Source organism: Flexivirga endophytica (assembly GCF_014640635.1).
In the GTDB taxonomy this organism is placed as follows: Bacteria; Actinomycetota; Actinomycetes; order Actinomycetales; family Dermatophilaceae; genus Flexivirga; species Flexivirga endophytica.
This window is the reverse complement of sequence record NZ_BMHI01000001.1, coordinates 739,505-853,609: the sequence shown is the minus strand read 5'-3', so window position 1 is coordinate 853,609 and position 114,105 is coordinate 739,505. Positions and strand designations below refer to the sequence as shown.

102 protein-coding genes and 1 riboswitch (2 of these 103 only partly in view) are annotated in these 114,105 nt (G+C 67.9%); of the genes, 41 read left to right on the top strand and 61 right to left on the bottom strand.

Going from position 1 to position 114,105, the window contains the following annotated elements; genetic code table 11:
• Together IEX71_RS03885 and IEX71_RS03880 are read left to right on the top strand one after the other, a co-directional pair.
• Window positions 1-999, top strand: the 3' portion of a protein-coding gene (locus IEX71_RS03885; RefSeq protein WP_188835601.1) for a sensor histidine kinase. It extends 204 nt beyond the left edge of the window; only the last 999 of its 1,203 coding nucleotides appear in the window; the start codon falls outside the window, past its left edge; the stop codon is at window positions 997-999.
• Window positions 986-1,654: a response regulator gene (locus IEX71_RS03880; protein WP_308420952.1), complete on the top strand. Its 669-nt coding sequence runs from the start codon at window positions 986-988 to the stop codon at window positions 1,652-1,654. Before IEX71_RS03885 ends, IEX71_RS03880 begins: the two co-directional genes overlap by 14 nt.
• 4 nt (window positions 1,655-1,658) lie before the next feature.
• Here IEX71_RS03880 and gcvT read toward each other — a convergent pair whose 3' ends face one another.
• Complete coding sequence (gene gcvT, locus IEX71_RS03875) at window positions 1,659-2,762, bottom strand: glycine cleavage system aminomethyltransferase GcvT (protein ID WP_188835600.1); 1,104 nt, start codon at window positions 2,760-2,762, stop codon at window positions 1,659-1,661.
• 114 nt (window positions 2,763-2,876) lie between these two features.
• Here gcvT and IEX71_RS03870 point away from each other — a divergent pair, with 114 nt between their 5' ends.
• Window positions 2,877-4,379 carry a leucyl aminopeptidase gene (locus tag IEX71_RS03870; protein ID WP_188835599.1) on the top strand — a complete coding sequence of 501 codons (1,503 nt, stop codon included), beginning with the start codon at window positions 2,877-2,879 and terminating at the stop codon, window positions 4,377-4,379.
• Window positions 4,380-4,447: 68 nt separating this feature from the next.
• Here the strand turns inward: IEX71_RS03870 and IEX71_RS03865 are convergent, their stop codons facing one another.
• Window positions 4,448-4,627 carry a DUF5302 domain-containing protein gene (locus tag IEX71_RS03865; RefSeq protein ID WP_188835598.1) on the bottom strand — a complete coding sequence of 60 codons (180 nt, stop codon included), beginning with the start codon at window positions 4,625-4,627 and terminating at the stop codon, window positions 4,448-4,450.
• Between the two features lie 207 nt (window positions 4,628-4,834).
• On the opposite strand from IEX71_RS03865, the gene lpdA reads away from it, so the two are divergent.
• The 4 genes from lpdA to IEX71_RS03845 all read left to right on the top strand — a co-directional run bounded on the left by lpdA (window position 4,835) and on the right by IEX71_RS03845 (window position 10,144).
• A complete protein-coding gene (lpdA, locus tag IEX71_RS03860; RefSeq protein WP_229749438.1) occupies window positions 4,835-6,217 on the top strand; it encodes a dihydrolipoyl dehydrogenase in 1,383 nt (460 codons plus the stop codon).
• A 135-nt stretch (window positions 6,218-6,352) separates the two neighbouring features.
• Window positions 6,353-8,161, top strand: coding sequence for a 2-oxoglutarate dehydrogenase, E2 component, dihydrolipoamide succinyltransferase (gene sucB, locus IEX71_RS03855; RefSeq protein WP_188835597.1), 1,809 nt, complete (start codon window positions 6,353-6,355; stop codon window positions 8,159-8,161).
• Window positions 8,162-8,473: 312 nt separating this feature from the next.
• Entirely contained in the window at window positions 8,474-9,199 is a 726-nt protein-coding gene (locus IEX71_RS03850) for a spermine/spermidine synthase domain-containing protein (protein ID WP_188835596.1), read from the top strand.
• 45 nt (window positions 9,200-9,244) lie between these two features.
• Window positions 9,245-10,144, top strand: coding sequence for a TIGR01777 family oxidoreductase (locus IEX71_RS03845; protein WP_188835595.1), 900 nt, complete (start codon window positions 9,245-9,247; stop codon window positions 10,142-10,144).
• 11 nt (window positions 10,145-10,155) lie between these two features.
• On the opposite strand, the gene IEX71_RS03840 is transcribed toward IEX71_RS03845, so the two are convergent.
• Together IEX71_RS03840 and IEX71_RS03835 are read right to left on the bottom strand one after the other, a co-directional pair.
• The gene (locus tag IEX71_RS03840; protein WP_188835594.1) at window positions 10,156-11,169 is read right to left on the bottom strand and encodes an acetamidase/formamidase family protein; all 1,014 of its coding nucleotides are present in this window, start codon (window positions 11,167-11,169) and stop codon (window positions 10,156-10,158) included.
• A gap of 54 nt (window positions 11,170-11,223) precedes the next feature.
• A complete protein-coding gene (locus IEX71_RS03835; protein WP_188835593.1) occupies window positions 11,224-12,720 on the bottom strand; it encodes a serine/threonine-protein kinase in 1,497 nt (498 codons plus the stop codon).
• Window positions 12,721-12,815: 95 nt separating this feature from the next.
• Here IEX71_RS03835 and IEX71_RS03830 point away from each other — a divergent pair, with 95 nt between their 5' ends.
• Both IEX71_RS03830 and IEX71_RS03825 read left to right on the top strand, forming a co-directional pair.
• Window positions 12,816-13,730 (top strand): MBL fold metallo-hydrolase, encoded by a 915-nt coding sequence (locus tag IEX71_RS03830; RefSeq protein ID WP_188835592.1) that lies wholly within the window; start codon window positions 12,816-12,818, stop codon window positions 13,728-13,730.
• 28 nt (window positions 13,731-13,758) lie between these two features.
• Entirely contained in the window at window positions 13,759-14,919 is a 1,161-nt protein-coding gene (locus IEX71_RS03825; protein ID WP_188835591.1) for a citrate synthase, read from the top strand.
• On the opposite strand, the gene IEX71_RS03820 is transcribed toward IEX71_RS03825, so the two are convergent.
• Together IEX71_RS03820 and IEX71_RS03815 are read right to left on the bottom strand one after the other, a co-directional pair.
• Window positions 14,877-16,022 (bottom strand): citrate/2-methylcitrate synthase, encoded by a 1,146-nt coding sequence (locus IEX71_RS03820; protein ID WP_229749437.1) that lies wholly within the window; start codon window positions 16,020-16,022, stop codon window positions 14,877-14,879. The two genes, IEX71_RS03825 and IEX71_RS03820, sit on opposite strands and share 43 nt — an antisense overlap.
• 86 nt (window positions 16,023-16,108) lie before the next feature.
• Window positions 16,109-18,478, bottom strand: coding sequence for a GNAT family N-acetyltransferase (locus IEX71_RS03815; protein ID WP_188835589.1), 2,370 nt, complete (start codon window positions 18,476-18,478; stop codon window positions 16,109-16,111).
• Window positions 18,479-18,592: 114 nt separating this feature from the next.
• On the opposite strand from IEX71_RS03815, the gene IEX71_RS03810 reads away from it, so the two are divergent.
• Window positions 18,593-19,723, top strand: coding sequence for an NAD(P)/FAD-dependent oxidoreductase (locus IEX71_RS03810; protein ID WP_188835588.1), 1,131 nt, complete (start codon window positions 18,593-18,595; stop codon window positions 19,721-19,723).
• On the opposite strand, the gene lipB is transcribed toward IEX71_RS03810, so the two are convergent.
• Window positions 19,687-20,316, bottom strand: a complete 630-nt coding sequence (gene lipB, locus IEX71_RS03805; RefSeq protein WP_188835587.1) for a lipoyl(octanoyl) transferase LipB — start codon at window positions 20,314-20,316, stop codon at window positions 19,687-19,689. The two genes, IEX71_RS03810 and lipB, sit on opposite strands and share 37 nt — an antisense overlap.
• 89 nt (window positions 20,317-20,405) lie before the next feature.
• A riboswitch (Fluoride riboswitch) is annotated at window positions 20,406-20,492 on the top strand.
• A 53-nt stretch (window positions 20,493-20,545) separates the two neighbouring features.
• Between lipB and IEX71_RS03800 the strand changes: the two genes are divergently transcribed.
• The 4 genes from IEX71_RS03800 (at window position 20,546) to IEX71_RS03785 (ending at window position 22,981) form a co-directional block, all read left to right on the top strand.
• Window positions 20,546-21,082: a universal stress protein gene (locus IEX71_RS03800; RefSeq protein ID WP_229749436.1), complete on the top strand. Its 537-nt coding sequence runs from the start codon at window positions 20,546-20,548 to the stop codon at window positions 21,080-21,082.
• Window positions 21,073-21,513, top strand: a complete 441-nt coding sequence (locus tag IEX71_RS03795) for a fluoride efflux transporter FluC (RefSeq protein WP_188835586.1) — start codon at window positions 21,073-21,075, stop codon at window positions 21,511-21,513. Before IEX71_RS03800 ends, IEX71_RS03795 begins: the two co-directional genes overlap by 10 nt.
• Complete coding sequence (locus IEX71_RS03790; protein WP_188835585.1) at window positions 21,510-21,887, top strand: fluoride efflux transporter FluC; 378 nt, start codon at window positions 21,510-21,512, stop codon at window positions 21,885-21,887. Before IEX71_RS03795 ends, IEX71_RS03790 begins: the two co-directional genes overlap by 4 nt.
• A gap of 65 nt (window positions 21,888-21,952) precedes the next feature.
• Window positions 21,953-22,981 carry a C40 family peptidase gene (locus IEX71_RS03785; protein WP_188835584.1) on the top strand — a complete coding sequence of 343 codons (1,029 nt, stop codon included), beginning with the start codon at window positions 21,953-21,955 and terminating at the stop codon, window positions 22,979-22,981.
• Between the two features lie 158 nt (window positions 22,982-23,139).
• Here the strand turns inward: IEX71_RS03785 and IEX71_RS03780 are convergent, their stop codons facing one another.
• A complete protein-coding gene (locus tag IEX71_RS03780) occupies window positions 23,140-24,588 on the bottom strand; it encodes a gamma-aminobutyraldehyde dehydrogenase (RefSeq protein ID WP_188835583.1) in 1,449 nt (482 codons plus the stop codon).
• Between the two features lie 116 nt (window positions 24,589-24,704).
• Complete coding sequence (locus IEX71_RS03775) at window positions 24,705-26,078, bottom strand: L-serine ammonia-lyase (RefSeq protein WP_188835582.1); 1,374 nt, start codon at window positions 26,076-26,078, stop codon at window positions 24,705-24,707.
• Between the two features lie 82 nt (window positions 26,079-26,160).
• On the opposite strand from IEX71_RS03775, the gene IEX71_RS03770 reads away from it, so the two are divergent.
• From IEX71_RS03770 to IEX71_RS03750, 5 genes are read left to right on the top strand one after another with little or no spacing between them, the layout of a single operon-like run.
• Entirely contained in the window at window positions 26,161-26,643 is a 483-nt protein-coding gene (locus IEX71_RS03770) for an Lrp/AsnC family transcriptional regulator (RefSeq protein ID WP_188835581.1), read from the top strand.
• Window positions 26,640-28,064, top strand: a complete 1,425-nt coding sequence (locus IEX71_RS03765; protein WP_188835580.1) for an aspartate aminotransferase family protein — start codon at window positions 26,640-26,642, stop codon at window positions 28,062-28,064. Before IEX71_RS03770 ends, IEX71_RS03765 begins: the two co-directional genes overlap by 4 nt.
• 51 nt (window positions 28,065-28,115) lie before the next feature.
• Window positions 28,116-29,348: a saccharopine dehydrogenase family protein gene (locus IEX71_RS03760; RefSeq protein WP_229749434.1), complete on the top strand. Its 1,233-nt coding sequence runs from the start codon at window positions 28,116-28,118 to the stop codon at window positions 29,346-29,348.
• Between the two features lie 39 nt (window positions 29,349-29,387).
• The gene (locus IEX71_RS03755; protein WP_188835579.1) at window positions 29,388-30,485 is read left to right on the top strand and encodes a winged helix DNA-binding domain-containing protein; all 1,098 of its coding nucleotides are present in this window, start codon (window positions 29,388-29,390) and stop codon (window positions 30,483-30,485) included.
• Between the two features lie 53 nt (window positions 30,486-30,538).
• Window positions 30,539-31,183 (top strand): histidine phosphatase family protein, encoded by a 645-nt coding sequence (locus tag IEX71_RS03750; protein WP_188835578.1) that lies wholly within the window; start codon window positions 30,539-30,541, stop codon window positions 31,181-31,183.
• On the opposite strand, the gene IEX71_RS03745 is transcribed toward IEX71_RS03750, so the two are convergent.
• Together IEX71_RS03745 and IEX71_RS03740 are read right to left on the bottom strand one after the other, a co-directional pair.
• Window positions 31,165-31,794 (bottom strand): SIMPL domain-containing protein, encoded by a 630-nt coding sequence (locus IEX71_RS03745; protein ID WP_188835577.1) that lies wholly within the window; start codon window positions 31,792-31,794, stop codon window positions 31,165-31,167. The two genes, IEX71_RS03750 and IEX71_RS03745, sit on opposite strands and share 19 nt — an antisense overlap.
• A 30-nt stretch (window positions 31,795-31,824) precedes the next feature.
• A complete protein-coding gene (locus tag IEX71_RS03740; protein WP_188835576.1) occupies window positions 31,825-32,985 on the bottom strand; it encodes an AAA family ATPase in 1,161 nt (386 codons plus the stop codon).
• A gap of 218 nt (window positions 32,986-33,203) precedes the next feature.
• Between IEX71_RS03740 and IEX71_RS03735 the strand changes: the two genes are divergently transcribed.
• The gene (locus IEX71_RS03735) at window positions 33,204-33,896 is read left to right on the top strand and encodes a response regulator transcription factor (RefSeq protein ID WP_229749433.1); all 693 of its coding nucleotides are present in this window, start codon (window positions 33,204-33,206) and stop codon (window positions 33,894-33,896) included.
• Window positions 33,897-33,943: 47 nt separating this feature from the next.
• Here the strand turns inward: IEX71_RS03735 and IEX71_RS03730 are convergent, their stop codons facing one another.
• Window positions 33,944-35,449 (bottom strand): FAD-binding oxidoreductase, encoded by a 1,506-nt coding sequence (locus tag IEX71_RS03730; protein WP_188835575.1) that lies wholly within the window; start codon window positions 35,447-35,449, stop codon window positions 33,944-33,946.
• A 203-nt stretch (window positions 35,450-35,652) separates the two neighbouring features.
• On the opposite strand from IEX71_RS03730, the gene IEX71_RS03725 reads away from it, so the two are divergent.
• A complete protein-coding gene (locus IEX71_RS03725; RefSeq protein WP_229749432.1) occupies window positions 35,653-37,431 on the top strand; it encodes a sensor histidine kinase in 1,779 nt (592 codons plus the stop codon).
• A 47-nt stretch (window positions 37,432-37,478) separates the two neighbouring features.
• On the opposite strand, the gene IEX71_RS03720 is transcribed toward IEX71_RS03725, so the two are convergent.
• The 4 genes from IEX71_RS03720 to IEX71_RS03705 all read right to left on the bottom strand — a co-directional run bounded on the left by IEX71_RS03720 (window position 37,479) and on the right by IEX71_RS03705 (window position 41,876).
• Entirely contained in the window at window positions 37,479-37,943 is a 465-nt protein-coding gene (locus IEX71_RS03720) for a carboxymuconolactone decarboxylase family protein (protein ID WP_188835574.1), read from the bottom strand.
• A complete protein-coding gene (locus IEX71_RS03715) occupies window positions 37,936-39,561 on the bottom strand; it encodes an aminotransferase class V-fold PLP-dependent enzyme (RefSeq protein ID WP_188835573.1) in 1,626 nt (541 codons plus the stop codon). The genes IEX71_RS03720 and IEX71_RS03715 overlap by 8 nt, the downstream gene beginning before the upstream one ends.
• On the bottom strand, window positions 39,558-40,844 hold the full coding sequence (locus tag IEX71_RS03710) for a PIG-L family deacetylase (RefSeq protein ID WP_188835572.1): 1,287 nt from the start codon (window positions 40,842-40,844) through the stop codon (window positions 39,558-39,560). The genes IEX71_RS03715 and IEX71_RS03710 overlap by 4 nt, the downstream gene beginning before the upstream one ends.
• A gap of 582 nt (window positions 40,845-41,426) precedes the next feature.
• Window positions 41,427-41,876: a hypothetical protein gene (locus IEX71_RS03705; RefSeq protein ID WP_188835571.1), complete on the bottom strand. Its 450-nt coding sequence runs from the start codon at window positions 41,874-41,876 to the stop codon at window positions 41,427-41,429.
• A gap of 165 nt (window positions 41,877-42,041) precedes the next feature.
• On the opposite strand from IEX71_RS03705, the gene IEX71_RS03700 reads away from it, so the two are divergent.
• Together IEX71_RS03700 and IEX71_RS22405 are read left to right on the top strand one after the other, a co-directional pair.
• Window positions 42,042-43,187, top strand: coding sequence for an LOG family protein (locus IEX71_RS03700; protein WP_188835570.1), 1,146 nt, complete (start codon window positions 42,042-42,044; stop codon window positions 43,185-43,187).
• A complete protein-coding gene (locus tag IEX71_RS22405; RefSeq protein ID WP_229749431.1) occupies window positions 43,184-44,191 on the top strand; it encodes a helix-turn-helix transcriptional regulator in 1,008 nt (335 codons plus the stop codon). Before IEX71_RS03700 ends, IEX71_RS22405 begins: the two co-directional genes overlap by 4 nt.
• Here IEX71_RS22405 and IEX71_RS03690 read toward each other — a convergent pair.
• The 5 genes from IEX71_RS03690 to pyrH are packed head-to-tail and all read right to left on the bottom strand — an operon-like array spanning window position 44,181 to window position 48,475.
• Window positions 44,181-45,011, bottom strand: coding sequence for a phosphatase PAP2 family protein (locus IEX71_RS03690; RefSeq protein ID WP_188835569.1), 831 nt, complete (start codon window positions 45,009-45,011; stop codon window positions 44,181-44,183). The genes IEX71_RS22405 and IEX71_RS03690 overlap by 11 nt on opposite strands.
• A 16-nt stretch (window positions 45,012-45,027) precedes the next feature.
• On the bottom strand, window positions 45,028-46,191 hold the full coding sequence (rlmN, locus tag IEX71_RS03685; RefSeq protein ID WP_188835568.1) for a dual-specificity RNA methyltransferase RlmN: 1,164 nt from the start codon (window positions 46,189-46,191) through the stop codon (window positions 45,028-45,030).
• A gap of 1 nt (window position 46,192) precedes the next feature.
• Window positions 46,193-47,104 carry a phosphatidate cytidylyltransferase gene (locus tag IEX71_RS03680; RefSeq protein ID WP_188835567.1) on the bottom strand — a complete coding sequence of 304 codons (912 nt, stop codon included), beginning with the start codon at window positions 47,102-47,104 and terminating at the stop codon, window positions 46,193-46,195.
• Between the two features lie 20 nt (window positions 47,105-47,124).
• On the bottom strand, window positions 47,125-47,691 hold the full coding sequence (gene frr / locus IEX71_RS03675; protein ID WP_188835566.1) for a ribosome recycling factor: 567 nt from the start codon (window positions 47,689-47,691) through the stop codon (window positions 47,125-47,127).
• 52 nt (window positions 47,692-47,743) lie between these two features.
• A complete protein-coding gene (gene pyrH / locus IEX71_RS03670) occupies window positions 47,744-48,475 on the bottom strand; it encodes a UMP kinase (protein WP_188835565.1) in 732 nt (243 codons plus the stop codon).
• Window positions 48,476-48,616: 141 nt separating this feature from the next.
• Between pyrH and IEX71_RS03665 the strand changes: the two genes are divergently transcribed.
• Entirely contained in the window at window positions 48,617-51,745 is a 3,129-nt protein-coding gene (locus tag IEX71_RS03665) for an alpha-mannosidase (RefSeq protein WP_308420951.1), read from the top strand.
• A 58-nt stretch (window positions 51,746-51,803) separates the two neighbouring features.
• On the opposite strand, the gene acs is transcribed toward IEX71_RS03665, so the two are convergent.
• The 6 genes from acs to IEX71_RS03635 form a co-directional block, all read right to left on the bottom strand.
• On the bottom strand, window positions 51,804-53,783 hold the full coding sequence (acs, locus tag IEX71_RS03660; protein WP_188835564.1) for an acetate--CoA ligase: 1,980 nt from the start codon (window positions 53,781-53,783) through the stop codon (window positions 51,804-51,806).
• 140 nt (window positions 53,784-53,923) lie between these two features.
• Window positions 53,924-54,517, bottom strand: a complete 594-nt coding sequence (locus tag IEX71_RS03655) for an acetate uptake transporter (RefSeq protein WP_188835563.1) — start codon at window positions 54,515-54,517, stop codon at window positions 53,924-53,926.
• Between the two features lie 129 nt (window positions 54,518-54,646).
• The gene (locus tag IEX71_RS03650) at window positions 54,647-56,185 is read right to left on the bottom strand and encodes a sodium/solute symporter (RefSeq protein ID WP_188835562.1); all 1,539 of its coding nucleotides are present in this window, start codon (window positions 56,183-56,185) and stop codon (window positions 54,647-54,649) included.
• Between the two features lie 8 nt (window positions 56,186-56,193).
• Window positions 56,194-56,565 carry a hypothetical protein gene (locus tag IEX71_RS03645; protein WP_188835561.1) on the bottom strand — a complete coding sequence of 124 codons (372 nt, stop codon included), beginning with the start codon at window positions 56,563-56,565 and terminating at the stop codon, window positions 56,194-56,196.
• A complete protein-coding gene (locus IEX71_RS03640) occupies window positions 56,562-57,296 on the bottom strand; it encodes a LytR/AlgR family response regulator transcription factor (RefSeq protein ID WP_188835560.1) in 735 nt (244 codons plus the stop codon). Before IEX71_RS03640 ends, IEX71_RS03645 begins: the two co-directional genes overlap by 4 nt.
• A 35-nt stretch (window positions 57,297-57,331) precedes the next feature.
• The gene (locus IEX71_RS03635; protein WP_229749429.1) at window positions 57,332-58,519 is read right to left on the bottom strand and encodes a sensor histidine kinase; all 1,188 of its coding nucleotides are present in this window, start codon (window positions 58,517-58,519) and stop codon (window positions 57,332-57,334) included.
• A gap of 65 nt (window positions 58,520-58,584) precedes the next feature.
• On the opposite strand from IEX71_RS03635, the gene IEX71_RS03630 reads away from it, so the two are divergent.
• Window positions 58,585-59,799: a glycoside hydrolase 5 family protein gene (locus tag IEX71_RS03630; RefSeq protein ID WP_188835559.1), complete on the top strand. Its 1,215-nt coding sequence runs from the start codon at window positions 58,585-58,587 to the stop codon at window positions 59,797-59,799.
• Between the two features lie 104 nt (window positions 59,800-59,903).
• Here the strand turns inward: IEX71_RS03630 and tsf are convergent, their stop codons facing one another.
• Window positions 59,904-60,731 carry a translation elongation factor Ts gene (gene tsf / locus IEX71_RS03625; RefSeq protein ID WP_188835558.1) on the bottom strand — a complete coding sequence of 276 codons (828 nt, stop codon included), beginning with the start codon at window positions 60,729-60,731 and terminating at the stop codon, window positions 59,904-59,906.
• Between the two features lie 138 nt (window positions 60,732-60,869).
• Window positions 60,870-61,784: a 30S ribosomal protein S2 gene (gene rpsB, locus IEX71_RS03620; RefSeq protein WP_188835877.1), complete on the bottom strand. Its 915-nt coding sequence runs from the start codon at window positions 61,782-61,784 to the stop codon at window positions 60,870-60,872.
• Window positions 61,785-62,064: 280 nt separating this feature from the next.
• On the opposite strand from rpsB, the gene IEX71_RS03615 reads away from it, so the two are divergent.
• Window positions 62,065-63,243 carry a pyridoxal phosphate-dependent aminotransferase gene (locus IEX71_RS03615; RefSeq protein WP_188835557.1) on the top strand — a complete coding sequence of 393 codons (1,179 nt, stop codon included), beginning with the start codon at window positions 62,065-62,067 and terminating at the stop codon, window positions 63,241-63,243.
• Between the two features lie 4 nt (window positions 63,244-63,247).
• Here the strand turns inward: IEX71_RS03615 and IEX71_RS03610 are convergent, their stop codons facing one another.
• The 4 genes from IEX71_RS03610 to IEX71_RS03595 all read right to left on the bottom strand — a co-directional run bounded on the left by IEX71_RS03610 (window position 63,248) and on the right by IEX71_RS03595 (window position 66,906).
• Complete coding sequence (locus IEX71_RS03610) at window positions 63,248-63,997, bottom strand: DUF1775 domain-containing protein (protein ID WP_188835556.1); 750 nt, start codon at window positions 63,995-63,997, stop codon at window positions 63,248-63,250.
• Window positions 63,998-64,034: 37 nt separating this feature from the next.
• Window positions 64,035-65,588: a YncE family protein gene (locus IEX71_RS03605; RefSeq protein WP_188835555.1), complete on the bottom strand. Its 1,554-nt coding sequence runs from the start codon at window positions 65,586-65,588 to the stop codon at window positions 64,035-64,037.
• A gap of 80 nt (window positions 65,589-65,668) precedes the next feature.
• On the bottom strand, window positions 65,669-66,331 hold the full coding sequence (locus IEX71_RS03600; protein WP_188835554.1) for an anti-sigma factor: 663 nt from the start codon (window positions 66,329-66,331) through the stop codon (window positions 65,669-65,671).
• Window positions 66,328-66,906 carry a sigma-70 family RNA polymerase sigma factor gene (locus IEX71_RS03595; RefSeq protein ID WP_229749428.1) on the bottom strand — a complete coding sequence of 193 codons (579 nt, stop codon included), beginning with the start codon at window positions 66,904-66,906 and terminating at the stop codon, window positions 66,328-66,330. The genes IEX71_RS03600 and IEX71_RS03595 overlap by 4 nt, the downstream gene beginning before the upstream one ends.
• Before the next feature lie 268 nt (window positions 66,907-67,174).
• On the opposite strand from IEX71_RS03595, the gene IEX71_RS03590 reads away from it, so the two are divergent.
• Window positions 67,175-67,669: a M23 family metallopeptidase gene (locus IEX71_RS03590; protein ID WP_229749427.1), complete on the top strand. Its 495-nt coding sequence runs from the start codon at window positions 67,175-67,177 to the stop codon at window positions 67,667-67,669.
• 39 nt (window positions 67,670-67,708) lie between these two features.
• On the opposite strand, the gene IEX71_RS03585 is transcribed toward IEX71_RS03590, so the two are convergent.
• The 5 genes from IEX71_RS03585 to IEX71_RS03565 all read right to left on the bottom strand — a co-directional run bounded on the left by IEX71_RS03585 (window position 67,709) and on the right by IEX71_RS03565 (window position 72,998).
• A complete protein-coding gene (locus IEX71_RS03585) occupies window positions 67,709-68,587 on the bottom strand; it encodes a DUF3152 domain-containing protein (RefSeq protein WP_188835553.1) in 879 nt (292 codons plus the stop codon).
• A gap of 201 nt (window positions 68,588-68,788) precedes the next feature.
• Window positions 68,789-69,676: a tyrosine recombinase XerC gene (locus IEX71_RS03580; protein WP_188835874.1), complete on the bottom strand. Its 888-nt coding sequence runs from the start codon at window positions 69,674-69,676 to the stop codon at window positions 68,789-68,791.
• Window positions 69,677-69,774: 98 nt separating this feature from the next.
• Complete coding sequence (gene dprA, locus IEX71_RS03575) at window positions 69,775-70,914, bottom strand: DNA-processing protein DprA (protein WP_188835552.1); 1,140 nt, start codon at window positions 70,912-70,914, stop codon at window positions 69,775-69,777.
• A gap of 64 nt (window positions 70,915-70,978) precedes the next feature.
• Window positions 70,979-72,511: a YifB family Mg chelatase-like AAA ATPase gene (locus IEX71_RS03570; protein ID WP_188835551.1), complete on the bottom strand. Its 1,533-nt coding sequence runs from the start codon at window positions 72,509-72,511 to the stop codon at window positions 70,979-70,981.
• Between the two features lie 76 nt (window positions 72,512-72,587).
• Window positions 72,588-72,998 (bottom strand): YraN family protein, encoded by a 411-nt coding sequence (locus IEX71_RS03565; RefSeq protein WP_188835550.1) that lies wholly within the window; start codon window positions 72,996-72,998, stop codon window positions 72,588-72,590.
• Window positions 72,999-73,313: 315 nt separating this feature from the next.
• Between IEX71_RS03565 and IEX71_RS03560 the strand changes: the two genes are divergently transcribed.
• Complete coding sequence (locus tag IEX71_RS03560; protein WP_188835549.1) at window positions 73,314-73,535, top strand: DUF3311 domain-containing protein; 222 nt, start codon at window positions 73,314-73,316, stop codon at window positions 73,533-73,535.
• Between the two features lie 64 nt (window positions 73,536-73,599).
• The gene (locus tag IEX71_RS03555; protein WP_188835548.1) at window positions 73,600-75,132 is read left to right on the top strand and encodes a sodium:solute symporter family protein; all 1,533 of its coding nucleotides are present in this window, start codon (window positions 73,600-73,602) and stop codon (window positions 75,130-75,132) included.
• A gap of 49 nt (window positions 75,133-75,181) precedes the next feature.
• On the opposite strand, the gene IEX71_RS03550 is transcribed toward IEX71_RS03555, so the two are convergent.
• The 9 genes from IEX71_RS03550 to ngcE form a co-directional block, all read right to left on the bottom strand.
• Entirely contained in the window at window positions 75,182-75,487 is a 306-nt protein-coding gene (locus tag IEX71_RS03550) for a DUF2469 domain-containing protein (protein WP_188835547.1), read from the bottom strand.
• A 9-nt stretch (window positions 75,488-75,496) separates the two neighbouring features.
• On the bottom strand, window positions 75,497-76,252 hold the full coding sequence (gene rnhB, locus IEX71_RS03545) for a ribonuclease HII (protein ID WP_188835546.1): 756 nt from the start codon (window positions 76,250-76,252) through the stop codon (window positions 75,497-75,499).
• An 8-nt stretch (window positions 76,253-76,260) separates the two neighbouring features.
• Complete coding sequence (lepB, locus tag IEX71_RS03540) at window positions 76,261-77,103, bottom strand: signal peptidase I (RefSeq protein WP_188835545.1); 843 nt, start codon at window positions 77,101-77,103, stop codon at window positions 76,261-76,263.
• Complete coding sequence (gene lepB, locus IEX71_RS03535) at window positions 77,100-78,017, bottom strand: signal peptidase I (protein WP_229749426.1); 918 nt, start codon at window positions 78,015-78,017, stop codon at window positions 77,100-77,102. Before lepB (IEX71_RS03535) ends, lepB (IEX71_RS03540) begins: the two co-directional genes overlap by 4 nt.
• Window positions 78,014-78,721 (bottom strand): signal peptidase I, encoded by a 708-nt coding sequence (gene lepB, locus IEX71_RS03530; RefSeq protein ID WP_188835544.1) that lies wholly within the window; start codon window positions 78,719-78,721, stop codon window positions 78,014-78,016. Before lepB (IEX71_RS03530) ends, lepB (IEX71_RS03535) begins: the two co-directional genes overlap by 4 nt.
• A gap of 16 nt (window positions 78,722-78,737) precedes the next feature.
• Window positions 78,738-79,100, bottom strand: a complete 363-nt coding sequence (gene rplS, locus IEX71_RS03525; protein ID WP_188835543.1) for a 50S ribosomal protein L19 — start codon at window positions 79,098-79,100, stop codon at window positions 78,738-78,740.
• 214 nt (window positions 79,101-79,314) lie between these two features.
• Window positions 79,315-80,259 carry a carbohydrate ABC transporter permease gene (locus IEX71_RS03520; protein ID WP_188835542.1) on the bottom strand — a complete coding sequence of 315 codons (945 nt, stop codon included), beginning with the start codon at window positions 80,257-80,259 and terminating at the stop codon, window positions 79,315-79,317.
• Window positions 80,256-81,239 carry a carbohydrate ABC transporter permease gene (locus IEX71_RS03515; RefSeq protein ID WP_188835541.1) on the bottom strand — a complete coding sequence of 328 codons (984 nt, stop codon included), beginning with the start codon at window positions 81,237-81,239 and terminating at the stop codon, window positions 80,256-80,258. Before IEX71_RS03515 ends, IEX71_RS03520 begins: the two co-directional genes overlap by 4 nt.
• Entirely contained in the window at window positions 81,236-82,663 is a 1,428-nt protein-coding gene (ngcE, locus tag IEX71_RS03510) for an N-acetylglucosamine/diacetylchitobiose ABC transporter substrate-binding protein (RefSeq protein WP_188835540.1), read from the bottom strand. Before ngcE ends, IEX71_RS03515 begins: the two co-directional genes overlap by 4 nt.
• A 325-nt stretch (window positions 82,664-82,988) precedes the next feature.
• Between ngcE and IEX71_RS03505 the strand changes: the two genes are divergently transcribed.
• Window positions 82,989-84,776, top strand: coding sequence for a DUF5107 domain-containing protein (locus tag IEX71_RS03505; protein ID WP_188835539.1), 1,788 nt, complete (start codon window positions 82,989-82,991; stop codon window positions 84,774-84,776).
• Between the two features lie 2 nt (window positions 84,777-84,778).
• Here IEX71_RS03505 and trmD read toward each other — a convergent pair whose 3' ends face one another.
• From trmD to nagA, 3 genes are read right to left on the bottom strand one after another with little or no spacing between them, the layout of a single operon-like run.
• A complete protein-coding gene (gene trmD, locus IEX71_RS03500; protein WP_188835872.1) occupies window positions 84,779-85,993 on the bottom strand; it encodes a tRNA (guanosine(37)-N1)-methyltransferase TrmD in 1,215 nt (404 codons plus the stop codon).
• A gap of 2 nt (window positions 85,994-85,995) precedes the next feature.
• Complete coding sequence (rimM, locus tag IEX71_RS03495) at window positions 85,996-86,514, bottom strand: ribosome maturation factor RimM (protein WP_188835538.1); 519 nt, start codon at window positions 86,512-86,514, stop codon at window positions 85,996-85,998.
• A gap of 5 nt (window positions 86,515-86,519) precedes the next feature.
• Window positions 86,520-87,635 carry an N-acetylglucosamine-6-phosphate deacetylase gene (gene nagA, locus IEX71_RS03490; protein ID WP_188835537.1) on the bottom strand — a complete coding sequence of 372 codons (1,116 nt, stop codon included), beginning with the start codon at window positions 87,633-87,635 and terminating at the stop codon, window positions 86,520-86,522.
• Window positions 87,636-87,868: 233 nt separating this feature from the next.
• Here nagA and IEX71_RS03485 point away from each other — a divergent pair, with 233 nt between their 5' ends.
• The 4 genes from IEX71_RS03485 to IEX71_RS03470 are packed head-to-tail and all read left to right on the top strand — an operon-like array spanning window position 87,869 to window position 91,438.
• Window positions 87,869-88,756, top strand: a complete 888-nt coding sequence (locus IEX71_RS03485) for an SIS domain-containing protein (protein WP_188835536.1) — start codon at window positions 87,869-87,871, stop codon at window positions 88,754-88,756.
• Window positions 88,753-89,676, top strand: coding sequence for an ROK family protein (locus tag IEX71_RS03480; protein WP_188835535.1), 924 nt, complete (start codon window positions 88,753-88,755; stop codon window positions 89,674-89,676). Before IEX71_RS03485 ends, IEX71_RS03480 begins: the two co-directional genes overlap by 4 nt.
• On the top strand, window positions 89,673-90,605 hold the full coding sequence (locus tag IEX71_RS03475; RefSeq protein ID WP_188835534.1) for a 1-phosphofructokinase family hexose kinase: 933 nt from the start codon (window positions 89,673-89,675) through the stop codon (window positions 90,603-90,605). Before IEX71_RS03480 ends, IEX71_RS03475 begins: the two co-directional genes overlap by 4 nt.
• Window positions 90,602-91,438 (top strand): class II fructose-bisphosphate aldolase, encoded by an 837-nt coding sequence (locus IEX71_RS03470; RefSeq protein WP_188835533.1) that lies wholly within the window; start codon window positions 90,602-90,604, stop codon window positions 91,436-91,438. Before IEX71_RS03475 ends, IEX71_RS03470 begins: the two co-directional genes overlap by 4 nt.
• A 30-nt stretch (window positions 91,439-91,468) precedes the next feature.
• Here the strand turns inward: IEX71_RS03470 and IEX71_RS03465 are convergent, their stop codons facing one another.
• The 4 genes from IEX71_RS03465 to IEX71_RS03450 form a co-directional block, all read right to left on the bottom strand.
• Window positions 91,469-92,260 carry a DeoR/GlpR family DNA-binding transcription regulator gene (locus IEX71_RS03465; protein ID WP_188835532.1) on the bottom strand — a complete coding sequence of 264 codons (792 nt, stop codon included), beginning with the start codon at window positions 92,258-92,260 and terminating at the stop codon, window positions 91,469-91,471.
• Window positions 92,261-92,465: 205 nt separating this feature from the next.
• On the bottom strand, window positions 92,466-92,702 hold the full coding sequence (locus IEX71_RS03460) for an RNA-binding protein (protein ID WP_188835531.1): 237 nt from the start codon (window positions 92,700-92,702) through the stop codon (window positions 92,466-92,468).
• 4 nt (window positions 92,703-92,706) lie between these two features.
• Entirely contained in the window at window positions 92,707-93,417 is a 711-nt protein-coding gene (rpsP, locus tag IEX71_RS03455) for a 30S ribosomal protein S16 (protein WP_444542663.1), read from the bottom strand.
• A 198-nt stretch (window positions 93,418-93,615) separates the two neighbouring features.
• A complete protein-coding gene (locus IEX71_RS03450) occupies window positions 93,616-94,839 on the bottom strand; it encodes a serpin family protein (RefSeq protein WP_188835530.1) in 1,224 nt (407 codons plus the stop codon).
• A gap of 320 nt (window positions 94,840-95,159) precedes the next feature.
• Between IEX71_RS03450 and IEX71_RS03445 the strand changes: the two genes are divergently transcribed.
• From IEX71_RS03445 to IEX71_RS03430, 4 genes are all read left to right on the top strand, one after another.
• Window positions 95,160-96,455 (top strand): quaternary amine ABC transporter ATP-binding protein, encoded by a 1,296-nt coding sequence (locus IEX71_RS03445; protein WP_188835529.1) that lies wholly within the window; start codon window positions 95,160-95,162, stop codon window positions 96,453-96,455.
• The gene (locus IEX71_RS03440) at window positions 96,452-97,363 is read left to right on the top strand and encodes an ABC transporter permease (RefSeq protein WP_229749425.1); all 912 of its coding nucleotides are present in this window, start codon (window positions 96,452-96,454) and stop codon (window positions 97,361-97,363) included. The genes IEX71_RS03445 and IEX71_RS03440 overlap by 4 nt, the downstream gene beginning before the upstream one ends.
• A 29-nt stretch (window positions 97,364-97,392) precedes the next feature.
• Window positions 97,393-98,328 (top strand): glycine betaine ABC transporter substrate-binding protein, encoded by a 936-nt coding sequence (locus IEX71_RS03435; protein ID WP_188835528.1) that lies wholly within the window; start codon window positions 97,393-97,395, stop codon window positions 98,326-98,328.
• A gap of 277 nt (window positions 98,329-98,605) precedes the next feature.
• A complete protein-coding gene (locus IEX71_RS03430) occupies window positions 98,606-102,139 on the top strand; it encodes an ATP-binding cassette domain-containing protein (RefSeq protein WP_188835527.1) in 3,534 nt (1,177 codons plus the stop codon).
• 109 nt (window positions 102,140-102,248) lie between these two features.
• Here IEX71_RS03430 and IEX71_RS03425 read toward each other — a convergent pair whose 3' ends face one another.
• Entirely contained in the window at window positions 102,249-103,823 is a 1,575-nt protein-coding gene (locus IEX71_RS03425; protein WP_188835526.1) for a helix-turn-helix domain-containing protein, read from the bottom strand.
• 120 nt (window positions 103,824-103,943) lie between these two features.
• Here IEX71_RS03425 and aceA point away from each other — a divergent pair, with 120 nt between their 5' ends.
• Together aceA and aceB are read left to right on the top strand one after the other, a co-directional pair.
• Complete coding sequence (gene aceA / locus IEX71_RS03420; protein WP_188835525.1) at window positions 103,944-105,236, top strand: isocitrate lyase; 1,293 nt, start codon at window positions 103,944-103,946, stop codon at window positions 105,234-105,236.
• A gap of 255 nt (window positions 105,237-105,491) precedes the next feature.
• Window positions 105,492-107,189: a malate synthase A gene (gene aceB / locus IEX71_RS03415; RefSeq protein ID WP_188835524.1), complete on the top strand. Its 1,698-nt coding sequence runs from the start codon at window positions 105,492-105,494 to the stop codon at window positions 107,187-107,189.
• A gap of 193 nt (window positions 107,190-107,382) precedes the next feature.
• Here aceB and IEX71_RS22400 read toward each other — a convergent pair whose 3' ends face one another.
• From IEX71_RS22400 to IEX71_RS03400, 4 genes are read right to left on the bottom strand one after another with little or no spacing between them, the layout of a single operon-like run.
• Entirely contained in the window at window positions 107,383-108,084 is a 702-nt protein-coding gene (locus IEX71_RS22400; RefSeq protein ID WP_229749423.1) for a cation:proton antiporter domain-containing protein, read from the bottom strand.
• Window positions 108,085-108,105: 21 nt separating this feature from the next.
• Window positions 108,106-109,092, bottom strand: coding sequence for a cation:proton antiporter (locus IEX71_RS22395; RefSeq protein WP_229749422.1), 987 nt, complete (start codon window positions 109,090-109,092; stop codon window positions 108,106-108,108).
• A 9-nt stretch (window positions 109,093-109,101) separates the two neighbouring features.
• Complete coding sequence (locus IEX71_RS03405; protein WP_229749421.1) at window positions 109,102-109,746, bottom strand: TetR/AcrR family transcriptional regulator; 645 nt, start codon at window positions 109,744-109,746, stop codon at window positions 109,102-109,104.
• Entirely contained in the window at window positions 109,733-111,253 is a 1,521-nt protein-coding gene (locus IEX71_RS03400; RefSeq protein ID WP_188835522.1) for an MFS transporter, read from the bottom strand. Before IEX71_RS03400 ends, IEX71_RS03405 begins: the two co-directional genes overlap by 14 nt.
• 129 nt (window positions 111,254-111,382) lie before the next feature.
• Between IEX71_RS03400 and IEX71_RS03395 the strand changes: the two genes are divergently transcribed.
• Window positions 111,383-112,405 carry an agmatine deiminase family protein gene (locus tag IEX71_RS03395; protein WP_188835521.1) on the top strand — a complete coding sequence of 341 codons (1,023 nt, stop codon included), beginning with the start codon at window positions 111,383-111,385 and terminating at the stop codon, window positions 112,403-112,405.
• 91 nt (window positions 112,406-112,496) lie between these two features.
• Here IEX71_RS03395 and IEX71_RS03390 read toward each other — a convergent pair whose 3' ends face one another.
• Both IEX71_RS03390 and IEX71_RS03385 read right to left on the bottom strand, forming a co-directional pair.
• Entirely contained in the window at window positions 112,497-113,666 is a 1,170-nt protein-coding gene (locus tag IEX71_RS03390) for a GNAT family N-acetyltransferase (protein ID WP_188835520.1), read from the bottom strand.
• A 43-nt stretch (window positions 113,667-113,709) separates the two neighbouring features.
• On the bottom strand, window positions 113,710-114,105 hold the 3' portion of the coding sequence (locus IEX71_RS03385) for an amidohydrolase family protein (RefSeq protein WP_229749479.1). Its footprint extends 696 nt past the window's final position; 396 of the gene's 1,092 nt are visible here — the last part of the coding sequence; its start codon lies beyond the right edge, outside the window — the gene reads right to left on this strand; the stop codon is at window positions 113,710-113,712.

The window sequence follows — 114,105 nt, the reverse complement described above, 5'->3', positions numbered from 1 at the left end:
CGTTGGCCGCTCGGCGTGTGCGTGGTCCTGACTGCTTTCTCTGCCGTCTCCGTCGTCTCGGCGGCTGCCTCGTGTCTCGCGCTCACCTCGTTGGCGACGCACCGTCGGTGGCGGCAGACCCTGCTGTGCTGCGCCGAAGCGCTGGTTGCCGGCTTCCTCTTCGAGTTCTTCTTCCCGAACGGACAGGACGACGGTCTCGGCGAGTGGATCACCACCGCAGTCATCGGAGCACTCGCCGTCGCACTGTGCGTCGCCATCGGCTGGGCGATCGGTGCACGTCGCCAGCTGGTCGCCAACCTGCGGACGCAGCTCGCCGTCGCCGAGGACCGGCAACACCTGCGGGTGGAGCAGGCACGTGTCGCCGAACGTGCTCGCATCGCACGGGAGATGCACGACGTGCTGGCACACCGGATCTCAGTGGTGGCAATGCATTCCGGCGCGCTCAGTTATCGCACGAACCTCTCGCAGGAGGAGTTGCGCGCGTCGACCGCGATCATCAGCGACAACGCGCACGCGGCGCTCACCGAGCTGCGCGAGGTCCTCGGAGTGCTCCGCGACCCGACGGCGCTGCCCCAGGGCCCGGACGCACCGCAGCCCACGCTGGGCGACCTTCCCGAGCTCGTCGCCGGGCTCGAATCCACCGACGGTCCGGTCGAATTCAGCCTGCCCGACGACCTGACCGGCCTGACCGAGCTCACGTCCCGCAACGCCTACCGCATCGTGCAGGAAGGCCTCACCAACCGACGTAAGCACGCACCGGGACAGCCGATGTCGATAGTCATCGTGCACGAGGGCGACGACCTCCGGCTGACCATGCGCAACGCCATGTCGACGGTCTCCGCCACAGCGGTGACCAGCGAGCTACCCGACTCCGGACTCGGACTGGTCGGCGCCACCGAGCGCGCCGAACTGGTCGGCGGCGAGCTCACCTCCGGACGCGACCGCGCGGACAATTTCGTCGTCCGCGCACGACTACCGTGGCCCCGTGACGACTCCTGACACCATGATCCGGGTCCTGCTGGTCGACGACGACGCGCTGGTACGCGCCGGGCTGCGACTGATCCTGGGCGGCGCACCCGACATCGACGTCCTGCCCGGTGACCCGAGCGACGGCGCCGCGGGTGTCGCCGCGGCGCGTGAGCACCGCCCGGACGTCATACTCATGGACATCCGGATGCCTGGCACCGACGGCATCGAGGCGACGAAGATGCTTGTCGGCAAACCTGATTCGCCACACGTCATCGTGCTGACAACCTTCGATTCCGACGACCTGATCGTGCAGGCGTTGCGTGCCGGAGCCAGCGGCTTCCTGCTCAAGGACACCCCGCCCGAGCGACTCGTGGCAGCGGTGCGATCGGTGGTCGCGGGCGAACCGATCCTCTCCCCCAGCGTCACCCGTCAACTGGTCGAGAAGGTCACCGGTGGCAACACCAGCGGGTATGCCGCGGCGCGCGACCGTCTCTCGGCACTGACCGCACGTGAGTTGGAAGTGGCCGAGCTCATCGGGTCGGGCCTGTCCAACGCGGACATCGCACGTCGGCTCTACATGAGCGTGCCGACGGTGAAGGCACACGTATCACGGGTGCTGACCAAGCTGGACGCCGACAACCGGGTGCAGGTCGCGATTCTGGTGCACGACGCCCAACAGGGCTGACGGGTCAGTCGACTTGGGTCTGGACGAACGGCGGCTTCACCACGACGGCCGGCAACTCGCGACCACGCACGTCGATCACGACCTCGTCGCCCTCCTTGGTGCCACGGTCCATCAGCGCGATCGCGATGCCGACCTTCAGCGTCGGCGACATGGTGCCGGAGGTGACCTCACCAATCACGGCACCGTCGGCGTTCTTGACCTCGCAGTGCGAGCGCGGGATGCCACGACCGGTCGCCTTCAGCCCCCAGGTGAGCCGGTAGCCGCCGGCCTCCTTCTGGGCAGCGAGCGCCTCCTTGCCCCAGAACGCGTCCTTGGTGCGGCCGACCGCCCATCCGGCGCGCGCCATGTTGGGCGTGATCTCCATCGATAACTCGTTGCCGTGCAACGGGTAGCCCATCTCGGTGCGCAGGGTGTCGCGTGCACCCAACCCGCACGGCAGTCCGTCATACGGCTGCATCGCCTCGATCAGCGCATCCCACAGCGCCGGGGTGTCGTCCCAGCGCGGCACCAACTCGAAGCCCTTCTCGCCGGTGTAACCGGAGCGCAGCACGATGACCTCGCGACCCTCCCACTGTGCTATCCCGAAGGACATGTAGTCCATGTCGGTCGGCAGCCCCAGCGCTTCGATGACCTCGGGCGCCTTCGGTCCCTGCACCGCGATGATGCCGAATTCGCTGTGTTGATCGGTGATCTCGAGTCCCTCGGGCGCCTTCTCCTGCATCCGGCGAACCACTTCGGCGGTGTTTGCGGCGTTGGGCACGAGCAGCACCTCGTCGTCCGACTTGAGGTACTGGATCAGGTCGTCGACGACGCCGGCGGACTCGTCGTCCAGGCACATCGTGTATTGCGCCTTCGGCGGCGCGATCTTGCGCAGATCGTTGGTGAAGCAGGCGTTGACGAAGTCCGCCGCGCCGACGCCCCGCACGGTGGCCTTGCCCAAGTGCGAGACGTCGAAGATCCCGACCCGCTCGCGCACCGCGGTGTGCTCACGCAGCACTCCGCCGCCGGGGTATTCGATCGGCATCTGCCAGCCGCCGAAGTCCGCCATCTTCGCACCGAGTGCGAGGTGGCGTTCGTGCAAGGGGGACGTCTTCTGCTCCTCGGTCATAGGCGGCACCGTAGCGCCCCGCGAAGGGCGTATCGTCGCCGGAGTCCAACCCTCGAGTAGCGCGGGCACGCATACCGCGCCGTCGGGTTCACTGCATTAGGAGAAGAAGTAGTCGTGCCGAGGCTGAACGTCGCCGACCAATTGGTCGCCAAGAACAAGAGCGATGCACTGGTCGTGCTCGCTGTCCAGGACGGTGAGCATGCGCAGGTGGCCGCGACCTCCGCGATCGCACCCGAGACCCGGGAACACCTGGATGCCAACCTGCTCGCACTCGCAGCGACGGGCGCGGCCGACGAGATCGTCCGGCTGGCAGGCGTCCCGGGCGTGCAGGGCACCGTCGTGGTGAGTGGTTCCGGCTTGCCCGGCGCACCGTCCGACGACGACACGGAAGCGCTTCGGCGTGCCGCCGGTGCCGCCATACGGGCACTCGCCGGCAAGGCCGGCACGATCGCCCTCGCGTTCCCGTCCGCCAGTGCGGCGCAGGTCACCGCGACTGCCGAGGGCGCGCTCTACGGGTCCTACGCCTTCACGTCGTACAAGTCGAACGGCGGTGCTGGGAAACCGGTTTCGAAGATCACCGTGCTCACGTCGCTGGCCAAGGACAAGGATGTCAAGACCGGCGTCAAGCAGGCGCAGGTCGTGGCCGACGAGCGCGCGTGGGCGCAGGACCTGGTCAACACTCCCCCGCTGGACCTCTACCCGGAGTCGTTCGCGGCCGCCGTCAAGGAGCGGTTCGCCGGCACCAAGGTGAAGGTGAAGGTGCTCGACGAGAAGGCCCTGGCCAAGGAGTCCTGCGGTGGCCTGATCGGCGTCGGCCGGGGTTCGGCCCGACCGCCGCGCATGGTCGTCCTCAGCTACGAGCCGGCGCGTGCGAAGTCGCACATCTCGTTCGTCGGCAAGGGCATCACCTTCGACTCCGGCGGCCTGTGCATCAAGCCGGCCGAAGGCATGATCACCATGAAGTGCGACATGGCCGGCGCGGCCGCGGTCGCCGCCGCCACCAAGGCGATCGCAGATCTCGGCCTGCCGGTCGCAGTGACGACCTACCTGTGCCTGGCCGAGAACCTCACCGGCTCCGACGCGCAGCGTCCGGGCGACGTCGTCACGATGCCGAACGGTCGCACGGTGGAGATCATCAACACCGACGCCGAGGGCCGGCTCGTGATGGCCGACGGGCTCGCACTGGCGTCCCGCCAGGAGCCGGACCTGCTCATCGACGTCGCCACCCTCACCGGGGCCGCGGTGCTGTCACTGGGCACCCGGACCGCCGCCGTGCTCGGCAACGACGACGCCGCTCGCGACGAGGTCGTCGCGGCAGCCGGGACCACCGGTGAGGACCTGTGGCCGATCCCGCTGCTGCAGCACCTGCGCTCCGGGATGAAGTCGCTCGTCGCCGACACCAAGCACACCGGTGCCCGGCAGGGCGGCATGATCGTCGCCGCGCTGTTCCTGCAGGACTTCGTCGGCGACGACGCCGACGGCAAGCAACTGCCGTGGGCGCACCTGGACATCGCGGGTCCGGCGTACTCCACCGACGACGCCTACGGGTATGTCGGCAAGGGTGCCTCAGGGTACGGCGTGCGCACTCTCGTGCAGCTCGCGCAGTCCCGCAGCTGACGACTCCGGAACAACGGAACCCCACACCGATGCGGTGTGGGGTTCCGTTGTGACGTAAGCGGATCCGATCACCCGGACTTGCGCCGGAACATCTGCTGGGTGGCGCTGGTCTCGGCGTCGTGCGCGCCGTGAACCTTGGTGTGCGCCGACTTGTCGGAGACGTCGGTGCCGCCGTGTGAATGCTTCTTGTCCAGTGCCTCGCGGAACTTGCGCTTCATCTCGTCACTGGGTCCGTGCGTGTCGGTCATGATGGGGCCTCCTTGCACTTGCGGGTGCCCTCACTGTCGCATGCGTGCCACCTGCCCGCCACCACATATTCAGTCCGGCGCGGCGCGGTCGTCATACCGATGGCACGCGACGACCGGGCAAGTGCCAAGATGGCGATGGCACCTTCGCGTCCGCCTGGGTGTCACCGACATTCATGCAGCGGCGAGACGCAAGGGAGCGTTCCGAGTATGACGGCACCGGCCGACAACTTTGACCTGGTGATCCTCGGTGGCGGAAGCGGCGGATACGCGTGCGCTTTCCGAGCCGCTGAGCTCGGCCTGCGGGTCGCCCTGGTCGAGAAGGACAAGGTGGGCGGCACCTGCCTGCACCGCGGATGCATCCCGACCAAGGCACTGCTGCACGCCGCGGAGGTGGCCGACAGCGCCCGCGACGGCGCGAAGTTCGGTGTCAAGACGACCTTCGAGTCGGTCGACATGAGCGGGGTGCACCGCTACAAGGACGGCGTGATCGGTCGGCTCTACAAAGGTCTGCAGGGACTGGTGAAGTCGCACGACATCACCTTCGTCGAAGGCACCGGACGGCTGAGTTCGCCGAGCACGGTCACCGTCGACGACCGGGTGTTGACCGGTAAGAACGTCGTGCTCGCGACGGGTTCCTACGCCAAGACGTTGCCCGGTGTCGAGATCGGCGGCCGGATCGTCACCAGTGACCAGGCGCTCACCCTCGAGGAGGTCCCGTCCCGCGTCATCGTGCTCGGCGGCGGTGTCATCGGCGTCGAATTCGCTTCTGTCTTCTCGTCGTTCGGCTCCGAGGTCACGATCGTCGAAGCCCTTCCGCGGCTCGTAGCCGCTGAGGACGAGGCCATCTCCAAGCAACTCGAGCGGGCCTTCAAGAAGCGCAAGATCAAGGCGCTCACCGGCGCCAAGCTCGCCTCGGCGTCGCAAGAGGGCGACGAAGTGACCGTCACACTGGAGTCCGGCGACACGCTCACCGCCGACCTGCTGCTGGTCGCGGTCGGCCGCGGGCCGGTCACCGACGACCTCGGGTATGCCGAAGCCGGTGTGACGATCGACCGCGGCTTCGTGATCACCGACGAACGCTGCCGCACCGGCGTGCCCGGCGTGTATGCCGTCGGCGACATCGTGCCCGGCCTGCAGCTGGCCCACCGCGGCTTCGCGCAGGGGATCTTCGTCGCGGAGGACATCGCCGGGAAGGAGCCCACCCCGATCGAGGAGTCCGGCATACCGCGCGTCACCTATTGCGATCCGGAGATCGCGTCGGTCGGGCTGACCGAGGCCGCCGCACGTGAGAAGCACGGCGACTCGACCACCACGTACGACTACAACCTCGGCGGCAACGGCAAGAGCCAGATCCTGCAGACTCAGGGCTTCGTGAAGGTGGTTCGCGCAGGCCACACCGGCACGGTCGTCGGTGTCCACATGATCGGAGCACGGATGGGCGAGCAGGTCGGTGAAGCGCAACTCATCGTCGGCTGGGAAGCACTGCCCGACGACGTCGCATCACTGATCCACGCCCACCCCACCCAGAACGAAGCACTCGGCGAAGCGCACCTCGCCCTCGCCGGGAAGCCTTTGCACGCTCATGCGTGAGATAACTGAAGTTAATTCTGAACAAGCTCAGGAGGCCTGGGATGGGTCGGCGTTGCATGGAGTTTGCGACTCGCAACGCCGACGCAGAATGGGCCTCACTGCACATCAGCCCCAAGATCAAGGAGACTTGAGTTCATGTCTGAACGCGTGACAATGCCCGCACTCGGCGAGTCGGTGACAGAGGGCACCGTGACTCGATGGCTCAAGCAGGTCGGCGAGGAGGTCGCGGTCGACGAGCCGCTGCTCGAGGTCTCGACCGACAAGGTCGACACCGAGATCCCCTCCCCCGTCGCCGGCACCCTGCAGGAGGTGCTTGTCGAGGAGGACGAGACCGTCCCCGTGGGTGCCGACCTCGCGGTGATCGGTGACGGCGCCGCCGCACCGGCGAACGACTCGGGCTCCGGCGGCGAGTCCGCAGCAGCCGCCGAGCAGCCTGCCGCGGAGGCCCCTGTTGCCCAGGAGCCGAAGGCCGAGGAGTCGAAACCAGAGGAGCCGAAGAGCGAGCCTGCGCAGGCAGCCGCTCCGGCATCCTCCGGTGGCGAGGTGAGCGGTGGCGAGAAGATCACCATGCCGGCTCTCGGTGAGTCGGTGACGGAGGGCACCATCACGCGCTGGCTGAAGGCCGAGGGCGACGACGTCGAGGTCGACGAGCCGCTGCTCGAGGTCTCCACCGACAAGGTCGACACCGAGGTGCCTTCCCCGGTCGCCGGCAAGCTGAGCAAGATCCTGGTGCAGGAGGACGAGACCGTCCCGGTCGGCGCCGACCTGGCCGTCATCGGCGGCGAAGCATCCGGTGGCTCGGCACCCGCAACTGAGCAGCCCGCCGAGCAGCCAGCAGAGCCGGCCAAGGAAGAAACCCCGGCACAGCCCGAGCCCGCCAAGCAGGAGGCTCCGGCTCCGGCGGCTGCGCCCGCTCCTGCAGCAGCTCCCGCGCCCGCTGCGGCGCCTGCACCGGCCGAGGCACCCGCACCTGCTGCGGCACCCGCGCCGGCCGCTTCGAGTGACTCGGGCGACCGCGAGCCGTCGTCATACGTCACCCCGCTGGTGCGCAAGCTCGCCGCGGAGAACGGCGTCGACCTGGCCGACGTCAAGGGCACCGGAGTCGGTGGCCGCATCCGTAAGCAGGACGTGCTCGACGCTGCCAAGCCGGCTGAGCCGGAGCCCGCAGCGGCACCGGCAGCGCCCGCGGCTCCGGCTGCCGCGTCGGCGAAGCCCGCCGCGGTCCCGGAGGTCTCCGCGAAGCGCGGCACCACCGAGAAGATGACCCGCATGCGCAAGCTGATCGCAACGCGCATGGTCGAGTCGCTGCAGGTCTCGGCGCAGCTGACGACGGTCGTCGAGGTGGACGTCACCAAGGTCGCGCGACTGCGTGCCCGCAACAAGGCGGCCTTCGAGCAGCGCGAGGGCGTCAAGCTCAGCTTCATGCCGTTCTTCGCGCTCGCCGCGGTGGATGCGCTGAAGGCTTACCCGCAGGTCAACGCCAGCGTCGAGGGTGACTCGATCGTCTACCACCCGCAGGAGAACCTCGGCATCGCGGTCGACACCGATCGTGGCCTGATGGTGCCGGTCATCCGTGACGCGGGCGACCTGAACATCGCCGGCCTGTCGCGCAAGATCGCCGATCTGGCGGAGCGGACCCGGACCAACAAGGTCAAGCCGGACGAGTTGGGCGGCGGCACGTTCACGCTGACCAACACCGGCAGCCGTGGTGCGCTCTTCGACACTCCGATCATCAACCAGCCGCAGGTCGGCATCCTCGGCACCGGCACGGTCGTGAAGCGGCCGGTCGTTGTGACCGACGCCGACGGCGGCGAGACGATCGCGATCCGTTCAATGGTCTATCTCGCGCTGTCCTACGACCACCGGATCGTCGACGGCGCAGACGCCGCGCGGTTCCTGGTGGCGATGAAGGACCGCCTCGAGGAGGGCGCTTTCGAGGTCTGACGAGCACGCAACGGAGGTTGGAGGCGAGCTCGCGAGCATCCGGCCGTAGTGGAGTGCGAGGAAGACCGACAGGCAGGTTCGAGGTCTGACGAGCACGCAACGGAGGTTGGAGGCGAGCTCGCGAGCATCCGGCCGTACTGGAGTGCGAGGAAGACCGACAGGCAGGTTCGAGGTCTGACATCTCGTCACGACAACTGACCCGAGCGGTCACTCGCCAGCGGGTGGACGTGGTCCACGTGCCGGCGAGCGGCCACTCGGGTCGTCTCGTATGTCGGTAGCCTGGCCATGCCCCGAACCCGGAGAAGTTGTCCGATGCACAACACGCCCGTGAACTACGAGATCGGCACGGTCGCCGAGGTCCGCCGAGCGGTGACGACACGTGGCGAGGTGGTGCTGCGTCGCCGGCCGGCGGCTGTCGACGACGCGATCCTGGAGCTTCGTGTCAACGGTGTGTTTGTGATGGACGACCGACATACCGACACGGAATGGGCGCTGGCCACGGAGGCGCTCGCTCTGGCCACCGAGCCGCGGCGAGTGCTGGTCGGCGGACTCGGCCTCGGCTTCACCGCACGCGCTCTGCTGGCCGATCCTCGGGTGCAGCTGGTCGACGTCGCCGAGATCGAGGAAGCGCTCATCGACTGGACCTGCGACGGGATCGTGCCCGACCACGGCATGCTGAGCGACGACAGGCTGCGGATCGCCCACGCCGACATCGCCGACGCGATCCGGGACGTGCCGGCGGCGTCATACGACCTCGTCCTGCTCGACGTCGACAACGGCCCGGGCTACTTGGTGTATGACGAGAACGCGCCGATCTATCGCGCGCCGTTCCTGCGGCGGCTGCGCGACGTGCTGGTGCCCGACGGAGTAGTGGTCGTGTGGTCCGCGAGCGCATCGGCCGACCTGCATGCCGCGATGGCTGCCACCTTCCACAGCGCCGAGGAGCGCGCCATCGACGTCCGCCTGGGTGAGCGCGCGGAACAGTATTTCCTGTATGTCGGGCAGTCGACCACCGTCGCGAACGCTTCGTCACTGTAGTTCGATGGGGAGGACAAGCTTGCCGCACATCGTCAGGAGCCGCTCATGCGCATCGCCATCGCCGGGTCGTCAGGACTCATCGGCACCGCTCTCTCCGAGGCGCTGACCCAGCGCGGGGACGAGGTCGTACGTCTGGTTCGGCGCCACGCTCGCGCGGCGGACGAAGTCGGCTGGGACCCGTCCCGTCGTGAGCTGGACCCTGCTGAACTGCAAGGTGTTTCGACCGTCGTCAACCTCGCGGGTGCGGGCATCGGCGACAAGCGATGGACGGCGGCATACAAAAAGCAGCTGGTCGATTCGCGGGTGGACAGCACCGCCACGATCGTTGCTGCCCTGGTCCGGAACACCGCGCCCGTCCGGCTGGTCAACGGCTCGGCGATGGGCTTCTACGGCGACCGTGGCGAGGAGACGGTGGACGAGGAGTCGACCCCGGGCGCCGGTTTCCTCGTGGACCTCGTAGCCGCCTGGGAGTCCGCGACCGCGCCGGCGAGTGCAGCCGGCTGCCCCGTCGCGCTCGCGCGGACAGGGCTGGTGTTCTCGCCGAAGGGTGGGCTGATGGATCGGGTGCTGCCGCTCGCCAAACTGGGCCTCGCCGGACCGCTCGGCAACGGGCGGCAGTGGTGGTCCTGGATCTCGCTCACCGACGAGGTGCGCGCGCTGATCCACCTGATCGATCATCCGGAGCTCGTCGGCCCGGTCAACCTCGCGGTGCCGTCTGCTGAGGCGGTGCGTCAGAAGGACGCCATGCGCGCGCTGGGCCGGGTGCTGCACCGGCCGGCGTTCCTACCCGCGCCCTCACCGGCTCTGCGACTGGTCCTCGGCGAGCTTGCCGGTGACACCCTCGCGAGCACCCGTATGGCGCCAACGGTCTTGCAACACAGCGGTTTCGAGTGGACCCACACCGACATCGACGCCGTCATGAGTTACGTCGCCGGCAGGTCCTGAGCCGGGGTCGGTCAGCCGATCGAGGCCGCCATGGCGCGGAGTCGCTCGTGCACTCCGTCATACGCGCTGAACCCGGGCAGGTGTGCCTTGGCGACCTTGCCGACGACCGTGTAGTTGGCGTCACACACGTTCGCCACCGGTGTGAGTGCGGTCTGTGACACCAACTGGTAGGCGTCCAGCGACGAGATCCCGAGACCACCGGAGATCCACTGCACGAGATCGGCGTGGCTGATCCGGAAGGCGTCCTCCAGCGGACGTGCCGAACCGGTCGCCATGATGTGCGTGTCGTCCTCCAGGCGTGGCCACGGGGTCGGCGCGCCCTTGATGAGCTCGACCGCGAAGGTCGTGTCCATCGCGGTCTCGACGGCGACTCCGCACGTCTCCCCCTCGCCCTGCCTGGCGTGACCGTCACCGAGGCTGAGCAACGCTCCCGGCACGTTGACACCCAGGTAACACGTTGTGCCAGCACGCATCTCGGGCGTGTCCATGTTGCCGCCCCAGGATCCCGGAGTAAGCGCCGACCGCACCTCACCCAGCGGTGGCGCGACGCCGACGGTGCCGTGCATCGGGTCCATCGGCAGATCGATCGACAGGTCGGAGTCCAGAGCGTGATAACGCACCAACCGCTCGGTGACGTCCAGGTCGTAGATCCAGGTGCGCTCCGCGAGCGGCTCGTGCAGCATCGCCGTGTATGGCGTGGTGGTGAGCGCGCCGAAGAGCGGGATCGTGGTGGACACGCCCCAGTCGACACTCGGGGTGATCGAGCAGAAGTGCACTGCGATCGTGTCGCCCGGCTCCGCGCCCTCGATGTGGAAGGGGCCGGTCTGCGGGTTGATGAACCGGGTGTCCATGACCTGCGTCGCCATGTCGCCGACGCTGCGCACCCGCCCGCCGTAGCAGTCGGCGGTCCAGGTCGACACCACCGTGCCGGGCCGGATCGTCCGCACCGGCTCCGCACCGCCGAAGGTGTAGACCAATCCCTGCGGGTCCGCGTCCTTGTCGACCTCGTGACGAACGATCTCCATGTATGTCTCCCTGACGACTCGGCGATGGTCGTCCTCGACTGTATGCCGAACCACTCACGCGTTGGACGGTTCGGCCCAATCCACCACGCGCCAACCCGATTCGGTCCACCGCATCGACAGGTCCGTGCGTTGTCCGGCGGCCGCGGGCACGGTCTGCCGACCGGTGCCGGAGACCACGTCATAGGCGGATCGATCGATCCGGGCGGTGACGTGCACGATGTCGCCGCTCCCCTTGCGCACCTTCGCGGATCGGACGACGAACTTCAGCCCGTCGTAGCGCACCCGTTGGGTCGCCGCGGTGTGCAGGTCCGCGCTGTCCCGTCGGTATGCCGGAGACCCGGCGATCTCGGCCGCGCGAAGCCGGTCCCGGTCCCCCGCGGTCCAGGCGGCGGCGCGTGCCGACGCGAGACCCTGCACGACGTGCACCGGGCGAGCGACGAGTGCCTTCGCGGGAGAGGGAGCCGAGGACGACGACGGACGCGCCCTGTGCGATGTGCTGTGCTCGGGTGCTGCCGCCCGCGCCGGTGTCGTGGAGCCTCCGGAGCCGAGTCCGGTGACTGCGAGAGCGAGGACCACACCAACGGCTCCGGCTGCGACAAGCAGCCAGCGAGCCTTCGTCGACACCCGTCGACCAGCCTCGACGGGCTGCGCTCGTCGCAGTTGTCCGTCGGCGGCCGCTTGGGCACGGATGCGGCGGGTGAGCGCGTCCGCCTCGTCGCTCGGCGGAGCAGCGACTGCTGCGCGGCGGGCAGGCGAACCTTGCACCGGTGCGGGCTCAGGGGTTGCGCACTGCCACAAGGCGATGGCGAACTCGCCGGGCAACGGCCGCGCCGAATCAGTATGTGCCAGAGCAGCATTCACCAAATCACGCAACTCGTCCGGCACCTCCGGAGCCAACTCGGCAAGGTCCGGCCGCAACGCCGCCGGCTCCGGCGCCGCACCGGTCAGTGCCCGCCAGGCGATCGCGCCGAGCGAGTAGACGTCGGAGGCCGGCACCGGACTGTTCCCGGCGAGCACCTCCGGCGCCGCCCAGGACTCGGTCGCCCAGACCTCGTCGCCCGCGTGGCCGGCCAGTCGCGACATACCGAGGTCGGCGATCAACGGCTTGCCGTCGCCGGTCAGCAGCACGTTCCCGGGGCTCAGGTCGCCGTGCACCAGCCCGAGACTGTGCAGGTCGTGCAGCGCTCGAGCGATCGGGCACAGCACCGTCACCAGCTCGCCGGGTGTCAACACCCCTCGACGGTGCAGGGTGTCGGTCAGTGACCCGCCCTCGGCGAGCTCCATCACCATCGCGGTGCCGGGCGGATCGTTCGCGAGATCGACGACGACGTCCTGCAACCGCACCACGTGATCGTGTCGCAGCGACTCCAGCACTGTCAGCTCGTAGTCGAGCTGGTCGGCATCGGCGTCGAAAACCTTTGCCGCCAGGCGTACTCCGTCGGCATCCCGCACCGCCCACACCGCGCCCGTCGCCCCTCGGCCGAGCAGGTCGAGCACGTCATACCCCGGCAGCTCCGGCCGCCGCGGTGCTTCGTCGGGTGAGGTGTCCACGGACAGAACCGTGGCACGTGTGGCGAACTCCCCGCAGAAGTTGTCCACAGGCCAATTCGCGGGCGCGGAGGTTGCCGGTTTGCAAAGATGCCGGTATGACGATGCTGCCCGATGGAGTGCTCCGGGACACGAAATCCCTTGAGGTGCCGTGGGAGTGCGTCGACAAGGAGCGTTCCAAGCAGGTGAAGCTGCAAGTCCGCGCGGTCGACGATGCGACCTTCGCGCTGCGCCAGTCGACTCGGGTGTCGACGGAAGCACCGATCGGTTACCTGCTCTGCGGCACCGACCGTGCCCTGCTGCTGGACACCGGCGATGCGAAGGACGCCGCCGACTGCCCCCTGCGCGAGACCGTCGACGCCCTGCTGACCGAGTGGGCGGAGGCTCATGAGATCCCGTGTCCGCCGCTGGTCGTCGCACACACGCACGGGCACTACGACCACGTCAAGGGCGATGCGCAGTTCGCCGATCGCCCGGACACGATGGTCGTCGCCAAGGACGTGGACACCGTGCACGGCTTCTTCGGGTTGAGCCAAACCCCAGGGACGACAGCAGAGTTCGAGCTGGGTGACCGCACGCTGCTCATCACCGCCACGCCCGGCCACGACGCCCGCTCGATCACCACGGTCGATCCGAGCGCCGGCTTCATGATCAGCGGAGACACCGCCTACCCGGGACGCCTCTACATCGACGACCTCCCCGCGGCCAAGACGTCGCTGCAGGCCATGGTCGTGCTGGCGGAGGAGCACGAGGTCGACACGGTGCTCGGCTGCCACGTCGAGCGCACTGCCGACGGCGGCGACATACCGCTACGGGCGCGCTTCCATGCTTCGGAGAGTTCGTTCACCCTGTCGCTCGAAGAGCTACGCGCGCTGCGGGATCAGGTCCTGCAGACGACCGGCTCCGGGATCCATTCGGGAGATCCGATGACGTTGTATGTCGACAACCCGACCTGGCCGATGCTGAAGTTGCTCGGGCGAGGATTGCTGGCGCGCGTCACCGGGCGCGGGTGAGGCAGGTCCGCTCGTTACCGTGACTGTCATGGACGGTGAGCTGATCACGACGGCCCAGGCGGCCGACCTGCTCGGTGTCCGCATCGCGACCGTCTACTCCTACGTCAGCCGCGGCCTGCTACGCCCGGCCGGCTCACGTCGCAGCCGCCACGAAGGATCGATGTTCCTGCGGGACGAGGTCGCGGCCATGGTCGACGCCCGCCGCCGAGTGCGACGCGGTCGATTCGAGCTGACGATCGACACCGCGGTCACCAGTGTCGAACCATCCGGTGTCCTGCTCTATCGAGGCCATGACGTCGCCGAACTCGCCACCCTCGAGTCGTTCGAAACTGTGGCCGAGATCGTCTGGGGTGGTCCGGCCGGCGAGGACGACTGGCCCGAGTGCGCACTACCCGAGCCGAACGAACGACTCGGCACCCGAGACATCGTGCTCTGGGCGATCAGCCAGGCCGCGATGTCCGACTCTGACCGAGAGTCCCTCTCCCCCAATCATTTCCGAGTCGCGGGACGACGGTCTATCGTCGCCGCGGCGACCGCGCTCGCACAGCGGAACGGCGCGTCAGGTGAAGGCCGCGTCGCTCGGCGGGTGCTGGCCGGTCTCGCGACCGGGACACCATCGACGTCCGTCGAGCGCGCCCTCGAGGTTGCGCTCGGCTTGCTCGCCGACCATGAACTCGCGACGTCGACCCTGGCCGCCCGTGCCGCCGCCAGCACCGGGGCGGACCCGTATGCCGTCATGACCGCCGGGGTCGCGGCACTCGGTGGCGTCCGCCACGGTGGGGCGTCCGGCGCGGCATACGACGTGCTGCGTGCCGCGATGGACGGGCAGCGCCCCACCGACGGTCCGGTGGCGGGCTTCGGGCACACCGTCTACACCGACACCGACCCGCGGGCCGCCGTGCTGCTGGATCTCGTCGCTGGTTTCGATGACGAGATCGCTGCTGCCACAGATGCTTTCGCGCTTCAGATGCGCCGCCAGACCGGACTGGCACCGAACGTCGACCTGGGACTGGCGGCGCTCAGCCTGGCATGTCGGCTGCCCCGTCATACGGGCGAGACCGTCTTCTCGATCGCCCGACTCGCCGGCTTCGTGGCGCACGGCATCGAGGAGCAAGGACACCCGCTGCGGTTCCGGCCACGTGCCACCTATACCGGTGAGCTGCCGCGTCCGACCTCCGGTCCGGAGTAGTGCGACAAGGGTCGGATGATCTTGCGGTCCCGGCTCTGCTCCAACACGTGTGCGGTCCACCCGACCACCCGACTGCACGCAAACGTCGGCGTGAACATCTCCCGAGGTATGCCGCACTCCTGCATGACGACCCCGGCGTAGTACTCGACATTGGCACGCAGCACCCGATCCGGTTTGGCCTCGGCCAGCACACTGACGACCTTCGCCTCGACGTGCACGGCGAGCTCGGCGCTTGCACCGCCAAGCTCGATTGCCGTCTCCTTCAACAACTCTGAGCGTGGATCGGGCCCGCGGTAGACGGCGTGGCCGAACCCCATGACCCGGTTGCCCGACGCCAACTGGTCCAGCGCCCACTGCCGCGCGCGATCCGCGGTGCCGATCTCGTCGAGTGCGTCGAGCGCGCGGCTCGGCGCACCCCCGTGCAACGGTCCCGACAACGCGCCGATGCCCGCGACCAGACAGGCAGTGAGGTCGGCACCCGTGGAGGCGACGGTGCGCGCCGTGAAGGTCGAGTTGTTGAAGCCGTGGTCAATGGTGAGGATCAGATAGCGGGTCAGTGCGGCAATGTGCTCGGGCGCGGGTTCGCTGCCGGTCACCAGCCACAAGTAGTTGCCGACGTGGCCCAACTCGGGCCGGGGCGCACGAGGTCCCGCACCCTGGGCCAGTTGGTGTGCCGTGGCCACCAGCCACGGCACGACCGCCGCGTCACGGATCGCCGCACGCTCCTTGGTGGGCTCATCGCTGTCCCACAGCGGGCCGTCACCGACGAGTGCGCCGTATGCCGAGAGCGCGGTCCGCAAGGTCACCAGCGGCTCGTTTCCGGCGGATGCGTGCATCACCTCGAGCAGCCCGTAGGCGAGATCGTCCGGGATCGTTGCCGCTTCGGCGGTGAGACGGGTCCAGGCGGACAACTCGGTGTCGTTCGGCAACGTGCCGCGGATCAACAGGTGCCAGACCTCTTCGAAGGACCGCTCGCGTGCCAACGCGGTGGCGTCGTACTGCCGGTAGTGGAAGAAGCCCTCCTCGCCCCGCACGTCGCCGATCGTCGTGTCGGCGACGATCACGCCGGACAGTCCGGGCGGAGCCACCATAGGTGCTGTCATCGATGTCGTCATACGGACAGCGTCGGATCGCGCACGCGAGCGGTCAATGTTGATCGCCTCAACATTGGCCCGCAGAGGTTGCCCCGTTACCGCACGTCCTCGACGTTGAGGGTGACCGACTGACCCTGGTAGGCCTTGCGGTGATGCAACGCGGCCAACTTGGCGTAGGCCCGGTGCTTGGGGTTGCGCTCACCGGCATACTGCAGCGGATCGGCGACCCTGCCGGCGGCCGCACAGGCTCGGACACGCTCGGCGGCATAGCCACCCAGAGTTTGCTCGACGAACTTCACCGGCAGCGTGGTGTAGAGCAACTCCCCGTCGAGTTCGGTTGCCACGACAGGCTTTTCGTCGATGAGATCGGCGACCAGCTGCTCGGCCACATTGGCGCCGGAGGCCGTCGCGTAGTAGCAGTTACGGCCGTAACGCGGGTTGATCTCGAAGAAGACGACCTTGCCGTCGCGGGGGTCGCGGATCGCGTCGAGGTTGGCGAAGCCGTGGTAGTCGGCCTCGGTCAGGATCTTCGAGCCCAGCTCGATGGCGTCGTCCAGCGGCGCCACGACCTGCACGTCTGGAATCCCGAGGTATGCCGGACGCGGGTCCTGCATCAGCACCTCGGACGCACGAGCCAGCGTGATCCGCCCGTCGCGTGCGCGGTAGAGCGTCACCGACAGCAGGTCGGTGCCGGGGATGAACTCCTGGGCCAGGAGCTTGCCGTCATACCCGGCGGCCTGCAGTTGGTCCAGCAACTCGTCCAGCTGGCCCTGGTCGGCGACCTGGTAGAGCTTCTTCTTGCCCGGCATACGCAATGCTGCGAAGTGCCCGGAGTCGGCCGGCTTCACGATCAGCGGCCATGGCAGGTCCAGGCCCGCAGCCGACGGACGCCCGTCGGCGAAATCGAGCACCACTGTCCGTGGCGTCGGGACCCCGGCCGCCGCACACAGCTGGTTGAAGTCGTTCTTGTCCGAGACCCGGCGCAGCATCTCGGGCGACTCGTGCGGCACGACGACGTTCTTGCCCAGCGTGGTGCGCTTGGCCGACAGCGCCTGCACGATGCCGTCGTGGTTGGTCAGCGGAATGACTGTCAGCTCAGGGTTTTCGGTCGCCAGCTTGCGGATCTCGCGCAGCAACAGGTCGTAGTCGTGCACGCCCTCGAGCCCGACCTCGCGGATCTCGTGAATGATCGAGGAGTCGGCGATCGCGCCGGTCGTGAAGGGCACGACGGCGACACTGGTGAGGCCGTAGCGCTCGTGGAACGCCCGCGCGAGCGCGTAGCCGGACAGCGTGAAGTCCAGGATGACCGGCAGCACCTTCGGCGCCGAACTCGGCTGCTGCGGCGCACGGGTCACCGCCCCGGCGAGCTTGCCTGCCGCGGTGTCGGCGAGGTCGACCGCGTCCGACTTCGACCGCGGCACTCCCCCGACGATGGCGCGCGCGGTCTGCTTGGCGCGACCGACACCGGCGATCGCCTTGCGTTGTGCGTGATAGGCACGGAGGACATTCGGGCGCAGCACGACGTCCCAGGGTCCGGGCGCGTCGATCATGCCCTTCTTGGCGAACGCGAGCTTGAACTCGTTGAGCGTGTCCAGGTAGGGCGAGCGGTCCGAGCCGCAACCCAGGAAGTCGAAGAACGTCGCACCCTCCGCCTTGGTCGCACGCATCGTGCCCCAGGCCATCAGGTATGCCGCCAGCAGCTTGCGCGCCTCGGCCGACGACGCCGCGAAGTAGTAGTCGACCTCGCCGTCATACACGGTGACGAGCGCCCAGGACACGACCTTGCCCAGGTGCCGCACGGTGTAGAGGCGGCACACCTCCGGGCCGAGCTGGCGCAGCATCTCGTAGTAGAACGCCGGTGGCCGCAACACGAAATCGCCACGTTTACCGGTCTCCTCGAAGATCGGGTAGATGACCTCGGCGAACTCCTGCTCGCTGATCGCCGTGTCGTCGGTGAAGACGAGTTCGTCGTTCTTCATCGCCTTGCGGATGTTGCGCCGGCCGCTCTGCGACATCTCGGACAGCAGTTGGTCCTCGTCCTTGGTCAGGTCGAGGACGATCGTGCGGTCGTAGAAGATGGCGATCAGCGGATCGGTGAGGTCGTCACCCGGGTGCACGGTGTGCAACCGGAGCAGGGCGGCGGACGGCCGCTCACTGCGGATGTATGACGACAGGGCGTCGCGCAGCTCGCGCTCGCGCTGCGGCGTGCGCTCGTCGTCGAGCCAGATCGGGCCGTGCTTGGCCCACAGCTGCTCCAGGAACCGGCCCGCGAACGACGTCAGGCTGATCGCCGCCATCGGGGTGTCGCCGTCGTCCACGATCAGGTAGCGCCAGTGCTCACGTCCGGGCAGTACGGAGTCGTAGTGTGCCCACTCGGGCGACTGCTCGACGGGGACCGTCTTGCCGGCCCGGTGGACCGTGTCGAGGAATTCGGGTGCGCTACAGGCGCGAACGGACAGGGTCACAAATCTTGCTTTCGTCGATGCTGTGTGGGGCCGTGGTCAGCATACGGGGCGCTGCGATCGGTGGAATCTGCCACGCTGGGCGAACCCCCAGCACCCACCGAACGGAGCCTGTCCATGTCAGTCGTGGTGATCGGCGGCGGCGTCGTCGGAGCTTCTGCCACCTACCAGCTCGCCCGCAGCGGCGCCGATGTGACACTCATCGACGCCGAGTACGACGGGCGGGCCACCTCCGCCGGAGCCGGAATCATCTCCCCGTGGTCCTCCCGCGAACAGGACCCGGACTGGTTCCACATCGCTGCGGCGGGTGCGGAGCACTACCCGGCGCTGCTGCGGCAACTGAGCGACGACGGGCAGACCGACGTCGGCTACCGACGGGTGGGTTCGTTGCGGCTGACCACCGACGCCGCCGTCGAGACCGAGTTCGCCGCGGTCCGTGACCGGGCAGCCGGTTCGGCACTCGCGGGCACGGTCGACGTGCTCACCGGATCGGCCGCCCGGGCGTTGCACCCGCTGCTGGAGCACGACGGTCCGGCCATCCACGTTGCGGGCACCGCCCGTCTCGACGGGCGACAACTGCGGGCGGCACTGTGGGCCGCGGCTCGCAAGCACGGCGCGAGAATCGTCACCGGGCGGGCGCGGATCCGAGCCGGCAGCGCGGTCGAAGCGGTCGAGATCGACGGTGAGGTCATCGGCGCCGACGTCGTCATCGAGGCCTCGGGTGTCTGGGCGCCGCACGTGCTCGAACCGCTCGGGTTGCGCTCGCCCGTGACGGCGATGCGCGGCCAGATCGTGCATCTGCGCCTGCCCGGCGCGGAACCACGGGAGTGGCCCGTGATCCTGCCGATGTCCGCGCACTATCTGCTCAGCTTCGACGATCGCATCGTCGTCGGTGCGACCCACGAGTCCGACGCCGGACTCGATCACCGCCTCACCGTCGCGGGTCTGCACCAAGTGCTCGGCGAGGCGCTGCAGGTCGCGCCCGGTCTGGCGGACGCCGAATTCCTCGAAGGCAGGGTCGGCTTCCGCCCGGTCGGACCCGACGCCAAGCCGCTGCTCGGAACGACCCCGGACCTGCCCGGCCTGATCATCGCCAACGGGCTCGGTGCACACGGCCTCACCATGGGGCCGTATGTCGGCTCCATCGCCGCCGCGCTCGCCGAGGGCCGCGAGCCTGAGGTCGACCTGACGCCATACGACCCGTTCCGAGGTCAGCCGAGTATGTCGGGCAACCGCTTCTCGATGTAGGGCAAAACCTCGGCGACCGGCACGGCCCGGCCCAACTCCTCGGACAACGACGTGACGCCCGCGTCCGAGATCCCGCACGGCACAATGACATTCGCCCACGACAGGTCGCAGTCGCAGTTGAGCGCGAAGCCGTGCATCGTGACGTCCCGGCTTACCCGGACGCCGATGGCCCCGATCTTGCGCTCCGGCTTGCCGTCGCTCGCCGCCAGCCACACTCCGCTGCGTCCCTCGACCCGTACAGTCTGCACGCCGAAGTCCTCACAGGTGTCGATCATCAACTGCTCCAGCCGGCGCACGTGCCCGACGACGTCCAACGGCACCGGCAACCGCACGATCGGGTAGCCGGTGAGCTGGCCCGGGCCGTGCCACGTGATCCGGCCACCGCGATCCACGTCGACCACCGTCGAGCCGTCGGTCGGCCGGTCATACCACGCGGTGCGCTTGCCGGCGGTGTAGACCTGCTCGTGCTCCAGCAGCAGGGTCGTGTCCTCCTGCTCACCGCTGACGACCCGTGCATGCACCTCACGCTGCAGGTCCCACGCGTGCAGATAGTCGACGAAGTCCGGGTCGAACCCGACGTGTTCGATGCGCATGCCGCAAACGTTACGCCGGTGCCGATCGACGGCATCCGCCGACGGGCCTACCACGGGGTAGCCGCGGCGTCCCTTGTTCGTCCCATATGGTTGGGGCGGGCGATGGATCCCGCCCGGGTCGTGCTCGACCAGCGCTCGTCCCGAACCGCAATACTGCTGATGGTTCCTACCACGTCGAGTTCGACGGGTAGGTCGCGCTGCCCGTCGCACAGCCCGGAGAGTCAGACGCATGTCGCCGCAGCCACCCCAGCCGAGTCCCGACCGGATGGTCGATTTCCACGCGCACCCGATCGTCGTGGGCGTCATACCGGACCAGCCGCCGCTGGTCGCACTCACGGCGGCCACGATGGCGCGGGCGGTCGGTTCACCCGCCATCCACTTCGGCTACGCCGATCCATCGCGGTACGTGGTCGACGAACACGCCGACGGCAGCGTGCGGCACGCACCGGTGGACCCCGACGACGCCGACGAGCAATGGCGCGAGACTGCCGAGACCCTCACCGAGCAGATCCGTGCCACGCTCGGAGGCGACAGCGTGCCGTGGCACTTCCACTATCTCGCCGGGCGGCCCGACCGGGCGCTCACCCACCTGGCCCGGGCGGTCGATGCGGCCGGGTTCGTGGTCGGGACACGGATCGGCAAACATCCGATGCGCGAGTTCCTGAGCGGATCGGTCTCGGTCCGGCTCTCGCACCACCAGCACCGTCCGGTGATCGTCGTGCCGCTCCAGGTCGTCGACTGGTCGGACGGACTGCCATGGCAGTGAACCCGATCCGCCGCCCCGCACGCGCCCATGCCCATCGCGATCCGGCACTGCTCGGCGTCGTCTTCGTCGGTGGAGCGATCGGTACCGCCATACGTTCGCTGCTGGAGGATGCCTTCGCCGGTCCGGCGACGTCCTGGCCGTGGACGACGTTCGCGATCAATGTGAGCGGTGCGTTCGTCCTCGGCTTCCTGCTTGAGGCGTTGGTGCGGTCCGGCGAGGACGCCGGCGGCCGCCGACTGGCGCGGCTGGGCATCGGCACCGGCGTGCTCGGTGGCTTCACGACATACAGCACCTTCATGGTGGAGACGACGAAATTGTCGTGGGCACAAGGGATCTCGTATGTCGGCAGCTCCGTGCTGCTCGGCGCGATCGCAGCCTGGGCCGGGATCCGCGCGGCCAAGGGACTTGTCCGCATCGGCGAAACCGTATGACAACGTTGCTGATCGCGCTCTGCGGTGGCGCCGGCGCGGTGAGCCGTTTCACCCTCGATGCCGAGGTGCGACGCCGGATCACCGGCTCGTTCCCTGTGGGCACGTTCGTCATCAACGTGCTCGGATCGTTCCTGCTCGGCGTGCTCACCGGGGCGCTCACGCACCACGCGGGCTGTCTGTCGCCCACGGCCAAGGCCGCGCTGGGCACCGGGTTCTGCGGCGGTTTCACGACCTTCAGCACCGCCTCCGTCGAGACGGCCCGGCTGTGGTTGACCACGGGCAAGTCCGAGGGATCCCGGTATGCCGTCGCGACCGCGGTCGTCTCGCTCCTCGCGGCCTTGCTCGGACTGGCCGTCGGCCGGCTCCTCGCGTGACGGCCCGTCGCACGACGATGCGTCAACCCTTGTCCCTTCGCGACGTGCACTGGTAAACATTTACAATGAGTAGCCACGGACGTTCCGCCGTTCCCGCCATACTCGCCGCTTGCCTGCTCGCCATAACCGGCATGTCCGCCGTCCCGGCACGCGCAGCGCAGCCCGCCGAGCCCGCAGATCAGGTCGCTTACGTCGATGTCGCAGTGGCGACGCTGTGGACCGAGCCGGGGCTGAACCGGCCGATCGACGCGCCGGCCGTGGGGGATCCGGTGGATCCACGCCGGTGGACCGACGACCAGTCGGTCGCCCAGCGGCGGTGGCTGGTGGGCAAGCTGGAGACCCAGGCGCTGTACGGGCAGCGCGTGACCATCTTGGAGCGGTCCGGCGACTGGGTGCACGTCGCGGTCGCCGGGCAGCCGACGCCGCGCAACCCGCTGGGGTATCCGGGCTGGGTCCCGGCCGTGCAACTCACCACGAATCCGGCCTTCGCGAGTCAGACCGGTCGGCGGTTCGCGCTGATCAGCGCGAAAACCACCGGCCTCTATCAGGATTCGGCGCGCAAGCATCGCTCGCTGACGCTGTCGATCGACACGCGACTGCCCGTGCTGGGACGCAGTGGCGGCTCGATCAAGGTGTTCACACCCGACCGCGGCGCGGCCTGGATCTCAGCGCATGACGCCCAGGTCTACGCGTCGCCGGCCGACATTCCACGCCCCGAACCGGCTGATCTGGCACGCACGGCCAGGCAGTTCGCAGGACTCCCCTATGTCTGGGCGGGCACGTCGGCCTGGGGTTTCGACTGCTCCGGCTTCACGCACACCGTGTATGACGTGCACGGCATCACCATTCCGCGCGATGCCGGAGACCAGTTCGACGCCGGCCGCCCCGTGGCCAAGGACGCGATGCAGCCCGGCGACCTGATCTTCTATGCCTACTCCAGCGGTTACATCCACCACGTGGGGATCTATCTCGGCGACGGTTGGGAGGCGGACGCCCCGAACAACACGCCGTCCGAGATCACCCGGCTCGAGATCGTGCGGGTCGGCGAGCAGCGCTACGCCGATCAATACGTCGGCTCCCGGCGTTACCTGTAACCGCCCGCCGCCATCCCGCCGAGAGGACACCCAACCACCGAGAGGACACCCAACCACCGAGAGGACAGGCGATTCGGCCCTCAATGGGCCGAATCGCCTGTCCTCTGAGTGTGTCGCCTGTCCTCTCGGCGAAAGGGGTTGTGCGTTGTTGTCGGACCTCAGCTCTCGATGTTGGCCATCACGTGCTTGACGCGCGTGTAGTCCTCGAAGCCGTAGAGCGACAGGTCCTTGCCGTAACCGCTGTGCTTGAAGCCGCCGTGCGGCATCTCGGCGACCAGCGGGATGTGCGTGTTGATCCACACACAGCCGAAGTCGAGTGCCTTCGACACCCGCATCGCCCGACCGAAGTCCTTGGTCCACACCGAGGAGGCGAGTCCGTAGGGCACGTCGTTCGCCCAGGCGATCGCGGCCTGTTCGTCGGTGAAGCGTTGGACCGTGATGACCGGGCCGAAGATCTCCTGCTGGATCGCCTCGTCGGTCTGCTCCAGGCCCGACACGACCGTCGGCTCGATGAAGAAGCCGTCACCGAAACCGCTGGCGCGGTGACCGCCTGCTGCGACGTGCGCATTGTCCGGCAGTCGGTCCAGGAAGCCGGTGACGTGCTTGAGCTGGTTGGCGTTGTTGACCGGCCCGAGCAGCGCGTCCTCGCTGTCCGGCATACCGAGCTTCGCGTCGTTCTTGGCGAATTCGGCCAACGCGGCGACGAAGTCGTCGTGTATGCCGGGCGCGGCGAGCACGCGGGTCGCAGCGGTGCAGTCCTGGCCGGCGTTGAAGTAGCCGGCCGTGCCGATGCCTTCGATCGCTGCCTCGATGTCGGCGTCGTCGAACACGATGACCGGCGCCTTGCCGCCCAGCTCCAGGTGCACCCGCTTGAGGTCCTTGGCCGCCGAGTCGGCGACCTGGATCCCGGCACGGATCGATCCGGTGATCGCGACCAGCTGCGGCGTCGGATGCTCCACCAGCATGCGGCCGGTCTCCCGGTCACCGGTGATGACGTTGAGGGTGCCGGCCGGCAGGAACTCCGAGGCGAGCTCGGCCATCAGCAGAGTCGTCTCCGGCGTCGTGTCACTCGGCTTGAGCACCACGGCGTTGCCCGCGGCCAGCGCCGGAGCGATCTTCCACATCGCCATCATCATCGGGTAGTTCCACGGCGTCACCTGACCGACGACACCAATCGGCTCACGCCGGATGAACGACGTGTGTCCGGCCATGTATTCGCCGGCCGACTTGCCCTCGAGCATCCGTGCCGCACCAGCGAAGAAACGCAGCTGGTCGACCATGACCGGCACTTCCTCGCTGGCGGTCAACGCGTAGGGCTTGCCGGTGTTCTCGGCCTCCAGCTTCACGAAGTCGTCGGCACGTGCCTCGATCGCGTCGGCGAGCTTCAGCAGCGCGTGCTGCCGCTCACCGGGGACGGTCTGACCCCACTCAGCGAAACCCTTCGATGCCGCGCGGTAGGCCGCATCGACGTCCGCCTGAGTCGAAACCGGTGCCTTGGCAACGACTTTCGCGCTCGAGGGATCGACAATGTCGACCGTCTGGTCGGTCTCGGCGGCGACGTATGCGCCACCGATGAAATTGCGCAACTCGCGCGGGCTGTCAGTCATTCAGACACTCCTTTGTGTGTGGTTGTCAGCACTCATCAGCACTCGATGTTCTCTGCCGTGCTTCCACGGCACGCTCCGGTCCTCGCTCCTTCGTCGCTGCGATCCTCGCGTCCCTGTCAGCACTCGATCACGTTCACGGCCAGGCCGCCACGCGCCGTCTCCTTGTATTTCACCGACATGTCCCGGCCGGTGTCTCGCATGGTCTTGATCGCCTTGTCCAGGCTCACCGTGTGCACCCCGGTGCCGTTGACGGCGAGCCGGGCGGCGTTGATCGCCTTCACACTGGCGATGGCATTGCGTTCGATACACGGGATCTGCACGAGGCCGCCCACCGGGTCGCAGGTGAGGCCGAGGTTGTGCTCGATGCCGATCTCGGCGGCGTTCTCCACCCGCGGCGGCGTGCCGCCCATGACCTCGGCGAGTCCGCCGGCGGCCATCGCGCACGCCGAGCCGACCTCTCCCTGGCAGCCGACCTCCGCACCGGAGATAGAGGCGTTCTCCTTGAAGAGGATCCCGATCGCAGCCGCCGCCAGCAGGAACCGGACGACACCGTCGTCGTCGGCATCCGGCACGAAGTTGACGTAGTAGTGCAGGACCGCCGGAATGATGCCGGCCGCGCCGTTGGTGGGAGCGGTCACGATGCGTCCGCCGGAGGCGTTCTCCTCGTTGACCGCCAGCGCGTAGAGGTTCACCCAGTCCATGACCCGCAGCGGGTCGTCCCGCAGCGCGCCTCTGGTCAGCTCACGGTGCAGCTCCGGTGCGCGACGCGGCACCTTCAGTCCGCCCGGCAGGGTCCCCTCGTGGCCGATGCCCGCCTGCACGCAGTCACGCATCACCGACCAGAGGTGCAACATCCCGCTGCGGACCTCGTCGGCAGTTCGCCAGGCCAGCTCGTTGCGCATCATCACGTCCGCGACCGAGCAGCCTTCTCGTTCGCAGATGGCCAGCAGCTCGGCGCCGGACGTGAAGGGAAACTCCACCTTGGTGTCGTCCAGCACCACTCGGTCCGCTCCGGCGGCCTCCTCGTTGACGACGAATCCGCCGCCGACCGAGTAGTAGACGTGCGAGGCGATTACCTCGCCCTGCGCGTCATACGCCTCGAACTGCATGCCGTTGGGGTGCGCCGGCAACGACTTGCGTCGGTGCATGACCAGATCGGCGTCGGGATCCCAGTGGATCGAGCGGGTGCCGTTCAACCGCAAGGTATGACGCGACCGCGCATCCGCAATCCGGGCTTCCGTCGACCCCGTGTCGACGGTCTCCGGGTCCTCGCCCTGCAGACCCAGCACGACCGCCTTGTCCGAGCCGTGCCCATGGCCGGTCGCGCCCAGCGACCCGAACAGTTGGGACCGCACCCGGCACACCTCGTCGACCGTGCCCGCAGCCACCAGACCGTCGACGAACGTCTTCGCAGCGCGCATCGGGCCGACGGTGTGTGATGAGGACGGACCAATGCCCACGGAATACAGGTCGAACGCGCTCAGGGCCATGGGTAAAGCATAGCCATACGGCGCACGATCCGACGGATTTCGAAGCACATTGCTTGATCTAGCGCGAAACTCGTGCCAGAGTATGCCCATGACCGAGACGAATCGCACTGTGGCGCGCGCCACCCTCGACGACGTCTCCAAGGCCATCATCGCGCGACTGCAGACCGACGGCCGGGTGGCCTACTCCGCGATCGCGCGGGAGATCGGACTGTCCGAGGCAGCGGTGCGCCAGCGGGTGCAGCGGCTGCTCGACTCCGAAGTGCTGCAGATCGTCGCCGTGACCGATCCGGCCCAGGTCGGATTCGACCGCCAGGCGATGATCGGCATCACCGTCAAGGGCGACCTGAAGCCGGTGCAAGCCGCCCTCAGCGAGCTGCCCGAGATTGCGTATGTCGTCCTGACCGCCGGCCGCTTCGACCTGCTCGTCGAGGTCGTCTGCGTCGACGACGAACACCTGCTGGATCTGCTGACCGCGCAGATCCGCACCATCGACGGCGTCACCGACACCGAGACCTTCGTCTACCTGAAACTCGCCAAACAACGATACGACTGGGGCACGAGATGACAACACCCACAACACAATCCGACAACCTCACGCCTGCGGGCACACCGCGCGCCGAAGCTGCGCGCGACCACCTGTGGGGTCACTTCACCCGACAGTCGGACTATGAGCCCAAGGACCAGGGCGGGCGCGGCGGCGCCATACCGACCATCGTCAAGGGTGAGGGCGCCTACATCTGGGACGACCAGGGACGCAAGTACCTCGACGGCCTCTCCGGCCTGTTCACGGTGCAGGTCGGACACGGCCGCGCCGAGCTGGCCGAGGCCGCCGCGGCCCAGGCCAAGGAGCTGGCGTTCTTCCCGATCTGGTCCTATGCGCACCGCCCCGCGATCGACCTGGCCGAGCGCCTGGCGTCATACGCGCCGGGCAACCTCAATCGGGTCTTCTTCACCACCGGTGGCGGCGAGGCCGTCGAGTCGGCCTGGAAGCTCGCGAAGCACTACTTCAAGCTGACCGGCAAGCCGGGCAAGCACAAGGTGATCAGCCGCGCGGTCGCCTACCACGGCACACCCCAGGGCGCCCTGTCGATCACCGGCCTGCCGTCGTTGAAGGAGATGTTCGAGCCGCTGGTGCCGGGTGCGTTCAAGGTGCCCAACACCAACATCTACCGCGCGCAGCCCGAATTGCGTGACGACCCGAAGGCTTTCGGCCGCTGGGCCGCCGACCGGATCGCCGAGGCGATCGAGTTCGAGGGCCCCGACACGGTGGCCGCGGTCTTCCTCGAGCCGGTGCAGAACGCCGGCGGTTGCTTCCCGCCGCCCCCCGGATACTTCGAGCGGGTCCGCGAGATCTGCGACGAGTACGACGTGCTGCTGGTGTCCGACGAGACGATCTGCGCCTTCGGCCGGATCGGCGAGATCTTCGCGAGCAAGGACTACGGCTACGAGCCGGACATCATCACCTGCGCGAAGGGTATGACGTCGGGTTACTCCCCCATCGGCGCGATGATCGCCAGCGACAAGCTCTTCGAGCCGTTCAAACACGGCACGACGATGTTCCCGCACGGCTACACCTTCGGCGGGCACCCGGTGTCCGCGGCGGTGGCGATGGCCAACCTCGACATCTTCGAGAAGGAGGGCCTGGTCGACCACGTGCACGAGAACGCCCCGAAGTTCCGCAGCACGCTCGAGAAGCTCACCGATCTGCCGATCGTTGGCGATGTCCGTGGGGACGGCTTCTTCTACGGCATCGAGCTGGTCAAGGACAAGGAGACCCGCGAGACGTTCTCGGACGACGAGTCCGAGCGCGTGCTCTACGGATTCCTGTCCAAGGCGCTGTATGACGCCGGCCTCTACTGCCGCGCCGACGACCGTGGCGACCCGGTCGTGCAGCTGGCTCCGCCGCTGATCATCGGGCAGACCGAGTTCGACGAGATCGAGCAGAAGCTGCGCGGTGTTCTCACCGAGGCCTGGTCGATGCTCTGATCGAGCGCGGCGCGTCGCCTGATCACCGGCACCGCCCGTAGAGTCGTACTTGTGAGTAACCGTGACTACGACATCGTCCTGTTCGGCGCCACCGGGTTCGTCGGCAAACTGACTGCCGATCACCTGGCCCGGCAGGCACCGGACGACGTGCGGATCGCCTTGGCCGGCCGTGACCGCGCCAAGGTCGAGGCGATCCGCGACGCCCTGCCGAATGCCGCTGATTGGCCTGTGGTGGTGGCGGATTCGTTCGATGCGAGCAGCCTGAGGGAGCTCGCGGAGAGCGCTCGCGTGGTGATCAGCACGGTCGGTCCCTACGCGAAATACGGCCTGCCGCTCGTCGAGGCATGCGCGACCGCCGGCACCGACTACCTCGACCTCACCGGTGAGGTGCTCTTCGTGCGCGAGTCGATCGACCGCTTCCAGGAGCTCGCCGACAGCACCGGTGCCCGCATCGTCCACTCGTGCGGATTCGACTCCATCCCCTCGGATCTCGGCGCCTTCGTGCTGGCCGAGAAGGTCCATGCCGATGGTGCCGGCGACCTCGGCGACACGACGCTCTACATGGCGATGAAGGGCGGATTCAGCGGTGGCACCATCGCCTCGGCGCTGAACCAGCTCGACGAGGTCCGCTCGGACAAGGACAGGCGACGGATCGCGACCGACAAGTTCGCGCTGAGTCCGGCCCGCGATCAGGAGCCGAGCGGCGAGTGGCGCGACAGTGCCGCTGTCCGCGAGTCCGACGAGATCGGGGCGTGGTCCGGCCCGTTCGTGATGGCCACGTTCAACACCCGCATCGTCCGGCGCAGCAATGCGCTGTTGCAGCACGCGTACGGCAGGTCGTTCCGTTACCGCGAAGTGCAACGCACCGGCCGTGGCCTGCATGGTCGACTCACGGCATACGCGCTGGCGGGTGCTCTCGGCGCGGGCTTCGGCGCCATGTCGGTGCCGCTGTTGCGTCCCCTCGTGGAGCGTGTCCTGCCCTCGCCCGGCGACGGGCCGGACGAGAAGACCCGGGACGCCGGATACTTCCGAGCGACCCTGCGCACGACGACGACCACGGGCACGGCATACCAGAGTGTTGTTGCGGCACAAGGAGATCCGGGTTACAAGGCAACTGCGGTGATGCTCGGCGAGAGCGCACTGAGCCTTGCTCTGTCCCGCGACGAATGTCCTCTCCCGGACGGATTGGGCGGAGGCGTCCTCACGCCGGCCACCGCGTTGGGCAACGTTCTCGTCGAGCGGTTGCGCGCCCAAGGATTCGACATCGAAGCGACTGTCGTCTAGCGGACAGTTTCGGTCCGGTGGCGGCCCTAGTGTCGTCCCATGACCGAACGCACCGACGTCCGTGGCGCGCGAACCCGTCGTGACATCAGTCGCCTGCGGCTGATCGCACAGCGCCTCACCCCGGGTCCGACATCGAGTCCGGCTCAGATCGTTCGATGGATGACCTGCACCCAGGCGCAGGACTTCCGAGCCGGACGGTCCGCGGTCGCACTCCGCGCGAGATGTGCGGTCGATGACGTCGATGCGGCGATCAATGCAGGAGAGATCGTCCGGTCGTGGCCGATGCGCGGCACCTTGCACCTGGTTCCGGCCGGGGACCTGCGCTGGATGCTGGCGCTGAACGGAGAATCGACGCTGCGCTCCGCCCGTCGCAGACACGAGGATCTCGGGATCGGCGCCGAGGACATCGAGACCGCCCGGTCCGTCACGGAGCAGCGCCTTCGCGGCGGCCACGCCTTGGAGCGCCGTGCACTCTTCGCGCTCTGGGAGTCGTACGGCATCCACACCGGCGGACAGCGCGGTGTGCACCTGGTGCAGGCGCTGTGCCTACGCGCCCACCTCGTCCTCGGACCGATCAACGGGCGCCAACAACAGTTCGCTCTCTTCGACGAATGGGTCACGCACTCGAAACCGGTGGATCGTGCTGCCAACATTGCAGATTGGGCACGGCGCTACTTTCGATCGCATGGTCCGGCGACCATCGCCGACTTCCGCTGGTGGAGCGGCCTCCTCCAGCGCGACCTCGCACCGGTGTGGGAGTCGGTGCGCGACGACCTGGTCGAGATCGCGGTCGACGGCACGAGCTATTTCGGCGCGCCAGAGACGCTCGAAGCCTGGGAAGAGCGTCGTTCGGCGACCCTACGGCCGATGCTCGTCCCGCCGTTCGACGAGATCCTGCTCGGGTATGCCGATCGCACGCCGACGCTGGACGCACCACACATGGATCTGGTCGTGCCCGGCGGCAACGGCGCGTTCAAGGCGACCGTCATCGACGGGGGCCGGACGGTGGCCACCTGGCGTCGCAGTATGGCGAAGAGCACTCCCCCTGTTGAGGTTTCGCCCTTCGACGGCGCATTGTCCAAGCGGGCTGAGCGAGCCGTACCCGGGCTCTCGCGACGCTATCCGTTCCCGTCCTGACGTCTTGACGAAGGCAGGACGGCCGAAGGTCGGGCGCCGGATACGGTGGATCCGTGCGACTGTTGCTGATCCGTCACGCCGAGATCCCCACCAACGTGGACCGTCGGCTCGAGACCGCCGTCCCCGGGCCGGCGCTGACCGCCACCGGCCGTGATCAGGCGGCCGAACTCGCCGAACGCCTTGGCCAGGAAGGGATCTCTGCGGTCTTCCACTCCCCGCTGGCTCGCACCGGGCAGACGATCGCCCCGTTCCTCGAGCGGACCGGCATGCGGCCGGAGGTGCTGCCCGGTCTGGCCGAGATCGAGGCCGGAGATCTCGAGGGACACAACAGCGACGCGGCGCGAGCCGACTACCACCGGGCGCTGCTCGACTGGGTCGATGGCCGGATCGACACACGAGTCCCGGGCGGCCCGGACGGCACGGAGGTCCTGGACCGCTTCGACGCGGCGATGGATGACGTCGTGCGCTCCGGCCACGACGTGGTGGCCGTCGTCAGTCACGGCGCCGTCCTACGGGCCTGGCTGGGCGCACGATGCGACAACCTCGATCGCCTCTTCATCGAGCAGCATGCGATCCCGAACACCGGCATCGTGCAGATCGAGCACCGCGCCGGGCAGGCCCCCGTATGGCGCTGCCTCTCCTGGCTGGACGAAGCACCCGACGTCGATCCGCTGGCGAACTACTCGAAGCTCCAGTGAATTTCGACCGTCACGGTTGAGGTGTCCTCACCCGGCGACACCGGCATCGAGCCGGCCTGCGCCAGCATCCGGCCGCGTGGCGGCGGTGGTCGGAAGACGCCACTGAGCTCGGTGACGGACTCGGCCCGGCCGAGTGTGCGTCCGGTCAATCGGGCGTAGTCCGTGGCCTTGGCGCGGGCCTGGTGTACGGCGCTCTCCCGCGCTTCGGCGAGCGCTGCCTCGGTGGGCTCGCCGGACAGTGACACGTCGTCGACCCGCAGCGCCGTCCCGCACGCGTCGACAAGCTCGCCGAGCAACCGATCCAGCAGCGCCAGGTCCCGGACGCGCACCCGCACCGTCTGCTGCGCGTCGTATCCGCGGATCTGCTCGGTCTCCTCCGCCCACACCGTGTTGGGCGACACGCTGACCGCCTCGGTCCGCACGTCGGAGTCCGGCACACGGGCCGTCCGCAGCACCTCGAAGGCCGTTGTGACGACCTGGCCGGCTTCGCGCAGCGCCGCACCCGGTTGTGGCTGCCGGGACTCGATCCGCAGTCGGACCTCTGCCTCGGTGGTCGGCACCCCCACCGTGCCGACTCCGGTCACCGTCACACCAGCGTGTTCGTCGCCCATGCCTCCCAGTCTGCAGCACGCGCGCCGGTCTCAGCGCGAACCCCACTCCCACGGCGGTCGGCTCAGCAGGCCCTGGCCCTCGACCACGGTCTCGCCGAGGTTCTTGTCCAGCACTACCTCGGTGACCCGGTCGTCACCCTCGCGCAACGCGTCGATCAGCGTCCGGGAGTGCGTCACGACGACCACCTGCGAGCGACGCGACGCCGTCGCGATCAACCGGGCCAGGGGCGCGACGAGTGCGGCGTGCAGCGATGTCTCCGGCTCGTTCAGCACCATCAGTGCGGGCGGGTCGACGGTCAGCAACGCCGTCGCCAGCAGCAGGTAGCGCAAGGTCCCGTCGGACAACTCGGCGGCGCGCAATGGTCGCAGCATCCCCGGCTGCGCGATCGCCACGTCGAAGATGCCGTCAGCGATCAGCACCTCCGGTCTCGCTCCGTCGAACGCGTCCGCGATCGTCCGCTCCAGGTCGCCGAAGCCGTTCTTCAGGATCGTCTGCACGGCCGCCGCCAGGTCCGACCCGTCACCGGACAGCACCGGCGTGCGGGTGCCGACCTGCGGCCGGCGTGCAGGGGCCTCGGCGTCCACCCGGAAGCCGTCGTAGAACCGCCAGGATCGGATGTGCTCACGCACCTTGAAGACCTCCGGCGCCACCTGCGGATCGGCATACTCACGCAGCACGCTGCGGTATGCCGGAAGTGTCTCCGCCACGTCGACCCAGCGTCGCTCGTCACGCACCTGCACCGAGCCGCGCCGGCGACGGACGGAAGTCGTGCCGGGCCGCATCACCGGGCCGCTGAAGATCAGCTCCCGCTTGACCTGCGGGTCGCGCTGGAACGCTGTCGGCAGCCCGGTGGGTTGCGGCAGCCCGAGATCGACCAAATAGCCGAAATCGTCACTCGCGTAACCCATCCGAACACTGATCGGACCCTTGCGCACGATGCCCTCGACCGGTGCGCCGCGGCGCGCGCCCGCGAGCGACTCCGGTCCGGCCCACAGCGCCGACTGCAAGCCGCCCTCGCGAGCCAGGCTGCCGACGACCTCACCCTCACCGCATTGGGCCAGTAGGCGCAGCGCGCGGTAGAGGGATGACTTGCCGGTGCCGTTGCCGCCAGTGACGACGGTCAGTGGGCTCAGCGGAACGACGACGTCCCGAAGCGAGCGATAGCCGCCGACTGCCAAGGTGGTGATCATGCGTCGAAAGTAGCCGCCGGCGGTGACACCGGGACGCGTCCGCGGCAGCGACGAACGTGACCGTGATCGGAAATGGGCCTGCGCCTGGTTGTCGACGAATTGCGTTCGTATCACTCACGATGAGCGATCGGCCTACATTGGTCTCAGGGAGTCTCGATCCACCGTGGAGCCGGTCCCCTTCACGTCCGATCCCAACCGGGAGCAGGAAGGAGCAGCCGATGCCGGAGCAGCTCCGACCGTCACCGCCCGAGCACCGCAGCCCGATGCGCTGCGTCATCGCGGAGGACGAGACCTTGCTGCGGCACGGTCTGGCACTGGTGCTGGAGCAGGCCGGATTCGAGCTCGTCGGGAGCGCCGTCGACGCACCGAGCCTGGTGACACTGACTCGCGAGCACGTGCCCGACCTGGTCGTGACCGACATCCGGATGCCGCCCCACCACACCGATGACGGCTTGCAGGCGGCGGTGCAGATCCGGACGATGATGCCACGGGTTGGAGTCGTGGTCGTCTCGCAACACCTGCAGCGGCGTTACGCAGTCGATCTGATCGGCGACAACCCGGCGGGTGTCGGCTACCTGCTCAAGCAGCGCATCGGCGACATACCGACGTTCTGCGCGGATCTGCAGCGTGTGTGCGCGGGCGGCACCGCCCTGGATCCCGAGGTCGCCGCCCTCATGCTCACGCGCGCCCGCACGGACAAGGCCGCGGTGGGCAGGCTCACGGTGCGCCAACAGGAGGTGCTGGCCGCGATGGCGGAGGGCCGCAGCAACGCAGCCATCGCGCGCGCATTGTTCATCAGCGACAAGGCGGTCGTCGGACACGTCTCGCACATCTACGACCAGCTCGGCCTGCCGGACTGCGCCGACGACCACCGGCGCGTGCTGGCCGTGGTCCGGTATCTGAACGGCTGATCACGACACTGGCCTCGCCTCGACAGGCCCGCCCCACGCGCGGCGCCTCACGAACGCCCGGCGAACCAACTTCTCGGATCGAACAGCCGGCGACCGCGTGGGCGATCGTCGGTCGGCACCGGCACCGGCGCGAGCGCCATGCCATCGGTCCCTGTAGCCGCGGCGGGCGCAGCATCCGGAGCCGGTGCCGGTCCTGGACCGAACGGGAACAACCCGTTCGGATCGTATGTCGCCCGCACTTCGGCCAGCTGCCGACGCATCGACTCGGGCCACGACCGCTCGAACGCGGGCCGCTTGGACATGCTGCCGGCGAAATTGACGTTGGTGACGGCGAACTTCCGGTCACCGGCATCGGCGAACACACCGGCGGCGATCTCGCTCGCGCGCGAGGCGACCGCCGGATCCTCAATCACCAACCGGAGCATCAGTGCACCACCGCGACCACCGACGGCACCGGGATTGATCACGTCCTGCGCCGCGTCTCCGCCGAGGTGTCGGATCTCGGACTCGGCGAACGGCGTGTTCGTACCCGGCCCGAGACGAGCCAGGAACGCCGTCACGAAGTCCTGGTCGATGCCGGTCAGCTCCGTGCAGAAGGACTGCAACGGCATGGGATCCACCGGGTCCCCGTGAATGGAATGCACATCCGCCAGTGGCAACTCGCCGACGGTGTCGTGCACCGTGGGGGCTGCGGCACGCAGGGGCGCGACCAGTTCGGCGCCCTCCTCCGCCCCACCCGGGTGGACGAAGCGCAGGTGCAACTGCAGGTCGCCGTGGCCGCCCGCACCGTGCGCCGGTGCGAGCGCGATGGAGGTGGAGACGTCACCGGCCGCCGCCGGCAGCCAGTCCACCCACGTCCGGAGCGCTGCCTCGATGTTCTCCGCGCCTCCGAAGATCAACCTCCCGGCATACAAGGCAGGGACGTGGGGTAGTTCGAGCGTCATCTCGGTGACGATGCCGAAACCACCCTTGCCCCCGCGCAGGGCCCAGAAGAGGTCGGGATGGGTCTGCGGATCGGCGGTGACCACCTCACCGTCTGCGCTGACGAGGCGGAAGCCCAGTGCCCAGTCCGAGGAGTAGCCATGGCTGCGGATCATCGGACCGATGCCGCCGCCCATGGTGTGTCCGACGGCGCCGACAGTCACCGAGGAGCCGGTGATGGGAGCCAGCCCGAAGGGCGCGGCTTCGGTCACGATCCGATGCCACTGTGAGCCGGCGCCCAGGGTCACCCGCCGCGAGGTGGGATCCAGGTGGACCGCGGTCAGTCGCTCGGTCGACACGATCATGCCGCTCTTGGCGCGCGGCCCCGGTCCGTGCCCGGTCGCCTGGACACGCACCGCCAGGTCCTGCTCGACGGCGAAACGCACGGCCGCCGACACGTCGGCCGTGCTGGCCGCACCCACGACGATGTCGGGGTCGTGCACGCCGCCGTTGAGGTTGAAGCAGGCGACCTCGTCGGCCAGGCCCGCATCGCCGCGAACGAACACCGGACCACTGACCTGAGCCCGCAGGCGTGCGACGGTCGTTGCTGGCAGGGTCTGCAGGTCTGTCATGGGATGCTCCTCGGCGTTCCACTCACGGCACCGCGCGCTGGGTCGCGGTCGGCACAGGAGGCCGGCGCCATTCCCACATGATCGTCAGCGAAGTCCGACCGGGTCCATAGACCTAGGTCCCGTCCCTGCCGTCCCACGAACGCGATGCCGCAATATTCGCCGTTCCAAGCGGGAAAGCGTTGCGCGAGTGGGAAACTGCGGCCATGACGCGTGCCTGGACAGTGCACCAGCCACCGATCGTGACCTCCCTCGAATCGGCGCTCGTCATGCTTGCCTCGGTCATCACGCTGATCGCGGCCAGCCAGCTCGCCGCCTTCCTCGGAGCCGGTGGTCCCGAACCGTGGCTCGCCGTGTCGATCGTCGCGGGTGCGCTGGTCTACGCCGCCTCCGGACTGATCGCCTGGTGGCGCCGGCCGGGCAACCGGCTGGGGCTAGTCATGGTCGCCGGTGGCGTCATCTGGTTGCTCAACGCATTGGTGTTCGCCTCTCAGCCGTTACTCGTGGCGGTCGGCGTGGTCACCGCGACATTGCCGCTCGGCGTCATCGTGCATCTGCTGCTCGTCTTCCCGTCCGGCCGGCTGCGATCGACGCTGGCCCGCTGGACAGTCATCGCCGGGTATGCCGTGTGTCTGGTGCTGCAGATCCCGCTCTACCTGTGGGCCCCGGCCGCCAGCCCCGACGGCATGCTCGCGATGGCCGACCGGCCAGAGCTGGTGACTGTCGGCTCACGGGTGCAGACCGGGGCCGGCATGTGCGTCATGGCCATCACCGCGGTCGTCCTGTCCGTGCGGTTCCATCGCGCCTCTGAACGTCGTTCGGTCCTCGGGCCGCTCTACGTGTATGGCGTCGCTGTGGTCCTGTTGGTGCCGTTGGTCCCCATCGTCGTCCGGTCGATGACCGGCTTCGACTCCAGCATCGCGACGGCGGGCCAGATAGTCCTGCTGGTGGTCGCTCCGATGCTGTTCGCGGTGGCGATGATGCGCGGTGGGTTCGCCCGGACCGGCGAACTCGAGCAGCTCGGCGAGTGGCTGGGCAGTGCGGCCGGTGACCGCCCCGACTTGGGCACGGCCCTGGCTACCGCGCTCGGGGACGATTCGGTGCAGCTGTCCTACTGGCTGCACGATCGCGGCGGTTATGTCGACGCGGACGGCCGTTCGATCACCGCCCCGACGGCGGGCAACGGTCGTGGCCTTGCCGAGATCGGTGTCGGCGGGCGTCGCGTCGGTGGCATCTTCTACGACCGGAACCTCATCGCCGATCCCGAGCTGGTCAACTCGGCCGGTCGGGTGATCGCCATCGCGGTCGACCAGCAGCGGCTGACCGTCCAGCTGCGGGCGAGCCGGCGCGCACTGCAGCAATCCCGCGCGCGGATCGTCGAGGCGAGCGACCGGGAGCGCCGCCGGATCGCGCAGAACCTGCACGACGGACTGCAGGCCGAGTTGGTGCTGTTGTCCGTCGAGGCCCAACGCTTGGCCGGGACCGAGGCCGGGACCAGCCCGGAGGAGCGAGCCCAGGCCGCGGAGCGGCTTCGCTGGCGCATCGATCACGCGGCGGCGGGACTGCGCGACCTGGTCTATGCGGTGATGCCTGCCCCGCTGGTCGAGCAGGGTCTCGGACCGGCCATCGAAGACCTCGTCGACCGGATGCCGGTGCCGACGACACTGGAGATGTCGGTCGACCGGAATCTGCCGGATGCAGTGCAGGCGACCGCCTATTTCGTGATGGCGGAGGCGCTCAACAACGCCGCCCGGCACGCCGGCGCGCGTCACATCGCGGTGCGGCTGACCGACCGGGCGGGTGTGCTGGTGATCCGGGTCGACGACGACGGCATCGGCAACGCGCATCCCGCCGGCGGGTTCGGGCTGACCGGCCTGCAGGACCGGGTGGAGGTGCTCGGCGGCACGTTGCGGATCGACAGTCCGGTGGATCACGGCACGCACATCACCGCCGAGTTGCCGTGCCCGGCGGCACTCGGCGTGTGACGCTTCGCGCCTACAACGCGGCGTGCCCGGTTGCGCAGCGACCGGGGTTAGGACGCCCTGGCCGGTGTCTGTAGGTCCTCCGGGATCTTGTGCGTGGCGATGGTGAGGCGGTTGAAGACGTTGATGGCGATGACCGCGGCCATCACGTCCGCGATCTCCTCGTTGGAGAAGTGCTGCGTCATCTCCTCCCAGACCGCATCGGAGACACCGCCATTGCTGATCAGCGTCACCTCGTCGGTGAATGCGAGTGCCGCACGTTCCTTGGGTGTGTAGCAGGCCGCTTCCTTCCAGGCGGCGAGGCTGGCGATGCGGCGCAGGCTCTCGCCGTGCTCGGCGGCATCGGCGGTGTGGCCGTCGATGCAGGTGGCACACCCGTTGACCATCGACGCCCGGATCTTGATGAGTTCCTGCAGCCCCCAGTCGAGATCGGCGCTCTTCATGTATTTCGGCAGAGCCAGGCAGGCCCGGTAGGCGTCCTGGGCGGTCGTCCCGAAGTCGAAACGGTCAGTCATCGCACTTCTCCTCGTGTCGTCGTTCCCCGAGCCGGCAGCCGGAAGCGCCATACAGCTCGGCCTGTGGCCGGTCGGTCAAGGTCCTGGCGAACTGCCAGAACCGGTAGACGTCCGCGAAGGTGCTGACGAGTCCGAGCGATGCCCGTGCAGCGCCCGTTGTCTTCCCGTCGATGACCTGCACGAACTCCTCGAAACTGAGGCGGTCCTTGTCGCGGAACGCCTCCACCATCTCCGCCTCCGACAGTCCGATGGACACCTCCCGAGTGCCTGGATTGCAGTGGCAGCCGCTGCGCAACGCGATGCCGGCATCGTTGGCCAATTGCTCGACGACGGTGGAGTCGACGAGTCGGCCGCTCGGGTCGAGGAAGTTCATCGCGATGGTTGCGCCGCGCCTCCGGGTGTCGCCGGGTCCGTAGACACGCACGGCCGGCGCACCGTTGCTGTGCCGTAACTGCGCGAGCGCGTCGAGCAACCAGTCGGTCAGGCACATGACGCGGGTGTGGATCGTCTCGATGCCGATCGACGAGACGTGGCGCAGCCCGATGTCGACGCCGAGGATGCCGAGGTAGTTCAGCGTGCCGTCCTCGAAGCCGGCCGGACCGGGCGTGCGGTAGTAGCCACCGCCTTCTCCGGTCGCAGCGCGCACCGACGAGAAGACGATGTTGCCGCCGGCGTACCAGGGCCTGCGCAGCTTCGCCAACGCCGGCCGGCGGACGAGCAGTGCGCCGATCCCGGTCGGATAGCCGAAGATCTTGTAGAACGACATCGAGACGTAGTCGGGATGCACACGGGACAGGTCCAGCCGGTTGGTGGGGACGAAGGCGGCGGCATCCAACAGCACGTCCCACCCCGCCTCCTGTGCTTCGGCGATCCAGTGCAGCGGGTGCTGCACACCGGAGAAGTTGGACTGGGCCGGATAGGCGAACAGGTTGTGCCCGCCGGGGTTCGCCGTGCGTAGGCCGTCGGCCAGCTTCCCCACGACGCCGCCGACGGTGAAGGCGTCGCGGGTCGCCGGGTCGGTGAAGTCCCACTCGACCACGTCGTGCGGCACACGCAGGTCCGCCGGGCTGATGGCGATGTAGGTGACCTCCGCGCGCTTGGCCCAGGCGAACTCGCGAATCCCGTTGACCGAGTTGTGATTGTCGAAGGTCAGCAGGTAGCGGTCGCCCGGTCCGAAGGGGTACGACTCGCCGACCAACCGCAGGGCACCGGTGGCGTTGGGCGTGAAGATGACGTCGTATTCGTCCGGCGAGGCCGAGAAGAACTCCAGGACCCTGGTCCTGGCAGCCTCCACCCGGTCGGTCATCAGGCGGGACGGCACGCTCTCCGAGTGCGGGTTGCCGAACACCGTGCCGGACAGCAGCGACTCGTGTTGCCGCACCTGGGAGGCGGCATACAAACCCCCACCTGTGTAGTCCAGGTAGGTGAGGCCGGCAGCATCCAGCCGCGCGTATTCGGTGCGTCGCAGCTCATCCAGCAGGGCAGTGCTGTCGTATGCCGGATGGGTTCGCCGGAAGTCTGCGAAGGCCGCCGCCTCGCCGGCGTCAGACGATTCACCGCGCGTGGCCGCGGGAGTGACCGACACGACCTCGTGGGCGGTGTCCCCGATGAGCGTCATTGCCGTACCTCCACAGCGCTTCCGAGGGTTGCGAAGTCACGGGCGTGCGCCGGCCGGGACCGGTGCACGGCGGCGGTGTCATTGGTCGCGATCGCAGGAACCTCGATGAAGCACTCGCGGCCGAAGATCTCGGTGAGCACCTGCGCCGGAAACATGTCGGGTTCCAGCGGCAGCTGCGTCCGGTAGGCGCACAGTGCAGCGACCTTCTGCGCGATGACGTCGGACACATCGGACTCGAGCACCCCCGGCTCGTCCGGCGAGGTCTCCGGTGCATCGAGCGGCATGTCGGGATGCGCCTCGTCACCGTTCAGCGCCGGCGATGCCGGTCCGACCAGTCGGGCCCCCGCGCCGCGGCCGGCGAACTTCGTGGGCGCGCCGCGGGAGAGCACCAGGCAGGTGAGGCTCTCCAGCGCGACCACATCGGCGCTGCGAGGGCGGTTGCCGGCGACGCCGAGCTCTCCGAAGAACTCCCCCGGTCCGACCGTTCGCAGCCGACGACGGCTGCCACGTCCGTCGTCCTGCCAGACCTCGGCGAATCCGGACAGGATGATGAAGAGTTCGCTGGCCGCCTCACCCTGCTCGACGACACACGATCCGGCCGGATACCACTGCACCTGCTCGTGATCGGACAGGTAGCGCATCGTGCCCGCTTCCTTCACGACGAGCAGCAACGCGTGCACGTAGTCACTGGATCCGGCGAACCGGTCCGATCGGGTGGTGAGCCAGGAGGCCAGCCGATCCATCAGGAGTGTGTCGCGGTTCGGGAAGTGCGCCTGCAGCAGCCGGGCGGCCGGGTCGGTCCGGCGCCAGGCGGCCGTGGTCGCGGCACTGATGGTCACGTGGTCGGGATGTCCGTAACCGCCGTCGGGTCCGAAGCTGATGACCGTTTCAGGGCGGAACTCGCGCATCATCTGTGCCACCCGGTCGACCAGCCGATCGAAGTCCGCGTCGGCGAGGGTGCCGTCGAGGTAGTCCCAGCAGCGGACCGTGGAGACGCCCAATCGTCGACAGGACAGCCGCAGTTCGGTCTCACGGATCTCGCCCAGCGTATGGCGGGTGGCGACGCGCACGTCGCGGATCTGGCCGGCCTCCCCGTGGGTCGCCGACACGACCGTGACCTCCGCGCCGGCACGGACCCATCGGGCGATGGTGCCGCCCGCGCAGAAGACCTCGTCGTCCGGGTGCGCGAAGACCGCGAGCACGCGCGGTGGCTCGTCACTCTGACGAGCGGCCGACGGCTCCTCGCCCTCAGGGACCCGGTGGGGAATTGTCAGCTGTCTCATCTCGGCTGCCGCCGCTACCTTCCCTGCGCGGCTCCGGGGCCCGGTGCCACGTCAGCCTGGGGCGGCACCGAGCCGCGCAGATCGATCGTCGGATCGCTGCGTCCATTGCCCAGAACCGTTGGCATTAACGCTAGTTCGCAGCTGCGCGGCGGCCCATAGACCTAGGTCTACTCGTGCTGCTCCGCGGCTCGAGGGTCTCGATACACCTTCCACCGCTTCCCTCCCCAGGCACTCGACCAACATGCGGCGAGCGGCACGGACACGGTGACCGCACGACAAGCGGGCCACGGCTACGGGCACGGACACGGTGACCGCACGACAAGGGAGCCACGGCGACAGCCCACAACAAGGTGCCTGAACGACAACCCGACGGCCGCGAAGACGACGACCAAGTGGTTCGCACTGGCGAGCGGCACGGACACGGTGACCGCACGACAAGGGAGCCACGGCGACAGCCCACGACAAGGTGCCTGAACGACAACCCGACGGCCGCGAAGACGACGACCGACACAGAGAGGGACCCCGGCGAACTCGTTCGCCGGGGTCCCTCTCTGTGTCGCGAGGAGTCGTAGCAAAAAAAACTCAGCAGGGACCGTGCAGGCCGAGGGTGTTGCGGACGGCCTGCGGGGCGATGCCGCACCCGATGCTTGCGGTGCCGAGGTCACGAACGGTCCACGAGGTGCCGGACTTCTTCAGCAGCACCTGCGCGGGGTCGGTCTGGCCGTTCTTCGGGGTGGCCAGTGCCGATGCCCACGTGTGCCCGGCGCCGGCGAACTTCACCTGGCTGACCGAGACGTTGGCCGGCTTGACCGCGCCGAGCAGCTTGCTGTGCAGGATCGCGTTGGTGACCTGTTGTGTGTCAGTGGTCGTCGTCCGATGCGTGGACGCGGTGGCCGCATGGTGGACGGCTGGGACCGCGACGCTCGGCGCGTGATGGCCGAGTTCGAGTGCGTGCGCCTGGGTCGGCGCGACGGCGGCCGTCCCAGCTACGAGAAGTGCTCCGATGGTGAAGGTGACCGTGGTGCGCTTCATGTGGCGTCCTTCCTTTCCGCGACGAGTCGCGTTCCCCGAGTGGTGTCCGGCGCAGTTGCGTCGGACGGTGTGGAAGACGCTCCATTCTCCCAGTGGGTTGGCACGAGTCCACACCTGTGATCGGATCGTGACCTCTCTCTTCTGCCTATCCGATTGAATCGACTGGTGTCCACCACAGAGGTCGAATCCCTTGCAAAATTGCGGCGTTTGCTCGCCGACGGCTCCTCCGTGCGCGACCTGCGACTGCAGGACCTCGACCTGACACAGGTCGAGACGGAGCTGCTCGGCATCGACGACTTCACCGGCGTCGTGGTGCTCGGTGGCCGGCTGGGCGACACGCTGCACCGACACCTGCGGCTGCACGGAGCACTCGTCTTCCCCGCCGACCCCGACGTGCCCTTCGACGCCTGGCGGTCGCACCTCTACCGCCCTCGTGAGTTGTATGCCGGCCTGCGCGAACACGGGTATGACGCAACCCCCGACGCTCGCAGCTATCGGTGGTCCCTGGACCCGAACCAGGACGTCTACTCGTCGCTGCTGCGCGCCATACACGATGACAGCATCAGCGATGCCCTGGGCGAATTCCTCGACGGCAGAACGGTCGTCGGTGTCATGGGTGGACACGCCGTCCAGCGCGGATCGGCCGACTACGCCATGGCGGCGCAGCTGGGACACGAGGTGGCGTCCCACGGGATGGTCGTGGCCACCGGCGGTGGTCCCGGCGCGATGGAGGCGGCGAACCTCGGCGCACTGTGCACGGACGCGACGCTGCTCGAGCCCGCGCTCACCGCACTCGCAGAGGTGCCGTCGTTCCGGCCGGACATCACCGCGTGGGCGCGTGTCGCGTTCGAGGTGCGGGAACGTGTCACGGCCGATACCGGCGCGCCGCGCAGTCTCGGCATACCGACCTGGTTCTACGGACACGAGCCGCCGAACGCGTTCGGGAACCGGATGGCGAAGTTCTTCTCCAACGCGCTGCGCGAGGACGTCCTGCTGCGCGTGTGCAACGGCGGTATCGTCGTGCTGCCCGGCGCGGCGGGCACGGTGCAGGAGATCTTCCAGGTCGCGACCGCGCTCTACTACGCCGCCGCAGATCGCGGTGTCCTGCCTCCACTGGTGCTCGTGGGCGACAAATACTGGCGTGCCGAGATGCCTGTCTGGGGCGTGTTGCAGGCGCTGGCGGCCGACCGACCGATGGCTGACGCGATCCACCTGGTCGGCGATGTCGGCGCTGCGTGCAGCACAATTGAACGCATAGCGAACTCACAGCGGCCCACCAGTGGGCCGAGGGAAGGCGGCATAGCACCGTGACCGACGCCCGCGAGGAACCGGCCGAGAGCTTCTCGCCGTTCGCGATCTCCGTGCTCCGCGCGGCGGACCGGCGGCTTCGGTTCTGTGATCGCGGCGACGTCATGACGCGGTATGCCGCATGCCGTGCGGCGATGTGCGCCCTGACCCAGCTCGACACCTTCTACATCGGCCACTACATCGGTCCGACGACCCTGTCGATCCCGTATTGCGTTGACCACAAACAGTTTCTGAGTGCTGATGTGCAGCAGTTCGGGCCCAACGGCCTGTCGGAGTACATCCGCTCGACGGGCCGGACCTACCGCTACGACCAGGACGCCGGACGCCGCGCCCGAATGGGCTGGAACTCCGACGAGCACCCCGTCCTGGACGTGCTGGTCGTGCCGCTGCGGCACCCGGAGACCGACGAGGTCACCGGCATGATGGCGATCGAGAACTCCGTGGCCGACACGTATGACGACGAGACCGCCCGGGCCATGGAGTGGCTGGGCCGAGCACTCGTGTGGGAGATGACTCAGGACCGGACGTTCGCCGACGATCTGGGTCTCTACGAGCTCTACCCCGAGTTGGACAGCACCCGCCCGCGGGACGAGACGGAGCTGTTGCGGACCATCACCGGTGAGCTGGAGCGGCTGCGGCTGGCGCTGCACTCGGTCGAGTTGCCGGACGACCCGAGACTTGCCGCGCAACGCACCGCGCTCGACGATGCACGGGCGAGCGGCGAGCGGCTGCACCTGCGACTGGCGGACGCGTTGCAGACCGCGCACGTCGAGCAGACCACACCCCGGGCGAGCACCGCGGGTCTGACCAGCAGGGAGCTGGAGATCGCGATGCTGATCGCGGTCGACGGGCTCACCAACCGGCAACTCGCGGCCAGATTGTTCATCTCGGAGAAGACCGTCAAGGTGCACGTCGGCAACGTGCTGCGCAAGCTCGGCATATCCCAGCGATCTGCGATCCCCTATGTGATCGGGGAGATCCACCCGCCGGCGAACCTCAAGGAGTAGTGACCGGCACCTGTGGTTCCAGATCGGGCGCATCGACCGTCCCCACGGTGGTCTCCCGAAGACGAGCGACGAGCGCGAGCACACCGTGCCGCAACCACGCCGCCCCGATCAGGATCGCGATCGCGACCACACCGTCCAGCCACCAGTGGTTGGCCGTCGCGACCACCACGAAGACGGTCACCACGAAATGCAAGGGGCCGATCCACCGCCAACGTGAGGTGCTGACCCGCCACGTGTACCAACCGATCACCGCTGCGAACAGCACGTGCACCGACGGCATCGCGCCGAAGTTGTCGACCGAGAAACCGGCGTTGTAGACCGACTGGCCGTAGAACTCGGCCGTGTCGACATACCCGGGCAACAGCCGCGGCGGCGCCACGGCCAGGAACTGCACGAAGAAGCATCCGAGAGTGCTCAGCGCGATGGTGGTCCGGACCGCCGGATAGCTGTCGCGGTGCCGGAAATACAGCCACACCAGGAAGATCCCCATCCCGGTGAAGTGCATGCTGGCGTAGAAGAGGTTGGCCAGCTCGACGATCGTGTCGTGCCCGAGGATGAGGTTCTGGACGCTGCGTTCGTTCGGGAAGAGCATCGCGGACTGCAGCCGCTCGATCCAGTGCGCGCGGCCGACCGCATCGCCGCCGTCACTGGAGGTGACCTGCTGCAGGATTTGCCAGAACGCGAACAGCCAGGCGACGATGGCGCCCTCCCGGCAGAACGTCGCGACGCCGGGCCACCGGTGCCGGAGCACCGGCCACAGCGCACCGAGCACCAGCCCGACGAGCAACGCCTGGCGCCAGTTCAGCATGAGATTCGGCATGGACCCCCCGCTCGAATCAGGCTGTCGATGCTGCGAGTTGGCCGCACGCCCCGTCAATGTCGGAGCCACGGGTGTCCCGGATGGTGGTGGGTATGCCGTGGGCGCGCAGTCGTTCGACGAACTGCTGCTCGACGCCCTTGCGGGAGGCCGTCCACTTGGAGCCGGGGGTCGGGTTGAGCGGGATCGGGTTGACGTGCACCCAGCCCTTGCCGCGAGCGCGCAGCTTCTGGCCCAATAGGTCGGCGCGCCACGCCTGGTCGTTCATGTCCTTGATCAGCGCGTATTCGATCGAGACGCGTCGCCCGGTCGCCTCGTAGTAGCGGTATGCCGCGTCGAGCGCCTCATCGACCGTCCAGCGCGTGTTGATCGGCACCAGCTCGTTGCGCAGCTCGTCGTCCGGCGCGTGCAGCGACAACGCGAGCGTGACGGGAATGCCTTCTTTGGCGAGCTTGTCGATCGCCGGCACCAGTCCGACGGTCGACATGGTGAGGTGCCGGGCCGACATACCCAGGCCCGCTGGTGCGGGGTCGACGAGGCGATGTATGGCGTTGATCGCCTGCCGGTAGTTGGCCAGCGCCTCCCCCATGCCCATGAAGACGACGTTGGAGACGCGCAGCGGTGTCTCCCGCGACTCGTCATCACCACCGGCGACCGCGCCCTCGCGCAACATCCGGGCGCCTGCCACGACCTGCTCGACGATCTCGGCCGTCGTCAGGTTGCGAGTCAGGCCCTCCTGGCCGGTGGCGCAGAAGGGGCAGTTCATGCCGCAACCGGCCTGGCTGGAGATGCACATCGTCACGCGACCGGGATAACGCATCAGCACCGACTCGACCAGTGCGCCGTCGAAGAGCCGCCACACCTGCTTGACGGTCCGCCCGTCGTCGGCGTTGAGGGTGCGCACCGACGTCAGCAGCTTCGGCAGCATCGCATCGACCAGCTCGGTGCGTCCGGCAGCGGGCAGATCGGTCATCTGCTCCGCGTCGTCCACGAAGTGCTCGAAATAGTGGGTCGACAACTGCTTGGCCCGAAACCCCTTGTGTCCCAACGCTTCGACCGCTTCCTTGCGGCCGGCCTCGTCGAAGTCGGCAAGGTGCTGCGGCGGCTTGCCGCGACGGGGTGCGCTGAACGTCAGCTGACCGGGAACCGGCTTCGTGGTCGAGGGAGTGGGTAGATCAGTCATGTCAGTGCACCGCCACCAGAGGGGTCAGAACGGCCCAGGCGACCGGGACGACGACCAGCAGGGAGTCCAGCCGGTCCATCAGCCCGCCGTGGCCGGGAATCAGGTTACTCATGTCCTTGATGCCGAGATCGCGCTTGATCATCGACTCGCACAGATCACCGACGGTGGCCGCGACGACGGCGAGCGCGCCGAGCAGGGCGCCGACCCACCAGCGCCCGTCCAGCACCAGCACGACGCTGAGGCTGCCGCCGACGATGCACGCCGTGGTCGAGCCGGCGAAGCCCTCCCAGGACTTCTTCGGCGAGACGCTGGGCGCCATCGGGTGCTTACCGGCGATGACCCCGACGATGTAACCGCCGATGTCGCTGCAGATCGTCACGAGGATGAAGACGACGATGCGCTGCGGACCGTCGTCCGCCGCGAGCAGCAACATGGCGAAGCCGACGAGCGCGGGCACGTAGAGCGTCACCAGCGCACCGCCGGCGATGTCACGTGGCATTCCTTCGGCGTGGCCGACGGCGCGCCATACACAGATCACCAGCACCGCGACGACGGCCGCGAAGGCGAGCGCGGTGGCGCCCCACAGGTAGGCGGCGAAGGGCACGGCGGCGGCCGCGACCAGGGTCGGGATCGCCGGTGGGTGCAGGTCACCGTGCGCCATCGCGCGCAGCATCTCGATGCAGCCGATCACCGACGCGGCCATCGCGACGCCGACGAAGATCTCCTTCTGCAGGAACAGACTGAGTATGACGATGAGCCCGAGGAGCACACCGACGCCGATCGCGGCATAGAGATTGCGCCCGGCACGCGGTGTCGGGTTGTGCGCTTCGGCCGCGCCACCGGTCGGGGTCGGCTCCGTGCGACCTTCCCGGGCAGCCCGTCGTGAGTGGGGCCACGAAGAGGGCTCAGACATCTGTTGACCTGCGAGCGACCTCATACCTCGAGGAGCTCGGACTCCTTGCCCTTGAGCAGCTCGTCGACGATCTCGACGTGCTTCCTGGTGGTGGACTCCAGCTCCTTCTCGTGCCGGGAGCCCTCGTCCTCACCGATGTCGCCGTCCTTCACCGCACGGTCGATGTCTTCCTTGGCCTTGCGGCGGATGTTGCGGATCGACACCTTCGCGTCCTCGCCCTTGGTCCGGGCGAGCTTGATGTAGTCGCGGCGGCGCTCCTCGGTCAGCGCCGGCAGCACGATGCGGATGAGGTTGCCGTCGTTGCTGGGGTTGACGCCCAGGTCGCTCTCACGCAACGCCTTCTCGATGCCGGCCATGGCGCCCTTGTCGAACGGCTGGATCAGCACGGTGCGCGCTTCGGGCGTCTGGAAGGACGCCAGCTGCTGCAGCGGCGTAGGGGCGCCGTAGTAGTCGACGGTCAGCTTGTTGAACATCGCTGCGTTGGCGCGGCCGGTGCGGATCGAGGAGAAGTCCTCCTTGGCGACCTCGATCGCCTTCTCCATCTTCTCCTCGGCCTCGAGCAGGCTGTCGTCGATGCTGCCGTCCATGGTTGCTGACCTTCTCTACGAATCAGTGGTTGGTATGCCGTGCCGAGTCTATTCAGGCACTGACCAGTGTGCCGATCTTCTCACCCTGCAACGCCTGCGTGATGTTGCCGGGTCCTTCCATGCCGAAGACCCGCATCGGCAGGTCGTTGTCCATGCACAGGCTGAAGGCCGCCGCGTCCACGATCCGCAGGTTCTGCGCCAGCGCCTCGGAGAAGGTGACGGACTCCAACTTGGTCGCAGTCGGGTCCTTCTTGGGATCGGCCGTGTAGACACCGTCCACACCGTTCTTGGCGAACAGCACCATGTCGCAGCGGATCTCCAGGGCGCGCTGCGCGCTCACCGTGTCGGTGGAGAAGAACGGCATACCGGCGCCTGCGCCGAAGACCACGACGCGACCCTTCTCCAGGTGCCGCATCGCGCGACGTGGGATGTAGGGCTCGGCGACCTGCCCCATGGTGATCGCCGTCTGGACGCGGGTGTCGATGTCTTCCTTCTCCAGGAAGTCCTGCAGCGCCAGGCAGTTCATGACCGTGCCCAACATCCCCATGTAGTCGGCCCGGGTGCGGTCCATGCCGCGCTGCTGCAGCTCGGCGCCGCGGAAGAAGTTGCCACCGCCGACCACGATCGCGATCTGCACGCCGCTGCGGGACGCCGCCGCGATCTGCTGGGCGACACCACGGACCACGTCCGGGTCCAGACCGATCTTGCCGCCTCCGAAGACCTCTCCGGAGAGCTTGAGCAGGACCCGCTGCGGGTCTTCGGGCTGGACAGAGGGATCGGTCATTGGCGCTGCCTCCGGTCGATGATGCAATCGAGTCTTTTCACGCGACACAGGCAAATGCGGAACGGGCCGTGACAGCCCGCCCAGGGCATTTGTAGCGGTCGATAGATCCTGCCACATGCATCGGGGATGCATGAACCACCGGTGACCGGAGGCCCCTCCGGTCGGGCCGAAATGCGGCTGCGGCTGGTGAAGTACGTTGACATTCGTCGCCATCCACCCGCCACCGGCGCAGGCCCGTCGTCCCAGGAGTTGCTCATCGTGCATGACCGTCGCCAGCTGGTCGAGGACCGCATCACCCGCGTCCTGTCCGAGCGGATCCGCCCCGTCGTGCATCGCGCGGTGGCACCGTTGCGGGTCGAGGCGTGGCACGTCGACGGCGGACAGGGCGAGCCCGTCGCGGTGGCGCAAGCACTCGCGGCGCCATACGAGCCGTTCGCGGTCGGTGAGGCGTGGGGGCCGGCGTGGGGTACGACGTGGTTCCACCTGACCGGGACGGTGCCGCCCACCGATCCGGCAGGACCGCACGAGGTGGTGATCGACCTCGGCTGGGCCGCGCATTCCTCCGGTTTCCAGGCCGAGGGCCTGGCCTACCGCCCGGACGGCAGTGTCGTGAAGGGTCTCAACCCGATGAACGGCTGGCTCCCGGTCGAGCCCGGCACGCAGATCGATCTGTATGTCGAAGCCGCCGCCAATCCGCTGCTGCTGCAACCCCATCCGTTCCTGCCGACCGGCCTGGGTGAGAAGTCGACCGCCGGTGACGGTCCGCTGTACCGCTTGGCACGGGCCGAGGTCTGTGTGCGTGACACCACCGTGTGGGAGCTCGCCGCCGACATCGACGTGCTCGACGGGCTGATGCGGGAGCTGCCGGTCGACGACGGCTGGCGGGCCGAGTTGCTGCTCGGACTGGAGCGCGCGCTGGACCGGCTCGATCTCGGCGACGTGTCCGGCACCGCGCGCTCGGTGCGGGCCGAGCTCGCGCCGCTGCTGGCGCGTCCCGGCCACCCCACCGCCCACCGGATCAGCGCGGTCGGGCACGCGCACATCGACTCCGCGTGGTTGTGGCCCGTCCGGGAGACGGTCCGCAAGGTGGCCCGGACCGTGGCCAACGTGACCCAGCTGCTGGACGAGCAGCCCGAGCTGGTCTACGCGATGTCCAGTGCCCAGCAGTACGAATGGTTGGAGGAACACCGGCCCGAGGTGTTCGAGCGGCTCGCCGCGCACGTGGCCGCCGGACGTTTCGTGCCGACCGGCGGCATGTGGGTCGAGTCCGACACCAACATGGTCGGTGGTGAGGCGATGGCGCGGCAGTTCCTGCTGGGTCAGCGGTATTTCCGCGAGAGGTTCGGCATCACCTGTCGTGAAGTGTGGCTGCCGGACTCGTTCGGCTACTCCGCTGCCCTGCCGCAGATCGTCCGGCAGGCCGGCTGCACGCACTTCCTCACCCAGAAGATCAGCTGGAACCAGCAGAACGTCTTTCCACACCACACCTTCCACTGGGAGGGCATCGACGGCACCAGGGTCTTCACCCACTTCCCGCCGGTCGACACCTACACCGCTGAGCTGACCGGGCGCGAACTTGCCCACGCCGCAAGGAATTTCCGCGACAAGGGACCCACGAACGTCTCCCTGGTCCCCTTCGGGTACGGCGACGGCGGTGGCGGTCCCACCCGCGAGATGCTGCAGCGCGCGGCACGCACTGGCGACCTCGCCGGGTCGCCGCGAGTGACGATCGAGGAGCCCGCGCGCTTCTTCGCCTCGGCCGAGGCCGACTACCCCGACGCCCCGGTGTGGGTCGGCGAGCTCTATCTGGAGATTCACCGCGGCACCTACACCAGCCAGGCGAGCACCAAGGAGGGCAACCGGCGCTGCGAGCACCTGCTGCGGGAGGCGGAGTTGTGGGCGAGCACCGCGGCCGTCCGTGGGCTGGCGGACTATCCGGCCGAGCAACTGACCAGGCTGTGGAAGGTCGTACTGCTGCAGCAGTTCCACGACATCCTCCCGGGCAGCTCGATCGCGTGGGTGCACCGCGAGGCCGCCGACAACTACGCCGCGGTCGAGGCCGAGCTGGAGTCGCTCATCGCGGGCCGGCTACGGTTGCTCGCCGGCTCGGGCGAGACCGAGATCGTCGTGAACGCAACGCCTTTCGAGGTCGATGCGGTGCCGGCACTGGGCGGTTCGGCGCTGTCACCACCCGGCGCTCCGGTGCAGGTGGACCGCGCCGGCGCGGACATCGTGTTGACCAGCGACCGGCTGAAGGTGACGATCGACGGTCATGGACTGGTCACCGGCATGGTCGATCTGTCCACCGGGCGGGATGTCATACCGGCCGGTGAGCGAGCCAACCTGCTGCAACTGCACCAGGACTTCCCGAACAAGTGGGACGCCTGGGACCTGGATGAGTTCTACCGCAACACTGTTCGCGATCTTGACGACGTGGCGGACCTGCAGGTCGACGTCGGCGACGACGGCGCCGCTGTCGTCACGGTCAGGCGTGTCTTCGGCGGGTCCAGCGCCATACAGACCATGACGCTGCGGCCCGGTGCGCGGCAGGTGGACTGCTCGGTCGACGTCGACTGGCACGAGCAGGAGTCGGTGCTGAAGGTCGCGCTGCCGGTGGACGTGCACGCCACTGATGCGGCATACGAGACGCAGTTCGGGCACCTGCGACGCCCGACCCACACCAACACCAGCTGGGACGCCGCACGCTTCGAGGTGTGCGCGCACCGGTTCGTGCACCTGTCGGAGCCGGGATTCGGTGCGGCGGTGGTGAATTCGGCGACCTACGGGCACGAGGTGACCCGCCACGCATCGACCGGGGGCGGCACCTTCTCCACCGTGCGGTTGTCGCTGCTTCGGGCCCCGCGTTTCCCGGACCCGGAGACCGACCAGGGTCGCCACGTGCGGCACTACGCACTGGTCGTCGCCCCGGACGTGACAGACGCGGTCCGCGCGGGATACCGGATCAACCTGCCCCAGCGGCGGCTGACCGGGGGTCCGATCGAGCCGCTGTTGCAGGTCAGCGGCGCGAGCGCCGCGGTCGAGGCCGTCAAGCTCGCCGAGGACGGCTCCGGGGACGTGATCGTGAGGCTCTACGAACCGGCCGGCGCACGGACTCGCGTCACGCTCGAGCCGAGCTTCCCGGTCCGCGAAGTGGTCCAGGTGGACCTGCTCGAGGACCCGATGGAGCCGGACGGACTCGAGGTCGGCGACGCCCCGATCGCCATACGGCTGAGGCCTTTTCAGCTGCTCAGCCTCCGGCTGTGTCGCTGACGCGGGGCGGGTGACCGGCGAAGTCGCCGGCCACCCGCCTCGTCATCCGGCTGTCGCCTCAGCCTTCCTTGTCGGCGTCCTTGTCGGACTCGGCGCGCTGCTTGATCTCGTTGACCACGGACGGGTCGGCGAGCGTCGTGGTGTCACCGAGCGCACGGTTCTCGGCGACGTCCTTGAGCAGGCGTCGCATGATCTTGCCCGACCGGGTCATCGGCAACGAGTCCGCGAACACCACGTTGGCCGGCTTGGCGATCGGTCCGATCTCCTTGCCGACGTGCTCACGCAACTCGGCCAGCTTCTCGGTCGAACCGTCCGCGCCGTCCTTCAGCGTCACGTAGGCGACGATCGCCTGACCTGTGGTCGCGTCCGCGCGGCTGACGACGGCCGCCTGCGCGACGTCCGGGTGGCTGACCAGCGCGGACTCGATCTCGATCGTGGACAACCGGTGACCGGAGACGTTCATGACGTCGTCGATGCGGCCCATCATCCAGAAGTCGCCGTCCCCGTCGACGCGGGCGCCGTCACCGGCCAGATAGGCGTCCGAGAACTGGCTCCAGTAGGTCTGCTTGAAACGCTCGTCGTCGTTCAGCAGACCGCGGAACATCGCCGGCCACGGCTCCTTGATCACCATGTATCCGGCGCCCTCGCCCGCGGGAATCTCCTTGCCCGCCTCGTCATACACGGCGGCCTTCACGCCGATGAACGGGTGGGTCGCCGAGCCGGGCTTCAGCGTCGTCAGTCCGGGCAACGGTGTCACCAGGATCATGCCGTTCTCGGTCTGCCACCAAGTGTCGACCACGGGGCACTTGCCACCACCGACGTTGTCGCGGTACCAGATCCACGCCTCCGGGTTGATCGGCTCACCCACGGATCCCAACACCTTCAGCGACGACAGGTCGTGCTTCTGCAGCGCCTCGGTGCCCCACTTCATGTGGGTGCGGATGGTCGTTGGCGCGGTGTAGAGCACGTTGACCTTGTAGCGCTCGATGATCTCCCACCAGCGTGACTTGTCCGGGAAGTCCGGGGTGCCTTCGTACATGACACTGGTCGTGGCGTTGACCAGCGGACCGAACACGATGTAGCTGTGCCCGGTGATCCAGCCGATGTCGGCAGCGCACCAGTAGACGGTGTCCGGCTTGATGTCGAACACGTAGTGATGGGTCGTCGAGGTACCGGCCAGGTATCCGGCGGTGGTGTGCAGGATGCCCTTGGGCTTACCGGTCGTGCCCGAGGAGAACATCAGGAAGAACAGGTCCTCGGAGTCCATCGGCTCGCAGGGGCACGACTTCGGGTCGTCGTCCTGCCCGTCCACCACGTCGCTCCACCAGTGGTCCCGGCCGTCCTTCATCTCGACCTCGGTGCCGGTGCGGTTGACCGTCACACAAGTCTTCACGGTCGGTGCCATGTCCATCGCCTCGTCGGCGGTGGGCTTCAACGCGCCCGGCTTGCCCCGGCGATTGGCGGCGTCCTGGGTGATGAGGTATTCGCACTCCATCTCCTGCATGCGGCTGCCCAGGGCGGTGGCCGAGAATCCACCGAAGACGAAGGTGAACGGTGCGCCGAGGCGAGCGAGCGCCAGCAGCGTGACCGGTGCCTCTGGGATCATGCCGAGGTAGACGGCGACCTTGGTGCCCTTGCCGATGCCGAGGCTCTTGAAACCGTTGGCGGCCTTCACCACCCGCGACTGCAGGTCGGCGTAGGTGATCGTCAGGCGGTCGTCGACCGGCTCGCCCTCCCAGTAGTAGGCGACCTTGTCACCCAGACCGTTCTCCACATGCCGGTCGACGCAGTTGTAACACGCGTTCAGCTTGCCGCCGAGGTACCACTTCGCGTAGGGCCGGTCCCATTCCTTCAGGGTCGTGAAATCGGTGAACCAGCTGAGCCGCTCACGCCCCTCTCGCTCCCAGAACTCGTCCGGGTCCTGGTCGTAGAACCCTGGCTTGGCGTTGGCCTGCTCGGTGAAGGCAGGGTCCGGCGGGTACGTGCGCGACTCCGCCATGAGTGCATCAATGTTCTGGCTCTGGCCATCTTGCGCCATCGTTGTCTCCTTGTTTCAGTCGTCGTGTCGGTCGGCGTGGAGCGCGTGCGCGTGCGCGTCACGTCTACTCAATCACTCGTCGGACCAGAATGCTGCTCGGGCAGGAGAATGCCGCCCGAGCAACAGTCTGATCGTCGGGTTCAGCGCGGGAGGGTCGGCATCACCGTGCGCTTGAACGTGACGTTCACGACGGTCGCGAACGATGCGTACCACGCAGCGATCGCGGTGAGGAGGCCGACATACCCGCCGGCTTTGGTCAGCCCACTGCTGGTGCCGAACTCACCGAACGCCAGCAGGAAGTAGGTGATCGTCAGCAGTACGAACACCAACAGGACCGCACCGCTGACCCGGATGGCTGCGACCGTCATGTAGAGCGTGAAGATGCCCCAGGCCAGCAGGTAGACGCCGAGACCCTTGTTGACATCGGCACCTGCGCCGGACAGGTCGGTGTGGCCGGTCAGCCACCAGAAGGACAGCCAGAAGGCGCCGTACGAGCAGAACGCGGTGGCGCCGAACGTGTTGCCCTTGGCGAACTCCCAGAGGCCCGCGGCGAGTTGGGCGACGCCGCCGTATGCGAAGGCCAGGCCGAACACGACCGGCTCGACCTTGTCAGGAACGATGCCGGCGTTGACAACGCTCAGCACGAACGTGGTGAGTGCGAACGCACCGAGACCGAGTGCCGCCGGATCGGCGATGTGTGCACCCGGTGCCGGGCGGGTGGTCGTCTCAGACATGGAAGGAACTCCTGACGTCGGGCGATGGGCACGGCATACGCCGTGTGACCCAAGCCTTCTCGCTCCCGTGCCCCCGTGTAGGAGATTCCGGATCCGATGATGTGAGCGGAGTCACATGGTCGCCGGACGTCAGCGCAGGTCGCGACGAGCGGTCGATTCGCCGGGATGAACGGTCCGCTCCGGGTCGAACGTGCCGCGGTCCACGTCGAGGTGCTCCGGTGTGTGGAGTCGGACCATGGTGCGCATGACGCTCGCCGGGCGGCGACCGGCCGTCGCCAGGGAGACCCCGATCATCACGAACAGGCTGAGCGGCATGGTCCATGCGGCCGGTTGCGCGAGCAGCGGGCCCGCCAGACCCGGGGCCTCGTAACCGGCGAGCGCAACGACGACGGCCGCGGTGCACGCTCCCCCGCCGACGACCAGCCCGGCGATCGCACCCGGCGCGGTCAGTCCGCGCCACCAGATGCCCAGCAACAGCAGCGGACAGAACGTCGATGCCGCGACCGCGAAAGCCAGCTCGACCGCTCGAGCGACCGGCACGCCGCTGGAGACCGCCAGGAGCACCAGGGTCAGCGACACCACCAGCGCGGTGGCGCGTCGGAAGTCACGCACCGGGTCGGATCCACCACGCAGCACGTCCTGGCTAAGGACACCCGCCACCGACACCGCCAGTCCGGACGACGTGGACAGGAACGCGGCGAATGCACCTGCCCCGAGGAGCCCGGTGAGCAGGTCCGCGCCGAAACCGTGCAGCACGTCGCTGGGCAACTCCAGCACCACCGCGTCGGTGCGACCGTCGGCGACCAGATGGAAGCTGTAGAGGCGGCCGAGGACGCCATAGACGGTGGGGATGAGGTAGAACGCGCTGAGCAGGCCGAGCACTCCGAGCGTCGTACGACGGGCCGCCCGGCCGTCGACGTTGGTGTAGAAGCGCGCCACGACGTGCGGCAGGCCCATGGTGCCGAGGAAGGTCGCCAGGATCAGCGAATAGATCAGGTAGGTGGCGTGCTCGCCCTGCATCGGCTCGACCCAGTCCGACACCCGCAACTCCTGCGACGTGGTCCGGCCCTCCCGATGCCAGTGCACCAGCAGGACCGCCGCCGGCACGATCAGCGCGGTGAGCTTGAGCCAGTACTGGAACGCCTGGGTCACCGTGATCGATCGCATCCCGCCGGACAACACGATGACCAGCACGACCCCGGCAACCAGCACCGACCCGGTCCAGCTGGGCGCGCCGACCAGGGTGCGCAGGGTGATGCCCGCACCCTGGAACTGGGGCAGCAGGTAGAGCACGCCGATCAGCGCGACCACGACGCTGGAGACCTTCCGAGCCGCCCGGGACTCCAGCCGCAACTCGGCGAAATCGGACAGTGTGTAGGCGCCCGAGCGACGCAGCGGCGCGGCGACCAGCACCAGCAGCACCAGATATCCGGCGGTCCAGCCCACGGGGTACCACAGTGCGTCGGCCCCGTGCGCGAGGATGAGACCGGCAGCGCCGAGAAATGAAGCGGCGGAAAGGTATTCGCCGCTGATGGCGGAAGCGTTGACGACCGGGCCGACGCTGCGGGACGCAACGTAGAAGTCACTGGTGGTGCGTGCCACCCGCACCCCGAAGACACCGATGCCGAGGGTGAGCAGCGAGACCGCCAGGACGGCGGTCAGCCCCACCGCAGGAATCACTTTTCCGGCCGGTCGACGAGCCGCACGAAGCCGGCGTCGATGCGTTCGGCATAGCGGACATAGAACCAACCGAGGCCCAGCAGCACCGGGTAGACCAGCACACCGAGCAGCAACCACGGCAGAGGTATGCCGAAAACGTGCAGCCGGCGGATCTGCGGCACCACGTCGAACAGCAACGGCAGCGATCCCAGCGTCATCGCCAGGAGTGCCAACACCACTGCGGCCAGGCGCAGTTGGGCTCGCATCAAGGACCGCAACAGCGCCTCACCCAACATCGACTGCGAGTCGATCTCCTGACTCATCGCGGCGACGTCCGCGGCGGCGCTGCGACGGCGCTGGACCCGGACCCGGTCGCTCGGCGTGGTCACGGTCGTGGCTCCCCGGTGCCGCGCAACAGCACGTCCTTCAGCTCCCGCGCGCGGCGTCTGCTGACCTCCAGCTCGTGTCCGTCGACCACCACGACGCTGCGCTGGTCCTGCTGGCGCAGCTCGCTGATGTGCCTGGTCGCCACCAGGTAGCTGCGGTGGATGCGCAGGAACCCGGCGCTCGCCCAATCGCGCTCGAGGGTGCCCAGCGACAACCGCACCAGGTGCGCACCGTCGCCGGTGTGCAACCGCACGTAGTCGCCGTGCGCCTCGACGAAGTGGACCTCCGAACGGCGGACGAACCGGGTGACGCCACCGAGCTCGACTGGGATCGTCGGGTCCTCGACGTGTACCGCGGGGGGCGCGTCGTGGGCGAGCACCCGGCGGACGGCTTCCTGGACCCGCGCCGGGCGAACCGGTTTGAGGAGGTAGTCCACCGCATCGAGTTCGAAGGCTTCGACGGCGTGCGCGTCGTGCGCGGTCACGAAGACGACCGCCGGCGGACGTTCGAACCGGGCCAGCACTCTCGCCAGGTCCAGGCCGCTGAGACCCGGCATGGCGATGTCGAGGAAGACGGCGTCGATCGGCATGGACTCCAGGGCACGCAACGCCTCGACACCGGAGCCGACGGCGAGCACGGAGGCGACCGGCTCCAGTTGCTCGATCATGAAGGCCAGCTCGCCGCGGGCCGGGGGCTCGTCGTCCACGACGAGCACCCGAAGCTGGTCTGGCATGTCATCCACCATAGGAGTTCTGCCGCCGACCGGCCTCACAGCGCGACATTGTCGTTCGGGTGTGCCCTGGGGGCGAAGCGCGGGACGCGCATCACCACCTTCGTGCCGGCACCGGGGGCCGTCTCCACGACCAGGCCGTAATGCTCGCCGAAGGTCGCGCGCATCCGCATGTCGACGTTGGAAAGTCCTACCGAGTCGGCCTGCGCGACACCGTCGAGAGCTTCCTGGATGCGGCGCGGGTCCTCACCGACACCGTTGTCCTCCACCGAGATTCGTATGTCGACCCCGTCCGGGACAGCCTCCACGATCACCTCGCCCGGACCCGACTTCGGTTCCAGTCCGTGTCGTACGGCGTTCTCCACGACAGGTTGGAGGGACAGGTAGGGCACCATCACCGTCAGGCAGTCCGGAGCGATCCGCAGGGTCACCCGCAACCGGTCGCCGAAGCGCGCCCGCTCCAGGGTGAGGTACTGCTCGATGGACTGCAGTTCGTCGGACAGCGCGGTGTATTCACCGCGCCGGCGGAAGGAGTAGCGAGTGAAATCGGCGAACTCAAGCAACAGCTCCCGCGCGCGGTCCGGGTCGGTCCGCACGAACGCCGCGATGGTGGTCAACGCGTTGTAGATGAAGTGCGGTGAGATCTGCGCGCGCAACGCCCGCAGCTCCGCTTCGGCCAGCCCGGAGCGGCGCCGGTCGACCTCGGCCAACTCCAGCTGCCCGCTGACCCAGTCGGCCACTTCATGGGTCGCCTTGATGACCGGTGCCCCGGCGACCGTGACCAGCGCGTGCAGCGTGCCCACCACGGACCCGCCGACCACGAGAGGCACGCTGATGACGTCACGCAGCCGGCAGGCCGGGTCGGTGCAGCTGATCCGGTCGACGCGCGCTCGACCGTCTTCCAGCACCGAGGCCGTCGCGGTCAGGACGTCGTCACGGTGGCTCTCCCCCGGGCCGTCCCAACCCAGCACCGCGTGTCCGTTGCTCAGCGCGACCGCCGGTGCGGTCAGCAACGGCCGCAGCGAGCGGACCGCGCGCTCGGCCGATGTCTCGGTCAGGCCCTCGCGCAGCGGTCGCGCGACCCGGTTGGCCTCGTGCAGTGTGCGGAGGGTGGCCCGGTCCGCCTCACTGCCCATCCCCCGGTGCCGGCGCGCCCACCACCACAACGCCGCGACCGGAAGCACCAGCATCGCGGCGATCAGCACCACGACTCCCAGGCTGCTCACCGACGAAACGGTAGAGCACACCGTGACCTGCGCGCCCCTGGATCACCCTCACTAGGCTCGACCTCGTGGAATATCTCGCCCCGGGATCTCGCCGACTCCGATTCGGCGTCAACTACGTCCCGTCCGAAGGGTGGTTCCACAGTTGGTTGGATCTGGACCGTGACGCTGTCGCCCGGGACCTGGACGACATCGCGTCACTCGGGATGGATCACGTTCGGATCTTCCCGGTCTGGCCGTGGCTCCAGCCGAACCGGTCCCATGTGCGGGCGCAGGCCGTCGCCGACGTGCGAACCGTCATACGACTGGGCGCGGAGCGCGGGCTCGACGTCTGCGTCGACCTGCTGCAAGGACACCTGTCGAGCTTCGACTTCCTGCCGTCCTGGGTACTGACGTGGCACCAGCGCAGCATCTTCACCGACACCGTCGCGCGTGACGGATTGCGTTCGTACGTCAAGGAACTGGTGCGCGCCCTGTCGCCGGAGCCGAACGTCTTCGCGTTCACCCTGGGCAACGAGGTCAACAATCTCTGGCCGGCCAATGCCACCACCCTCGCGGAATCGCACGCGTGGGCTGAGGACCTGCTGAGCGCCATACGACTGCATGCGCGGGCTGACCAGCTGGTGGTGCACTCACTCTTCGACGACGCGTTCTACGCGCCGGACCATCCGTTCTCAGCCGAGGACGTCACGACCCTCGGGGACGTGTCCTCGGTGCACTCGTGGGTGTTCAACGGCACGTCACGCGTCGATGGTCCACTCGGTCCGGCGACGACATCGCACGCGGCATACCTCGCCCGGCTGGCCGGCGCATGCGGTGCGCCGGACCGGCCGGTATGGCTGCAGGAGGTCGGTGCTCCCCAGCCGGACATACCGTATGACGCCGCCGAGCAGTTCGTCCGGCGAACCGTCGCTGCGGCGAGCGCCGTACCGACTCTCACCGGGATCACCTGGTGGTGCTCGCACGACATCGACCGGCGAATGGTCGACTTCCCGGAGCGGGAGTACGACCTCGGACTCTTCGCGGTCGACCACGCCGCCAAGCCGGCAGCGCACGCGTTGCGCGATGCGATCGAGTCGGCCCGATCAACCGATCCGCAAGAAGCGCAGTCCATTTCGCTGCCCGCCGACATCGTCTCCGACCCATCGGCCCGCGCGCTCGTCGCGCCGGGCAGCGACTTCCACCGCTCCTGGGTCGCGCTGGGCTCCCAGCCCGGCGGAGGCTTCACGCCGCCGCTGATCACGCCCGTCTCCATGCCGAATGACGGCTCTCTCGGCGAGTGACGGCCTGATCTGACCGTCACTCGGCGAAGAAGCCGTCACTCGGCACGGATGGCGAAAGGTCCTGGCAGCACGCTGCCAGGACCTTTCGGGGTGGAACTGCTAGCTCAGACGCCGACCTTGAAGCGCAGGAAGCCGGAAACCTCGGCACCGGCCTCCTCGGCAACCTTGGCCACGGTCTTCTTGGTGTCCTTGGCGAACGGCTGCTCGAGCAGGACGTTCTCCTTGAAGTAGCCGTTGACCCGGCCTTCGATGATCTTCGGCAGGGCAGCCTCGGGCTTGCCCTCCTCCTTGGCGGTGGCCTCCGCGACGCGACGCTCGTTCTCGACGGTGTCGGCGTCGATCTCGTCACGCTGCAGCACCGTCGGGCTGAACGCCGCGATGTGCATCGCGATGTCGCGTGCGACGGTGGTGTCGCCGCCCTTGGTGGCCACGAGCACGCCGATCTGCGCAGGCAGGTCGGGGCTGGTCTTGTGCAGGTAGGAGACGACGTTCTCGCCCTCGAGGCGGCCGACACGGCGAACCTCGATCTTCTCGCCGATGGTGGCGCCGGCCTGGTCGATCATGTCCTGGACCGTGCCACCGTCGGCGGTGGAGCCCAGCAGCGTCTCGGCGTCCGTGGCCTTGCTGGCGACCGCCTGGTCGAGAACCTTGGCGGCCAGCTCGACGAACTTCTCACCCTTGGCGACGAAGTCGGTCTCACAGTTGATCTCCAGCAGCGTGCCGGCGGTGCCGTCGACGTGCGCCGTCACCAGACCGTTGGCGGTGGTGCGACCCTCCCGCTTGGTCACGCCCTTGAGGCCCTTGACCCGCAGGATCTCGGTGGCCTTGGCCTTGTCGCCGTCGGCCTCGTCGAGCGCCTTCTTGACGTCGAGCATGCCGGCACCGGTCTGCTCGCGCAGCGCCTTGATGTCAGCAGCGGTGTAGTTGGCCATGTGTCTGCTTCGCTCCTTCGCGAACTACGAAATCAAAGAGTGGGGGCCGTATGGCGCGAGCCTCGCGACATACGGTGTTTCGCCGCATCGGGTCGTGCACGCTTCAGCGCACACGACCCGATGCAGCGAAATGTCCGATCAGGACTCGGTGTTCTCCGTGGCCGGTGCCTCAGCGGCGGGCGCCTCAGCGGCAGCCGGGGCGTCGGTGGCAGCGGCCTCAGCAGCGGGCGCTTCGGCGGCAGGTGCCTCGGCAGCCGGTGCCTCGGCGGACTCGGCCGGAGCCGCGCCGTCCTCGGAACCCAGCAGCTCGCGCTCCCACTCGGCCATCGGCTCTGCCGCCTCGGCGGTGTCCGAACCGCCACCGGAGCGGGCGATGAGGCCCTCGGCGACGGCGTCGGCGACCACGCGGGTCAGCAGCGTGACGGAGCGGATCGCGTCGTCGTTGCCCGGGATCTTGTAGTCGACCTCGTCGGGGTCGCAGTTGGTGTCCAGGATCGCGATGACCGGGATGTTGAGCTTGCGCGCCTCGGTGACGGCGAGGTGCTCCTTCTTGGTGTCGACGATCCAGACCGCGGAGGGCACCTTGGCCATGTTGCGGATACCACCGAGGGTGCGCTCCAGCTTGTCCTTCTCGCGCTTCATGACGAGAAGTTCCTTCTTGGTGCGACCGGAGCCGGCGACGTCGTCGTAGTCGATCTCCTCGAGCTCCTTGAGGCGGGCCAGACGCTTGCTCACGGTGTTGAAGTTGGTGAGCATGCCACCGAGCCAACGGTGGTTGACGTAGGGCATGCCGACGCGGGTCGACTGCTCCTGGATCGACTCCTGCGCCTGCTTCTTCGTGCCGACGAACAGGATCGTGCCGCCGTGGGCGACGGTCTGCTTGATGAACTCGAACGCGTCGTTGATGTAGGTCAGCGACTGCTGGAGGTCGATGATGTAGATGCCGTTGCGCTCGGTGAGGATGAAGCGCTTCATCTTGGGGTTCCAGCGACGGGTCTGGTGCCCGAAGTGGACGCCGCTCTCGAGGAGCTGGCGGGTGGTGACGACGGCCATGCCGAAGTCCTCTCTTTCCATGGTTTCCAGTTTGTCTTCACGTATGGCGCCCGTATGGCGCACACGCAAACCTGGCGTCCCGATGGGCCCGGACCGACCCGCTCCCTCGACGAGAACCGACCGGACTGGCGGATCCACCCCGGCCGAAGCCGGTGTGAGACGCGCGTATTCGACCCGCGAACAAGGTCCCGGAGGGCAACGCACACGAGTCGTCTCTCCAGGATACGGGACAACGGCGCCGGGCCGCGAATCGAGCCGGCCCGTCATTACCATCGAGATCATGACTGCGCCGACACCTGACCCGCTCATCGACCGCATGCACGGCTTCGGCGCGACGATCTTCGGGGAGATGTCCGCCCTGGCGACCCGCACTGGCGCGATCAACCTCGGTCAGGGCTTCCCCGACACCGACGGCCCGGACGCTGTCCTGCAGGCGGCGCGCAACGCCATCGGCGCCGGCCGCAACCAGTATCCGCCGGGGCGCGGCATACCCGAACTTCGTGCGGCGATCAGCGACCACCAGCGCCGGTTCTACGACCTCACGATCGACGCCGACACCCAGGTGCTGGTGACCGTCGGCGCGACGGAGGCGATCGCCGCCGCCGTCCTCGCGTTGTGCGAGCCGGGCGATGAGGTCATCACCTTCGAGCCCTACTACGACTCGTATGCCGCCACGATCGCGCTTGCGGGCGCGGTGCGCCGGACCAGCGCGCTGCGCTTCCCTGATTTCGCGATCGACGAGGAGTCGTTGCGGGCGGCGTTCTCCGCACGGACCCGGCTGGTGCTGCTCAACACCCCGCACAACCCCACGGGCAAGGTCTTCACCGAGGCCGAGTTGCGGCTCATCGCCGAGCTGGCCCGTGAGCACGACGCGATCGTGGTGACCGACGAGGTCTACGAGCACCTCGCCTTCGACGACGGCCGGCACGTGCCGATGGCGACGCTGCCGGGCATGTTCGAACGCACCCTGACGATCAGCTCCGGCGGCAAGACCTTCGCCACGACCGGTTGGAAGGTCGGCTGGCTCAGCGGTCCGGCGGAGTTGGTCACCGCCTGCGCCACCGTCAAGCAGTTCGTCACGTATGCCGGGGGCGGTCCCTTCCAGGTGGGCATCGCCACCGGGCTCGGCCTGCCCGACGACGTCTTCGCGAGCCTCACCCGGAAGATGCAGGACGGCCGCGACATACTCACCCGCGGGCTGCGCGACGCCGGCCTGACGGTGAGCGACCCGCAGGGCACCTACTTCGCCATCGCCGACGTCGCGCCGCTCGGTGCGACGGACGCGGTCGACTTCTGCTGGCAGCTGCCCGAGTTGTGCGGCGTGGTGGGCGTGCCGGTCTCGGTCTTCTGCGACGACAAGGACGCGGCGCGGACGCTCGTGCGCTTCGCCTTCTGCAAGCGGCCCGAGGTGCTGACCGAGGCCGCGGGGCGGTTGGCCCGCCTCGGCTCCGCCGCCTGACGGCTTATCGGCGGCTTCGCCGGATCAGGAAACCGCCGCCCCCGGCGACCGCCGCGGCGGCCACCGTGCCACCACCGAGCCATGCCCACGGCGTGCCGGAGTCGTCATCCGAGTCGTGGTCCGGCTCGTCAGCACTGCCCGACGGCGCTGCGGCCGCGACGGTCGGCGCGGGCCGGTCCTGCCTGGGTTCGTCGTTCGGAGTCGCCGGTGCCGAACTCGACGGAGCGTCGGTGTCCGAGGAGTTCGCCGGCGCCGCCGGATCGATGACGAGTTCCGGCACCGGGAACTCCGGCTCCTCGGCGCCGGTCTGCTCTTGGTTCCAGGACGCGATCGTGCCGTTGGAGTACGTCTGGTCGGTGTCGAACTCCACCGACCGCTGATCGGGTATGGCGCCGACACGCACCGGGAACGTTCTGCTCGCACCGGGTTTGATCTCGTGGCCCGGTTTCGCCGTCCAGACCAACCGGGTGCCCTTCCCGCCCGGCTCGCGGGTTCGTTGTACCGTCCACCCGTCGATCGACGGAACACCTGTAACAGTCAGCGTGGCGGGCACGTCGACCGTGAGGCGGACGGTGGTCGCCTCCTTCAGCTCGCTCGGGACGCGGAAGTTCAGGGTCGCGGGCTGTCCGGGTATGACGTCACCGATGACCCGTACGTGAGCGGACGCGGGCGGAGCGCACAGCAGTAGAGCGCCCGCCGCACTCGCGGCAGCGATTACCAAGGGGGCGGTGTGCCGTCGAGTGCGGCGGGACATATTGGGGATTCCTCTCAGGTCAGGTGTCGGAAGTCGTTCAGCAGCAGTCGCAGAAGATGAGGTCTGCGGTCTTGGCGGAGTGCGAGTGCCCCTTGCCCGCGGCAGCGGCGGCATACGCAGCCTTCTGGACCGGCGTCGCCTCGCCCTTCACCTTGATCGCGACACGCTTGCCGTCGAACTGCCCGAATGCCAACGCCATCGGCGCAACACCCTTGGCGTCGGTCGGGAAGGACATCACGGCGGTTCGCCGGCCCGCGGCGTCGACGGCATACGCCTCGTAGACCGTGCTCGGCTTCAGCCCGCGCGCTTGCAGCTGGATCATGTCGAGCCCGCCGACCGGCCGGATGGTCGCTTCCAGCTTCCGCCCCTTGACGGGATCCATCGGGTCACCGGCCGAGCCGTCGGGCAGCACGGTCGGCACGTTGTGTGCGCGCTGACCCAGGCCCTGGTGACCCAGCCCCTCGGCGCTGCCGGCACGGGCGGCTCGTGAGGCGTACACGATCGCTTGCGGCTCCTGGGCAGAGGCGATGGTGTCGACGACCCGGTGCGTCCTGGTGTCGATGACGTCCACACCGTCCGACTTCTCCAGCCCGACATACATGCGGGTGCCGTCCGCGCTCGGCCAGGCACCGTGCGGTGCGTGGCCGTGGTTCTCGATCTTGGTGACCAGCACCGGCGCGTGCGCGGTCCTGCGGTAGACCCACGTCTGGTCGAGACCGCCGATGGTGAGATAGACGAACTTGCCGTCCGGTGTGTCGACGAACTGCGGGTGATTGGTGTCCGGGCCGGTGTTGAGGGTCGTGACAACCCGCTTGCTGCGCAGGTCGAGCACGCTGATCTTGCCGTCGCGCTTGTGCGAGACCCAGATCCGCTTGCCGTCGGGTGAGATCGCCTGGTCGGAAGAGAACGTCGCCGCCAGATCGCGGATGTGCCCCTTCACCCGGTGGGAGCGCACGTCGATGACGGTCACCTCGGCCTTGCTTGTGTGGTTGACGTATGCCGTCCGCCCGTCCGGACTCATCAGGACCTTCGACGGGCCCTCGCCGACGCGGATGTTCCTGACGAGTCCCCCGTGCACCGCGTCGACCACCGAGATGGTGTCGCGGCCGCGGTTGGCCACCCAGAACTGCTTGCCGTCCGCGGTGAAGCTCCCCTCGTGCGCTGCTCGACCGACGTCGGTGGTGCTCAGCACCTTGTTGGTCCTTGTGTCGATGATGTGCACGGTGTTGCTGGAGACGCTGACCACGGCCAGTCGGTGCTGATCGGGCGAGATCGCCAGGCCGTGGACACCGGTGTCGCCGCTGTACTGCGGGCTGAAGCTGCCGCCCAGCCGCTGGTCACCGAGCGCGATCGTGCCCAGTGTCTTCTTCGTGGCCGGATCGATGACCGAGACCGTGTTGGACGATTGGTCGGCGGTGTAGAGCCGGTCGCGGCTGGAGATCGGGGCGGCGTGCTGCGTAGCCACGGTCGCGGAAGCGGCACGGGCGGACGATGACTCGCTGGCATGTGCGACGGAGGTCGCAGTGACGCCTCCGGCGCCCGCTCCCAACGCGCCGATCATGATCCAGGTGGCGCGGCGTGCAGAACTCATTGCTCTCTCTTTCAACGGTTTCGGGTGTGATCCATCGCCTGAGCGCCGCGGTCGACGTCAGGGGTTCGGTGTTGGTTGCGTCAGGTGGCGGTGGGCCGGACGGGCACTCGGCTGACGACGTGCCCGCGTTCGTCCTCGACGAGCAGTGCAGTGATGGTGTTGCGCGGCATGGCGGTCACCATGCGCAGCGACACCGGCGCGGGTCCTTTGCCGCTGACGCTGCCGCCGGGGGCCTTCTTCCCGTCGGCGTTGACGGCCATCATCCGGTAGGTCTGACCGTCAGCGAGCCCGGACAGGACGATGGGAACCTCTGTGCCCCAAGACTTTTCGACCATCTGCCCATGTCTGGTCAGCGTGATGGACGTCGAGCTGACGGGTGCCTGATCGCCACTGAGCGACACCGGCACGACGACGGCCACGGCGGCGAGCGCTGCGGCCGCGACGCCCAGCGCCACCCGCGGCAGTCGACGTCGTCGGGCGGGTGCGGCCCGGGTCACTTCCCGGACGATCCGGTCCCGCAGGTCGTGCGACGGTCCGCCGAACGGCGGCGCCATACGGTCCTCGGGGTGTGCTGCTGCCGGACCGGCCCGGTGCAGGGTGCGGACGACACTCTCGGTCTCGGCCGCCTCGCGGCTGCAGTCGGGGCATCGCTCGAGGTGACGGCGTACGTCGGTCGGCAGCGGCGTTCCGAGCAATTGATGCTCGGTCAGCGCGGTGCGGTGAGGGAAGCAGCTCTCGTTCATGGCGCCAACCACCCGTTCTCCTCCAGGACAAGACGTAGCGAACGCACGCCGTAGTAGAGCCGACTGCGCATGGTGGAGGCCGGGACGCCCAGGTCCTCACCCAGCTCCGCGCAGGTGCGGCCGCCGTAGTAGACCTCGACGACGGCCTGCCGGTGCTGCGGACTCAAGCGGTCCAGCGCCTCAGCGAGTTGGATCCGGTCGAGCAGCCGATCGACGTCGTCCGCCACCGGGAAGGGCTCGGATGCCGCATCCCAGGGCGCCAGGCCCGGGCCCTCTCGCACGGCTCGGCGTCGCAGCGCGTCGACCACGCCGTTGCGGGCGATCGCGAACAACCAGGTCCGCAGGCTCCCCCGCGCCGGGTCGAAGCCGCGAGCCGATCGCCAGGCACGGACGAACGTCTCTTGTACGACGTCCTCGGCCAGCTGCCGATCGTCGAGCGCGCGGAAGGCGAACCCGAACAGCTCTCCCCCGTGCTGGTCGTATGCCGCCTGCACGTCCCGCTCCTCCCGCAGGCCGACCTCGGGCGATCGTCCGCCGCCACGTAGCCAGCGCACCGGGCTACCGGTCATGGTCATGACCATCACCCGCGCGTGTGTTCCGACCGACCGACATACGCTCCCCGTCTCGTGTGCTGATGTGCACGAGGGGATACGCAGCGGTGGGCGCCAGTGTTGAACGCAGGCCGAAATCAATGATGACCGGCATGCTGCCATGTCGGCGGATGGCACCCGAGGAGAGATCGATCGACCGCCGATCCACATCCCCTCCGGCCGCGCAGTGCCCTCCACAGCTCGCCGGACGCGCCCTCGCCCGAGGACGGTGGACCCTCCCACCCTTGCCGGTATGACGAAAGGCTGGTCGGGTGTGATGGCGTTCTTCAGTGCCGCGCTGGCGTCCCTCGGTGGGTTCCCCGAGCCGGCACCGACCGGCGACTTCGTGTGGCCGTTGGACCCGCGGCCCACCGTGGTCCGTCCCTTCGAGGCGCCGCCCGAGCCCTGGGCGGCAGGCCATCGTGGTGTCGACCTGGCCGGCGCCGAGGGGCAGGCGGTGCGGGCCGCAGGCCCGGGGACGGTGTCGTTCTCGGGAGTCATCGCCGGGCGTGGGGTGATCGCCATACAGCACGCGGGCGGGCGCCGCACAACCTACGAGCCGGTCGAGGACCGTGACCCGAAGGGCACGATCGAGTCTCCCGGTGATCGGATCGGTTCGCTGTCGGCGGGCGGCCACTGCGGTGCGACACCGTGTCTGCACTGGGGCCTGTTGGTCGGCACGGACGCCTACCGCGATCCGTTGACGTTGGTCGAGGACAGGCGGGTGCGCCTGCTTCCGTTGGGTTGACCGTGCGCGGATATGTCGGTCTCGAGGTGCGGGTTGCGGTCAGGCTCTGCCCTGTGCGTCCGGGCGCTTGGGCCACGCCCACGGCTTGCAGCCCTGCAGGCCGAGGGTCTGCTGCTCCATCACCGGCGCGTAGGCACCGTGGCGGGGACACAGCTGATGTCCGTGGCCGAGCGCGTGACCGACCTCGTGGTTGACCATGTAGTCGCGATAGGTCCCCAGCTTGCCCTTGAAATAGACGACTCCACGGGCCCACAACTTGTAGTTGAGGATCACGTGTTGTCCGGTGGCGCACGACGTGCCGCCGTGGGTCGGCAACGGGGCGCACAGCTTGTCGACCTGGTGCGGGCTGGCGACACTGATCGTCATCTGCGCCTTCTTGCCCTTGGCGAGCTGGTTGGGCGTGACCTGCACGAATTTCACACCGTCGACGCCCTGCCAACCGCGACGATCCAGCAGTGCGGCGCCGAGGGTGCGCGCCAGCGCCGCAGTGTCGGCGTGCATGCCGCCCTCGACGTTGAGCCGGTAGGTGACGACGCGCCCGGTCTTGGCATCGGTCCGCTGCGGCACGAGGACCGGCGTGAACTTGCCGTTACCGTTGGCAGGCACAGTGATAGGCGTGGACGGGGCGGACCGAGTGCTGTTCGCCGACGCCGGGTCGGCCGAGGACTTCGCGGTGGCGGACGGCTTGGCAGTAGTGGTCGCCTTCGCCGGTGCGGTGCTCGGCGGCACCGGATGTGTCGTGGCGGCCGGGGCTGCTTCGGAAGCTCCGGATGATCGCGCGCCGGCGGACTGGCCACGCCCGTGCAGCAGATAACCCGACAGGGCACTGAGCAGGGCGATCAGCACTGCCGCCACGACCACGGTGCGGACGACGCGGACCTCGCGCGACGGGTGCGACGGCGGGTGAGGATCGTGCATACCCTGAGTAGACCGCATCGCATGGCGCGGACGCCTCAGCGGGTCCGGCCGATGCGCGCCCACCCCCGCGCGTATGTCGCCTCGGGTCCGCGGCCGCGGCGGGGCGCTGCGCAGGTCAGGCACGAGGATGCGCCTGTGTGACTGCGGCGGAAATAAGGTCAGGCACGAGGATGCGCCTGTGTGGCTGCGGCGGAAATAAGGTCAGGCACGAGGATGCGCCTGTGTGAACGAGCGCCGCAAGCGCTCCACGGACACGTGTGTGTAGACCTGCGTGGTCGCGAGACTGGCGTGCCCGAGCAGCTCCTGCACCAGCCGTATGTCGGCCCCGCCCTCGACCAAATGTGTCGCGGCGCTGTGCCGCAACCCGTGCGGGCCGAGATCCGGTGCTCCCGGAGTCTCCCGCAGCAGCTGATGCACGACCTCCCGCACGACGCGCGGGTCGACCCGCCGGCCGCGAGCGCCCAGGAAGAGCGCCGGACCGGATCCCGCGACGACCAATCGGGGACGCCCAACCTGTAACCAGGTCTCGACAGCGTCGAGACCAGGTCGGCCGAACGGGACCGTGCGCTCCTTGTCGCCCTTGCCGACGACGCGCATCACGAGATCGCTCCGATCGAGGTCGTCGACGTCGAGGCCGACGAGCTCTGCGACACGAATCCCACTGGCATACAACAACTCCAGCATCGCCCGGTCGCGCAGATGCACGGGGTCGGAATCGTCGGCCGCCACAGCGGCGAGATCGAGCAGTGCCGCTGCCTGATCCTGTCGCAGTACGTCGGGCAAGGTCTTGATGCGCTTGGGTGCAACCAGTCGCTGCGCGGGATTGTGCGACAACGCGCCGGTCCGGAACGCCCAGGCGAAGAACCCACGAGCGGCCGCGGACCGTCGGGCGAGCGTGGCGCGACTGGCGCCCGTGGCGTCGAGTCCGGCGAGCCAGGACCGCAGGTCGGCCAGGCCGACGTCGTCCCAGGAGCCGACACCGGCACCGTCGAGGTAGTCAGCCAGGTCGCGCAGGTCGGCGAGGTATCCGCGCACGGTGTGAGGTGATCGACCGCGCTCGGATCGCAGGTGTCGCTCATAACCGGCCATGACCGGCCGATCGGTGAGCGTGCTCTCGTTGATCACGACACCCCAAGGTTACCGGCGGCGACCTGCTCCGCGGGGAGACCAACACGCCGAGGACCACGTCAGCACGTCTCCTGAGTGCGTCGCCACCCTGACTCCACCCGCTCCACGAGGCCGGCCGCATGCAACGCCGCCAGCCCTCGGGTCACTTCCCGAGAAGTGAGGCAGGCGCTGACGGCCAGTTTCGCGATGGTGGTGCCACGCACCACCGGCATCGCGTCGAGCAGTCGCTTGTCCGGCTCGTCGAGCCGGTCGCTCACCGTGGTCTCAGCCCGCTTGACCGTTCCCAGATCAGTGCCGATGGCGCCGAAGAGCTCGGCGCAGTCGTCCACGTCCGTGACCAGAGTCGCCCCGCAGTCACGGATCAACTGATGCGGTCCGGCACTCGCCGGACTGGTGACCGGCCCCGGCACCGCGGCCAGCAGTCGACCCAACCGGGAGGCCGCCGTCGCGGTCGACCGCGACCCGCTGCGCAGTCCCGCTTCGACCACCACCGTGCCCGGTGACATCGCCGCGATGAGCCGGTTGCGGGACAGGAAACGTTGCTTCTGCGGCGCCGACCCGGGCGGCAACTCGGTGACGATCACGCCGGACTGCTCGATCTGTTGCAGCAGTCCGGCGTTGGCCAGCGGGTACGCGATGTCGATGCCGCACGCCATCGCCGCGATGGTGCAGCCACCGGCAGCGAGCGCCCCACGGTGGCTTGCGGTGTCGATGCCGTGCGCTGCCCCGGACACGATGGTGAAGCCGCGTCCGGACAGACCGTAGGCCAACTCACCGGCCACCTGGGTGCCGTAGGGCGTGGCCGCTCGAGCGCCCACCATCGAGAGGCTGCGCTCGCACGCCTGCGCCAGCGAAGCGCTGCCGAGCACCCAGAGGCAGTACGGCGGGGACACCAGATCGTCGACGCCGGAAGGCCATTCGGCGTCACCGGGTATGACGACCCGCGCTCCCAGGTCCTGCGTGCGCGCCACCAGCGCATCCAGCCGCAGCGCCTTCACCCGCGCGGCTGACCGAGTGAATTTCCCTCCCGCGTCGGTCCGCACCAGCTCCCACGCGGCGAACGGGTCCAGCCCGCGCAGCCGCGGCGTCATGGTCCTGTCGTCGGGCTCCACGGTCGCCGCGAGCGCCAAGCGCACGGCGAGTCGCGCGTCACGGGTCTCCCGCAGCTCGTGCTGCCGGGCCTCCGCAGCGGCGGTCATGCCGCCGCCCTCCTACGTCGGTCCACGCCATCCCCTTGTGCCTTTGGTCGGTCGCTGCGCTCCCTCATGCCGCCGCCCCGCTCGAACGGAGCCCGCGGGCCTCTTCGACCTGCCTGAACTCCGGGCGTTGTGCGCCGTCCAGGTCGCTGATGGTCCACGCGACGCGCAGGCAACGGTCATAGCCACGCAGCGTCAGTGCACCGGTTTCCATGGCTCGGTCCAGTCCTCTCGTCACTTCGGGCGGCAACCGCCATCGCCCGGAGCGCAGGATCGACCCCGGGACCTCGCTGTTGCGACAGCGGCCGATCTCCCGCCATCGCGCGGCCTGCCGAGTGCGCGCGATCAGCACCCGCTCGGAGACCTGTGCGCTGCTCTCCCCTCGTGGGCCGGCGAGTGCGGCACGGGTGACCGGCAGCATGGTCAGGTGGACGTCGACCCGGTCGAGCAGTGGACCGGACATCCGGCTCAGGTAGTCGCGCCGTCGTTGTGGCGCGCAGCTGCACTTCGAGCCCTTCCCGTAGTTCTGGCCGCACGGACACGGATTCGCCGCCAGTACGAGTTGGAAACTCGCCGGGAACGTCACCACCTGGTCGGCGCGGGCGACATGCACGACTCCGGACTCCAGTGGCTGGCGGAGCGCGTCGAGCACGTCCCGCCGGAATTCCGGGCACTCGTCCAAGAACATGACGCCGCGATGGGCGCGTGAGACCGCGCCGGGCCGCACCCTCCCCGACCCACCGCCGACCACCGCAGGCATCGACGCCCCGTGGTGCGGTGCGACGAAGGGCGGGCGCTCGATCAGCACCTGGTCGGGCAAAGCGCCCAGCACCGAATGGATCGCGGTCACCTCGAGCGCCTGCTCCCGTGTCAGCGGTGGCAGCAGTCCCGGGAGACGTTCGGCGATCATCGTCTTGCCGGCGCCGGGCGGCCCGGTCATGGCCAGATGGTGTCCGCCCGCAGCGGCGACCTCGAGTGCGTAGCGGGCCTCCTCCTGCCCGACGACGTCGCACAGGTCGGGGACCGCCGCGCCGCCGGTCGGTCGCTCCGGCACCGATGGTGGCTCCGGTATCGGCCGGCCCTTGGCCAGGCATTTGTAGCGCCGCACGAGTGTCGCCAGGTTGTCGACGGGCACCACCTCGACGCCCGGAACCAGCGCTGCCTCAGCGGCATTCGCCACCGGCACCACGACCTGCGACGCTCCGGCGTCGGCAGCTGCGATCACCGCCGGCAACACCCCGTGTATGGCGCGCACCGAACCATCGAGTCCCAGCTCACCCAGATGGACGACATCCGCGACCAGCGCAGGTTTGATCGTGCCGCCGGCGACCAGCACGGCAACCGCGATCGCCACGTCGAAGCCGGACCCGTGCTTCGGCAACGACGCCGGAGAGAGATTGACGATGATCCGCTGCTTCGGCAGCTCCAGCTCGCAGTTGTTGGCGGCGGCGCGGATTCGATCGGGCGCCTGCTTGCAGGACGTGTCCGGCATGCCACTGACCCCGAACCAGGGCAACCCGGACGACGTGTCGGCCTCCACGTCCACCACCCAGCCGTGGATGCCGGTGACTGCCACACTACGGGTGCGCCCCAAGGTCATCGGAGATCACCGCAGTTCGCGCGGGGCCCCCGCGAAGTATCGGAGCGAGGTACGAGCGGAGAACTTCGCGGGGATCTCATGCCACGTCCTGCAGGTGCTCGACCTCGACCAGTGCGCCCGGCCGGTAGAGCATGCCGATGACGTCGATACGGATCCGCGAGGTGTTGATCGGGTGGTCGGCGAGCCAGCGCGCCGCGAGCACTCGTAGCCGTCGTGCCTTGACCGGTGTCACCGCTTCGACTGGCCGGCCGAAGCGCTCGCTGGTGCGGGTCTTGACCTCGACGATCACCAGGCAGTCGCCGATGTCGTCCAGCGCGACGATGTCGATCTCACCCTCGCGACATCGCCAGTTGCGCTCGATGACGGTCAGCCCCTGAAGCTGCAGGTAGCGGGCCGCTTCCTCCTCACCGTGCTGACCGAGCTCGCGCCGGCTCGGGTGGCTGCCGGTCGCCTTCTGCGACTCGCCGGCCTCGTGCGTGGTTGCCATCGGACATCACCTCCGACACCCACTCTGTGGCCGAGGCAGAGGAATCTGCCGCATCGAAGTGGTCGGCTGTGGACGACTGTTGACGAGCCGACGGGATGTGCACGACCGCCGCCGCGCCGGCGTCCGGCATACGCAAGGCGGACCCTTGGCAGATGCGATCCCTGTCCGATTTGATTCAGCAGTTCGGAAGTGTTCTTCCATTATACGGAATTTGATGAATCGGCTGTGCTGCACCTCCAGCACTGAGCACGCTCGCTGCCGCTGCACGGCGCAGCCTTCGACAACCGGTCATCGGCCGGAGACGAGGAGACGGGCATGACTCGAAAGCTGCACCGGATACATCTGGGCCTGGCGGCCCTCCCATTCGTGTTGATGCTGGTCTGCACACCCTTCGTCAACCGCACCACACCGACATTCGCCGGATTTCCGTTCCTGCTCATCTGGATAGTCGTGTCGGTCCTGTTGACCTCGGTCTGTATGGCGATCGTCTACCGGACCGACCCGGCCAACTCCGTCGACGAGGAGGGCGAGGCATGAGCGAGCGGAGCGAGCGGCCAAGGGTTCAGGTGGATGAAAGTTCCCGACGAAGGAGGGAGCTTTCATGAACGTCGCCCTGCTGATCCTGGTCATCTTCTTCGCCGCGTCGCTCGGCCTCGGCCTCTGGTCACGGCGCGGGAAAGACATGGACATGGAGGGGTGGAGCGTCGGTGGCCGAAACCTCGGCTCGATCATCGTCTTCCTGTTGCTCGCCGGCGAGATCTACACGACCTTCACCTTCCTCGGCGCTTCGGGCTGGGCCTACGCGCACGGCGGCGCCGCGTATTACATCCTGTGTTACGGCAGCCTCGCCTACGTCATCTCCTACTGGCTCGCGCCCGCGATCTGGCGCTACGGCAAGCAGATGCGCCTGCTGTCACAGCCGGACTGGTGGGTCTCGAAGTACAAGTCACGCACCAGCGGCACCGTCGTCGCGATCGTCGGCATCGTGGCGATGATCCCCTACCTCGAGCTGCAACTGGCCGGCCTCGGGATCATCGTCAACGCAACGTCATACGGAAAGATCTCCACGACGACGGCCGAATGGTGCGGCGCGGTGGCGCTGGTGGCTTACGTCGTCGTTTCCGGCATCCACTCGGCCGCGAGCAACGCGGTCGTCAAGGACATCATCGTCCTGGTCATCGTGGTGGCGCTCGGGATCTACCTACCCCTACACCTCGGCGGCGGCTTCGAGCACCTCTTCCAGCAACTCGAGGGCAACGGTCTCCCCGACGCCTGGGCGAAGGGCGGCGTCTCTCTGCGCCTGAGCGAAAACGGTTACGACATGGGCTGGTTCGTCACCAATGTGCTGATGTCGACACTCGGTTTCTTCATGTGGCCGCACTACTTCGGCGCCGTGTATGCCGCGGACAATCCGAAGACGTTCCGCCGCAACGCGGTGCTGCTGCCGCTCTACCAGTTGGTCATCCTGTTCGTCTTCTTCATCGGCTTCACCGCGGCGCTCGCGCTCAAGGTGGTGCCCGACGGCGGAGCCAACAACGCGCTGCTGGAGATCGTGACGCAGGAACTCCCGCAGTGGCTGGTCGGCCTGGTCGGTGCCGCTGGGTTGTTCTGCGCCCTGGTGCCCGGTGCCATGCTGCTGACGACCTGCGGCACGTCGATCTCGACCAACCTCTACAAGCCGTTGTTCCCGAAGGCCTCAGCCGCGTCTGCCAGGATCGTCGCCAAGGTGTCCGTCCCGGTGGTGGCCTTGGTCGCGCTCTACCTGTTGTTCCAGGGCGGCCAGGCGATCGTCAGTCTGCTGCTGCTGGGTTACGCCTTCGTCACCCAGCTACTGCCGTCGATGCTCGCGAGCCTGTTGAAGAAGAACCCCGTCAGCTCCTGGGGTGCCACCGCAGGCATGGTGGTCGGTGTTCTGCTGGTGACCTGGTTCTCGCTGGACAGCTCGGTCTACCACGACGGCGTGACGACGTTCGGGTTCCTACCGGACCCGTTGCAGCACACCGCCATCGGCATCGTGGCGCTCGTTGCCAACATCATCGTGATGGTCGCGGTCTCGGCAGTCACGCCGGGCAGCCGCCCGGAGCCGGACGAAGGTCCTGCGCCGCAACGACTGGCGACGGTGACCGGAGGCTGACGCCATACGGCGTGTGCTCCCCGGCAACCACTGCGGGGAGCACACAGCGTCACTCAGGGAGTTCGATCTCCCGTGGCGGCAACTCCTCGACGTTGACGTCCTTGAAGGTGATCACCCGGACGTTCTTGACGAACCGCGCGGTGCGGTAGACGTCCCAGACCCAGGCGTCGTTCATCCGTAGGTCGAAGTAGACGCCCGCGCCCTCGCCACGCACCTGCAGGTCGACGTCGTTGCACAAGTAGAAACGGCGCTCGGTCTCCACGACGTGGCTGAACAGACCTACCACGTCACGGTATTCGCGATAAAGAGAGAGCTCCTGCTCGGTCTCGAACTTCTCCAGGTCCTCAGCACTCATATTTCTGCCTCACACCCGATCCTTCTCCGACAACACTTCTTCCACGCTACCTGCCACTGCTGCTTCCGGCGCGACGACCTCGCCGTTGCATCGCCGCCAGGAACGCCGGTGCAGCTCGCACGGTCCGTGTGCTTCCAGGGCGGCCAGGTGATCGGGCGCGGAGTAGCCCTTGTTACCCGCCCAGTTGTAGTGCGGGAAGTCGTCATGGAACCCCACCAGCATCGCGTCGCGCTCCACCTTTGCCAGCACCGACGCCGCCGCAACTGACGAACACTTCATGTCGGCCTTGATCAGCGTGGTCACCGGCGGCGTCCGCGGGCGGTCGTCCAGCAGCGCGAGCAGACCCTCCCGCTCGGGGTCGGTCAGCCAGTCGTGGTTGCCGTCCAACACCACCAGGTCCGGTATGACGCTCAGCGCCGCGAGCGCCCGGGTGCCTGCCAGCCGCAGCGCGGCCATGATGCCGACGTCGTCGATCTCCTGCGCCGAGGCGTGCCCGACGGCGTAGTCGGTGGCCCACCGGCGGACCGCGGGCACCATCCGCTCCCGCGCCATCGGCGACAACAGCTTGGAGTCCTTGACGCCTTGCGGCACCGTCCGGGTGTGCTCGTCGATGACGACCACGCCGACCGACACCGGCCCGGCGAGCGCACCGCGCCCGACCTCGTCCATCCCGGCGATCAGCCGGTAACCGTCACGCTGCAGCGATCGCTCGACCCGCAGGCTGGGCTTGCTGCTGCGAGACGGCGTGGCGGTGCGGGAGGTCATGCGAGAGGTCACTTCGGGTCGGGCACCTTCGCGAACACGTTGCTGTAGTCCTTCAGGGCGTGGATGCGGCTGATCGGCCACGCTATCGCCACCACCTGTCCGGTGACGTCGGCCATCGGCACGGATCCGAGCTTGCCGTTGCTGGTGCCGTCGTGCAGCCGCGAGTCGGCCGAATCGTTGCGGTTGTCTCCCATCACCCACACCTTGTCCTTCGGCACGGTGATGTTGAAGGGCATCGTGCTGGGGACGCTGCCCTTGTTGATGTAGGGCTCCGTGATCGGCACACCGTTGACAGTCAGCTTGCCGCCCTTGGTGCAGCACTTCACGTGGTCACCCGGCATACCGATGATCCGCTTGACGACGTGGTCGCCGCCGCCGGGCAGGATGCCCACGAAAACCAGGCTGTCCTTGACCACGCGCTTCAGTGCCGACGGATGGGACGGCTGCGAACCCCACGACTTCGGGTCCTCGAAGACGATGATGTCGCCGCGGTGCAGCGGCGAGTGCTGCGGCGTGAACTTGCTGACGATGATGCGGTCACCGATGTCGAGAGTGCTCTCCATCGACGCGGACGGGATGTAGAAGGGCTGCGCCAGGAAGGTCTTGACCAGGAAGCTGAGCACCAGCGCGATCACCACGATCACGGTCAGCTCGCGGGCGAACGCCCACCGTGACTTGCTGCGGGGCGGTTGCGAGTCCTCCGGTATGGCGCCTGGAGGCAACGCACCGTCATCACCGGACGAACGGCCGGAGCTGTCACCCGATGGACCGGGACCGGTCGCGTCAGCGCCGTCCCGTGCGGGTTCGGCGGATGATGGACCGGCCGTAGCCTCGTCCCGGTCTTGACTCATGGTTGGGGCACCTTGTCGAACGTCGAGGAGTAGTTGCTGAGCCAGCTCATGCGGTCCACCGGCCAGACAATCATGACTGCCCGGCCGATGATGTCGGACTCGGGCACCGAACCGGTGCGACCGCTGCCGTCGTCGTGGAAGCGTGAGTCGGCGGAGTCACCTCTGTTGTCCCCCATGACCCACACTCGGCCGGACGGGACGGTCACCGAGAACTTCTTCTGGTCGGTGCCGCCGCCGGGGTAAATATAGGGCTCCGAGAGGCCGACACCGTTGACCACGATCTGTCCCCGCGTGTTACAGCACTTCACGTGGTCGCCCGGCAGCCCGATGACCCGCTTGATCAGGTCGTTGTCACCCGAGGGATAGAGGCCGACGAACTGCAGCCCGGAGACCAGTGCACCGTTGATACCGCTGCGCTTCTTGTGCGGTATGTCGAGCCAGTGTCCGGGGTCGTGGAACACCACGACGTCCCCACGTTTCAACGAGATCGGCCCCGGCGTGAACTTGGAGACCACGACACGGTCACCGGGGACGAGAGCGTTCTCCATGGACCCCGACGGGATCCAGAACGACTGTGCGACGAACGTCTTGATGCCCAGCGACAAAACCAGCGCCACCACGACGACGATCGCGAGTTCCCGCAGCAGGCGGGAGAATCCGTGTTGCCCGTTGCGTTCCTCGCGCTGCGCCTCGCGGGCTGCTGATCGTTCGCCGAGTGGTATGTCGGACCGGTGCAGCACGGCGGTGCGGTCCACCGGTCGCTGCGGCACCCGCGGCAGGCGAATGGCATCCGGTGTGCCGCCGTGCGCGACCCGCCGGCCGGCGCGGTCCCCCGCACGGTCGGCGCCAGCGTCCCGGTCCGCTCTGCGCGATGCGCGGTCCACGGTCGGAAGCCGATATCGATGCTCGGTCACGTACGGAGTCTCCCCCACGAACCTATCGGCCAGTAGCGCAACGTCACCTTTCCCACGATGTCGTCGATCGGGACCATCCCGCCACCGGGATCACCCAGGTGGGATCGGGAGTCGTCCGAGGCGACCCGGTTGTCGCCCATGACGAAGACGTGTCCCGCCGGCACGCGCACGACGAAGGGCACCGTGCTGGCCGACATACCGCGCACCAGGTATGGCTCCTTGCGGATGGTGCCGTTGATCCGCAGCCGGCCGTCATGTCCGACCGCGACAGTGTCGCCGGGAACCCCGATCACCCGCTTGACGTAGAGCACCTCACCGAAATGTATGCCGACGGCATCGCCCACCGTGTGCAGGAACCCGGAGATCCCCGATGGTGGCGCCTGGTCCGGATGCGCGAACACCTGCGTGCCGTCGAAGACGACGACCTCGTTGCGGCGGACGTCATGGGCGTGCAACTTGCCGACCATGATCCGGTCTCCGGACCACAGCGTGGGCTGCATCGACCCCGAGGGGACGGTGAACGTCTCGAGCAACAGGCCGTGCACCAGCACGAGCACCGCCAGGACGGCGAGCCCACCGACCAGCCACCGACGGCGGCGCGGCCACCGCACCCGCTGGTCCGGGTCCGCGGCGCGCGCAGCGGATGCCTCTGGGGACGCCGAAGGCGTGGCGTCCTCGGCAGAGGACTCCACGCCTTCGGTCATGTGGGCAGGAGGTGACTCAGGCCTGCTTGGCCGGAGTCTCGCGCTTCTCCTTGATCTTGGCGGCCTTGCCGCGCAGGTCGCGCAGGTAGTAGAGCTTGGCGCGACGGACGTCACCGCGGGACGCGATCTCGATCTTGTCGATCACCGGGGTGTGCACCGGGAAGGTCCGCTCCACACCGCAGCCGAAGCTGACCTTGCGCACGGTGAAGGTCTCGCCGATGCCGCCACCGTGGCGACGGATCACGACGCCCTGGAACACCTGGACACGAGAGCGGGTGCCTTCAACGACCTTGACGTGCACCTTGACGGTGTCACCGGCGCGGAACGCCGGGATGTCGCTGCGCAGGTGCGCGGCGTCGAGCTCATCGAACTTCTGCATGACGTGCTTCTTCCTTGGGACGCCGCAGGTCGTCGCCGTTGTGAACGTGATCGGGTGCGCTACCGGAGTGTGAAGCCACATGCTCGGGTGGGGATCCACCGTTGCACTCCCCCTGCGGCGGGGGCCGGGTCCGGTCAGGCGCTCTCGTGATTCTGCCAGAGTGCGGCCACCAGGTGAAATCGGGCGGCCGCACCCGCGGCAACTGGGCTGCTTGCTACTTGCTCGTGCCCTGCGACAGCGAGCCCTGCAACTGCCGCTGGAACATGACGTACGCGATAAGCACCGGGACGACGGTGATGACCACACCGGCGAACATCGCTCCGTAGTTGACCTCATAACCGGCCGAGGAGACGAAGTTGGCCATCGCCTGGGACAGCACGTAGTTCTTCTGGTTGGTGTTCAACGCCACGGGTAACAGGAACTGGTTCCACAGGCCGAGGAAGTTGAAGATCGACACTGCCGCGATGCCCGGCTTGGCCATCGGCAACATCACCTGCAGGAAGGTCCGCCAGTCACCGGCCCCGTCCATCTCCGCCGCTTCGGCGATCTCCGCGGGCAGTGCCCGGAAGAACGGGAAGAGGAAGAACACGGTGAAGGGGAAGGCGAAGGCGACATACGTCAGGATCAGGCCCGGCATGGTGTTGAGCAGACCGATGTTCTTCAGCACGAAGAACAGCGGCACGATCGCCAGGAAGATCGGGAACGTGTTGCCCGCCAGGATCAGGTAGTAGACGAAGCGACTGCCGCGGAACGGGAAACGTGCCAGCGAGTAGGCACACATCGAACCGAGTGCCATCACCAGGACGAGCGCGATGGTGACGACGACGACCGTGTTGAGCAGCGCGCGCCCGAGCCCGGAGTCGTTCCAGGCCGACGAGAAGTTGTCGCTGATATTGCCCCACACGTCGTGCGGCATCTCCCAGGGCCCGGAGAAGATCTCACCGGTCGACCGGGTCGCGGAGAAGAACGTCCAGATCAGTGGCAGGACCACGACCAGTGTCCAGAAGACCAGCACGACGTGTGAGCCGATGACGATGCCGAGCTCGCCGCGCCCCCGCTTGGCGGGAGGGTTGGGCGCGGCCGGCGAGGCCCCTGCTGTGTCGGCCGGCGGTTCGACCGGCGAGTCGCCGGACTTGCTCAAGCTGATGTTGGAGCTCATTTCACGTCCTTCCCACCGGTCAGCCGGTTCACCGCGAAGACCAGACCTGCGAAGGCCAGCGTCACTGCTGCGAGGACGACACCCATCGCGCTCGCGCGGCCGAAGTGGTTCTGCGTGAAGGCGGTCTTGAACAGGTCCTGCGACATCACGAGTGTTGAGTTGTCCGGGCCACCGGTGGGGTTCAACGCCGCCATGTAGACGAACGCGTCCAAAGCCACCACACCCAGATAGATGTATGCCGTCTGCACGGTCTCGCGGACCATGGGCAGCGTGACCGACAGCATGGTCCGCACGCGTCCGGCTCCGTCGATGCGTGCGGCGTCATACAACTCGGACGGGATGCCCTTGATGGCCGCAACGAACAGCACCATGTAGAAGCCGACGAAGCCCCAGATGATTACGAAGACCGACGCGGGCAGCGCCGTGGTCGCGTCACCTAGCCAGGCGAACGAATGGAAGTTTTCGCCGATGCCGAACGGCAGGTGCTCCAGCACACCGTTCAGCATGCCCTTGGACGGGTCGTAGATCTGTGACCAGATGACGCCGATGACGATCGCGGGGATCGTGTAGGGGAAGAACGACACGATCCGATAGAGCGAGGACGCTTTCAGCCCGCGCACCGCGCCCGTGCTCGAGCCACCGACGGTCAGCATCGTGGCCAGCAGGAAGCTGAGGATCACGGTGATCAGTGGCACGAAGATCGCGAGAATGACGTTGTTGCGCAACGCCTTCATGAAGATGTCGTCGGAGAAGATCTCGCGATAGTTGTCCAGCCCGATGAAGTTCATCGTGTTGGAGAAGCCGCCCCAGTCGGTCAGCGAGTAGTAGATCGCCTGGATGAACGGCCAGATGACCAGACCGACGTAGAGCACCAGCGGCAACCCGATGGTCACCAGCAGGAAGCCGATGCGCGACGGACGCGTACGCCTGCCGCCACCCCGAGGGGTGGCGGCAGGCGCTGCGACCGGGACTCCGGTCACTTGATCTCGACTTTCTTCACCGACGAGTCATTGGCGACCTTGTCGGTGATCTGCTGCAGCGCCTTGGTCAGACCCTTGGCGTCCAGCTTGCCGGACAGGAAGCTGTTCCAGGGGACCAGCATGTCCGGGTTGGTGCCGTAGAGGTCGACGAAGCGGATGTTGAAGACCTTGTCACCGGCCGCGTCCAGCATCTTGATCTGCGACTGCAATGCGGTCGAACCGAATCCGCCCTCGGGCACGGTGTCCTTGACGACGGTCGGTGCCAGCTTCGTCTTGGCGAAGTTGGTCGCGGCCTCCTTGGACAGCATGGCGCGCAGCAACTCCTTGCCACCGGCAACGTTCTTGCCCTGCGACGGCACGATGAACTGCTCACCCGGCGCCGCGTTGAGCGCGTCGAACGGCATCTTGCTGGACGACGTCAGCGTCGGCTCCGGGATGCCGGTCATCTTGAAGCCCTTCTTGGTCTGGGACTTCATTTCGTTCTCGATCCAGGATCCGGACGGGTAGAGGATCGCCGACTGGTCCTTGCTCCACTGGGCCTGCGCCTGGGTGAACTGGGTGCCCGCACCGCCCGGCTTCATGTAACCGGACTTCACGATCTTCTCCAGCTTGGCCAGCACGTCCTGGACCGGCTTCTGCGACCAGGCCTTCGGCTTGAGGTTCTCCAGCGCGAGCCGTACCTCGTCGCCGCCCTCCTTGATCGCCGAGTCCATGACCAGCGTCTGGTAGTAGGTGGCGGCTTCCTTGCCCCAGGCGAAGAGGTACTTCTTCTTGGTCTTCGCCTTGGCACCCAGGTCGAGCAGGTCGTCCCAGGTCTTGGGCGCCGTCCAGCCGTTCTCCTCGAAGAGGCTCGCGGAGTACCAGAGACCGTAGATCGTCATCACGTAGTTGAGGACGAGCATCTTGTCGCCGATCAGACCGCGTTCCTTGACACCCGGGTAGAGCGTGTCGGCGATCTTCTTGCCCTCGAGGTTGTTGGCCTCCAGGACGGGCGCGAGGTCCTCCAGTTTCGGAGCGATCGTGTTGACGCCGATGGCCTGCGCGCCGGAGTCGTCGACCAGGTCCGGCGGGTTGCCGCTGACGAAGCGCGGCTGCAACTGCTGCGCGATCTGCGTCGACGGCGACACCTTCACGGTGCTGCCGGGGTGCTTCTTCTCGACGACCTTCCCGGCGAACGTCACGTAGTCCGTGCCGTAACCACCGTTGAAGATCACGGCGTCGACCTTGCTCTTGGCCGCCATACCGAACGGGTTGTCGGCGGATGTCTTGCCGGTGGCGGACTTCTTGCCGCCGCCGCTGCCGGTGCCGCTGCTGCCACCACCGGCGCAGGACGCGAGCGCGCCCCCGACCGGCAGCGCCAGACCGGCTGCCAGCGCAGTGCGCACGACGGTCCGCCTGTTGAGCGTGGAGTCGATGTGAGTCATGGCCGCGTTACCTCCAGTTGTTACTAGCCAAGGCACAGCCAGGAATGGATCGACTCCACGGGGAAGCCGGTGACTGTACGCCCCAAAGAATATGATTAGTTTTGTCAGTATGTGCCGGATTCGGCGCATAAACGATCACAGATCCGCAACAGCGACCTGCTGAGCAGGACTGTGACCCATCCACTTCATCACCGCGACCACGCGAGGCCTGATGCATACCACCGACTCTGCCGCAGTAACCCGAGTGCAAACCACTCGCCTCGCCGTCCGCGGCGCGACTTTGGGCGGGACCAGTCCACTGCCGGCGTACCGGCCGGTGCGCGCGATGACGACGACATCGCTGAGTCCGGACGCTCCGACCGCGATGCGCGAACGGGTCGAGCGCGGCCACCTGCACACTCCCCTCCCGTATGGCGTGCAGAGCGACTACGACCGCGGAGATCATCAGCTCGACCTGCCCGCCATCACCCTCGACAACGGCATCGTGCGCGCGACGGTGCTGCCCGGCCTGGGCGGGCGCGTCTGGTCGTTACGCGATCTGGGCGCCGACCGCGAACTACTGCTGACACCCGAGCGGCTCCGCTTCGCCGGCTTCGCCCTCACCGACGCGTGGTTCGCCGGCGGCATCGAGTGGAACCTCGGCACGACCGGTCACGCCACCACCACCTGCCGGCCGATGCATGCGGCGATCGTCGACTCGCCGACAGGGCAGGCGGTGCGACTGTGGGAGTGGGAGCGCACCCGCGACCTCATCCTGACCGTCGACCTTGCGCTCGGCGGCGATCGGCTGTTGGCGTCGACACGAGTCATCAACCCCGATGCCGAGGCCAAACCCCTCTATTACTGGACCAACATCGCTGTCCCGGAGACCGAGCAGACGCGCGTGCTGACCCCGGCCACGCACGCGTGGCGGACCAGCTACTCCGGATCCCTCGACCTCGTGCCGGTCCCCCAACCCGACGGCCCGACCGACATCAGTTATCCGGTGGCATCGGCGGCGTCGGCCGACTACTTCTTCGAAGTGGCCGAGCAGACCGGGCGATCCATCACCGCGGTCGAGCCGGACGGTGCCGGTTTCGCGCAGACCTCCACGGACGAGCTGCGTGGACGCAAGCTCTTCCTCTGGGGCAACGCTGCCGGTGGCCGTAGGTGGCAGCGCTGGCTGGTCGACGATCAGCCGTATGCCGAGATCCAGGCCGGTGTCTGCGCGACCCAACTGGAGCACGACCTCATCGAGGGATCGAGCGAGCGGTCGTGGACGGAGTCGTTCGGCGCGACGACCCTCGAACCGCGTGTCGTCGCAGGGGACTTCGCCGAAGCGGCATCGGCAGCGGCCGCGGCAGTCGCGGACGTGGCTCCAATCGACGCCCTCGACGCCTGGCACCGGCGCTGGCTCGCGGACTACGCCGGTCAGACTCCGAAGACCGGACTTCACACCGGATCTGGTTGGGGCCAGGTCGAATTGGCACTCCGCGGACAGTCTTCGCCCGACGGAGTCCGCTTCCCGGTGGTCGAGGATGACAGCCGCGCGGCCGCCGGGCTACTCGCCGGCGAGTCGGTGGACGAGCCACTCCTGCCGCTGATCTCGTGCCGCTGGCAACAGGCCGTCGAGCACGCCCCGGTCGGCTGGTGGCGGTCCTACGCGCTGGGTGTCGGCGCGCACCTCGCCGGTGACACGGCGCGCGCCCGCGAGCATTACCGGACGAGCATCGACCTGCACCCGACGGCAGTCGCGCTGCGTGGCCTCGCCGTGCTGACCGACGACCTTGACGAGGCCGCGCGGCTGTATTCGCAAGCGCGAGAGTTGGATCCGTCCACGCGCGGGCTGCTGACCGAGCAGGTGGAGCTGTTGCTCGAGGCACACCGGGCAACTGACGCACTCGAGGTCATCGACTCCGCGGCGTCGGGGCTGCGCGACCACGGGCGCACTCGGCTACTGCGCGCGCGAGCACTGCACGAGGTGGGTCGGGACGCCGAGGCGGCCGAGCAACTCATCGACCTGGAGGTGCCGGACCTCGCAGAGGGCGACCGCGCCATCGGCGACCTGTGGCGTCAGGTCCGGCCCGACTCCCCCGTGCCGGCGCACCTCGACTTCAGCATGACCGGCGACTGACCTCAGCGCCGCGGACGGCGGCGTTTCGAGAGCAGGACGGTGCCGGGCGGGTCGTCGCGCATGACGATCCGGAAGCCGGCCTTGCGGTACATCCGCTGGTTGTCCTCGCTGTGGACACCGGTCGTCAGGCTGTATGACGCAACCTCTTCCGGCGCCGCCTGCAGGATGAAATCCAGCAGCGCCCGGCCGAAGCCACGTCCGCGCAGGTCCGGGGCGACCATCAGCCTGCCGATGTCCCACTCCGAATCACCTTCGGCTGAGGTGCGCAAACACCCCCGCACCGACCCGACCAGGCGGCCGTCGAGGCGAGCGACATACGTCGTCCACTCGCGCAGCGACTCGATGAGCGACTCGAGCGTCTCGTGCTGGGCGGGAATGTCCAAGGACCGGTTGACGATCCCCTCGCGCAGCCAGCACGCGTGGGTCATCGTCAGCAGCTCTCCGGCGTCGGCAGGTGTGGCCACCGTGATGTCCAGGTCCGGAGCACCCGCCGCGGCGGTGGGTGGCAGCAGGTCGGGGCGACGGGCCGCCGTCCGCTGAAGGCGCTGCTCGTGCCGCCAGGCCGCGATCCGCCCGTGGTCGCCCGAAAGCAGCACCTCGGGCACCGAAAACCCCCGCCAATGCTCGGGTTTGGTGTAGACCGGGTATTCCAGTAGGCCGTCCTCGTGCGACTCCTCGACCAGCGACTGCGCGTTGCCGATGACTCCGGGGATCAGCCGCGCGATCGCTTCGGTCATCGCCAAGGTCGCCACTTCCCCACCGTTGAGCACGTAGTCGCCCAACGACAGGATCCGCACGTCGAAGTCGGCGGCAGCACTCTCGTAGACCCGCTCGTCGATCCCCTCGTAGCGGCCACAGGCGAAGACCAGGTGGTCCCGCTGGGCGAGGTCGCGCGCGATGGTCTGGTCGAACCGTTCGCCACCTGGCCCCGGGATGATCAACGTCGGGCGACGAGCGGCGGGCGTCTTCGGGAGTCCCCGTGCAACTGCCTGCCGCGCAATGCTTTCCAGTGCCTCACCCCACGGTTCGGGCTTCATCACCATGCCCGCGCCGCCGCCATACGGCGTGTCGTCGACCGTGCGGTGTCGGTCGTGGGTGAATTCGCGCAGGTCGTGGACCTGCAACTCGATCCGGCCGTCGCGCTGTGCCTTGCCGATCAACGAGATGCCGAGCGGGGCGAGGTAGTCCGGGAAGATCGTGACGACGTCGATCCGCACTGTCACGCCTCCGAGGTGTCGAGCAGGCCGGGCGGCGCGTCGACCACGATGCGTCCGCCGTCGATGTCCACGTCGGGAACCAATTGTTCCACGAACGGCACATAACCGGTGCGGCCACCCACCAGACGCACCTCCAGCAGATCCTGGACCGGCCGGTCGTGCAGCTCGACGACCGTGCCCAGCTCGACACCCTGCGGGTCGACCACCGTGAGGCCGATCAGGTCGTCGGCGTACCAGGCGTCGTCCTCGTCCTCGACGTCCTCGAGAGCCTCGACGAGCAGTTGCGTGCCCCGCAGCCCTTCGGCGGCGGTGCGGTCCATTGCCTCCTCGAAGGCGAGCAGGTGGATTCCGTTGTGGACACGGTGTGTTCGCAGAGTCAATGGCCCTCGAGCCGCGGGATCGGTGCGGAAGATCGCGCCGACGACGAAACGGTCGTCAGGGGCGTCGGTGTGCAACCGCACGGTCACCTCTCCCTTGAGTCCGTGCGGCTTGCCGATCCGGGCGACGACGACGCTGTCCATGCCTGTCATTGTGCGGTGTCCGTCCAGGCACCGGCTCGCATGACCCGCTGGACGGTGTGGTCCTCGCCCAGCACGACGAGGTCCGCCCGCGCTCCGGGAGCGATCACGCCCCGGTCCGCGAGGCCGATGACCTGTGCTGGGTTGGCCGATGCTGCAGCGGACGCGTCCTGCAGATCGACGCCGTCCCGGACGGCACGTGCGAATGCGCTGTCCATGGTCAGCGAACTGCCGGCGAGCGACCCGTTCTCGAGGCGCGCTGCACCGTCACGCACCCACACCTGTTGGCCGCCGAGGACGTATTCGCCGTCGCCCACGCCGGTCGCGTCGATGGCGTCGGTGATCAGCACGAGCCGATCGGTCCCGCGTGCCAGCACTTCGCGCAACACCGCCGGATGCAGGTGGATGCCGTCATTGATGGTCTCGCAAGGCACGCCCGCGTCCAGGCTGGCCAGCACGGGACCGGGCTCGCGGTGGTGGATCGGCCGCATACCGTTGAAGAGGTGGGTGGCGAGCGTCGCCCCGTGGTCGAAGGCTGCTCGCGCCTGGTCGTATGTCGCGTCGGTGTGCCCGACGGCCGCGACGACACCGGCGCGCACGGCAGCGTCGACGAGTTCGAGGGCTCCAGGCAACTCCGGCGCGATCGTGATGACCCGCAGATGACTGCCCGCCGCGTCGACCATCCGCTCGAACGCGTCCAGATCCGGCTCGAGGAGATGATCGGGATTCTGCGCACCACACCGCACGTGGGACAGGAACGGACCCTCGAGGTGCGCGCCGGCGATCTCGCCCGCCTCGGCCAGCGCCGCGGCCCAGCGCAACTGCTCGCAGAGCGCGTCGACCGGCGCGGTCACCAGCGACACCAGCGACGTGGTGGTCCCGTGCCCGCGGTGGAACCGCACGGCCTCGGCCATGTCCTGCGCCGACGCGCTCATGTCGTGCCCACCACCACCGTGGACGTGTATGTCGACGAAGCCCGGCACCACCAACGCGCCGCCAAGGGACTCACCGTCACCGTCAGCGGCCTGAACGGCGCTGATCCTGCCGTCGGTGATGCGCAGTCCCCCGTCGACGATCCCGTCTGGGGTGAGCAGGCGCGCGTCAGCGAGCAACGAGTCAGTCATGCGGGGTCCCCGCGAAGTATTCGGAGGAGCGAAGCGGGGAGAAACTTCGTGGGGTGCTCATGCGATCCATCGAACACCACGTGCGGGGCGACTGTTCGAGCAGCCTGTACGAGACGGCGAGTTCACCGAAGTGACTCCGAGGGTGACTGAATATGCGTTAAAGTAAGCCTATCCGCGCACAAACCGTCATACGACGCGCGTTCGACGTTCACTGCACTTGAAGGAGACCGACCGTGTCGCACGTAGCCACCGAGATCAGCAGTCAGCCCGAGGTATGGGCCCGCGCCGCGGAGGTCGCGGCGACCAGCGAGTCGGCCGAGGCGATGCCCGCCGCCGGCGAGCGAGTGGCGATCGTCGGCTGTGGCACGTCGTGGTTCATGGCCCAGTCGGCCGCGGTGCTGCGTGAGCAGGCCGGACAGGGCGAGACCGACGCGTTCGCCGCATCACAGTTCCCGGTCGGGCGGCGCTATGACCGGATCGTCGCGATCACCCGATCGGGCACAACTACCGAGGTCATCGACCTGCTGCGGCAGCTCGGCCCCGACCAGCGCTCGACGGTGGTCACCACGGAAGCGCAGCACCCCGTCGTCCCCCTCGCCACCCACCACGTGCTGCTCGGCTTCGCCGACGAGCAATCGGTGGTCCAGACCCGTTTCGCCACCAGCGTGCTCGCGTGGTGGCGTGCCGCCCTCGGCGAGGACCTGACCGCGCCGATCAAGGACGCACAGACCGAGTTGGCCACGCCGCTTGCCGACGAGTTGGTGCGCGCGACACAGTTCACCTTCCTCGGCGACGGCTGGACGGTCGGCCTGGCCAACGAGGCAGCACTCAAGCTGCGTGAGGCGTCGCAGACCTGGACCGAGTCCTACCCCGCCATGGAGTTCCGCCACGGACCGATCAGCATCGTCGACGAGCGTTCTGTCGTCTGGCTGTTCGGCGCCGCACCCGACGGGCTGGCCGACCAGGTCGCCGCAACCGGCGCGCGCTTCGTGCAGAGCGAGACGGACGCCATGGCCGCTCTGACGACGGCGCAGCGCGTCGCCGTCGCGCTGGCCGAGGCCTCCGGCAAGAACCCCGACGAGCCGCGGGCACTGACCCGCTCCGTGGTCCTCTCCCAGTGACGGAGACCGACCTGGTCCTGGCCGTCGACGTCGGCGGGACCTCGATCAAGGCCGCCGTCCTCGATACCGAGGGCGGCGAGCGACTGCGACGCGTGGTGCCCACCGCTTTCGACCAAGGACCCGAGTCGATCGTCACGGCCATCCGCGACTTGGTCCTTGACCGCGTTGCCGCCGCCTCGGACGACGGCTCTCCGGTGCGAGCCGTCGGTGTCGTCGTCCCCGGCGTGGTCGACACCGAAGCCGGGATCGCGCGTTACGCCAGCAACATCGGCTGGCGGGACGTGCCCATGCGCGACATCGTGAGCAGTGCGGTCGACCTTCCGACCGCGATCGGTCATGACGTGCAAGCGGCGGGTTTGGCCGAGGCGACTCTCGGCGCCGCGCACGGCGTCTCGGACACGCTCATCGTGGTGCTCGGCACCGGCATCGCGGCCGTGGTCGTGTCCGGTGGGCAGGTCGTGCGGGGTGCGGCCGGGATACCCGGTGAGATCGGGCACATCCCGGTGGGCGATCTCGAAACACGCTGCCGTTGTGGTGCTTTCGGTTGCCTGGAGATGTTCTCCTCGGCGCGCGGTGTCGCCCGTCTGTATGCCGAGCGCACCGGGAGCGCTGTCGATGCGACCGACGTGCTGGCGCGGCTCGACGACGATCCGGACGCCGTCGCCGCATGGCAGCAGGCGACCGAGACCCTCGCACGCGGCCTGGTGGCCGGCGCACTGATAACGGACCCCGCCCGGGTCGTGCTCGCCGGAGGCCTGTCCCAGGCCGGCGATGCGCTGCTGGACCCGACCCGCCAGGCGTTCGAGGCCGGCATGCCCTGGCGTACCGCGCCGGAACTGGTCACCTCCCCGCTCGGCGCACGCGCCGGCCTGCTGGGCGCCGGCATCCTGGCGCGCACAGTTGCGGAGGTGAGCGGATGATCCTCGCGGTCTGCCTGAACCCGGCGCTGGACGTCACGTATGACGTACCCGGGCTCGAAGTCGGTGCCGCACAACGTGTTCGGCGTGTCACTCGCCGGGCGGGCGGCAAGGGGGTCAACGTCGCATCGGTGCTGCACGCCCAGGGAACGCAGGTCATCGTCACCGGCCCGATCGGTGGCAGCATCGGCCGCGAGCTGGTCACCGATCTGGACGACCGCGGCATCGCACACGACCTTCTGCGTATCGGCGGATCGACGCGGCAGACCGTGACGGTGTTCTCCGACGACAGCGCGACCGTGCTCAACGAGCCCGGACCCTTGCTGACCGAAGCCGAATGGTCAGCATTCACCGACCGGTTCGCGGATCTGGCCCAGCGCGCCGATCTCGTCACGATATCCGGCAGTCTGCCCGGCGGCGTGCCTGCCGGTGCCTATGCCGAGCTGATCGGCATCGCCCACCGGCAGGACACAGTCGTGATCCTGGACTGCGAGGGCGAGGCTCTGGTGGAAGCACTGCACGCGGCACCGGACATCGTGAAGATCAACGAGCACGAGGCAGCTTCGACCGCTGAGATCGAAACCGACTCTGTCGAAGGCGTATTCGCCGCGGCCGAGGAGTTGCACGTGCAGGGCGCGGCCGAGGTCGTGATCACCCGGGGCGCTTCCGGTGTGGTGGCACGGACGCACGACGGCCGATTCGTGGGCACCACGATGCGCACCGTGTCCGGCAACCCGACCGGTGCCGGAGACGCGTTCACGGCCGGTCTTGCCGCCACGACCGGAGCCGCCTCGCCCTGGCGGGAGCGGCTGCGGCGCGCGAGCGCCTGGGCCGCCGGAGCCGTCGCGACTTCGGTTGCCGGCGAGATCGACGCAACCGTCGCCCGGGACCCCGAGAGCAGCAGCATCGTCGAGGAATACGAGGCATCATGACGCTCGCAAGCACCGCTGATCTCGTTGCGGCAGCACGGGACTCGCAGTCCTGCGTCTTCGCCTTCAACGTGGTGACGCTGGAGCACGCGGAAGCGATCGCTGCCGGTGCGACGGCAGCCGGCAAGCCGTGCATCCTGCAGCTGAGCCACAACTCGATCGACTTCCATCACGATCCGGCGCCAATCACGGCCGCGATGATCGCCGTCGCACGGGCCGCGGACGTCCCGCTCGCCATACACCTCGACCACATCACGGACGCCGATCTTGCGGTGCGGGCAGCGGAGCTCGGCGCGAGCTCGGTGATGTTCGACGCCGGCGCGCTCCCCTACTCCGACAACGTCGCCACGACGGCCGACGTCACCCGCCGCGCGCACGACGCCGGCCTCTATGTGGAGGCCGAATTGGGTTATGTCGGAGGCAAACCCGGCTCCCCCGTCAGCGCTCACGCCGCCGGGGTCCGCACCGACCCCATCGAGGCCACGTCGTATGTCGCCGCCACCGGCGTGGATGCCCTCGCGGTCGCCGTGGGGAGCAGCCATGCGATGACCGACAAGTCGGCCACGCTCGATCACGAGTTGATCAGCGCCCTGCGCGACGCCACGGGCACACCCCTGGTGCTGCACGGCTCATCCGGTGTCCCCGACGAGCAACTCCGGGCCGCGGTGTCCGCCGGGATGGTCAAGATCAACGTCGGCACAGCGCTCAACATCGCTTTCACGGGCGCGGTGCGGGACGCCCTCGCCGACACCGAGAAGGTCGATCCGCGGCCCTATCTGCGCGCCGGACGCGATGCGATGGCGGCCGAGGTCGAGCGGCTGCTGCGAGCCATCTGAGTGACGCGCCGGCTGAGGCCGGCAGCTCACTCAGGCGAGCACGACCTCGATGCCGGCCGACTCGAACTCCCGCACCACCGCAGGGTCCGCACCGTCGTCGGTGAGCAGGGTGTCGATCCGCCCCGGCGGGCAGATCGTGCAGAACGCCCGCTTGCCCAGCTTCGTGCTGTCGGCGACCACGACGACCCGCTGGGACCGGTTGGTCATCTCCTGATTGATCTCACCTTCGTCGTCGTGCCGGGTTGCCGCGCCGTGCTGCGCGGACACCGCGTCGACACCGATGAAGCACAGGTCGATGGTCATCGCCTCGATCACCGGACGCGCGAAATGCCCTACCAACTCGAAGGACTGGGGGCGGATGACACCGCCGATCACGACCACCTTGAGCTGCCGTCGCACGGCCAGGTCGCTGGCGATGTTGAGGGCGTTGGTCACCACCGTCACCGAGTGCAGCGCACCGGCCTCGCCCTCGGCGAGGTCCGCCCGGGACGACAGGCTGCGTGCCACCTCGGTCGTCGTCGTGCCGCCGTTGAAGCCGACGACCGACTGCGGCTCGATCATCTGCGCCGCGTGGTCGGCGATCCGCCGCTTCTGATCGGACTGTCGCGCGTTCTTGTAGCGCAGTGGGAGGTCGTAACTGACCGAGCCGGCCACCGCACCGCCGCGCGTGCGCGAGATCAACTGCTGGTCGGCGAGGTCGTCCAGGTCGCGCCGCGCGGTCGCCGGCGACACCCCGAAGTCGGCGACCAGTTGCTCGACGTCGATGGAGCCGTCCTCGGCGATGCGCTCCAAGATGGCGTTGAACCGCTCATGCTTGCGCACCACGCACTCCTTGCAGTCGAGTCAGCCATACCCGGAGCACCCACCGTATGACGGTTAGTGCTCCTGAAGTCGAAGTTTGCGTCAAAACACTGCAGTTGTCGAGTCAGCTCCGCGCATCGGGACGCGACAGCGCCCGAAGCATGCGAAAGGGGTATGTCGCGAGCGATGCTCACGACATACCCCTTCCCTACGGCTGGTGCAGTCTCTACCTGTCGGTGTCGACGATGTCCACCCGCACGTTCTTGCCACCGGCGAGCGCCTTGACGACCTCACGCAAGGCCGAGGCGGTCCGGCCGGAGCGGCCGATCACCCGACCGAGATCGTCCGGATGCACGCGAACCTCCAGCAATTCACCGCGCCTGCCATTGGCATGTCGCACGGTGACGTCCTCGTCATGATCGACGATGCCCTTGACCAGGTGCTCGAGTGCTTCTTCCAGCACGGGCTCAGGCCTCGGACTTGGCACCCGGCGCGGCGAAGCCTGCAGCCTCAGCGGCCTCGGCCGTCTTGAACCACACCTCGGCAACCGTCGACTCGTACCACTGCGAGTCAGTGGTGTGGTACTTCATCGAGTCCTTGTTGCCCTTGACGACGAACACCTTCGGGTCCGGCGAAGCGCCGTCCTCGAGCGGTGCGGCGGAGTCTGCACCGAAACCACCATCGGCGATCGCGGCCGGCGCCGTGGCCTCAGCGGCCTTCGGCTCCTGCGCCTTGGTGTCGTCGGCCTTCGTCTCGGCCTTGGTCTCGTCAGCCTTGACCTCGGCCTTCTTGCGGGTGGTCGTCGCCGAACCCTTACCGCCCTCGTCGGAGGCGTTCTGCGCGGCAGCCAGAGCAGCCTCGTAGAGCGCCTTCTTGTCCGGCTTCGGCTCGGCGAACCGCAGGGTGCCCTCGGCGCCCGGCTCGCCCTTGAACTTCTGCCAGTCGCCGGTCACCTTGAGAATCGCGGCGACCTGCTCGGTCGGCTGCGCACCGACCCCCAGCCAGTACTGTGCACGCTCGGAATCCAGCTTGATCAAGCTCGGCTCTTCCTTGGGGTGGTAGAGACCGATCTCTTCGATCGCCCGGCCGTCGCGCTTGGTGCGCGAGTCCATGACGACGATGCGGTACTGAGCGTTGCGGATGGCGCCGAAGCGCTTCAAACGAATCTTGACGGCCACGTCTGTGGTCTCCTTCAACATGTTTCAAGAGCAGCGGCGAGACCGGGGTGGGGACACACCGGGGAACCGTTGCTCGGGGGTAGGCGTGCGACACCGCAGGTGAGAGGGCCCACGGGCGCACGAGTACGCCGTTCATTCTGCCAGAGCGTGGGCCTGCTGCCCAATCGGTGCAACTCACTCCGCGAGCGGCACACGGCGCTAGCTCGGGTCAGCGACCTGACCGAGGAAGAGCGGGGCACCGGTCTGGGTGTCGTGGATCGCGAAGAAGAAGGCACGGTCGACCTCGATCTTCTTCGGCAGCTGCGGCGGCGCGGCCCCGACCTCCATCCCGACTCCGGTCGCGGCGGCCGCCTCCGTGCCGTGCCGGTCGACCTTGACCACCGACTGGTGAGTGACCGAGCCGATCTTGATCTCACCGGGCTTCCCGGCGATGCCGGACAGGTCCGCGCCGGGCGTGAACAACTGCCGGATGCCGAGGGCCTGCAGCGCCTGCGCCAGCTGACTGTGCGTGTCGATCGAAAACGGCGGCATCGACAGGGTGACCGTGCCGTCGGCCTTGCCCTGGACGGCCTTCGGCAGCACCTTCGCCAACGATTTTCGTATGGCGCCGAACGCGCCCTTCGCGGGCAGCATGACCGTCATGGCCAGGCCGCCTCCGACATACGGGATGGTGACGCTCTGCCAATTGTCGCCGACCGCGACGGGCATCCGCGCCTTCGCGGTCATGTAGCCCACCTTGACCTGTTTGTCGGCAGCGGTCGTGAACGGCCGGGGCGAGCTCGGGTCACCGAACTCCTCCTGCCACGACGCCTTGAGGTAGAGGGCGTTGACCAGCTCCAGCAGGCTGCTGGAGGTGACTTCCTTGGGCGACAACAGATTCGGGATCAGCCCGTGGGTGCGGTCACTGACCCAGCCGTTGATCTCCTTCAGCGCTCCCGCGGCATCGTTCCGGTAGTCGACAACGTGCATCTTCGCGCCGTAACCGGTCGCGAGCTCGCGCAGGTAGTCCTTGCGCACCGCCAGTCGTTTGTCCGGCCACAACGAGTTCGCGGCCTGCACGACTGCCGCCGTGTCCTTGTGTGCCGCACTGTCCTTGACCGCCTTCGCCACGGCGGCGTCGATGGCGGTGATGTTGCCGGCTTGCCGTTGCTGGTCGCCGCCGAGCACTTTGGCCAGTTGCTGACGGCTGGTCCCTCGTGCGCCGGCGTCGGCCATGGCCAGCGCTGTGTAGATCGAATAGGGGCTGATCGAGCCATTGTCGGTCGGCCCGATCGTGGCCGTCTTGAGCAGGACCCGCACGCCGAAATCTGTCAGATCGGCGGCGGCGCGGGCGTTCGGCCCGGGTGCCATCCGGGCCGCGTTGACGGCGAGCACACCGTCCGTGTCAGGGGCGACCGTGGGGTGCGAATTCCCAGTAGGCACAGACGTTTTCCCATCGGTCTTCGATCCGTTCGCAGAGCTGGACGAACACCCCGCCAAAGCGGTGCCGAGAGACACCAGCGCGAGTGATTGCAGAGCCTGACGACGATTCATGATTTCCCCTTGCTGGACGTGTCCGACGGTTCTGTGAGGAAGACGCACACCGGCGTGGGGAGGTTGCTCTCGGGCAGTTTCCCTTCGTAACTGCGAGATAACGATCTGCCCGGAAAATTTGGATATGTGTGCGATCTGTGGTCCGGTGGAGTGTCCGGTCACCGTGGTCCCCGGCCGGTTCAAGCTGTATCAGCAGGAGGAATATCGGCGTGTCGGTGCTTGAGGCGCAACACCTGTACAAAATTTTCGGTAGGCGGCCGGACGAGGTGGTGAAGCGACTCGAAGAAGGCGCCGACGCCGCGGAACTGCGTGAGAAATACGGCGTAACCCCCGCCGTCATCGACGCGTCGTTCGAGGTCCAGCAGGGCGAGATCTTCGTCGTCATGGGCCTGTCCGGCTCCGGCAAGTCCACCTTGATCCGGATGCTCAACGGTTTGCATCCCGCGAGCTCCGGCAAGGTCTTGATCCACGGTGAGGACATCAGCGCCATGGGCGGCGCCCAACTGCGCAAGACCCGCAGTGAGCACATCAGCATGGTCTTCCAGCACTTCGCGCTCTTCCCGCACCGGACGGTGCTGCAGAACGCCGCCTACGGGCTGAAGATCAAGGGGATGCGCGAGAGCGAGCGCAACGAGAAGGCTCGCGAGGCGCTCAGCATGGTCGGCCTCGACGGTTGGACCGACCAGAGGCCGGGCGAGCTGTCCGGTGGCATGCAGCAGCGTGTCGGTCTGGCCCGCGCACTCGCCGCCGGGACCGACATCATGCTGATGGACGAGGCGTTCAGCGCTCTCGACCCGCTGATCCGTCGCGACATGCAGGACCAGCTGATCGAGCTGCAGCAGAAGCTCGGCAAGACCATCGTCTTCATCACCCACGACCTCAACGAGGCCATGCGCATCGGCGACCGCATCGCGATGATGCGCAACGGCCGGATCGTGCAGATCGGCACCGCGGAGCAGATCCTCACCGACCCAGCCAACGACTACGTCGCGCAGTTCATCGCCGACGTCGACCGCACCCGGGTGCTGACCGCCGGCTCGATCATGGAGCCGCCGGTCGCCACTCTCGGCATCGGCAACGGTCCGAAGGCCGCACAGAAGCTGATGCGCGAGCACCAGCAGCGCGGCCTGTATGTCGTCAGCCGCGACCGCACCCTCCAGGGTTACGTGATGGAGGAGGCGGTCGCCGCGAACCGGGAGCTCCAGACCATCGAGTCGCTCGTGCAGCCGATCGACACCGCGGTGTCCGTCGACGAGCAGGCCGCGCACCTCTTCACACCGTCCGCGAGTGTGCGTCTCCCGCTCCCGGTGGTCGACGCGGACAACAAGCTGCGCGGCGTCATACCGCGGGTGACACTGCTGGCCGCGCTCGGCCAGGTGGACGCTCACGAAACCGGCGTTCGCGACACCGATGACGCACCGAAGCCGCAAGCAGGTGGAAACCCTCCATCGGGTAATACTGCGAATGACCTGTTGACCAAGACGACGGCAGGAGAAGACCAGTGAGCACCGTCATGCCTCGCATCCACCTCGGTGAGTGGGCCGACGACTTCGTCAACTGGCTGCAGGACAACTGCCAAGGGTTCTTCGACGGCCTCGCATCAGTGATCAACCACCCGGTCAACTGGATAACCGACGGCTTGCTGAATGTCCCCGTCATCGGACTCATCATCGCGTTCGCCATCATCGCCTGGTTGGCACGTGGCTGGAAAACAGCGTTACTCGCAGTCGTTGGCTTCCTCCTGATCGATGGATTCGACCAGTTCAAACCGGCGATGCAATCTCTGGGTCAGATCGTGGTCGCCAGTGTCCTTGCAATCGTCATCTCGGTCCCACTCGGCATCTGGACCGCCCGTTCACGGCGTGTCTCGACGACCGTTCGGCCCGTCCTGGACTTCATGCAGACGCTGCCGCCCTACGTCTACATCCTTCCCGGGCTCTTCCTGATGGGTCTCGGCCCGGCCAACGCGGTCATCGCCACCGTCGTATTCGCATTGCCGCCGGGCGTACGACTGACCGAACTCGGCATCCGGCAGGTCGACACGGAGATGGTCGAGGCCGGCCAGGCTTTCGGCGCCACGCCACGTGAAGTTCTCCGCGGCATCCAGATGCCGCTCGCGCTGCCCAACATCATGGCCGGCATCAATCAAGTGATCATGCTCGCGCTGTCGATGATCGTCATCGCGGGTGTCGTGGGCTCGCCGGGCCTCGGTCAGAAAATCTTCCAAGCCCTGTCCCAGCTCGACGTCGGCCTTGGTGTGGAGGCTGGGGTCTCCGTCGTCATCCTCGCCATTTTCCTGGACCGCGTCACCGACGGGCTGAGCAAGAGCAACCTCGGACTCGCCGCCGAAATCCAGAAGGTGCGGAGCCGAACGCGGGGCCAAGCTGCGATGTCCGCCGGCGGCGTCAACTGAGCAACCTTCACAAGTTAGAGGAGAAACTGATGGAACAAACTCGACGAAACGTCCTGGGCGGCATGGCGGCCCTCGGCGTCGGTGGCCTGCTCAGTGCTTGCGGCACGGCTGGCTCTTCCGGCGGAGGCTCCAAGGGCTCCGGAGGGTCAGGAGGCGGCAGCGGCGTGGGTGACAAGGTCGGCCACAAGATCATCGGCATCGAGCCCGGCGCCGGCCTGACGATGGCCACCCAGCGCATGTTGAAGGAATACGGACTGTCCGACTGGACGCTGCAGACCTCCACCACATCCAGCATGCTCGCGGCACTCAAGAAGGCGACCGACGCCAAGAAACCGATTGTCGTCACGCTGTGGCGTCCGCACTGGGCCTACAGCGCCTTCCCGATCAAGGACCTCAAGGACCCCAAGGGCGCCATGGGCAAGCCGGACGGCATCTACGCCCTCGGCACCAAGAACTTCGCGTCGGAGTTCCCCGAGGTCAACGCGATGATCAAGAACTTCCACATGACCGACGCGACGTTGGCGCCACTGGAAGAACTCGTGCTGCGCAAGCACAAGGACGACCCCGAGGCCGGAGTCGACGCCTGGATGAAGAAGAACAAGAGCTGGGTCGACGGGTTGTCCAAGGGCGTGACCGCCAAGGCCGGCAAGAAGTCGATCAACATCGGCTACATCAACTGGGACGAGGACGTCGCCACCACACACCTGTGGAAGAAGATCCTCGAGGGCAAGGGTTACACGGTGAAGATGACCCAGGTCTCCGACGCGGGACCGGTCTACGTCGGACTGTCCAAGGGCGACGTCGACCTCTACCTCGACAGCTGGTTGCCGTCAACGCACGCGACCTACTGGAAGAAGTACGGCGACGACCTGACCAAGATCGTCAAGTGGTACGACAGCGCACCGCTGACGATCGCGGTGCCGAAGTACATGAAGATCAGCTCGCTGGAGGACCTGAAGGACTGACCTTCCCGTCCCTTTGACGAAGGGCACGAAATCGACTGACCGACGGTCGATTTCGTGCCCTTCGTCACACTTGCTGGTCGCGCGTTGTCCTGAGTAGCCGCGAGGAACGAGCGGCCTACTGGTGGATCGAGTAGCGGTGAGGGACGAGCCGCGTACTGGTGGATCGAGTAGCGGTGAGGGACGAGCCGCGTATCGAGATCTCGAGATCTCACATCCGCCCGCGGCGGCAGAAAATGCGAATGCGCCTGTCAGTGCTTCCGCGTAGCGTTGACGGACGATGACCTCCACCGCCACCCGTGCAGCCGACGGCACCGTCACCAGGCCGCCGGTCACTCCCCCGCACGATCATCGTCGACAGCTCGGCTGGCGACGCCTCGCCGGCATACCAACGACCCTCACCATGGTGGTGCTCGTGCTCGGCACGATCGGGGTCGTGTTGGGCACCGTGGTGGCCGGCCGGCTGGCCGCACACCCGACCAGCACCTTGGTGACGCTGCTCGCGCTGTGTGTCGTTGGTGGCGCGATCCTCGACACCATCGGTCGCTTCTTCTGGGCGTCCATCATCGACCGTGCCGAGGGCACGCTGCGTGCCGACCTGCTGGATGCCGCTCTGCACCAACCACTTTCGGCGTTGTCGGAGCAAGCGGTCGGTGAGGTGCTCGATCGTGTCGACGACGACACACACGAGGTCGGCACGCTGCTGCGCCAGCAGGTGTGGCGTCTGCTTCAGACACTCGTCGCTCTGGTGCCGATGTGGCTCATCGCCGGCTTCACCTGGTGGCCCGCGTGGCTGCTGTTCCCGGCCATCGCCAGCGTCACCTTCCTGGTCATCAAGCCGAAGCTCGGCGAGTTGGCACGGCGCAAGGTCGCCGAGGAGATCTCCTGGACCGACCACGCCGCCGCGCTCGAGGAGAGCATCGCCGGCGCCGACGACCTGCGCACCAGCGTCGGCCAGCCGTTCGCCATCGCCCGACTCGCTCGTCTCTCGGCCGTCATTCACGAGCGCTTCAAGAGTGTGCTCGACCTGGAGTGGCTGCTCACCCTGCGCGCCAGCGTGCTGCTGCACGGCCTGCTGGCAGGCATCGGCCTGGTCGGCATCGCGCTCGTCTCCAGCGGTGGCATGTCCATCGCCGGAGTGGTGACCCTCTTCCTCGTCACAACCACCTTCGTCGGTCAGATCGACATGACCGCGCGGCACCTGCCCGACCTGCAGACCGGCATCGGCGCAATGATCCGACTGCGCCAGATGCTGTCGGTCGAGCCGGAGCCGACCGGCGGCGCGGCACTGCCGGAGACGCCTCTCGACATACAGCTCGAAAACCTCGAATTCAGTTACGACGAGGGCTCGTTCGCCATACAGGATCTGACGCTGCACGTCCCCGCCGGGCACACCGTGGCACTCGTCGGTCGCACCGGCTCCGGCAAGTCCACGCTGGCGTCTCTCTTGTCGCGTGCCGTCGAGCCACCGCCGGGCATGGTCTTCCTCGGCGGCGCCGATGTCACCACGCTCGACCTCGCACAGTTGCGTTCGTCCGTCGGTGTCGTCACCCAGCGCACCGAGTTGTTGGTCGGCACTCTTGCCGAGAACATCGCGCTCTTCGCGGACATCTCGCGCGCGACGATCGTGGACGCCGTCGAGCGGCTCGGTCTCACTGACTGGGTCGACGGACTCCCTGCCGGGCTCGACACCGTGCTGGGCGCGAGCGGCACTTCGCTGTCGGCCGGTGAGGAGCAATTGGTCGCCTTCGCTCGCCTCCTCGTGCGAGACGTCCGGGTCGTCGTGCTCGACGAGGCGACGGCGCGAATGGACCCGCTCACCGAACGACGTGTGGTGTCGGCCGCCGAGCAACTGCTGTCCGGACGCACCGGGGTGCTGGTCGCGCACCGGTTGAGCACGATAGCTCGGGCCGACCTGGTGGCCGTGCTCGATCGTGGCCGGCTGGTGCAGAGTGGGCCGCGGGAGCAACTGGCCGTCGCCGCAGGTCCCTTCCGGTCCTTGCTGGAGGCCTCCGCCGCCCACGAGGTCGAGGAGCACGAGCAGGAGCGGGCCGAGCAGTACGACCCCGGCCACCGGGTCGGCGGCCGGCGACGCACCGGTCCCCCACCCGAGATCGTCGATCCGGGTCACGGCCCGTCGCTGGCGCGTGGTGTCGCCCACGCGCTGCGGATCACACCACGGTGGGGTGCGATCGCCATTGGGCTCTTCTTCGGATCGGCGTTGCTCGGCTCGCTCGGCGCGGTGACCGGTCTGGTGTGGGGCAATGCCGTCGAGGACCTCAAGGACGGACACACCCCGACGACCCTCGGCGTCCTGTTGGTGGTGAGCCTGCTCGCGGGCCCCCTGATGCTCTCCGAGGCGATCCGGCGCTATCCGCGGTGGTGGGTCGAGGTGCTGCTGCGCACCCGTATGTCCGTGCTGATCGGGCAGACCCGTGGGCGCCGGTTGGCCAAGACGCCTCCCGGCGAGGTCATGGGTCGCGCCCTCGACTCCGACCGGTTCGCGATGTACGCCGACCGGTGGGTCGACTTCATCAACGGTCTGCTGATCGCCGCGGTGACCGCCATCATCAGTGGCACCGTACTGGCCGGTCTGGTCCTGCTGGGCGTGATGGTCGGCGCTGCCGTTGCCTCCGCCGGGGGTCGGCCCATCGCCGGACGTTCCGCCGCGAAGGCCTCGGAGTCGCGGGCCAACTTCGGCCGGGCCCTGGTGTCCGCACTGGAGTCGGCGCGCACCGTCAAGCTGGCCGCGCGCACCCCCGACGTGCATCGACACCTGCAGCGGGTCGACGCCGGCCGCGTCGACGCGGCGATCTCCGAGCACCGGGTCCGCGCCGTCCTCGACGGCGTCCCGATCATCCTGGTGCAGGCCGGTGTCGTCGTCGCCTGGGCAGCCTTCCTCGAAGGCGTCTGGGGGCTGGCGACCGCCATCCTGGTGGCCAACGCCGTCAGCGGCTTCGACTGGTTCGGCCGCGTCGCCGGAGCCGTCGTGACCGAGGCGCCCGGAGCGCGGGCGTGGCAGAAGGCCACCAGCCGGTTCGCCGGTGGCGTCGACCTGGTCAGCCTGTCCCCCGACATCGACCTGCTGGCGGGCACCGCACCGGAGCCGCCGAAGGTCGCACGCAATCCGTTGCGAGAGTTGACGATTCGCGATTTCTCCGCCATACACGACGACGGGACGATCGGCGTCACGGGTGTCGACCTGACTGTGCAGCGCGGCGAGTTCGTGCTGCTGCTGGGTCAGATCGGGTCGGGCAAGTCCAGCCTGCTCAGCTCGCTCGCGGGCCTGTTGTCGCACAGTGGCTCGCTGCAGTGGAACCACGAGGAGGTCAGCGACGGGCAGGCGTTCCTGCGGCCGGCTCAGGTCGCCCACGTGGCGCAGGTGCCGCGTGTGCTGTCGGGCACGTTCGCCGACAACGTCCAGCTGGGTCACGCCGACCGGCCCTTCGAGGAGCCGGTCGCCACGTCACGGCTGACGCCCGACGTCGAGGCAGCCGGCGGACCCGATTCGGTGATCGGCCACCGCGGTGTGCGACTGTCCGGCGGTCAGGTGCAGCGACTGGCGCTGGCCCGTGCTCTGGCGACGCAGAGCGAGCTGTTGCTCGCTGACGATGTCTCGAGCGCGCTGGACGCGAGCACCGAGATCGAGCTGTGGGACGCGCTGCGCACCCGGCACACGACGGTCATCGGTGCGACGTCCAAACGCGCCGCGCTGGGCCAGGCCGACCGCGTCGTCGTGCTGGTGGACGGTGTGATCACCGACATCGGGCCGTGGACCGACCTGCGCAGCCGCTGGGACCACCTCGCCGGCTGAATCGTTGCCGCGTGACGGCGGCTGCTGCCGGTGACGGGCGACGAGATGCCTACTGTCGTCACTTACTCGCGGTAGCAAGCCATTCCGGGCGACAGACTGCCGACTGTCGTCACTTACTCGCGGTAGTCGCGTGCCGCTCCAGGAACCGGTAGACCTCCGTGTCATCGACGCCAGGAAACACTCCAGGCGGCATCGCGGCCAGCAAATGCGAGTGCACTCGCGCCGACGGCCAGGCCTGGCCGGACCAGCGCTCCGCCAACCCGCTCGGCGGTTGATTGCAGCAGCTGGGGTCCGGGCAGCGCGACACCGCACGCTCGGTCGTCTCGCGGCCGCGCATCCACTTCACGTGCTGGTAGGGCACTCCGACGTTGACCGCGAAAAGACCATCCTTGGTGCGATCGATGACAGCAGTGCACCAGTAGGTGCCCGATCGGGTATCGGTGTAGGCCTGATAGGCCTGCGACAGGTCCGGCTGCTCGAAGACCCGCCGTGCGGTCCAGGAGCGGCATACCCGCTGACCCTCGATGGCACCCATCGGATCGGTCGGGAAGCGCACTCCGTCGTTCTCGTACGCCTTGTAGACCACGCCGTCCTGGCTGATCCGCATGAAGTGCACCGGCAGCCCGAGGTGCCGGGTCGCCAGGTTGGTGAACCGGTGCGCGGCGGTCTCGTAGGACACCGCGTAGGCGTCGCGCAGGTCCTCGATCGCGATGTCCTTCTCAGCCTTGGCCCGGCGCAGGAAATCGACGGTCTCGCCCTCCGGCATCAGCAGCGCCGCGGCGAAGTAGTTGATCTCGACCCGCTGTGACAGGAACTCCGCGTAGTCCGGCGGCGGTTGGTGACCCAGGATCAGGTGGCCGACCGCGTGCAACGCCAACGAGCGCGAATCGTGTTGTCCTGCTTCGGGTTGCGGCAGATAGATGCGGTGATTGTGCAGGTCTGTCACCGTGCGGGTCGAGCCGGGCAGGTCGGAGGTGTGCACGAGCTTGTAACCCAGGTGACCGGCGATCCGGTCGACCGCTGCGCGACTGATCGGCCCACCGGGATGGTGGATCGCCTTGAGCAGCTCGCCGGCCTCCTCCTCGATGTCACCGAAGTAGTTGTCGGCCGCACGCATCCGCTCGCGCAGTTGTGCGTTCGCACGACGCGCGTGCTCGGGGGTCGCCGCACTGTCCGCACGCGCGGACGCCATCGCCTCGTGCATGCCGACGAGCGCCTCCAGGGCCTCGGTAGGCAGTCGTGGGCTGACCTTCACCCGCGGCAGGCCCATCGACTCGTATGACGGAAGGCGTTGCGCACGCTCGAGCCGGATCTCCAGAGCTGCACGGCGGCTCGGCGGTGCGGTCGACAGCAACTTGGGCAACGGCGTGTTGAGCTCGCCGGCGAGCGCCGACACGACCGACAGGCGCGGCTCGCGCTTGCCGTTCTCGATCAGCGACAGTGCCGATGTCGACATCCCGACAGCCTCTGCGACGTCACCGAGGGTGCGACCGGCTTCCTGGCGGACGTGCCGGATGCGCCGCCCGATCGTCAGTGCATCGGGAGCATCGGCCGATTCCTTCACAGCGGACTTCGGTTCGGGGCTGGTCAGCCGCCCCGGATCGGACCTCCGTGTGGTCGCCGTCACAGAAGAGGTGTTTTTGACACGACGTTCGTCGTCCGTGGGTGGTGAAACTCGGGCCATCCGCAGACAGTATCGCAAAATCGTCGTTTTTTTAATCAAAAGTCCCTGTTTTTCGAGGTTGTGGTTACCCCAAAGTAGGACTCACGAAGCACCGCACATTGCGAAAGGACCGCAGGAGCTATGAGCACCCAGCAGCAGCCGAGCACCACCGAGCAGGAGACTGCCCTGCAGAACGACTGGCACAGCAACCCCCGCTGGGCCGGCGTCAAGCGCGACTACACCGCAGGTGACGTCGTCAAGCTCCGCGGCTCGGTCCAGGAGGAGTTCACCCTCGCCAAGCGCGGCGCCGAGCAGCTGTGGGACAAGCTGCACAGCGAGGACTACGTCAACGCGCTGGGCGCGCTGACCGGCAACCAGGCCGTGCAGCAGGTCAAGGCCGGCCTCAAGGCCATCTACCTGTCCGGGTGGCAGGTCGCCGGCGACGCGAACCTCGCCGGCCAGACCTACCCCGACCAGTCGCTCTACCCGGCCAACTCCGTCCCGGCCGTCGTGCGCCGCATCAACAACGCACTGATGCGCGCCGACCAGATCGAGTTCTCCGAGGGCATCAAGACCGTCGACGAGTGGGTCGTCCCGATCGTCGCCGACGCGGAGGCCGGCTTCGGTGGCCCGCTCAACGCGTTCGAGCTGATGAAGAACATGATCGCGTCCGGCGCCGCCGGCGTGCACTGGGAGGACCAGCTGGCCTCGGAGAAGAAGTGCGGCCACCTCGGTGGCAAGGTGCTGATCCCGACCCAGCAGCACGTGCGCACCCTGAACGCCGCCCGCCTGGCCGCGGACGTCTCCGGCACCCCGTCGGTCGTCATCGCCCGCACCGACGCCGAAGCAGCCACGCTGCTGACCGCGGACGTCGACGAGCGCGACCGCGAGTTCCTCACCGGCGAGCGCACCGCTGAGGGCTTCTACAAGGTCCGCAACGGCATCGAGCCCTGCATCGCCCGTGCGAAGGCCTACGCCGAGTACGCCGACCTCATCTGGATGGAGACCGGCACCCCGGACCTGGAGCTGGCCAAGAAGTTCGCGGACGCCGTTCACAAGGACTTCCCGGACCAGATGCTGGCCTACAACTGCAGCCCGTCGTTCAACTGGAAGAAGCACCTGGACGACGACACCATCGCCAAGTTCCAGCGCGAGCTGGGCGCCATGGGCTTCAAGTTCCAGTTCATCACCCTGGCCGGCTTCCACGCCCTGAATTACTCGATGTTCGACCTGGCCCACGGTTACGCCCGTGAGCAGATGTCGGCCTACGTGAAGCTGCAGGAGCAGGAGTTCGCCAGCGAGGAGCGCGGCTACACCGCGACCAAGCACCAGCGCGAGGTCGGCACCGGCTACTTCGACCTGGTCTCCACCGCCCTCAACCCCGACAGCGCCACCACCGCGCTCAAGGGTTCCACCGAAGCGGCTCAGTTCTGATCACCCGCTTCGCGGCTGATCAGAACCTGGTGCCCTTGGTCGTGTCTCCTCGCGGATGAGCTCGCAAGCTCACTCCTCCGATCGTCGACACGACGGCATCAGCTGCTTCACCCGATCGGCCTGAGCGCCGACCACCCCTACTTACCCGGGGTTGCACAGTCACCTGGCTCCGGCTGTGCAGCCCCGGGTAAACCCAAACTTCACCGAAACATCAGCAACAACAAGGCAATTCGCAACCCGGAAAGGACACCTGTCATGTGTGAAACGCACGGCACTCCAGTGGTGCACGGCACCAAGCACCCACGCTTCGACCAGATTGTGACCCCGGAAGCTCTTGCCTTCGTAGCCACACTCGACGGCGCCTTCGCCGGTCGGCGCGCAGAGCTGCTCGCGCAGCGACGTGCCCGCGCCAAGGAGATCAGCGCCGGGGCGGACCTGGACTTCCTGCCCGAGACCGCGTCGATCCGTGCCGACCCGACCTGGAAGGTCGCGGCGCCCGCGCCCGGTCTGTCCGACCGTCGCTGCGAACTCATCGCACCGGCCTCCCCCAGCACCGCGGCGCACGCGATGAACTCGGGCGCCTCGACGTGGCTCGCCGACCTCGAGGACGGCGTCGCCCCCTCGTGGCAGAACATCATCGACGGTCAGATCACGTTGTATGACGCCATCCGCGGCGACCTCAGCTACAAGTCGTCGGACGGCGCGACGCTGACCACCGACGGTGACGGCCCGACGATCATCATGCGACCGCGCGGCTGGCACCTGTGCGAGAAGCACATCACCATCGACGGCCGCCCGATCTCAGCGTCGCTGTTCGACTTCGGTCTCTACTTCTTCCACAACGCGAAGCAGTTGATCCAGAACGGTGCCGGCCCCTACTTCTACCTGCCGAAGATCGAGTCGCATCTCGAGGCACGGTTGTGGAACGACGTGTTCGTCCTCGCGCAGCGGGAGCTCGGCATACCGCAGGGCACCATTCGCGCGACGGTGCTGATCGAGACCGTGCCGGCGGCGTTCGAGATGGACGAGATCCTCTACGAACTGCGTTCGCACTGCAGCGGAATGAACGCCGGTAGGTGGGACTACATCTTCAGCTACGTGCGGACCTTCTCACATCGCGGCGACGAGTTCGTGCTGCCCGATCGCGACAAGATCACCATGACCACGCCGATCCTGCGGTCGCTGACGCAGTTGCTGATCGCGACCTGCCACAAGCGCTGGGCTTACGCGATCGGTGGTCCGGCCGCGGTCAACCCGACCGGTCAGGATGAGGAGTCCCGGCACCGCGCGCTGGCTCAGGTCACCGCCGAGAAGCAGCGTGAGGCGACCGAGGGCTTCGACGGCTCCTGGGTGGCGCACCCGGCCCTGGTGGAGACCTGCCTGGCGGCATACAAGAGCATCCTCGGTGACCGGACGGACCAGCGCTCGCTGCGCCGGGCGGTCGGTGTCAACGCTCGCGACCTGGTGTCCCTCGAGGGCACGCAGCAGACGATCAGCCTGGGCGGTGTGCGCACCAATGTCTCGGTGGCGCTGCGCTACCTGGCGTCGTGGGTCGACGGCACGGGCGCCGTGGCTATCGACAACCTGATGGAAGACGCTGCGACTGTTGAGATCTCGCGTGCTCAGCTGTGGCAGTGGCTCCACCACGAGTCGCAGCTGGCCGAAGGCCCGCACGTGACCCGCGAGCTGCTCGACCGGGTGATCGACGAGGAGATGGCCAAGCTGACGCGCGGCCTCGACGCGGATGCCACCGCTCGTTACCAGGCGGCGCGCGAGGTGCTGGAGGTGACGGCGCTCAGCGACTACCTGCCCGGCTTCTTCACCAACTACGCCTACGTGCGCTACCTGACCGAGCAGGCACTGCGGATGAAGCAGCCCAACACCCGCGAGGACCTGCGCCAGTCCGAGCAGGTCGAGCAGTCGGCGGCGGGCTCGGCAGAGCCCGCCGCCTGACCGAACAGACACCCACCCGCTCTCGCCGAGAGGCTCACCTGACACTCGAGAGGCCCAGAAGATCAGGCGAAATCTGCCTGATTTCCTGGGCCTCTCGAGGTGTTTCTGAGCCTCTCGCCGAAGGTGGTGGGCGCGCGGGTGCTTGCAGATGGCAGCGGCCGTCGGCGGGTGTGTCAGTGAGCGCCGGTGAGCGTCAGTTGGCGTCGTCGTCGAAGCTCGTCAGACGCACCTCGTCGCGGTCGAGCATGCGCACTGCACTGCTGACGCCCTGCGAGCTGAAGGTGCCGCGGTCCTCCACCGCACTGAGCTCGGACCGTTGTGCCGCAACGACTTTCAGCCGGATCCGGCAGTAGTCCTCGCGTTCGGTGCGCGCGTTCAGATCGGCCCGTCGCGTCAGCGACGCGCGTTCGGCTACCAGATCCTCGCGCACCCGCGCGATGGTCGCCTGCTCCGCTTCGTCCTCGCTCGTCCTCGCGAGCTGGTCGACCTCGTCCAGCGCCACGCCGTAGAGATCATCGATGAGTTCCAACTGCTCCCGAGCGAGTCGTTCCGTGGAGTTGTCGGTCACCTTCGCCTTCCGTATGACGACAGGCAGACTGAGTCCCTGCACCAGCAAGGTGATCGCCGCGACCAGATAGGCGATCAGCACCAGCTCGGAACGACGAGGCGTGTCCAACGGAATGGTCAGTGCTGCGGCGACGGTGATCGCCCCACGCATGCCGGCCCAGCCGAGCACCACCGCACTGCGCCAGCCGACGGCTTCGTTCAGTTTGAAGTCCAGATCGGCGGCCATCCGCTGGACCCGGTGGGTGACCTGCTCGCGGCGCCGGTCCGACATCTGGTCCAACCGCTCGAACCTCGGATGATCGCGCCAGTTCTCGAGTTTCGGACGCACCTCCGCGGCGTTGCGCTGGTCCTAGCGGATCATCGCGACGAGTGGCACGACGAACAACAGACGGAGCAGCACGACGGCGACCGCTGCGAGCACACCGATGGCGATCGCGTGCCCGATGCTTCGCCCGTCGTCCTGCACGCTGTCGGTCAGCGGTTTCAGGCTGAGTCCCATCAGCAGGAAGATCCCGCTCTCCATCAGGAACGCGATGGTGCGCCAGTTCATCGACTCGACCCAGCGATCCCGCGCGGCGATCCGCCGCGGACCCTCGCGGCCGATCACCAGACCGGTGACGACGACGGCGAGCACGCCGGATGCGTGCAACTCCTCCGCCGGCAGGAACGAGATGAACGGAACGGCGAACGAGATCGCGGTGCTCAGCATCGGATCACGCAGTGCGGCGCGGACACGCACCATGACCATTCCGACGACCGCCCCGACCACCACCGCGATGACGACAGACCTCACGAAGTTGCCGGCGACGCTCCAGATCGACACCGAGCTGGCGATCGCGGCCACCGCCGAACGCAGCAGCACCAGCGATGACGCGTCGTTGACCAGTCCCTCGCCCTCGAGCATCGTGACGACGCGTGGCGGCAGTCCGAGCTTCTTACCGATCGAGGTGGCCGCGACGGCGTCTGTCGGGCTGATCACCGCGCCCAGCGCGAACGCCGCCGGCCACTCGATGCCCGGCAGGACCTGGTGGAAGAGTGCACCGGCGCCCAGCGTCGTCAACACCACGAGCACGACGGCCAGTCCACTGATCGCCTTCAGGTTCCGCCGGAAGTCCTGACCGGGCATATCGACCGCAGCTGAGTAGAGCAACGGCGGCAGCACGCCCGCGAGGATCAGCTCCGGCTCCAGCTCGATGTCCGGCGTCCCGGGCAGGTAGCTCAGCCCGATGCCGACCACGACGAGCGCGAGTGGCGCGGCCAGCCCGAGCCGCTTCGAAAATGCCGTGACGACAACGATGCTCAGCACGCCGAGGATGGCGATGAGAGTGAGGCTCACGGTCCCGGCTCACCCGGTCCGGCGGGTGCGCGAACTGCTCTTCTGCCGAGATCTCGGCAGCACCGCAGGCCCGTCGAGCGGCATACCGGCGCCCAGGAACCCGATGAGGTCGAAATCGTGCACCACGACGTTCGGGGGCTCCCCCAGCGCCTGGAACCCACCGACCAATGCCCCGGCGATGGCGCGGACCCGCAGATCCTCCTTGTCGAGGTCACAACGCTCCGCGACGAGGCCGGCGATCAGCTCGATGCTGCGCTCACTCTCGCGGCGCATCGCGCCCTGCAGCTGTGGCTCGCTCCGCATCAACTCCATGCGTTCGTTCTCGAAGCTCCACTCCTCCTTCGACATCGTCGACGCCACGCTGGCGATCGCCGCACGCAGCGCATCCGTGATGCTCGCACCGACCGGTTGCGCGCGGAAGTTCTCGATGATGATCGGGTCGAAGTCGTCGGCGATCACGAGCTCTTCCTTGCTCGGGAAATAACGGAAGAAGGTGCTCGGCGAGACATCGGCCGCGGCCGCGATCTGTTCCACCGTCGTCTGTGCGTAACCGTGTTCGCGGAACAGCCGGAAGGCCTCCTTCCGCAGCGTCTGGCGAGTACGCGCCTTCTTGCGCTCGCGAAGGCCGGGCGTGGGCGAATCAACGGGCGGCATGCAGCAATTGTGGCGCATCGTCCTCGTCCGGCAGCTCAGCACGCTCACGGAAAGCGCCACGCGCGACCAGCACGCTGACCAGTGCGACGAGCACCAGCCCGCCGGTGCACCACAACAGAGCATCCATGCTGTCGACGAAGGCACGGCGCACGGCATGCAGCGCCGACGAGTCACCAGCGGCGCGAGCCGCGGCAACACCGGCGCTGACGCTGTCCCGCAACGGCTCGTGGTCGAAGCGGCCCAGGCCGTCGTGATAGCTGCTCGCCTGCACGGTCCCGAGTACCGCGATGCCGAGCGTCCCGCCGACCTGCCGCAGTGCGGACAGCAGCGCCGTACCCGCTCCGGCGCGCTCAGCGTCCAACGTGCCGGCTGCCCAGCCGATTGTGGTGAACATGACGATGCCCATGCCGACTCCGAGGACCGTCATCCAGCAGGCGATCACTGCGTATGGCGTGTGAACGCCCGTGGTGACCGCGATGCCCGTCGATGCGAGCACGACGAGGAAGCCGGTGATCAGCACCCCGCGCACACCGACCCGCCGCAGCAGCGGCTCGTTCAACCGGGTCGCCAGCATGAGGCCGACCACCATCGGCAGCAGGCGTAGTCCGCTGCCCAGCGCGTCGGTGCCGCGCACCGCCTGGAAGTACTGCGGCAGGCTGAAGAACACCCCGAACATCACGAAGTTCAGCAGCACGGCGTATGTCGCTCCGACCGTGAACCCGGTGACCCGGAAGAGCCCGCTGTCGATCAGCGGGTTGGTCAGGTGACGCTGCCACGTCAGGAACGCACCGAGCACAATCGTGCCGACGAACGCGAATGTCCAGGACCTGACGTCGCCCCACCCTCGCGAGCCGAGCTCGATGAATCCGTAGGTGAGACCGGCCAGGCCGACACTCGACAGGACCACACTCGGCAGATGGATCGCACGGGCGTCGGCGCTGCGGGACTCGGGCACGAAGATCACCAGCGCTGCGATCGCGATCAGCACGACGGGGACGTTGACGAGGAAGACCGAGCCCCACCAGAAGTGATCGAGCAGCCAGCCGCCGAGCAGCGGTCCGAGCGGCATACCGAGGGCGACGCCAGCCATGTTGAGACCGATCGCGCGGCGCTGCTCCGTCTTGTCCGGGAACATCACCGTGATCACTGCCAGGGTCAGTGTCAGCAAGGACGCCGCGCCGACGCCGAGCAGGACACGAGCGGCGATGAGTTGCCCGGGTGACTGCGCATAGGCGCAGGCGAGCGACGCGACGCCGAAGATCGCGAGTGATGCGATCAGCACCCGTCGCCGGCCGATCCGGTCGCCGAGAGCGCCCAGCGGCAGCATGAACACGGCCAGCGACAGCGTGTATCCGCTCGTAACCCACTGCAGCGCCGAGATATCCGCGTGCAGGTCGTCGGACAGGGTCGGCAACGCGACATTGAGCACCATCGTGTCGAGCCCGACCACGAGCGTGGTGAGGGCGATGGCTGCCACTGCGATCCAGCGGCGCACTTCCTCGGTCATCTCATCCCCTTTGTGATAGTTCCATCTTTTTGACTGTTGCTATCAGTTTGTAGTCACAGCCATAATTCTGCAAGTCGCGATTGATGGAGACCGGACAGCGCGACACGTGCGATGTGGGACTCTGGGCCGATGAACCCGCGTATGCCGAGTGAGACCGCACCTCAGGACCGCATCTGGATGGCGTTCCCGTCCCAGGGCTACACGCTCGGCGACACCGCGGCCGAGGCCGACGAGGCACGGTCGACGTGGGCTGCGGTGGCGCATGCCGCGCTCGAGTTCGAGCCTGTGACGATGGTGGTCGACCCGACGGAGATCGACATCGCCCGTCGCTACCTGTCGGCCGACATCGAGATCATGCAGACACCTCTGGACGACGCGTGGATGCGCGACATCGGACCGACGTTCGTGTATGACGACGGAGCTCTCGCCGGTGTCGACTGGACGTTCAACGGCTGGGGCGCACAGGACTGGGCCACCTGGGACCACGACGCGAAGGTTGCGTCATACGTGCTGGAGCAGGCGGGCGTCCCTCGGATCAAGTCGTCGATCGTCAACGAGGGCGGCGGTTTTCACGTCGACGGTGAGGGCACCGTGCTGCTGACCGAGACCGTCCAGCTCGATGCTGGTCGCAACCCGGAGGCCAGCAAGGCCGACATCGAAGCCGAGGTGGCACGCACCATCGGGGCGACGCACGCGGTCTGGTTGCCGCGCGGCCTCACCCGCGACTCACAGCGCTTCGGCACCCGCGGGCACGTCGACATCGTCGCCGCCATCCCCGCCCCCGGAGTGCTGTTGCTGCACGACCAGCGCAACCCCGACCATCCGGATCACGCTGTCATGCAACAGATCGAGGCCGCCCTCGCCAGGACGACCGATGCGGCCGGGCGCGCCTGGGACATCCGCAAGTTGCCCGCGCCGGCCGTGCTGGAGGACGACGAGGGTCCGGTCGACTACAGCTATCTCAACCACCTGGTCGTCAACGACGGCGTCATCGCGTGTTCGTTCGGCGACGCGCACGACGCCGAGGCCGTGTCGGTGCTCGCGGAGGCATACCCGGGTCGCAGGGTGGTGACCGTCGATGCTCGCCCGCTCTTCGCGCGTGGCGGTGGCATCCACTGCATCACCCAGCAGCAACCCGTCGCCCCGGCCTAGTGCAGTGAATCACAATAAGACTGGTGCGAATGTGGGCAAAGTTGCTGGTCAGGCGCGGAGCGACTGTCAAAGCAACTTTGCACGCACCGCACTAGGTCGCGAATGCTGCGCGTGCGGTCAACGCCGCGCGGGTGACCGTGCGTGCGTCGACGGGGCGTGAGGTGTCGACGTCGATGCGCTGCCCGAAGTCGAAGGCACTGGCGTTGCGATCGATCCATGCCCAGTCGAGGTCCTGCTGCACGCTGGCGTCCGCACCGTGGACCGGGTGTCGTTGCCCCGCGCGAACCCGATCCTCGTGCCGGCGACGCGCCGTCTCGATCGGCAGGTCGCACCACACATGGGGCACGAAACGCGGCTCGAAACCGGCGCGCACGAGGCCGTCGATCACACGCTGATGGTCGTCGGGCCACCAGATGTTCTCCACGACTCCGCCGACCGGTGAGGCCGCCAGCAACTGCCACAACAACTCCGACGCACCGGCCCCGAGCGGCGAACCATGACCGCCAGTCCCCTGCAGCGCACTTCGTGTCTCCGGCGCGGCGTGCTGGAAGATCGTCTCCTTCACCATGTCCTTGGAGAACAGCGGCAGGTCGAGCTCAGCCGCCAGCCGCGGAGCCAGCGTCGACTTCCCTGACCCGGGAATTCCGTTGACCAGCAACGCCATTCGTTGAGGACGGTGCGGTGCGTATGCCGGGGAGGGCCACTCGTCGCGTGTCACCGCGTGCACGACGTGATCCCGCCAGGCGGATCCGTCGGCGCCGGGCAGCCACAGCATCTCGCGCACCATCCCCTCGCGTCGGAAGCCGAGCGACCGCAACAGGCCAGCCGACGTGGCGTTGCCCGGTCGCACGTTGGCTTCCAGGCGGTGCAAGCCCATCCCGCGCGGCGCGGCGGTGAAGGCGAGGTTGATGATCTGTCGCATGCCGTCGGCGAAGAGGCCCTTGCCGGCATAAGGATCGTAGGCGTCATAGCCGAGCACGCCACTCTGGAACCGGCCGCGAACAACGTTGGTGACGTTGACTTTCCCGACGATGCCGTGACTGCCTTCGGGGTCCGCCGCGTGGATGAGGAACGTCCGGTGCTCTTCGCTCTGTCGCTCGAGGTGCCAGTTGATGTCGTCGGGATTGACGGGGTTCCACACGCCGATCCGGGACGCGGACAGCTGCACTGCCGAGCGGTATGACGCCACGTCCTCCGTGCGCACTGTGTGCACCCAGACCCGTCGGCCGGACGATCGCAACGGAGGTAGGCGCCAGCTCACGCGAACATCCTTGCAGAACCGGCGGGTCGTGGGGCGCTCACGGTCAGGCGCTGACCCGCCGGCCGCGCAGCACGATGTGCTGCGGATCGGCGAGCACCCCGACGTCCTCGCGTGGATCGCTCTGATAGACCACGAAGTCGGCGCTCTCACCCTCGTCGAGTCCGGGACGTCCGAGCCATTCCCGGGCACCCCAGGTCGCGGCGCTGATCGCCTCGAGGTTCGTCATCCCGGCGCGCGTCAGCTCGGTGACCTCCGCGGCTGCCAGGCCGTGCGGCAGCTGACCCCCGGCGTCGGTGCCGACCCAGATCGGCACACCGGCCTCGTGCGCCGCGGCGATGGTGTCGAAGCGCCGGGCGTAGAGGTCGCGCATGTGCACGCCGTATGACGGGAACTTCACCTCCCCCGCCTCGGCGAACTTCGGGAAGTTCTCGATGTTGAC

What these genes read in the sequence shown, in the direction of transcription:
- gcvT (WP_188835600.1), bottom strand. Translation starts at nt 2,762, where the DNA reads ATGACCGAGGAGCAGAAGACGTCCCCCTTGCACGAACGCCACCTCGCA.
- IEX71_RS03865 (WP_188835598.1), bottom strand. Translation starts at nt 4,627, where the DNA reads ATGACCGACACGCACGGACCCAGTGACGAGATGAAGCGCAAGTTCCGC.
- lpdA (WP_229749438.1), top strand. Translation starts at nt 4,835, where the DNA reads ATGACGGCACCGGCCGACAACTTTGACCTGGTGATCCTCGGTGGCGGA.
- sucB (WP_188835597.1), top strand. Translation starts at nt 6,353, where the DNA reads ATGTCTGAACGCGTGACAATGCCCGCACTCGGCGAGTCGGTGACAGAG.
- IEX71_RS03850 (WP_188835596.1), top strand. Translation starts at nt 8,474, where the DNA reads ATGCACAACACGCCCGTGAACTACGAGATCGGCACGGTCGCCGAGGTC.
- IEX71_RS03845 (WP_188835595.1), top strand. Translation starts at nt 9,245, where the DNA reads ATGCGCATCGCCATCGCCGGGTCGTCAGGACTCATCGGCACCGCTCTC.
- IEX71_RS03840 (WP_188835594.1), bottom strand. Translation starts at nt 11,169, where the DNA reads ATGGAGATCGTTCGTCACGAGGTCGACAAGGACGCGGACCCGCAGGGA.
- IEX71_RS03830 (WP_188835592.1), top strand. Translation starts at nt 12,816, where the DNA reads ATGACGATGCTGCCCGATGGAGTGCTCCGGGACACGAAATCCCTTGAG.
- IEX71_RS03825 (WP_188835591.1), top strand. Translation starts at nt 13,759, where the DNA reads ATGGACGGTGAGCTGATCACGACGGCCCAGGCGGCCGACCTGCTCGGT.
- IEX71_RS03820 (WP_229749437.1), bottom strand. Translation starts at nt 16,022, where the DNA reads ATGACAGCACCTATGGTGGCTCCGCCCGGACTGTCCGGCGTGATCGTC.
- IEX71_RS03810 (WP_188835588.1), top strand. Translation starts at nt 18,593, where the DNA reads ATGTCAGTCGTGGTGATCGGCGGCGGCGTCGTCGGAGCTTCTGCCACC.
- lipB (WP_188835587.1), bottom strand. Translation starts at nt 20,316, where the DNA reads ATGCGCATCGAACACGTCGGGTTCGACCCGGACTTCGTCGACTATCTG.
- IEX71_RS03800 (WP_229749436.1), top strand. Translation starts at nt 20,546, where the DNA reads ATGTCGCCGCAGCCACCCCAGCCGAGTCCCGACCGGATGGTCGATTTC.
- IEX71_RS03795 (WP_188835586.1), top strand. Translation starts at nt 21,073, where the DNA reads ATGGCAGTGAACCCGATCCGCCGCCCCGCACGCGCCCATGCCCATCGC.
- IEX71_RS03790 (WP_188835585.1), top strand. Translation starts at nt 21,510, where the DNA reads ATGACAACGTTGCTGATCGCGCTCTGCGGTGGCGCCGGCGCGGTGAGC.
- IEX71_RS03785 (WP_188835584.1), top strand. Translation starts at nt 21,953, where the DNA reads ATGAGTAGCCACGGACGTTCCGCCGTTCCCGCCATACTCGCCGCTTGC.
- IEX71_RS03780 (WP_188835583.1), bottom strand. Translation starts at nt 24,588, where the DNA reads ATGACTGACAGCCCGCGCGAGTTGCGCAATTTCATCGGTGGCGCATAC.
- IEX71_RS03775 (WP_188835582.1), bottom strand. Translation starts at nt 26,078, where the DNA reads ATGGCCCTGAGCGCGTTCGACCTGTATTCCGTGGGCATTGGTCCGTCC.
- IEX71_RS03770 (WP_188835581.1), top strand. Translation starts at nt 26,161, where the DNA reads ATGCCCATGACCGAGACGAATCGCACTGTGGCGCGCGCCACCCTCGAC.
- IEX71_RS03765 (WP_188835580.1), top strand. Translation starts at nt 26,640, where the DNA reads ATGACAACACCCACAACACAATCCGACAACCTCACGCCTGCGGGCACA.
- IEX71_RS03755 (WP_188835579.1), top strand. Translation starts at nt 29,388, where the DNA reads ATGACCGAACGCACCGACGTCCGTGGCGCGCGAACCCGTCGTGACATC.
- IEX71_RS03745 (WP_188835577.1), bottom strand. Translation starts at nt 31,794, where the DNA reads ATGGGCGACGAACACGCTGGTGTGACGGTGACCGGAGTCGGCACGGTG.
- IEX71_RS03740 (WP_188835576.1), bottom strand. Translation starts at nt 32,985, where the DNA reads ATGATCACCACCTTGGCAGTCGGCGGCTATCGCTCGCTTCGGGACGTC.
- IEX71_RS03735 (WP_229749433.1), top strand. Translation starts at nt 33,204, where the DNA reads ATGCCGGAGCAGCTCCGACCGTCACCGCCCGAGCACCGCAGCCCGATG.
- IEX71_RS03730 (WP_188835575.1), bottom strand. Translation starts at nt 35,449, where the DNA reads ATGACAGACCTGCAGACCCTGCCAGCAACGACCGTCGCACGCCTGCGG.
- IEX71_RS03725 (WP_229749432.1), top strand. Translation starts at nt 35,653, where the DNA reads ATGACGCGTGCCTGGACAGTGCACCAGCCACCGATCGTGACCTCCCTC.
- IEX71_RS03720 (WP_188835574.1), bottom strand. Translation starts at nt 37,943, where the DNA reads ATGACTGACCGTTTCGACTTCGGGACGACCGCCCAGGACGCCTACCGG.
- IEX71_RS03715 (WP_188835573.1), bottom strand. Translation starts at nt 39,561, where the DNA reads ATGACGCTCATCGGGGACACCGCCCACGAGGTCGTGTCGGTCACTCCC.
- IEX71_RS03710 (WP_188835572.1), bottom strand. Translation starts at nt 40,844, where the DNA reads ATGAGACAGCTGACAATTCCCCACCGGGTCCCTGAGGGCGAGGAGCCG.
- IEX71_RS03705 (WP_188835571.1), bottom strand. Translation starts at nt 41,876, where the DNA reads ATGAAGCGCACCACGGTCACCTTCACCATCGGAGCACTTCTCGTAGCT.
- IEX71_RS03690 (WP_188835569.1), bottom strand. Translation starts at nt 45,011, where the DNA reads ATGCCGAATCTCATGCTGAACTGGCGCCAGGCGTTGCTCGTCGGGCTG.
- rlmN (WP_188835568.1), bottom strand. Translation starts at nt 46,191, where the DNA reads ATGACTGATCTACCCACTCCCTCGACCACGAAGCCGGTTCCCGGTCAG.
- IEX71_RS03680 (WP_188835567.1), bottom strand. Translation starts at nt 47,104, where the DNA reads ATGTCTGAGCCCTCTTCGTGGCCCCACTCACGACGGGCTGCCCGGGAA.
- frr (WP_188835566.1), bottom strand. Translation starts at nt 47,691, where the DNA reads ATGGACGGCAGCATCGACGACAGCCTGCTCGAGGCCGAGGAGAAGATG.
- pyrH (WP_188835565.1), bottom strand. Translation starts at nt 48,475, where the DNA reads ATGACCGATCCCTCTGTCCAGCCCGAAGACCCGCAGCGGGTCCTGCTC.
- acs (WP_188835564.1), bottom strand. Translation starts at nt 53,783, where the DNA reads ATGGCGCAAGATGGCCAGAGCCAGAACATTGATGCACTCATGGCGGAG.
- IEX71_RS03655 (WP_188835563.1), bottom strand. Translation starts at nt 54,517, where the DNA reads ATGTCTGAGACGACCACCCGCCCGGCACCGGGTGCACACATCGCCGAT.
- IEX71_RS03640 (WP_188835560.1), bottom strand. Translation starts at nt 57,296, where the DNA reads ATGCCAGACCAGCTTCGGGTGCTCGTCGTGGACGACGAGCCCCCGGCC.
- tsf (WP_188835558.1), bottom strand. Translation starts at nt 60,731, where the DNA reads ATGGCCAACTACACCGCTGCTGACATCAAGGCGCTGCGCGAGCAGACC.
- rpsB (WP_188835877.1), bottom strand. Translation starts at nt 61,784, where the DNA reads ATGGCCGTCGTCACCACCCGCCAGCTCCTCGAGAGCGGCGTCCACTTC.
- IEX71_RS03615 (WP_188835557.1), top strand. Translation starts at nt 62,065, where the DNA reads ATGACTGCGCCGACACCTGACCCGCTCATCGACCGCATGCACGGCTTC.
- IEX71_RS03610 (WP_188835556.1), bottom strand. Translation starts at nt 63,997, where the DNA reads ATGTCCCGCCGCACTCGACGGCACACCGCCCCCTTGGTAATCGCTGCC.
- IEX71_RS03605 (WP_188835555.1), bottom strand. Translation starts at nt 65,588, where the DNA reads ATGAGTTCTGCACGCCGCGCCACCTGGATCATGATCGGCGCGTTGGGA.
- IEX71_RS03600 (WP_188835554.1), bottom strand. Translation starts at nt 66,331, where the DNA reads ATGAACGAGAGCTGCTTCCCTCACCGCACCGCGCTGACCGAGCATCAA.
- IEX71_RS03595 (WP_229749428.1), bottom strand. Translation starts at nt 66,906, where the DNA reads ATGACCATGACCGGTAGCCCGGTGCGCTGGCTACGTGGCGGCGGACGA.
- IEX71_RS03590 (WP_229749427.1), top strand. Translation starts at nt 67,175, where the DNA reads ATGACGAAAGGCTGGTCGGGTGTGATGGCGTTCTTCAGTGCCGCGCTG.
- IEX71_RS03585 (WP_188835553.1), bottom strand. Translation starts at nt 68,587, where the DNA reads ATGCACGATCCTCACCCGCCGTCGCACCCGTCGCGCGAGGTCCGCGTC.
- IEX71_RS03580 (WP_188835874.1), bottom strand. Translation starts at nt 69,676, where the DNA reads ATGGCCGGTTATGAGCGACACCTGCGATCCGAGCGCGGTCGATCACCT.
- dprA (WP_188835552.1), bottom strand. Translation starts at nt 70,914, where the DNA reads ATGACCGCCGCTGCGGAGGCCCGGCAGCACGAGCTGCGGGAGACCCGT.
- IEX71_RS03570 (WP_188835551.1), bottom strand. Translation starts at nt 72,511, where the DNA reads ATGACCTTGGGGCGCACCCGTAGTGTGGCAGTCACCGGCATCCACGGC.
- IEX71_RS03565 (WP_188835550.1), bottom strand. Translation starts at nt 72,998, where the DNA reads ATGGCAACCACGCACGAGGCCGGCGAGTCGCAGAAGGCGACCGGCAGC.
- IEX71_RS03560 (WP_188835549.1), top strand. Translation starts at nt 73,314, where the DNA reads ATGACTCGAAAGCTGCACCGGATACATCTGGGCCTGGCGGCCCTCCCA.
- IEX71_RS03555 (WP_188835548.1), top strand. Translation starts at nt 73,600, where the DNA reads ATGAACGTCGCCCTGCTGATCCTGGTCATCTTCTTCGCCGCGTCGCTC.
- IEX71_RS03550 (WP_188835547.1), bottom strand. Translation starts at nt 75,487, where the DNA reads ATGAGTGCTGAGGACCTGGAGAAGTTCGAGACCGAGCAGGAGCTCTCT.
- rnhB (WP_188835546.1), bottom strand. Translation starts at nt 76,252, where the DNA reads ATGACCTCCCGCACCGCCACGCCGTCTCGCAGCAGCAAGCCCAGCCTG.
- lepB (WP_188835545.1), bottom strand. Translation starts at nt 77,103, where the DNA reads ATGAGTCAAGACCGGGACGAGGCTACGGCCGGTCCATCATCCGCCGAA.
- lepB (WP_188835544.1), bottom strand. Translation starts at nt 78,721, where the DNA reads ATGACCGAAGGCGTGGAGTCCTCTGCCGAGGACGCCACGCCTTCGGCG.
- rplS (WP_188835543.1), bottom strand. Translation starts at nt 79,100, where the DNA reads ATGCAGAAGTTCGATGAGCTCGACGCCGCGCACCTGCGCAGCGACATC.
- IEX71_RS03520 (WP_188835542.1), bottom strand. Translation starts at nt 80,259, where the DNA reads ATGAGCTCCAACATCAGCTTGAGCAAGTCCGGCGACTCGCCGGTCGAA.
- ngcE (WP_188835540.1), bottom strand. Translation starts at nt 82,663, where the DNA reads ATGACTCACATCGACTCCACGCTCAACAGGCGGACCGTCGTGCGCACT.
- IEX71_RS03505 (WP_188835539.1), top strand. Translation starts at nt 82,989, where the DNA reads ATGACGACGACATCGCTGAGTCCGGACGCTCCGACCGCGATGCGCGAA.
- rimM (WP_188835538.1), bottom strand. Translation starts at nt 86,514, where the DNA reads ATGGACAGCGTCGTCGTCGCCCGGATCGGCAAGCCGCACGGACTCAAG.
- nagA (WP_188835537.1), bottom strand. Translation starts at nt 87,635, where the DNA reads ATGACTGACTCGTTGCTCGCTGACGCGCGCCTGCTCACCCCAGACGGG.
- IEX71_RS03475 (WP_188835534.1), top strand. Translation starts at nt 89,673, where the DNA reads ATGATCCTCGCGGTCTGCCTGAACCCGGCGCTGGACGTCACGTATGAC.
- IEX71_RS03470 (WP_188835533.1), top strand. Translation starts at nt 90,602, where the DNA reads ATGACGCTCGCAAGCACCGCTGATCTCGTTGCGGCAGCACGGGACTCG.
- IEX71_RS03435 (WP_188835528.1), top strand. Translation starts at nt 97,393, where the DNA reads ATGGAACAAACTCGACGAAACGTCCTGGGCGGCATGGCGGCCCTCGGC.
- IEX71_RS03430 (WP_188835527.1), top strand. Translation starts at nt 98,606, where the DNA reads ATGACCTCCACCGCCACCCGTGCAGCCGACGGCACCGTCACCAGGCCG.
- IEX71_RS03425 (WP_188835526.1), bottom strand. Translation starts at nt 103,823, where the DNA reads ATGGCCCGAGTTTCACCACCCACGGACGACGAACGTCGTGTCAAAAAC.
- aceA (WP_188835525.1), top strand. Translation starts at nt 103,944, where the DNA reads ATGAGCACCCAGCAGCAGCCGAGCACCACCGAGCAGGAGACTGCCCTG.
- aceB (WP_188835524.1), top strand. Translation starts at nt 105,492, where the DNA reads ATGTGTGAAACGCACGGCACTCCAGTGGTGCACGGCACCAAGCACCCA.
- IEX71_RS03405 (WP_229749421.1), bottom strand. Translation starts at nt 109,746, where the DNA reads ATGCCGCCCGTTGATTCGCCCACGCCCGGCCTTCGCGAGCGCAAGAAG.
- IEX71_RS03400 (WP_188835522.1), bottom strand. Translation starts at nt 111,253, where the DNA reads ATGACCGAGGAAGTGCGCCGCTGGATCGCAGTGGCAGCCATCGCCCTC.
- IEX71_RS03395 (WP_188835521.1), top strand. Translation starts at nt 111,383, where the DNA reads ATGAACCCGCGTATGCCGAGTGAGACCGCACCTCAGGACCGCATCTGG.